At 40.6% G+C, this 115343-nt stretch carries 106 protein-coding genes, 2 tRNA genes, 1 pseudogene and 1 riboswitch (1 of these 110 running past the window's edge); of the genes and pseudogenes, 52 read left to right on the top strand and 57 right to left on the bottom strand.

Annotation, left to right across the window (positions count from 1 at the left end; translation table 11 throughout):
- Positions 1-476, top strand: partial view of a mechanosensitive ion channel gene (locus tag E0H94_RS13370; RefSeq protein WP_131326975.1) — the 3' end only. The gene continues 1204 nt to the left of window position 1, outside the view; only the last 476 of its 1680 coding nucleotides appear in the window; the start codon falls outside the window, past its left edge; its stop codon occupies positions 474-476.
- A gap of 423 nt (positions 477-899) precedes the next feature.
- Positions 900-1052, top strand: a complete 153-nt coding sequence (locus tag E0H94_RS18505) for a hypothetical protein (RefSeq protein ID WP_165495612.1) — start codon at positions 900-902, stop codon at positions 1050-1052.
- Between the two features lie 21 nt (positions 1053-1073).
- Here E0H94_RS18505 and E0H94_RS13360 read toward each other — a convergent pair whose 3' ends face one another.
- The 5 genes from E0H94_RS13360 to E0H94_RS13340 all read right to left on the bottom strand — a co-directional run bounded on the left by E0H94_RS13360 (position 1074) and on the right by E0H94_RS13340 (position 6674).
- Positions 1074-2273 (bottom strand): NAD(P)/FAD-dependent oxidoreductase, encoded by a 1200-nt coding sequence (locus tag E0H94_RS13360; RefSeq protein WP_131326973.1) that lies wholly within the window; start codon positions 2271-2273, stop codon positions 1074-1076.
- A gap of 64 nt (positions 2274-2337) precedes the next feature.
- Positions 2338-3207 (bottom strand): 1-aminocyclopropane-1-carboxylate deaminase/D-cysteine desulfhydrase, encoded by an 870-nt coding sequence (locus tag E0H94_RS13355; RefSeq protein ID WP_131326972.1) that lies wholly within the window; start codon positions 3205-3207, stop codon positions 2338-2340.
- A 63-nt stretch (positions 3208-3270) separates the two neighbouring features.
- Positions 3271-4431: an HlyD family secretion protein gene (locus E0H94_RS13350; protein ID WP_131326971.1), complete on the bottom strand. Its 1161-nt coding sequence runs from the start codon at positions 4429-4431 to the stop codon at positions 3271-3273.
- A gap of 32 nt (positions 4432-4463) precedes the next feature.
- Positions 4464-6113: an MFS transporter gene (locus E0H94_RS13345; protein WP_131326970.1), complete on the bottom strand. Its 1650-nt coding sequence runs from the start codon at positions 6111-6113 to the stop codon at positions 4464-4466.
- A gap of 12 nt (positions 6114-6125) precedes the next feature.
- Positions 6126-6674, bottom strand: coding sequence for a TetR/AcrR family transcriptional regulator (locus E0H94_RS13340; protein ID WP_131326969.1), 549 nt, complete (start codon positions 6672-6674; stop codon positions 6126-6128).
- 538 nt (positions 6675-7212) lie between these two features.
- Here E0H94_RS13340 and E0H94_RS13335 point away from each other — a divergent pair.
- Entirely contained in the window at positions 7213-7404 is a 192-nt protein-coding gene (locus tag E0H94_RS13335) for an NF038215 family lipoprotein (protein ID WP_131326968.1), read from the top strand.
- A gap of 109 nt (positions 7405-7513) precedes the next feature.
- Here E0H94_RS13335 and E0H94_RS13330 read toward each other — a convergent pair whose 3' ends face one another.
- The gene (locus E0H94_RS13330) at positions 7514-9127 is read right to left on the bottom strand and encodes an oleate hydratase (RefSeq protein WP_131326967.1); all 1614 of its coding nucleotides are present in this window, start codon (positions 9125-9127) and stop codon (positions 7514-7516) included.
- A gap of 460 nt (positions 9128-9587) precedes the next feature.
- On the opposite strand from E0H94_RS13330, the gene E0H94_RS13325 reads away from it, so the two are divergent.
- The 4 genes from E0H94_RS13325 (at position 9588) to E0H94_RS13310 (ending at position 12006) form a co-directional block, all read left to right on the top strand.
- Complete coding sequence (locus E0H94_RS13325) at positions 9588-10169, top strand: LysE family translocator (RefSeq protein ID WP_171462077.1); 582 nt, start codon at positions 9588-9590, stop codon at positions 10167-10169.
- Between the two features lie 97 nt (positions 10170-10266).
- Positions 10267-10938: a CsgG/HfaB family protein gene (locus E0H94_RS13320; protein WP_131326965.1), complete on the top strand. Its 672-nt coding sequence runs from the start codon at positions 10267-10269 to the stop codon at positions 10936-10938.
- A gap of 13 nt (positions 10939-10951) precedes the next feature.
- Positions 10952-11329: a DUF4810 domain-containing protein gene (locus E0H94_RS13315; RefSeq protein ID WP_131326964.1), complete on the top strand. Its 378-nt coding sequence runs from the start codon at positions 10952-10954 to the stop codon at positions 11327-11329.
- Positions 11326-12006 (top strand): DUF799 domain-containing protein, encoded by a 681-nt coding sequence (locus E0H94_RS13310; RefSeq protein ID WP_131326963.1) that lies wholly within the window; start codon positions 11326-11328, stop codon positions 12004-12006. The genes E0H94_RS13315 and E0H94_RS13310 overlap by 4 nt, the downstream gene beginning before the upstream one ends.
- 105 nt (positions 12007-12111) lie before the next feature.
- On the opposite strand, the gene E0H94_RS13305 is transcribed toward E0H94_RS13310, so the two are convergent.
- Positions 12112-13080 carry an MBL fold metallo-hydrolase gene (locus E0H94_RS13305; protein ID WP_131326962.1) on the bottom strand — a complete coding sequence of 323 codons (969 nt, stop codon included), beginning with the start codon at positions 13078-13080 and terminating at the stop codon, positions 12112-12114.
- 389 nt (positions 13081-13469) lie between these two features.
- Here E0H94_RS13305 and kdpA point away from each other — a divergent pair, with 389 nt between their 5' ends.
- The 5 genes from kdpA to E0H94_RS13280 are packed head-to-tail and all read left to right on the top strand — an operon-like array spanning position 13470 to position 21214.
- Positions 13470-15167, top strand: coding sequence for a potassium-transporting ATPase subunit KdpA (kdpA, locus tag E0H94_RS13300; RefSeq protein ID WP_131326961.1), 1698 nt, complete (start codon positions 13470-13472; stop codon positions 15165-15167).
- A gap of 16 nt (positions 15168-15183) precedes the next feature.
- Positions 15184-17196 (top strand): potassium-transporting ATPase subunit KdpB, encoded by a 2013-nt coding sequence (kdpB, locus tag E0H94_RS13295; protein ID WP_131326960.1) that lies wholly within the window; start codon positions 15184-15186, stop codon positions 17194-17196.
- Positions 17197-17205: 9 nt separating this feature from the next.
- The gene (gene kdpC / locus E0H94_RS13290; protein WP_131326959.1) at positions 17206-17841 is read left to right on the top strand and encodes a potassium-transporting ATPase subunit KdpC; all 636 of its coding nucleotides are present in this window, start codon (positions 17206-17208) and stop codon (positions 17839-17841) included.
- A gap of 12 nt (positions 17842-17853) precedes the next feature.
- Positions 17854-20499, top strand: coding sequence for a sensor histidine kinase (locus E0H94_RS13285; protein WP_131326958.1), 2646 nt, complete (start codon positions 17854-17856; stop codon positions 20497-20499).
- Between the two features lie 10 nt (positions 20500-20509).
- On the top strand, positions 20510-21214 hold the full coding sequence (locus E0H94_RS13280; RefSeq protein ID WP_131326957.1) for a response regulator: 705 nt from the start codon (positions 20510-20512) through the stop codon (positions 21212-21214).
- A gap of 95 nt (positions 21215-21309) precedes the next feature.
- Here the strand turns inward: E0H94_RS13280 and chrA are convergent, their stop codons facing one another.
- The 6 genes from chrA to chvE form a co-directional block, all read right to left on the bottom strand.
- Entirely contained in the window at positions 21310-22662 is a 1353-nt protein-coding gene (chrA, locus tag E0H94_RS13275) for a chromate efflux transporter (protein WP_131326956.1), read from the bottom strand.
- Between the two features lie 2 nt (positions 22663-22664).
- Positions 22665-23585, bottom strand: coding sequence for a chromate resistance protein ChrB domain-containing protein (locus tag E0H94_RS13270; protein WP_131326955.1), 921 nt, complete (start codon positions 23583-23585; stop codon positions 22665-22667).
- Positions 23586-23807: 222 nt separating this feature from the next.
- Positions 23808-24305, bottom strand: a complete 498-nt coding sequence (locus E0H94_RS13265; RefSeq protein ID WP_131326954.1) for a heme-degrading domain-containing protein — start codon at positions 24303-24305, stop codon at positions 23808-23810.
- 84 nt (positions 24306-24389) lie between these two features.
- Positions 24390-25604 carry a multiple monosaccharide ABC transporter permease gene (gene mmsB, locus E0H94_RS13260; RefSeq protein ID WP_131326953.1) on the bottom strand — a complete coding sequence of 405 codons (1215 nt, stop codon included), beginning with the start codon at positions 25602-25604 and terminating at the stop codon, positions 24390-24392.
- Positions 25594-27135: a multiple monosaccharide ABC transporter ATP-binding protein gene (gene mmsA / locus E0H94_RS13255; protein ID WP_131326952.1), complete on the bottom strand. Its 1542-nt coding sequence runs from the start codon at positions 27133-27135 to the stop codon at positions 25594-25596. The genes mmsB and mmsA overlap by 11 nt, the downstream gene beginning before the upstream one ends.
- A 103-nt stretch (positions 27136-27238) precedes the next feature.
- Entirely contained in the window at positions 27239-28303 is a 1065-nt protein-coding gene (gene chvE / locus E0H94_RS13250; protein ID WP_131326951.1) for a multiple monosaccharide ABC transporter substrate-binding protein, read from the bottom strand.
- Between the two features lie 622 nt (positions 28304-28925).
- Here chvE and iolG point away from each other — a divergent pair.
- The 4 genes from iolG (at position 28926) to E0H94_RS13230 (ending at position 33670) form a co-directional block, all read left to right on the top strand.
- Positions 28926-29951, top strand: coding sequence for an inositol 2-dehydrogenase (gene iolG, locus E0H94_RS13245; RefSeq protein WP_131326950.1), 1026 nt, complete (start codon positions 28926-28928; stop codon positions 29949-29951).
- Positions 29952-30059: 108 nt separating this feature from the next.
- Complete coding sequence (locus E0H94_RS13240) at positions 30060-31331, top strand: sugar MFS transporter (protein WP_131326949.1); 1272 nt, start codon at positions 30060-30062, stop codon at positions 31329-31331.
- A 31-nt stretch (positions 31332-31362) separates the two neighbouring features.
- Positions 31363-32226 carry a sugar phosphate isomerase/epimerase family protein gene (locus tag E0H94_RS13235; protein ID WP_131326948.1) on the top strand — a complete coding sequence of 288 codons (864 nt, stop codon included), beginning with the start codon at positions 31363-31365 and terminating at the stop codon, positions 32224-32226.
- A 253-nt stretch (positions 32227-32479) separates the two neighbouring features.
- Complete coding sequence (locus E0H94_RS13230) at positions 32480-33670, top strand: MFS transporter (protein WP_131326947.1); 1191 nt, start codon at positions 32480-32482, stop codon at positions 33668-33670.
- Positions 33671-33792: 122 nt separating this feature from the next.
- Here the strand turns inward: E0H94_RS13230 and E0H94_RS13225 are convergent, their stop codons facing one another.
- The 3 genes from E0H94_RS13225 to E0H94_RS13215 form a co-directional block, all read right to left on the bottom strand.
- Positions 33793-34083: a putative quinol monooxygenase gene (locus tag E0H94_RS13225; RefSeq protein ID WP_131326946.1), complete on the bottom strand. Its 291-nt coding sequence runs from the start codon at positions 34081-34083 to the stop codon at positions 33793-33795.
- A 57-nt stretch (positions 34084-34140) separates the two neighbouring features.
- A complete protein-coding gene (locus tag E0H94_RS13220) occupies positions 34141-35214 on the bottom strand; it encodes a Gfo/Idh/MocA family protein (RefSeq protein WP_227548632.1) in 1074 nt (357 codons plus the stop codon).
- Between the two features lie 180 nt (positions 35215-35394).
- Positions 35395-36315, bottom strand: a complete 921-nt coding sequence (locus E0H94_RS13215) for a LysR family transcriptional regulator (RefSeq protein WP_131326944.1) — start codon at positions 36313-36315, stop codon at positions 35395-35397.
- Positions 36316-36434: 119 nt separating this feature from the next.
- On the opposite strand from E0H94_RS13215, the gene E0H94_RS13210 reads away from it, so the two are divergent.
- The 5 genes from E0H94_RS13210 to E0H94_RS13190 all read left to right on the top strand — a co-directional run bounded on the left by E0H94_RS13210 (position 36435) and on the right by E0H94_RS13190 (position 40848).
- Positions 36435-37310: an intradiol ring-cleavage dioxygenase gene (locus E0H94_RS13210; protein ID WP_131326943.1), complete on the top strand. Its 876-nt coding sequence runs from the start codon at positions 36435-36437 to the stop codon at positions 37308-37310.
- Positions 37310-37990 carry a 3-oxoacid CoA-transferase subunit A gene (locus E0H94_RS13205; protein ID WP_131326942.1) on the top strand — a complete coding sequence of 227 codons (681 nt, stop codon included), beginning with the start codon at positions 37310-37312 and terminating at the stop codon, positions 37988-37990. The genes E0H94_RS13210 and E0H94_RS13205 overlap by 1 nt, the downstream gene beginning before the upstream one ends.
- Positions 37991-38003: 13 nt before the next feature.
- Positions 38004-38657, top strand: a complete 654-nt coding sequence (locus tag E0H94_RS13200; protein WP_131326941.1) for a 3-oxoacid CoA-transferase subunit B — start codon at positions 38004-38006, stop codon at positions 38655-38657.
- A 156-nt stretch (positions 38658-38813) separates the two neighbouring features.
- On the top strand, positions 38814-40025 hold the full coding sequence (gene pcaF, locus E0H94_RS13195) for a 3-oxoadipyl-CoA thiolase (protein WP_131326940.1): 1212 nt from the start codon (positions 38814-38816) through the stop codon (positions 40023-40025).
- A 304-nt stretch (positions 40026-40329) separates the two neighbouring features.
- A complete protein-coding gene (locus E0H94_RS13190) occupies positions 40330-40848 on the top strand; it encodes an SRPBCC domain-containing protein (protein WP_205679299.1) in 519 nt (172 codons plus the stop codon).
- A 76-nt stretch (positions 40849-40924) separates the two neighbouring features.
- Here E0H94_RS13190 and E0H94_RS13185 read toward each other — a convergent pair whose 3' ends face one another.
- Complete coding sequence (locus E0H94_RS13185; RefSeq protein WP_131326939.1) at positions 40925-41848, bottom strand: LysR family transcriptional regulator; 924 nt, start codon at positions 41846-41848, stop codon at positions 40925-40927.
- Positions 41849-42271: 423 nt separating this feature from the next.
- On the opposite strand from E0H94_RS13185, the gene E0H94_RS13180 reads away from it, so the two are divergent.
- From E0H94_RS13180 to E0H94_RS13170, 3 genes are all read left to right on the top strand, one after another.
- Complete coding sequence (locus tag E0H94_RS13180; RefSeq protein ID WP_131326938.1) at positions 42272-42637, top strand: nuclear transport factor 2 family protein; 366 nt, start codon at positions 42272-42274, stop codon at positions 42635-42637.
- 11 nt (positions 42638-42648) lie between these two features.
- Positions 42649-43716, top strand: coding sequence for a maleylacetate reductase (locus tag E0H94_RS13175; RefSeq protein ID WP_131326937.1), 1068 nt, complete (start codon positions 42649-42651; stop codon positions 43714-43716).
- Between the two features lie 90 nt (positions 43717-43806).
- Positions 43807-44988, top strand: coding sequence for a maltoporin (locus tag E0H94_RS13170; RefSeq protein ID WP_131326936.1), 1182 nt, complete (start codon positions 43807-43809; stop codon positions 44986-44988).
- A gap of 86 nt (positions 44989-45074) precedes the next feature.
- Here the strand turns inward: E0H94_RS13170 and E0H94_RS13165 are convergent, their stop codons facing one another.
- The 3 genes from E0H94_RS13165 to E0H94_RS13155 all read right to left on the bottom strand — a co-directional run bounded on the left by E0H94_RS13165 (position 45075) and on the right by E0H94_RS13155 (position 47982).
- Positions 45075-46289, bottom strand: coding sequence for a tyrosine-type recombinase/integrase (locus tag E0H94_RS13165; RefSeq protein WP_131326935.1), 1215 nt, complete (start codon positions 46287-46289; stop codon positions 45075-45077).
- Positions 46290-46464: 175 nt separating this feature from the next.
- Positions 46465-46540, bottom strand: a tRNA-Arg gene (locus E0H94_RS13160).
- Between the two features lie 86 nt (positions 46541-46626).
- Positions 46627-47982 (bottom strand): amino acid permease, encoded by a 1356-nt coding sequence (locus E0H94_RS13155; protein ID WP_131326934.1) that lies wholly within the window; start codon positions 47980-47982, stop codon positions 46627-46629.
- 315 nt (positions 47983-48297) lie between these two features.
- Between E0H94_RS13155 and prpF the strand changes: the two genes are divergently transcribed.
- The 3 genes from prpF (at position 48298) to E0H94_RS13140 (ending at position 51804) form a co-directional block, all read left to right on the top strand.
- Positions 48298-49488, top strand: coding sequence for a 2-methylaconitate cis-trans isomerase PrpF (prpF, locus tag E0H94_RS13150; protein ID WP_131326933.1), 1191 nt, complete (start codon positions 48298-48300; stop codon positions 49486-49488).
- Between the two features lie 195 nt (positions 49489-49683).
- Positions 49684-50655, top strand: a complete 972-nt coding sequence (locus tag E0H94_RS13145) for a sensor domain-containing diguanylate cyclase (protein WP_131326932.1) — start codon at positions 49684-49686, stop codon at positions 50653-50655.
- A 240-nt stretch (positions 50656-50895) separates the two neighbouring features.
- Positions 50896-51804, top strand: coding sequence for a polyprenyl synthetase family protein (locus E0H94_RS13140; protein WP_131326931.1), 909 nt, complete (start codon positions 50896-50898; stop codon positions 51802-51804).
- A gap of 59 nt (positions 51805-51863) precedes the next feature.
- Here E0H94_RS13140 and putP read toward each other — a convergent pair whose 3' ends face one another.
- The 5 genes from putP to E0H94_RS13115 form a co-directional block, all read right to left on the bottom strand.
- The gene (gene putP / locus E0H94_RS13135; RefSeq protein ID WP_131326930.1) at positions 51864-53354 is read right to left on the bottom strand and encodes a sodium/proline symporter PutP; all 1491 of its coding nucleotides are present in this window, start codon (positions 53352-53354) and stop codon (positions 51864-51866) included.
- A 203-nt stretch (positions 53355-53557) separates the two neighbouring features.
- Positions 53558-54412: an SPFH domain-containing protein gene (locus E0H94_RS13130; RefSeq protein WP_131326929.1), complete on the bottom strand. Its 855-nt coding sequence runs from the start codon at positions 54410-54412 to the stop codon at positions 53558-53560.
- 14 nt (positions 54413-54426) lie between these two features.
- Complete coding sequence (locus E0H94_RS13125; RefSeq protein ID WP_131326928.1) at positions 54427-54900, bottom strand: NfeD family protein; 474 nt, start codon at positions 54898-54900, stop codon at positions 54427-54429.
- A 99-nt stretch (positions 54901-54999) separates the two neighbouring features.
- Entirely contained in the window at positions 55000-55926 is a 927-nt protein-coding gene (locus tag E0H94_RS13120) for a patatin-like phospholipase family protein (protein ID WP_131326927.1), read from the bottom strand.
- Positions 55927-55986: 60 nt separating this feature from the next.
- Positions 55987-56613 (bottom strand): 1-acyl-sn-glycerol-3-phosphate acyltransferase, encoded by a 627-nt coding sequence (locus tag E0H94_RS13115; RefSeq protein ID WP_131326926.1) that lies wholly within the window; start codon positions 56611-56613, stop codon positions 55987-55989.
- A gap of 141 nt (positions 56614-56754) precedes the next feature.
- On the opposite strand from E0H94_RS13115, the gene E0H94_RS13110 reads away from it, so the two are divergent.
- The 5 genes from E0H94_RS13110 to E0H94_RS13090 all read left to right on the top strand — a co-directional run bounded on the left by E0H94_RS13110 (position 56755) and on the right by E0H94_RS13090 (position 63092).
- Positions 56755-58002 (top strand): MFS transporter, encoded by a 1248-nt coding sequence (locus tag E0H94_RS13110; protein WP_131326925.1) that lies wholly within the window; start codon positions 56755-56757, stop codon positions 58000-58002.
- Positions 58003-58136: 134 nt separating this feature from the next.
- Complete coding sequence (locus E0H94_RS13105) at positions 58137-59258, top strand: porin (RefSeq protein WP_131326924.1); 1122 nt, start codon at positions 58137-58139, stop codon at positions 59256-59258.
- 116 nt (positions 59259-59374) lie between these two features.
- The gene (locus E0H94_RS13100) at positions 59375-61051 is read left to right on the top strand and encodes a phosphoethanolamine transferase (protein ID WP_131326923.1); all 1677 of its coding nucleotides are present in this window, start codon (positions 59375-59377) and stop codon (positions 61049-61051) included.
- A gap of 15 nt (positions 61052-61066) precedes the next feature.
- A complete protein-coding gene (locus E0H94_RS13095; RefSeq protein ID WP_131326922.1) occupies positions 61067-61744 on the top strand; it encodes a response regulator transcription factor in 678 nt (225 codons plus the stop codon).
- Between the two features lie 25 nt (positions 61745-61769).
- On the top strand, positions 61770-63092 hold the full coding sequence (locus tag E0H94_RS13090) for a sensor histidine kinase (RefSeq protein WP_131326997.1): 1323 nt from the start codon (positions 61770-61772) through the stop codon (positions 63090-63092).
- 233 nt (positions 63093-63325) lie between these two features.
- Here E0H94_RS13090 and E0H94_RS13085 read toward each other — a convergent pair whose 3' ends face one another.
- A complete protein-coding gene (locus E0H94_RS13085; protein ID WP_131326921.1) occupies positions 63326-64069 on the bottom strand; it encodes a phosphatase PAP2 family protein in 744 nt (247 codons plus the stop codon).
- A gap of 190 nt (positions 64070-64259) precedes the next feature.
- Here E0H94_RS13085 and E0H94_RS13080 point away from each other — a divergent pair, with 190 nt between their 5' ends.
- Positions 64260-64949: an HAD family hydrolase gene (locus E0H94_RS13080; protein ID WP_131326920.1), complete on the top strand. Its 690-nt coding sequence runs from the start codon at positions 64260-64262 to the stop codon at positions 64947-64949.
- 70 nt (positions 64950-65019) lie between these two features.
- Here E0H94_RS13080 and E0H94_RS13075 read toward each other — a convergent pair whose 3' ends face one another.
- From E0H94_RS13075 to E0H94_RS13055, 5 genes are all read right to left on the bottom strand, one after another.
- Complete coding sequence (locus tag E0H94_RS13075) at positions 65020-66207, bottom strand: ammonium transporter (protein ID WP_131326919.1); 1188 nt, start codon at positions 66205-66207, stop codon at positions 65020-65022.
- Between the two features lie 410 nt (positions 66208-66617).
- On the bottom strand, positions 66618-67343 hold the full coding sequence (locus E0H94_RS13070) for an amino acid ABC transporter ATP-binding protein (protein ID WP_171462076.1): 726 nt from the start codon (positions 67341-67343) through the stop codon (positions 66618-66620).
- A gap of 14 nt (positions 67344-67357) precedes the next feature.
- A complete protein-coding gene (locus E0H94_RS13065) occupies positions 67358-68041 on the bottom strand; it encodes an ABC transporter permease subunit (RefSeq protein ID WP_131326917.1) in 684 nt (227 codons plus the stop codon).
- Positions 68041-68784 (bottom strand): amino acid ABC transporter permease, encoded by a 744-nt coding sequence (locus E0H94_RS13060; protein WP_131326916.1) that lies wholly within the window; start codon positions 68782-68784, stop codon positions 68041-68043. Before E0H94_RS13060 ends, E0H94_RS13065 begins: the two co-directional genes overlap by 1 nt.
- A 72-nt stretch (positions 68785-68856) precedes the next feature.
- Entirely contained in the window at positions 68857-69798 is a 942-nt protein-coding gene (locus tag E0H94_RS13055) for a transporter substrate-binding domain-containing protein (RefSeq protein ID WP_131326915.1), read from the bottom strand.
- 560 nt (positions 69799-70358) lie between these two features.
- Between E0H94_RS13055 and E0H94_RS13050 the strand changes: the two genes are divergently transcribed.
- The 3 genes and pseudogenes from E0H94_RS13050 (at position 70359) to E0H94_RS13040 (ending at position 73677) form a co-directional block, all read left to right on the top strand.
- On the top strand, positions 70359-72035 hold the full coding sequence (locus E0H94_RS13050; protein ID WP_131326914.1) for a sensor domain-containing diguanylate cyclase: 1677 nt from the start codon (positions 70359-70361) through the stop codon (positions 72033-72035).
- Between the two features lie 116 nt (positions 72036-72151).
- On the top strand, positions 72152-73174 hold the full coding sequence (locus tag E0H94_RS13045) for a molecular chaperone DnaJ (protein WP_131326913.1): 1023 nt from the start codon (positions 72152-72154) through the stop codon (positions 73172-73174).
- A 138-nt stretch (positions 73175-73312) separates the two neighbouring features.
- A pseudogene (locus tag E0H94_RS13040) lies at positions 73313-73677 on the top strand (endonuclease domain-containing protein).
- A 102-nt stretch (positions 73678-73779) separates the two neighbouring features.
- Here E0H94_RS13040 and E0H94_RS13035 read toward each other — a convergent pair.
- Entirely contained in the window at positions 73780-74892 is a 1113-nt protein-coding gene (locus tag E0H94_RS13035) for a hypothetical protein (protein WP_131326912.1), read from the bottom strand.
- 59 nt (positions 74893-74951) lie between these two features.
- Positions 74952-77846, bottom strand: a complete 2895-nt coding sequence (locus E0H94_RS13030) for a valine--tRNA ligase (RefSeq protein WP_131326911.1) — start codon at positions 77844-77846, stop codon at positions 74952-74954.
- A gap of 182 nt (positions 77847-78028) precedes the next feature.
- Here E0H94_RS13030 and E0H94_RS13025 point away from each other — a divergent pair, with 182 nt between their 5' ends.
- Positions 78029-78691, top strand: coding sequence for a hypothetical protein (locus E0H94_RS13025; protein WP_131326910.1), 663 nt, complete (start codon positions 78029-78031; stop codon positions 78689-78691).
- Between the two features lie 33 nt (positions 78692-78724).
- Positions 78725-79531: an SDR family NAD(P)-dependent oxidoreductase gene (locus tag E0H94_RS13020; protein ID WP_131326909.1), complete on the top strand. Its 807-nt coding sequence runs from the start codon at positions 78725-78727 to the stop codon at positions 79529-79531.
- Between the two features lie 222 nt (positions 79532-79753).
- On the opposite strand, the gene E0H94_RS13015 is transcribed toward E0H94_RS13020, so the two are convergent.
- The 8 genes from E0H94_RS13015 to sdsA form a co-directional block, all read right to left on the bottom strand.
- Positions 79754-80191 (bottom strand): YbjQ family protein, encoded by a 438-nt coding sequence (locus E0H94_RS13015; protein ID WP_131326908.1) that lies wholly within the window; start codon positions 80189-80191, stop codon positions 79754-79756.
- Positions 80192-80194: 3 nt separating this feature from the next.
- The gene (locus E0H94_RS13010) at positions 80195-80551 is read right to left on the bottom strand and encodes a YbjQ family protein (protein ID WP_131326907.1); all 357 of its coding nucleotides are present in this window, start codon (positions 80549-80551) and stop codon (positions 80195-80197) included.
- A 103-nt stretch (positions 80552-80654) separates the two neighbouring features.
- Entirely contained in the window at positions 80655-82112 is a 1458-nt protein-coding gene (gene adeK, locus E0H94_RS13005; RefSeq protein ID WP_131326996.1) for a multidrug efflux RND transporter AdeIJK outer membrane channel subunit AdeK, read from the bottom strand.
- A complete protein-coding gene (adeJ, locus tag E0H94_RS13000; protein ID WP_131326906.1) occupies positions 82112-85291 on the bottom strand; it encodes a multidrug efflux RND transporter permease subunit AdeJ in 3180 nt (1059 codons plus the stop codon). Before adeJ ends, adeK begins: the two co-directional genes overlap by 1 nt.
- 12 nt (positions 85292-85303) lie before the next feature.
- On the bottom strand, positions 85304-86560 hold the full coding sequence (locus E0H94_RS12995; protein WP_131326905.1) for an efflux RND transporter periplasmic adaptor subunit: 1257 nt from the start codon (positions 86558-86560) through the stop codon (positions 85304-85306).
- Between the two features lie 32 nt (positions 86561-86592).
- Entirely contained in the window at positions 86593-87198 is a 606-nt protein-coding gene (locus E0H94_RS12990) for a phosphatase PAP2 family protein (protein WP_131326904.1), read from the bottom strand.
- Positions 87199-87334: 136 nt separating this feature from the next.
- Positions 87335-89386 (bottom strand): site-specific recombinase, encoded by a 2052-nt coding sequence (locus tag E0H94_RS12985; protein WP_131326903.1) that lies wholly within the window; start codon positions 89384-89386, stop codon positions 87335-87337.
- Positions 89387-89407: 21 nt separating this feature from the next.
- Positions 89408-90385 carry an All-trans-nonaprenyl-diphosphate synthase gene (gene sdsA, locus E0H94_RS12980; RefSeq protein ID WP_131326902.1) on the bottom strand — a complete coding sequence of 326 codons (978 nt, stop codon included), beginning with the start codon at positions 90383-90385 and terminating at the stop codon, positions 89408-89410.
- A 439-nt stretch (positions 90386-90824) separates the two neighbouring features.
- Between sdsA and rplU the strand changes: the two genes are divergently transcribed.
- From rplU to E0H94_RS12940, 8 genes are all read left to right on the top strand, one after another.
- Positions 90825-91136: a 50S ribosomal protein L21 gene (gene rplU, locus E0H94_RS12975; RefSeq protein WP_010113102.1), complete on the top strand. Its 312-nt coding sequence runs from the start codon at positions 90825-90827 to the stop codon at positions 91134-91136.
- A 19-nt stretch (positions 91137-91155) separates the two neighbouring features.
- A complete protein-coding gene (gene rpmA, locus E0H94_RS12970; protein WP_016165771.1) occupies positions 91156-91413 on the top strand; it encodes a 50S ribosomal protein L27 in 258 nt (85 codons plus the stop codon).
- 230 nt (positions 91414-91643) lie between these two features.
- Positions 91644-92663 (top strand): YadA C-terminal domain-containing protein, encoded by a 1020-nt coding sequence (locus tag E0H94_RS12965; RefSeq protein WP_131326901.1) that lies wholly within the window; start codon positions 91644-91646, stop codon positions 92661-92663.
- A 220-nt stretch (positions 92664-92883) separates the two neighbouring features.
- Positions 92884-93582, top strand: coding sequence for an outer membrane lipoprotein chaperone LolA (gene lolA, locus E0H94_RS12960; protein ID WP_131326900.1), 699 nt, complete (start codon positions 92884-92886; stop codon positions 93580-93582).
- Between the two features lie 210 nt (positions 93583-93792).
- A complete protein-coding gene (locus E0H94_RS12955) occupies positions 93793-94590 on the top strand; it encodes an RsiV family protein (RefSeq protein WP_131326899.1) in 798 nt (265 codons plus the stop codon).
- Between the two features lie 129 nt (positions 94591-94719).
- A complete protein-coding gene (gene serS / locus E0H94_RS12950) occupies positions 94720-95991 on the top strand; it encodes a serine--tRNA ligase (protein ID WP_131326898.1) in 1272 nt (423 codons plus the stop codon).
- A 76-nt stretch (positions 95992-96067) separates the two neighbouring features.
- Entirely contained in the window at positions 96068-97441 is a 1374-nt protein-coding gene (gene cysG / locus E0H94_RS12945; RefSeq protein WP_131326897.1) for a siroheme synthase CysG, read from the top strand.
- 106 nt (positions 97442-97547) lie between these two features.
- Positions 97548-98033, top strand: coding sequence for a tRNA (cytidine(34)-2'-O)-methyltransferase (locus E0H94_RS12940; protein ID WP_131326896.1), 486 nt, complete (start codon positions 97548-97550; stop codon positions 98031-98033).
- Positions 98034-98057: 24 nt separating this feature from the next.
- Here E0H94_RS12940 and E0H94_RS12935 read toward each other — a convergent pair whose 3' ends face one another.
- On the bottom strand, positions 98058-98444 hold the full coding sequence (locus E0H94_RS12935) for a winged helix-turn-helix transcriptional regulator (protein ID WP_131326895.1): 387 nt from the start codon (positions 98442-98444) through the stop codon (positions 98058-98060).
- Between the two features lie 181 nt (positions 98445-98625).
- On the opposite strand from E0H94_RS12935, the gene E0H94_RS12930 reads away from it, so the two are divergent.
- Together E0H94_RS12930 and E0H94_RS12925 are read left to right on the top strand one after the other, a co-directional pair.
- Positions 98626-99342 (top strand): SDR family NAD(P)-dependent oxidoreductase, encoded by a 717-nt coding sequence (locus tag E0H94_RS12930; RefSeq protein ID WP_227548629.1) that lies wholly within the window; start codon positions 98626-98628, stop codon positions 99340-99342.
- 72 nt (positions 99343-99414) lie between these two features.
- Entirely contained in the window at positions 99415-99969 is a 555-nt protein-coding gene (locus E0H94_RS12925; RefSeq protein ID WP_131326894.1) for a flavodoxin family protein, read from the top strand.
- A 48-nt stretch (positions 99970-100017) separates the two neighbouring features.
- Here the strand turns inward: E0H94_RS12925 and E0H94_RS12920 are convergent, their stop codons facing one another.
- The 6 genes from E0H94_RS12920 to rpoD form a co-directional block, all read right to left on the bottom strand.
- Positions 100018-101412, bottom strand: a complete 1395-nt coding sequence (locus E0H94_RS12920) for an APC family permease (RefSeq protein ID WP_131326893.1) — start codon at positions 101410-101412, stop codon at positions 100018-100020.
- A gap of 243 nt (positions 101413-101655) precedes the next feature.
- On the bottom strand, positions 101656-102840 hold the full coding sequence (locus E0H94_RS12915; protein WP_131326892.1) for an iron-containing alcohol dehydrogenase: 1185 nt from the start codon (positions 102838-102840) through the stop codon (positions 101656-101658).
- Position 102841: 1 nt separating this feature from the next.
- Entirely contained in the window at positions 102842-103375 is a 534-nt protein-coding gene (locus E0H94_RS12910) for a hypothetical protein (RefSeq protein ID WP_116759881.1), read from the bottom strand.
- An 81-nt stretch (positions 103376-103456) separates the two neighbouring features.
- Complete coding sequence (lipB, locus tag E0H94_RS12905) at positions 103457-104119, bottom strand: lipoyl(octanoyl) transferase LipB (protein ID WP_131326891.1); 663 nt, start codon at positions 104117-104119, stop codon at positions 103457-103459.
- A gap of 133 nt (positions 104120-104252) precedes the next feature.
- Complete coding sequence (locus E0H94_RS12900; RefSeq protein WP_131262727.1) at positions 104253-104540, bottom strand: YbeD family protein; 288 nt, start codon at positions 104538-104540, stop codon at positions 104253-104255.
- 122 nt (positions 104541-104662) lie between these two features.
- Positions 104663-106552 carry an RNA polymerase sigma factor RpoD gene (gene rpoD, locus E0H94_RS12895; RefSeq protein ID WP_131326890.1) on the bottom strand — a complete coding sequence of 630 codons (1890 nt, stop codon included), beginning with the start codon at positions 106550-106552 and terminating at the stop codon, positions 104663-104665.
- Between the two features lie 428 nt (positions 106553-106980).
- Here rpoD and E0H94_RS12890 point away from each other — a divergent pair, with 428 nt between their 5' ends.
- Positions 106981-107190, top strand: coding sequence for a PA3496 family putative envelope integrity protein (locus E0H94_RS12890; RefSeq protein ID WP_016165788.1), 210 nt, complete (start codon positions 106981-106983; stop codon positions 107188-107190).
- Positions 107191-107258: 68 nt separating this feature from the next.
- Entirely contained in the window at positions 107259-107783 is a 525-nt protein-coding gene (locus tag E0H94_RS12885) for a YecA family protein (RefSeq protein WP_116759871.1), read from the top strand.
- 152 nt (positions 107784-107935) lie between these two features.
- Here E0H94_RS12885 and E0H94_RS12880 read toward each other — a convergent pair whose 3' ends face one another.
- The 3 genes from E0H94_RS12880 to E0H94_RS12870 form a co-directional block, all read right to left on the bottom strand.
- Entirely contained in the window at positions 107936-108355 is a 420-nt protein-coding gene (locus E0H94_RS12880; RefSeq protein WP_131326889.1) for an ABZJ_00895 family protein, read from the bottom strand.
- Positions 108356-108378: 23 nt separating this feature from the next.
- Positions 108379-109002, bottom strand: a complete 624-nt coding sequence (locus E0H94_RS12875; protein ID WP_131326888.1) for a DedA family protein — start codon at positions 109000-109002, stop codon at positions 108379-108381.
- Positions 109003-109140: 138 nt separating this feature from the next.
- On the bottom strand, positions 109141-110073 hold the full coding sequence (locus tag E0H94_RS12870) for a rhodanese-related sulfurtransferase (protein ID WP_131326887.1): 933 nt from the start codon (positions 110071-110073) through the stop codon (positions 109141-109143).
- 204 nt (positions 110074-110277) lie between these two features.
- On the opposite strand from E0H94_RS12870, the gene E0H94_RS12865 reads away from it, so the two are divergent.
- Together E0H94_RS12865 and E0H94_RS12860 are read left to right on the top strand one after the other, a co-directional pair.
- Complete coding sequence (locus E0H94_RS12865) at positions 110278-110763, top strand: DUF1289 domain-containing protein (protein ID WP_131326886.1); 486 nt, start codon at positions 110278-110280, stop codon at positions 110761-110763.
- 44 nt (positions 110764-110807) lie between these two features.
- Positions 110808-111419, top strand: a complete 612-nt coding sequence (locus tag E0H94_RS12860) for a LysE family translocator (RefSeq protein WP_131326885.1) — start codon at positions 110808-110810, stop codon at positions 111417-111419.
- 56 nt (positions 111420-111475) lie between these two features.
- Here the strand turns inward: E0H94_RS12860 and ribB are convergent, their stop codons facing one another.
- From ribB to E0H94_RS12830, 6 genes are all read right to left on the bottom strand, one after another.
- Entirely contained in the window at positions 111476-112135 is a 660-nt protein-coding gene (gene ribB, locus E0H94_RS12855; RefSeq protein ID WP_131326884.1) for a 3,4-dihydroxy-2-butanone-4-phosphate synthase, read from the bottom strand.
- A gap of 105 nt (positions 112136-112240) precedes the next feature.
- Positions 112241-112392, bottom strand: a riboswitch (FMN riboswitch).
- A gap of 201 nt (positions 112393-112593) precedes the next feature.
- A complete protein-coding gene (gene panD, locus E0H94_RS12850; protein ID WP_016165796.1) occupies positions 112594-112974 on the bottom strand; it encodes an aspartate 1-decarboxylase in 381 nt (126 codons plus the stop codon).
- 144 nt (positions 112975-113118) lie between these two features.
- Complete coding sequence (pth, locus tag E0H94_RS12845; RefSeq protein ID WP_131326883.1) at positions 113119-113700, bottom strand: aminoacyl-tRNA hydrolase; 582 nt, start codon at positions 113698-113700, stop codon at positions 113119-113121.
- Between the two features lie 19 nt (positions 113701-113719).
- Entirely contained in the window at positions 113720-114016 is a 297-nt protein-coding gene (gene rplY, locus E0H94_RS12840; protein WP_131326882.1) for a 50S ribosomal protein L25, read from the bottom strand.
- 103 nt (positions 114017-114119) lie between these two features.
- Positions 114120-115073, bottom strand: a complete 954-nt coding sequence (locus E0H94_RS12835) for a ribose-phosphate pyrophosphokinase (protein WP_116759853.1) — start codon at positions 115071-115073, stop codon at positions 114120-114122.
- A 36-nt stretch (positions 115074-115109) separates the two neighbouring features.
- Positions 115110-115184, bottom strand: a tRNA-Gln gene (locus E0H94_RS12830).
- Positions 115185-115343: the final 159 nt, after the last annotated feature.

Here is a 115343-nt window from a genome sequence, read left to right as displayed (position 1 = left end):
GGTTGGCAAACTTGGTGGCAAATATTGTGCAACGTGGCGAATATCAGAGTTCGCTTTGGTTAGCCAATTTAGTCCGTGTGCTCATTATGGGATTAGTCATTGCTATGGGTCTAAGGGCGATGGGAATTGCTGATTCGATTGTGAACTTGGCTTTTGGTTTAACCTTAGGGGCTGTCGCTGTGGCATTTGCACTCGCCTTTGGCCTCGGTGGACGTCAACCTGCGGAACGTATTTTGACTGAATTGATTGATTGTGCGAAAAAGCAGGCGAAGCAACCTAACCCACAACCCAAAACATCAAGTTCTACGGTATCTGCACCCGTGACGAAACACACCCCTGTAACACCGCATAATGATTCGGTTGTCCCAGATGATCTACTGGTCGACCCTGAGCATAAGCCTTTAAATAACCCATACGGTTCTACAGGCGAAGCTGAAGAGGGTGTTGATATTCAGCCAAAGGATGATCCGAAATAACGTGTTGAATTTTGTCGAGATCGATCATGCTTAGGCAGGTCGATCTTATACATGAGGAAAAATGATGAAGAATAAGGCACCAAATAAGATCATTGCCCCAATCATCATAACAGGCATTACCGTTAGATTTTTTGTGAGGGCGTATAAATTTATATGTGCAAAACCGAAGACCGTTGTAACAACGCAGATCTGGGCTGAAACACTATCTAATGCTGCAACTGCGGGGAGTGATGCTGAAGAATCCACGGAAAAAATAATACAAAAGTCTATAGTGTAGAATGCAATTTAATTTGGTATGTTTAATGCATGTGAAATATGGATATTTCATAAATTAGAAATACTTACATGCCTATACTTTGAAATATGAATTGATGAATATTTCACAATTTATTTTGATAAATTGTACTTACACAAGGAAAACGAATGATGAAAATATTAAAAAAAGCATTGATGACGCGACGTACTGGGACTGAACAGAGCCATGTGCAAATTGCCATTACGAAAATGGATGTAGCACTTGCTCGTCAGCAGAAGCAAAAGCAGTGCGTACTGCTACGCACGGATTATTTAGAATAATTTATCGTTTAAGCAGATGGCTTAGACATATTCTGATGCGGCATGTGCAGATGACCATGCCCATTGGAAGTTAAAACCACCCAAATGTCCTGTCACATCTAATATTTCACCAACAAAATATAAGCCTTTTTGCTTTTTACTTTCCATGGTTTTTGATGAAACCTCAGTGGTGTCTACACCGCCCAAAGTGACCTCCGCGGTACGGTAGCCTTCGGTTCCTGATGGTTTGACTTCAAATGCATGTATGCGCGTTGCAATGTGCTCCAGTTTTTCATCCGACAGCTGACCAATCGCTGTTTCAGCCAGTTCAGGCCAAATCAGGTTTTGCAGTTCAACCACCACACTTTTAGGGAAATGCTCACCCAGTAAAGTACGCAGTAGGGCTTTAGGTTGACTGTGTTTCTTGGCTTTTAAATAGTCGTGTAAATCCACGCTTGGTAAGAAGTCAATTTTGAAGCTTTGCCCCACATCCCAATAATTCGACAGTTGTAAAGAACTTGGACCACTGAGTCCTCGGTGGGTAAATAAAAGAGCTTCGGTAAAAGCGTTTAAGTCATTCGATAAAGTCGCATCGACCGCGTTGCCACTTAAGCGTGTAGTCACTTCTTTAAAACTATCCGAGAAGGTAAAAGGCACCAAACCTGCGCGGGTCGGATAAACATGATGACCAAATTGTTTGGCAATCTCATAACCAATCCCTGAACCACCTAAGGTCGGAATCGATAAGCCACCCGATGCAATCACCACAGATTCTGCTTCAAAATAACCCAGTGTCGTGGCAATTTGAAAACCTTGCTCTTCTAGGGCGGTGATGGCTTTCACTTCACAGTTGGTTTTAATGTCCACCAAACCTGTTTTCTCACATTCGGCCAACAGCATGGCTAAAATTTCTTTGGCACCTTTTAGGGTGAACAGTTGACCATGTTTACGCTCTTCATATTCAATGCCGTACTCACAAACTAGGCCTATAAAATCCCAATTGGTATAGCGGGTCAGGGCTGAAATCACAAAGTGTGGATTATGTGAAATAAAGTTGCTTGGTTCGACATAGAGGTTGGTAAAGTTACATTTACCACCACCCGACATGAGAATTTTTTTACCGACTTTATTGGCTTTTTCTACCACCACCACTTTACGTCCGCGTTGAGCTGCCATATAGGCTGTCATTAAGCCAGATGCGCCTGCACCTAAAACTAAGACATCATATTGATTTGCGGACATGACACACTCACGGGAGAATAAAGCAGGGCATTATAGACCATCTTTTTTGCTTTTTCAGGACTATCTAAAGTGCGGTTAAACGACCTTGCAGCCCACCTGAATGAATCACCAAAATGCGATGATCTACTGGAAATGCAGCTTGTTGAATTAAATCGCTTAAACCCAACAGCATTTTGCCTGTATAAATCTGTTCCAGTGGAATGTCATATTGCTGCTCAAAGTCTTGAATAAATTGCAGTAGTTCAGACGTAGTTTTGGCGTAGCCCCCACAACAATATTGATCGGTGATTTGCCAATTCCGTTTTGGGGTGAGTTGCTCGACTTCTGTGCTCAAGAAATCACCTTTGAGCGCGGAGAAGCCCAGAACTTGCTGTTGTGAGTGACTGGCTTCAATTAACCCCGTGATCGTTCCTCCTGTACCTACTGCACAACAAATCAGGTCGTAATTTTGTCGATCTTCATCCGAGAGAATTTCTGTGCAGCCTTGAATGGCAAGGGGATTGGTTCCGCCTTCAGGAATCACATAATAGTCAGGGTAATCTTGATGTAACTGTGCTAAGTAGGCTGAGCTTTGCTTTTGTCGATAGGCTTCTCGCGTGACAAACTGCAACTGCATACCAAATTGTTGCGCCGTATGTAGAGTTGGGTTTAAGGATTTGTTGGCTAGCTCTTCACCTCGAATAATGCCTAAACTTTCAAATCCAAATAACTGCGCTGCATAGGCCGTCGCGGCAATATGATTGGAATAGGCACCGCCAAAAGTCAGCAGTTTTTTATAGCCTTGTTGCTGCGCTGCCAACAGGTTGTATTTCAGTTTAAAAAATTTATTGCCAGATATGTGTGGATGAACCAAGTCCAAACGTTTGATGCTGATATTAACCCCGCCAACGCTGATGCGCTGATAGGGAATGGACTGTGCAATCTGTTCAAACATAGGACTTTAATCAATCAGGTTGAGTGCTTAGTGTAAGTGAAAAGTGGTGGTTTTTTCACAGGATTAATCCTCTGCTGTATGCGTATCGACCGAACTAATCACGGACATGCCAGGGCGCAAGTTTTCAATGCCCGTTTGATTCGGATCAATCGCAATCCTTACCGCAATGCGTTGCACCACTTTGGTGAAATTACCCGTCGCATTATCGGCTTTGAGCACACTGAACTCTGAGCCAGCCGCAGGAGAAATTTGCTCGACATGGCCTGTAAATTTCTGATGATTGAGGGCATCCACCGTGAACCATGCTTTTTGTCCAATTTTCATGTTGGCAATTTGAGTCTCTTTAAAGTTAGCTGTGACCCAAGTTTGTTGTGGAATCAGATAGAGCAACTGTGTCCCTGCGGCCACATATTGTCCCACGCGTGGATTGACTTCACCCAATTGTCCATCCATAGGAGCGATAATACTGCTGTAATTTTTGGTGGTTTTGGCTTGATCCAGTTGAGCAGCGGCATTGGTCACTTGTGCTTTGAGTCCAGTTTCAGCCACTTGAGCGGTTTTGAGCGCTTCTTTTGCTACCAACACATTGGCCTGTGCTTGTTGCAGTAAAGCTAAATTATTTTGGGTATCGGCCACGGCTTTATCTTGTTCCGATTTAGACGCTGCGCCAGAGTCGCTCAACTGTTGATAGCGCTGCTGTTGTGCCAATGACAGTTGATAGGCTGCTCGCGCTTGTTCGACCTTGGCTTCTGCCGCAACAATATCGGCTTTACGCTGCGCAATATTTTGGCTTTGATTGGAGAGGTTATTTTGCGCCTGATCGACGCCTGCTTCGGCCTGTGTGACTTTTTGGTCATAGGTGGTGGCATCAATATGCATCAACACCTGTCCTTTTTTAACGTGATCAAAATCACTGACCAAGACATCTTTGACATAGCCGTTAATTTGCGAAGAAAGTACCGTGGTTTTGCCTTTGACATAGCTGTTGTCAGTGGACTCAACGGCACTGTCAAATGGCCCAATTTTCCATGCCCATAAAATGATGCCAATACCGATGATCAGTACTAAAAACATCAAAATCAAGGTACGTTTCGCTGTTGGAATTAATTTACTTGAAGGCGGCGTAATCGCTGTTGCTGCTGCCACGGGCTGTTCAGGCTGAGAGGCATTTTCAGTCGTTGCAGTTGTTTCAGCGGGAGTTATTGGTTTTTGATCTTCAGACATAACAATTTCTCAATAAATAGGGAGCAGTGGCATTAGGCAGGACCGATTTTTGCTTGTTGCCGCAGTTGATATTGATTTCTTACAATCAGGAATGTCCCCCACAGCAACAGCAGCATGGCAACGACGCCATTGAAACTAATCACATCGTTATAGGCACGTACTTGAGCTTCTCGAGTCACCACTTGATTTAAATTTTTTAAGGCTTGTTGTTGCTCTAACTGCTGATCAAGCGTGTAACTATGCGAACTTCGTTGATACGCTAAAAGCCGCTGTGCGATCAATGGATTGGTTTCGGGGAGTTGTTGAATCATTTCAGCACGATAGTTTTGGGTTCGAACTTGTTGATAGGTGGAGTAAAATGATGAACCGACTAAGCCACCAAAAGTTTGAGTCGCTGAAAATAAAACAATGAACGTGACAATATGGGTGGGACCTTTTTGCATGGCACTCAAGATACCCGTGATCAAGAGTGGACCAATAAACACACCACTGGCAAAGCCCACCAAAAATTGACTGCCGTAGAAGTTGGAAGGGCGAATATCGCTGGTGAGGTGAAAATCCAGTCCGCAAGCAATCAAGACCAAAGCTTCGGCTAACAGCAGGTGCCAAATAATCCGTTCACGTGAAAAAGTGATGGTACTAAATAAGGTACCAGACACAATACCTAAAAAGATCACCACATAGAGCGGCACAAATTGATCGGGGCCCATGCCCATGGTTTTGAGAAAACTCACGGCAGCATAACTTTGCTCCGACATTAAGAAGCGAATTGCAAAGGCACCGATGATAAAACGAAGCGTAGATGATGTCCCCAGCCAACGCGTCATAATCAGTGGATTGACCCGATAATGCTCGTAGACCAAACCAATCACAATCAGGCTAAACCCTGCAATGAGCAAATAGGCCAACCACTTCGCTTCAAACCACCACAAGATTGGCCCTTGGGTCAGTACAATACACAAAAAGGCAAAACCGGGTGCAAGCAGTGCAAAGGTAAAAAAGTCCTGCTTTTCAAAAACAGCAATTCTTAAACTGCGGGGTAACTTCAGAGACACCACCATGGCGAAACAGCACAGAGCTAAACCAATTTCGAAAGTGTAGAGCACATTCCAATTGTTCACATCAATCAGATAAGGCGAAATGATCCAAGCCAAGGGAATGCCGAGCTGTTGGAAGCCTAAAGCCAAATAGATACTGCGACCAAAATCCTCCCGTTTAAAGGCCTGCATAATGTAATACATGCCTAAGGAACTGAGCGGTGCTGCAACCATGCCGCTAATGAAACGCACCAGTACGGCCATTTCAAAGGTATGTACAAAGACGTGTAAAACTAAGACTGCAATAAAAATCAGTAGACCAATTTCAGAAAATAGACGCAGACCGTATTGCTGGCGGGCTTTAAAGAGAATCAGGTTCGCACTGACATTGGCCATGACATAAGCTGCAGGAATCCACGCCACCTCAGAGGGTGTTAGTCCATATTCACCCTGAATTAAGGGCAAATTCGCGGTAATGAAACCGTTACTGAGACTCGCAGACAGTGCGACAAACAAACCAATAAAAAAATATATGAAGCGCTTAGGCGTGGAGTGTGCGATCACGGCAGGAGAGCCAGGCAGGGTTGGCTTTTCTTCGGCTGTCCAGTTTGGCGCAGGTTCGAGTAAACGCGGTGGCTGTGTCATGAGTGGTGACCTTTATGCCCGAATACCATTGAGGAGTAGCTCAATCGCACGTTGTGCAAGTTGTTGTTGCTCTAGATCGGTTAGCCCTTGAAATGAAGTCCTTAAAATCGCTGTAATCATGGCGTAATCTTGAGTGGTCAAATCGGGGCGACATACGCCGTGGCGAATGGCTTGATCAATCAAAGGTTGTAAAATGGCATCGCGGCGCGCGTAGATATCGACCATGACGGGATCATCACGCTCAATCACCCGCCAATATTCCATCAGTGCAGTTAAATACGGCAAGTTATAGACATGGTTTTCAATTAAACGAATAAAACCATCTTCATACTGAGAAAATGCTTCTGCACGCACTGCAAGACGTTCCAAAGCTTGCTCCATGAGTGCAATCACCAAGGCACGACGGTCAGCAAAATTACGATAAAACGTCGCCCGTCCGACATTGGCTGTATCAATGATCATTTGTAGGGGGGCATTGATTCCGTGTGTACGAAAAACCTGAACCGCAGCTTCCAGCAATTCCTCACGGTTTTGTGCAGCACGCTGTTGACGACTGGTCATGGTGATTATTTCATTTGATTTGGGAGTGCTATTATTTAACGGACAAAAATGTCCGTTGTAAATATTCAATCCTGTAAGATTTTGTAAATCAGTTTATCTTTTTCTCATTTAATCTGATCTCGATAATAAATTTGTTACCCAGAAACGTCATCTGCAAGCTGCGTGGTGCAAATAAAATAAGGTTTATTCGTGGTATTTGAACAACTCCAAGAAATGAACAGCTTTTGCAGAGGACAATGGTTTTGCCTCAACAAAAGTAGGGCGAGCCGCAGGCGAATGAAGAAATTAGATACAACAGGATAAGACGCGGCCACGATAATTTTTTTCAACACATCGGATAAATATTTAAGTCGAATTTGGGTTGGTTTAAATCATTGATATTATTGTTTTATCTATGAATGATTGATATTTTTTTAAATAAAGAAAATACGCGCAGCACCATCATGTGGATGGATAAAAGTTGTAACAAAGTCGATAGGATTGGAAAAATAAAAGTGCTATGCTGAAAGAACAATAAGAATGAAAAAGAGGGAATGTGATGAACAAAATATCCTTCGTGTTGATTTGTATGATGGCAGGGTTACTTACAGCTTGTGATGCAAAAGATGAGCTGAATAAACCTAAAACGATGGTTCGAACCATGGTCATTGGGGGTGTGCCTGTAGCTGATCATGATTATCAGTCGATTGCTCGCGATCAAACCCCTCATGTTGATCATTCGCAACCTTAGTGTGATCGGATCTTGATGAATTTCACTGAACTTTAGAAGACAATAGTGATTCAAAACAGATTAAATAAAAAAGAGCATCTGAATGACGCTCTTTTTTTAATTTACGTCATTAGTGGAAAACTGCTTCTAACGCCTTTAATCCAACTTTAGGATCGAGTAAACCATTATAGATTTCAGGTATGTCTCGTTCTACACCGAAAAATTCATAGACAGCAAGCATGGCACCGCGTACTGAATATTCGACGGTAAAGACCACATCATCTTCAATTTCTACAAATTGCCCCAAGAATGCAAAATTCTGTGACCCTTTGGGGATCACGAAAGGACGATCCCCAGATTTACGGCAGGCAAATAGGGCCGAGGCATACGGCATCATGGCTGTTGTAACCTCAGTGCTGGCAAGTACGTGTTCTAAGATGTCCTCGAAACCTAATTGATGAATTAATTCGGTCAAAATTTCTTTGCCTGTACAAGCGCTCATAGGTTTTTTGATGTAATCGCCAATATGATCGATTTGGAAACCATAACCCCAGAGGGTAAAAGTTCCTTGTGGCAAATTGGCAAAGTGGGGCTGTGCGGGAACCACAATGGACAAATGCCAACCTGACTCAAACCATGTCATTAATGCACCTGTGCCAGGTTCATTACTTGTATAGTCAATAATTCGTTTTAGGAGTACATCATCTTTCATGGTTAGTGTGAAAGACTCCCACTTGTGTTCATCCACATTGCCATAAAAGGTCATTGGACGGCCAAAGTCTGGGGCTTTTTGTGCCAGAGTTTCCCAAAGCGCCCAGCCATGATCTTCTCGATTACGAACGAGTGCAGGAACATCATCGTTACTGCCATAACGTGAGTCGGCAGTGATTGAACCCAAGGTAAAAATGGCAAGATCATGCTGCTTTAGCTCTATTTCTTCTTTGCCCTCAGGTAATGTGACATAAAGTTTAGTTGCTCGACGCTCTTGTGTAGTTTCATCAGTACGAAAGTCTGCATCGGTGACATAATTGCCAAAGCGCACATCAACGCCTTGTTCAACCAACCAACGCTGTAAAGGCAGAATCATCGAATCATATTGATTGTATTGGGTTCTTTTTACGCCGGCCAAAGTATGAATGCGAGGCAGTTCTTGAATAAAGCGTAAGAAATAGCGTCTTAATTCAGCCGCACTATGCCATTTTTGAAATGCGAAAGTGGTGCGCCACATACGCCAAAAATTACTTTGAAAAAAAGAGTCATCAAAAAACTCATCAATACGGCGGCTGCCAATGCGCGCTTCTTTTGATGCTAATAAGCGCAGCATTTGGGCTCGATGCAAGTTGCTTAAACCTAATTTTTCCGCATCCAAAATATTGTGTTTAGCATTAATTAATCGTGCATTGGCGTGGGTTTTCACTTTCTCATTAAACTCACGACATTCTTCACGTACAGAAATGTCTGGATTTTCTAAAGAGGGAATAGTCGAAAATAAATCCCATAAACATAAATAGGTTTCATCAGTCAGCATTCGTCCACCACGGGTAACCCATGCATGTGCAGCTTCAGGTGTTGCACCGCCATCCATTGAGCCACCGGTAATATTTAATTCTTCTAGGATATGAATGTTTTGGGCAGGGACTTGTGCATCACGAATGGCAAAGGCTGCTGCTGCCATACCTGCAATGCCACCCCCAACGATCCAGAGATGTGTTTGTTTGGCGTCGACTGTTTTTTTATTCGGCATGATGAACCCTCTTGTGTCATTTTTATCAGAAAGTAAAATAAAACCATATTTTTAGTATGTGATTATGCATGTGAAAATACTATGAAAAAAGTGTGAAAATTTAATGTGAAATTTTGATTAAAAAAAGGTTTTATGGAGAAAGAAGTGATTCGATTAAAATGAAAAATTCATGTGGTATAATTCTAAATATATGATAATAAGTATTATATTGAATAATTACTCTAATTAAGTTCATTGTTTTGGCATTAATAAATACTTTACATGTGTATTTAAATAACAACACTTAAAGGAACAGAGTCGCTTGGGATAATACGATTTAAAGCATTTTTATTGCGATAAACATATTTTTGATAGGTTTTGGTGCAAATTTTGTCTAAAATAATGCACCCATTTTTATCCCAATGCATCGAGGTGCTCTTTGGAATCGCTCATTATATTAGGTTCAATTACCTTAGCTTTAATGTTAGGCGCAATTAGCCCTGGGCCAACCTTTATTTATGTGGCGAAAAACTCAATTGCGATTTCGCGTAAACACGGTTTGTTTACCGCATTGGGTACAGGAACAGGCGCCGCGTTGTTCGGTTTATTGGCGGTGATGGGTTTACAAGCCATTCTATTGGCAGTGCCTTCGGCTTATCTCGCTTTAAAAATTTGTGGTGGTATTTATTTACTTTGGTTGGCATTTAAAATTATTAAGCATGCAAAAGAGCCAATGGAGAATCCGAACAGTGCAGCGGAGCCGATGAGCTATAAACAAGCATACCGATTGGGTTTAATTACACAAATGAGTAACCCGAAAATTGCGATTGTGCTGGCGAGTATTTTCACTGCTTTATTGCCGAAAGACATTCCGACCTATTTTTATGTCGTATTACCTATGCTGTGTTTCTTTATTGATGCAGGTTGGTATTCACTGGTTGCGGTTGCCTTATCGGCAGAAGGTCCACGGAAAGTTTATTTAAAATCCAAAGCCATTTTTGACCGTGTAGCGGGTGGGGTCATGACCTTGCTTGGGTTAAAACTGATTTTTGGGATGAAGTAATACCTTTTAGAACAACAATATTTAATTTTGTATATGTAACTAGAATGTAACTTGGTATAATTCCACTGATTTTTAATAAATATCAGTGGGATAACTCTTGAAAAAAATTATTTTTACAGCAGTCTTTAGCGCTTTAACATTATCTGCCTGTTCAACAACAGAAACCTCAAAAACAATTCAAGCACCACAAGTGACAGCGGCAGTGGCGACAGTCAAATACACTGGAACTAAAACCCCTGTTTCTATAGGGAAATTTGATAACCGCTCGAGTTACATGCGGGGCATTTTTTCAGACAATGTTGACCGTTTAGGTGGTCAGGCGAAAACTATTTTAGAAACGCATTTACAGCAATCAGGCTATTTCTCTGTCCTAAACCGTGACAACCTTGCTGAATTACAACAAGAAGCAGGTTTTACCAAATCTTCTCAAGCCATTAAAGGCGCACGTTATGTATTAACGGGTGACGTGTCTGAATTTGGCCGTAAAGAAGTCGGCGATCATCAGTTGTTTGGCATATTGGGGCGTGGTAAAACCCAAATTGCTTATGCCAAAGTGAACTTAAATATTGTCGATGTAAAAACAGCTGAAATCGTTCACTCTGTACAAGGCGCAGGCGAGTACGCACTAAGTGAACGTGAAATCTTAGGTTTTGGTTCTACCGCTTCTTATGACTCAACTTTAAACGGTAAAGTTCTAGATCTAGCTGTACGTGAAGCGGTTAATAATTTGGTATTGGATATTCAAACCAATAAGTGGTCTGCGCAGTAATTGGTTTGAATCAATGAAAAAAATCGTATTAGTTTTAGGTGCAATCTGCACCATGACTTTGGTGGGCTGTGTTTCAGCGCCAAAATCACTTTATAGCTGGGGCGAATACCCGCAGCAAACTTATTTGATGTTGAGTCTGCCAGAAAAGACTTCTCCACAAGAACAGATTGGCAAACTCGAAAAAGATATTGAAAAAGCCAAAGCCAAAAATGCAGCAGTGCCTCCTGGCTTGTATGCGCATTTGGGTTTATTGAACCTAAATATTAATAATGGGCCACGTGCCGTTCAGTATTTTGAGCTTGAACGTCAAACCTACCCAGAGTCGGCAGTATTAATGGATCGTTTTTTGAAAAAAATGACAGCCCAGTCTGCCGCAGTGAGTGTAAAGTGAAAAATTTAAAAAAACTATGCGTTCTTGGGCTTGCAGCGACCTTGCTTACGGGGTGTATTACCGCACCCAAAAGTAAACGTGACTTATCTGTATATCATGCCAATATGCCAAAATCTATTTTGGTATTGCCGCCTGTAAATGAGTCACCCGATACACGGGCAACCTATGGATATTGGTCTACCGTCACTTTACCTGTGGCAGAAGCCGGTTATTACGTGTTTCCCATTTCTGTGGTGGATACGCTATTTAAAGAAAATGGGGTAACCAATGGTTATGATGCGCAGCAAATTCCAATTCAGAAACTTAATGAAATCTTTGGAGCGGATGCTGCACTTTATATCAAAGTCAAAGAATATGGTTCTAAGTATCAGGTGATTCAATCCGTTTCGACCGTCGCGGTCGAGGCAAAATTGGTGGATTTAAAAACCGGAGCATTATTATGGGAAGGTCAGGAGAAGATCCAACAAGCCAATAATAATAGCAACGCGGGTTTGGTCGGAATGTTAGTGGGTGCTTTGATTGACCAAATTTCAAATCACTTATCGGACAAGGCTTATGTGCTTTCTAACAGTGTAAGTACGCAGTTATATGCTCCGCAGTTGGTACAGCAGAAAGGTTTATTATATGGACCGCGTTCTCCGAATTTCGTACAAAATTCGATGAGTCCACAGCAGTAAAAAATAATCCCCTCACATGAGGGGATTTTTATGATTTAACAAACTTATGTTTGGGTTGAAGTGACTTTTAACTTCAGCCAAAAGAAAAGGTAATTTTCTTATAAATTAATCCTTAAAATGCACAGGAATCCACTGATAACTTTTTCCATCTGCTGAATAGATGTGTCCAATTCCTGGGAATGGTAAATGTGGTGCTGCAATGGTTTGTCCATCTTTTGCATACCCAGCAAATTGTTTTAAGCGGGTCGCAACGGCCTGTTTAGGATCAATATCGTATTCAATAGCGGTTTCAGGTTTATCGAATTGCACCGTATGCGAGTGCACAATATCGCCAATAAACACCACCGTTTCATCTTTCGTTTTCAGCGCATAGCTAAAATGCCCCGGTGTATGCCCCGCGGTATTAATCACTTTAAAGCCCTGAATCTCATCGCCCAATGTGTAGGTTTTGAAGCGTTGTTTGGCTTGATAAGGGGCTATGGCTTGCTTAATTTTTTCCACAGTGCCGACATAGCCAGCTTGTTTATCTTTAGGAATTTTGTCGACTTGTTTCGGGTTGAGCCAATAGTTGGTTTCATCATTTGATACGTAAACTGTGGCATTGGGGAAGTTGGCAACACCATTTTTGCTGATCCCACAAACATGGTCTGGGTGTAAATGCGTAAGTAGAATCGTATCAACTTGTTCTGGTTTATAGCCAGAAGCCTTTAAGTTGTTTACGACTGAACCTAAATGTGAACCAAAACAGCTCGCAGCTCCGCTATCCACTAAAACCAGTGAATTACCTGTATTGACTAAAAAGGCATTGATCGAGGTTTGTATGCCTTTAGCTTGGTCGGCATAGTATTTCTTTAAAATGGCATGCACTTCTTTTTCTGGAAGATTTTGAAATAACTTCGGTGACATGAAATTGGTGCCATCGAGTAGGGCTGTGATTTGCACATCACCCGCTTGATATTGGTAATAGCCTGCGATTTGTTTTTGCTGTTGAATGGGGGCGGGGGGAGAAGTGGCAAATGCAGCATGGTTAATCAAACTCGCGCAGATGAAAGTCGCAGCAATATATTTATTCATTGGGATTCATATATAAAATTATAAAGTCTTTTATTTTTAACATGTAAATGATTTCACAGCAATTTAATGACTCTGTTTTAGCCATTAGATTTTCAAATCTAAAGGCGGATGTTTTGTTTTGCTATTGAGGGATAAAGGGCAATTTATATTCAAAGAAAATTAGTACGCATTTACAACCGAATAGGACATGCTGGCTTATGCCAAATTTAAGTTTTATCTATGTAGGCTAATGAAGATTTTAGGTTGTCTTTTATTAAGTCAATTTTTTATTTTTGATATGAATCATTTAAAAATTTACGCGAAATTTACGCATCTGACTTTTTTCAATATAGAGAATTTACGCCCTCAATTTCCATACTAATGATGACCTATTTTAAATGGCATTTGCTATGTGGGAATTTATTACTGTATTTGTCTTTTCATTGTTGTTGGCTTATCCGCTTGGTGCTTATCTCGCTGATGTAATGCAAGCCAAGCCAATGAAAAGTGACCATTTTTTTAAATGGATTGAGCAGCCGATTTATGCTGTGCTGGGTGTTAAGCGCAGTGGGATGAACTGGCGACAATATTTGGGTGCTTTTGTTCTGAGCAATATTTTATTGCTGGGGGTGAGTGTCACTATTTTAATGACACAGGCATGGCTACCATTAAATCCTGATCATATTCCCAATATGAATTGGGACTTGGCTTTACATACCACTATTTCCTTCCTGACCAATACCAACCAACAGCATTATTCGGGGCAGGCACAACTGTCTTATCTATCACAAATAACGGTGATTGTAGGATTGCAATATTTGTCGCCAATTATGGGACTTGCCTTATTGGTCGCGATGTTAAGAGCATTATTTTTACAATCCGCTCAAGCAGAAGACTCAGAGCAAAACAAATGGAATCGTATTAATCTGGGCAATTATTGGATGGACATTATCCGTCCCTTATTTCGATTCTTCATTCCTCTAGGATTTATTTTTTCTTTGCTTTTGACCTTTCAAGGTGTGCCTGCAACTTTATCAGCGGGTCCAACCGCGCAAGTTTTAGAGCAAAGCACAGAAGTTAAAACTCAATATATTCCATTGGGTCCCGTTGCACCGATGGTGGCCATTAAACAACTGGGTAGTAACGGTGGCGGTTGGTATGGCCCAAACAGTAGTGTGCCTTTAGAAAATCCAACCCCATTGTCCAATGTGATTGAGATGATTGCGATTTTACTGATTCCACTCTCTGCGGTGTTTATGGTTGGGCGTTTTATTCAACGCAAAAAACTAATGTGGATGATTTTTGGCAGCATGTTGTTGATGTCTCTGTCTTCAACACTATTCACCCTGTGGACAGAAAACTCCTCATTAATTCCAAATACGGCATGGATGGAAGGCAAGGAAACCCGTTTTGGTGCTGAGGCATCCGCACTGTGGGGAAGCTTGACTACACAAGTCAATAACGGCTCAGTCAATATGATGCATGATTCGGCTTCACCACTCACTGGATTGGTTGAACTGTGCAATATGCTGATCAATGCCATTTGGGGCGGGATTGGTTGTGGGCTATTACAGTTCTTTATTTACCTGTTTCTGGCGGTATTTATCGCAGGCTTGATGACAGGACGTACCCCAGAATTATTTGGCCGAAAAATTGAAGTCACTGAAATTAAGTTATTAGCGCTAGTGATTCTATTACAGCCTGTAGTGATTCTTGGCTTGACAGCCATCGCGATTGCCTTTCCATCCATGACAGGGACTTCAAATCCTGCATTTCACGGCATTAGCCAAGTGTTTTATGAGTATGTCTCTGCCTATGCCAATAATGGTTCGGGCTTTGAAGGTTTAGGTGATAGCACGCTTTGGTGGAACCTAAGTGCCAGTGTGGCGCTATTGGCAGGGCGTTATAGCGTGTTGATCATTCCAGTCTTAATTGCTGTGAGTTTAGCAACCAAACCGCAAGCAGTCGAAAGCAAAGGTTCTTTACAGATCGAATCTCCAACCTTTGCCCTGACTTTAATCGGGATCGTGTTGATTCTGACCTTGTTGCAATTCATGCCGGTGTTGGTGATTGGGCCAATTGCTGACTATTTGTCGATAAAAGTTTAAGCGTGGAGCAAGCACAATGAAACATTCAAATGCGACACCACAGATGGATATTTTGAATAAAGAAATTATTCAGCAAACTTTCCATAAATTGCTGCCTCAACACGCGTTTAAAAATCCAGTGATGGCATGTGTGTGGGTGGGAACAGTTTTAACCCTTGTTGCCACTTTGATGGGAAATGCCAGTTTAGGTTTTGGTTTAGCCCTAAGCTTGATTTTATTGGTCACGGTCTTATTTGCCAATTATGCCGAGGCGGTCGCAGAAGCCAAAGGTCGGGGACAAGCTGCATCTTTACGTCAGGCGCGTGAAAATTTAACTGCAAATCGTATTCTTGATTTAAATGCCATCCCGACAGTGATTTCTGCAAACCTACTCAAAAAAGATGATCTTGTCGTTGTCAAAGCAGGTGAAATTGTTCCTGCGGATGGTGAGATTATTCAGGGTTTTGCGACCATCAATGAATCGGCTGTCACAGGTGAGTCTGCGCCCGTACTGCGTGAAGCCAATACCGACCGTTCAGGTGTGATTGGTGGAACTAAGGTCTTGTCCGATGAAATTATTATTCGCGTGAGTAATGAAGCTGGTCATAGTTTCCTAGACCGCATGATTGCCTTGGTGGAAGGTGCCAACCGTCAAAAAACACCGAATGAGATCGCACTGAGTATCTTACTGAATATCATGACCATTACTTTTATTGTGGTGGTGGCAACCTTACCTTTTATTGGTTCAATGGTTGGGATTAAAATCAGCATCGTCTTGCTGATTGCACTGTTGGTCTGTTTGATTCCAACCACGATTGGCGGCTTACTGCCTGCGATTGGGATTGCAGGGATGAACCGTGCTTTAAAAGCCAATGTCTTAGCCAAATCAGGTAAAGCCGTTGAGGTTGCGGGTGATATTGATGTGTTGTTATTGGATAAAACAGGCACGATCACCTATGGAGATCGCCAAGCCACCGCTTTTTATCCATTGGCAGGTGTGACACCAAGTGAGTTACGCCAAGCAGCGATGCTGACCTCTTTTGCCGATCCAACGCCTGAAGGGAAGTCGGTCATCAGCCTTGGGAAAGAATTAGGTGAAAGTATCCAAGAGCCGAAAGATGCTGAGTTCATCCAATTTAGTGCCTCAACTCGTCTTTCAGGAGTAAATCTAGCAACTGGACAAACGATTCGTAAAGGTGCTGTCGATGCCATTCTTAATTTTACCCATCAAAATATTCAAGACAACTTAGAGCTTAAAACTCGTGTAGAGCAAGTGGCTTCTAAAGGTGCGACACCATTGGTGGTGGCTTCGAATCACAGTATTTTAGGGGTGATTGAGCTATCAGATGTGATCAAGCAGGGTATTAAAGAACGCTTTGCGCTACTACGCGAGATGGGCATCAAAACCATTATGGTCACGGGAGATAATCCATTGACTGCGGCTGCGATTGCGGCTGAGGCAGGGGTGGATGACTATATTGCAGAAGCGAGACCTGAGGATAAATTGGCTTGTATTCGTAACGAGCAAGCAGCAGGAAAATTAGTCGCAATGGTCGGTGATGGTACCAACGATGCACCAGCCTTGGCACAGGCAGATATTGGTTTAGCCATGAATTCGGGCACTCAAGCTGCCAAAGAAGCTGGCAATATGGTGGATTTGGATTCTGATCCAACCAAATTGCTAGATGTGGTGGAAATTGGCAAGCAGCAATTGATTACTCGTGGAGCATTAACCACTTTTTCTTTGGCAAATGACGTATCTAAGTATTTTGTGATTTTACCTGCATTGTTTACCGTGGCGATTCCACAACTTGGGGTTTTGAATATTCTGCAACTTAGTAGTCCAAGCAGTGCAGTAATTTCAGCATTGATTTTTAATGCACTGATTATTCCGATGTTGATCCCATTGGCTTTAAAAGGAGTGCAATTCAAACCCGCCAGTGCTTTGCAATTGTTACGCCGTAATATGCTGATTTATGGTGTAGGTGGGGTGATCTTTCCGTTTATCGCGATCAAGTTAATTGACTTTGTTGTGTCCTTGTGGATTTAGGAGTGAGAGATGAATACTTTATTGAATCATGAGCAATTGAATCAACAGGACTTGGCATTATCGGGTCAAGGACATTCAGTTCTACGCCCAAGTCTTGGTCTGATAGCCGTGGGTTTCTTAATTGCAGGGGTGCTGTATTCTACGGCTAGTGTTTCTATTGCTCAATTGCTCTTTCCAAAGCAGGCGAATGGTAGTTTGATTGAGCTGAATGGAAAGATTGTGGGTTCGAGTTTGGTGGGGCAAAACTTTGTTAGTGAACAATATTTCCATGGACGACCGAGTGCGGTAAGTTACAATATAGATGGCATGGCAGGCAGTAATTTGGCAATCTCTAATCCTGATTTACAAATACAAATTAAAGAGCGAACAGTGCAATTTGCCCAGAATAATCATATTACTGAGCAAGAAGTGCCAAATGAGATGGTGACGGCTTCAGGAAGCGGGATTGACCCAGATATTTCACCTGAAAGTGCTTTATTACAGGTGAAACGTGTGGCACAACAACGTCATTTAGCAGAGCAACAATTGCGAGATTTAGTACAACAACAGATTCAGCCTGCACAATTCGGCGTATATGGGCAAGTGCGAGTGAATGTGCTACAGCTAAATTTAGCTTTAGATCAATTGTCATCGACCACACGTTGATAGAGCGTAATTATGCAGATCGACCGTAATAACAAAGCAGATGCATGGTTGGCACATAGTCAGCGTGAACAATCTGGACGTTTGACCATTTTCTTGGGTGCAGCACCTGGAGTCGGGAAAACCTATGCCATGTTGATCCGAGCGCATGAACTGATGCAGCAAGGGCAGCATGTGGTGGTCGGTGTGGTGGAAACTCACGGTCGATCTGACACCGAAGCTTTGATTCAAGGGCTCAATGTTATTCCAAGAAAGTCTGTGGAATATCAAGGGCGAATGTTAGAAGAGATGGATCTTGATCAAATCCTCAAATTAAAGCCTGAAATTGTGTTGGTGGATGAACTCGCACATCGCAATGTGCCAAAGAGTCGGCATGAATATCGTTGGCAAGATGTCAATGAATTACTGGATACAGGCATTGATGTTTATAGCACCTTAAATATCCAGCATTTGGAAAGCCTGAATGATGTGGTCTATCAAATTACAGGGATTCGGGTAACTGAAACAGTTCCCGATGCGTTATTAAAACGCTTGAAAGACATCCGTCTAGTTGATTTGCCTGTACCTGAGTTATTAGAACGCATGAATCATGGCAAGATTTATTTCGCCGATGTTGCACCCCATGCATTACAAGGTTTTTTTAAAGCTGCAAATTTGACAGCGTTACGTGATCTGGCAATTCAAACTGTTGCAGGGCAGGTCGATATTGATTATCGAGAAAAATTTGTTGCACAAGGACAGATTATCCCGATTCAAAATCATGTGATGTTGGCGATAGATGGTTCTGAGTTTTCAGAAGATTTGGTGCGCCGTGCGCATCGGATTGCGGAAAGGCGCAATGCAACGTGGAGCGTCATTTCGATTCAAAAAAGTAAGGTTGAAACGACCCAAGCCTTTGCAGTGACGAAGGCTTTTAACCTAGCGCGTAAGCTCGGTGCAGATACCTATTTACTCTATAGCAATCATATTGCATCGACCATTTTACAGGCAGCCTATGATTATGGGGCTTCCAATATTTTACTCGGTAAAAGTCCTCAAAAATCGCTATGGCAACGTTTATTTTCAGATCATATTGCCGATCAACTGTTAGAAAAACAGCATCCTTTTGAAATCACCTTTGTTCAGCCTTTAAAAGCTCAAAATAATCAGACCAGCTCGAACGCTACAGCTCATTCATCTTGGCGAGAACAAAGCTTGGCATTTACTCAACGTGAAGTGTTTGAAAGTATCATCATTGTATTGCTAGGACTGATTGTGGCGGCAATCAGTGATCATTTTATTGGGTATAGCGACCTAGCCTTGATTTTTATTGTGACTGTATTATTGGTTGCGATACGGGCCCGCATGTTGATTACAATTATCAGCGTATTCATCTGTTTTTTACTCTATAACTACTTTTTTATCGAACCTCGCTTTACCTTTATGATCAGTGCTGAACGTGGCGTGATTACCATTATCACGTTCATTATTTCAGCCTTACTGGTGGGTCGCTTAGCCAATCAATTACGTGCTCAGGTGTTAAGTTTGCGTGCTGCAAATTCAGTGTCGTTACAATTACAAGAATTAGAGCGCAAGCTATCGACCTGTGTAGATATTGAACAGGTATTGACCGTGGCCAAACAACATTTGGAAACTTCATTAAATGCCACGGTCTGGTTAAAAGTTGAAAATCAGTCTTTAGGCGATGTCTCTGCTTTAAATGAAAAAGATCAGATTGCCGCAGATTGGACGCAGAAGAATGCGAAACCCTGTGGACGCTTTACCAATACGCTGACCAATTCTGAATGGTGGTTTATTCCGTTAAATTTGGTGAAAGAATATGGCGTGATTGCAATTCGTTTTCATCAAAATGCTCAAAGCATCAGTTTTGAATTGCAACGTTTAACTGAGTTGATGATTGAAGACATTGCGCAAACTGTTGCTCGGGTTCAGCTCTCTTTACAGTTAGAAAATTCTCGTGTGGTGGCTGAAACGGAAAAGCTCCGTTCCGCCTTGCTTTCTTCGGTATCACATGACTTACGCTCACCCTTAGCCGCGATGATTGGTTCAGCAGATACGCTTAAATATTATGGCGAACAGATGCCTGAAAGCGATCGGCATGAATTATTAGACACCATTCATATTGAGGGTGAACGACTGGATCGTTATATTCAAAACCTGTTGGATATGACTCGATTAGGTCATCAAGGGTTGACTTTGAGTCGTGCTTGGATTGGTGTGGATGAACTGATTGGCTCGGCAACGCAACGACTGAAACGCTATCAGCCTGAGGTAAAAATCGAAGTTGCTTTGGCGAAAGAATTTCCTCAATTGTATATTCATCCTGCTTTGATTGAACAAGCCATTTTTAATGTCTTAGAAAATGCCGCCAAATTTTCACCAGATGATGTTCCGATAAAAGTGAAGATTCAACAAGAAGGAAAATTTCTGCAAATTGACATTATCGATCAGGGGATCGGCATTCCCCAAGATGAACGCGAGCAAATCTTTGATATGTTCTATACCATGCAGCGTGGAGATCGCGGTAAAACGGGAACAGGTTTAGGACTGGCGATTGTCAAAGCAATTATTGGCGCTCATATAGGCAGTATCGAAGCTTTTGCTGGAACAGATGGTCAAGGCACCTTAATTCGCATACGATTACCGTTACATCAGGACTAAAAACATTTTTATGCCGCAAACAATCCATCCGAATGCATCAATTCTGATTATTGATGATGAGCCTCAAATCCGAAAATTTTTGGACATTGCCTTACGTGCGCAAGGCTATCAGGTGCATGTCGCTGAAAATGGCATGCAAGGCTTAGAGACTTTGGCAACCCGTGGTGCGGATTTAATGATTTTAGATTTGGGCTTACCTGATATGGAGGGACAGCAGGTGTTGACCGAGATGAGACTCTGGTCGGACATTCCTGTGATTGTGTTATCTGCACGCCCAGATGAAAATCAAAAAATTAAATTGTTAGATGCAGGTGCAAACGATTATGTCACCAAACCGTTTAGTATTCAGGAATTATGTGCGCGTATTCGAGTGATGTTTCGTAATAAACCACAGCAATCTGGACTCAACATTGTATTTGATGATGGTCAATTATCTGTGGATGTGGCTGAGCATGTAGTGAAATTAGCTCATGAAGAAATTATTCTCACCAAAAAAGAATTTCAACTGTTGGCACTGCTGATTCGTCATCAAGGTAAGATCGTGACTCAAAAACAAATCATGACGGAGTTATGGGGCATTACGCATGAAGAAGATACCCATTATCTTCGAATTTTGGTGAAAAAACTCCGAACCAAAATCGGAGACTCAGCGATGAACCCAAAGTATATTTTTACTATTGCAGGGGTCGGGTTGCGTTTTTTGGGTGAATCTTAACGATCAACTTCAAGAGAACACAAGGGACTTAAAAATAGTGTGGGATTGATTCAATCAAATCCCACAAAAGAAGGCCTTCATTCAATTGATATATATTAAAGAAAGCTAAAACAAAGTAAGCCGATTAACGCAGAAGCAGCAAGGACATACATGACTTTCAACTCAAAATAGAACAGTCCAATTAGGGCTGCAAGTGCGATGGAAGCAGCAACGATATCAAAAGAGCCACCAAATCCTGTTGGCCAAAGCACGTGATAACTAAAAAATAGTGCAAGGTTAAGAATCACGCCGACAATCGCTGCTGTAATGGCGGTTAGGGGTGCCGTAAATTTGAGCTCATTATGTGTTGACTCAATAATCGGTGCGCCAGCGAGGATAAAAATAAAGGAAAATAGGAAGGTAAACCAAGTCACGATTGTTGCTCCAATCGCTCCCGCCAAGAATAGATACTCTGAACCTAAGAGGGCTTGGTTAAATGCGCCCAAAAAACCAACGAATGCAACCACCATAATTAAAGGGCCGGGCGTGCTTTCGCCTAGTGCCAAGCCATCGATCATTTGAGTCGGACTTAACCAGCCGTAATAGTTTACAGCCCCTTGATAAACATAAGGTAAAACGGCATAGGCACCACCAAAAGTAAGTAGCGCAGCTTTAGTAAAGAACCACGCCATTTGGGTATAGGCATGATCCCACCCAAGCATTAAGCTTAGACTGATGATAGGAATAAACCACAGTAGACCACCGATTAGCACAATACTGCCCAAACGTTTCCAGCTAAAGATCGCATGCGCTGGTGTGGGAGTATCATCATCAATTAACGCACGCCCATAATCTTTTTTACTTTGCTGATGCGCATTGCTGCTAGAAAATAGCGTTGGATATTTTTTACTGGTTAGATATCCAATCAGCGCAGCAGAGAAAACGATTAAAGGAAAGGGTAAATTGAAGAAAAATATCGCAATAAATGAAAGTGTTGCAATCAGCCATAAGAATTTATTCTTGAGTGATCGACTCCCAATACGATGTGTTGCATGAAAAACAATGGCAACAACAGCGGGTTTAATACCGTAAAACAGTCCAGCGATGACGGGCACATCACCAAATTTGACATAGACCCACGAAAGGCCGATTAAAATAAATAACGATGGGAGTACAAAAAGAATGCCTGCAACTAATCCGCCAGTCGTCCTGTGCATTAACCAGCCGATATAAGTCGCCAATTGTTGTGCTTCAGGCCCAGGCAAGAGCATGCAATAGTTCAGGGCATGTAAAAAACGCTTCTCAGAAATCCAGCGCTTTTGTTCAACCAGTTCTTGGTGCATGACTGCGATTTGACCTGCGGGACCACCAAAACTAATAAAGCCTAACTTAAGCCAAAACAGAAAAGCCTGCCAAAATGAAACTGTTTGTATTTCTGCTTCTGGCGACGTACTCAGTTCTTGTTCCATAATTATTCTCTGGATAGATTGGCATATAAGCCATCGAAAATATGATTGGATAATGCAAATAATTGGTCATCATTGTTGATTTGGCTTCGAAGACCTTGAATAACTTTTTCAATACCAATTGCTTCGGGAGGTTCAATTCCACCCACATCAAGGTAATGCACAATTTCAGCGATTTTCTTTAGTGCAGGTGTTTCTAAACTAAAACTATGCAAAAGAACTTCAAAGGTAACCCAATGGTTGATGTGACTGAACTTTGCCCCGTCAAAATCGAAACCTAAGGCTTCTTTGGGGCAATCACTTGGTGTTTCTAACCAAATAAAGGTAGGTGTGGCATCAATAAAAGTCTTAATGAGCCATGCAGAGGCTAGGCGATCAATCCAAGGTCTTTTTCGAGTTGCCCAAAGTTGGTTTTGATAATCTGTTTTGCCTAAAAGTTGAATGTGGCTTTGTATTGCATGAGGTTCATTGACTTCACCAAGTCGGGCAATAGAGCATTCTAATAATGCAAGTTCATTTAAAACCTGTGTTTGAGTCTCATCAGGATAATAGTCAATGTCTACAAGCGCATTGCTACTTTTTCTGAGTCTACGAACTTGCTTGAGCAGCTCTTTCTTTTCATCTTTGGTCAGGCGGCCTTTTAACGCTGTAAGTTGTTTATAAAGGGCATCATATTCTTCTTTTCGACTGAAAATAGTCGAAAGATCAAGATTTGAAGCGGACTCCGCGTGAAATACATAGGCAGTTCCTTGCTCTGAGATGACATCATGAGCAATAGGATCAAATTTCTCGCGATGTGCAATTGGGAGTAAATAGACGCCATCTCTAAGGGTTGCAGCGCCACTTGCCTTAAGCGATCGCCATACCCTCATACGAGTGGTTGTGTTCTGTGTTGGAAGTGAAGAGATGAGTAAAGATATATTCATGTTATATACTCAACATATTTTGTTTAGTATATTTTATTTTTATAATTGGTCGATCATATTTTCTGCAAAGAATATCTACAACATGGATATAAATCTAATAGTTAACAAAGCTTATTTCTGATTTCTTTTAGAAACGAATATTAGCAATTGATTTGAGAATTTTTAGAATAATTTTAAAATTTTTGTATATAAAATAAGTAGATCTCTTTTTTAAATAAATTTTTAGTTGGTTACTGAAAGTTGTAAAGTACTCTTATCTTTTTCTAGATAATCGGCAAGTGTATCGACAATAAGCTGATGGTCTTGTCGCTCTGGAAGCCCCGAAATAGTAATGCTTCCGATTACTCCAATATTCTTTACAATGATCGGAAAGCCGCCACCAGCACTAGTATAATCATATGCAGGTAAATTATATCGTTGAGTGATATCTAATTTTTCAATAGATAATTCATGTCCTAGTCGATAAGAGCTACGTAGAAAACGTTGAACCGTATTACCCTTACGTCGAATCCAATCATGATGATCGAAGGTCACACCAGATCTGGCTGCCAAAAAAAGTGTCTGATCAAACTTTTTTATTTCAATCACTATAGGGAGAGAATCTGATTTGCCACGTTCATAAATGATAGAGCCTAATTGCCATGCTATATCTTCATTAAAAACATCGAATTGTAGTATTTCCTCTTGATGTATCAATATCGAAAGATCATTTGTTGTCATCGTAAAACCTATTTGAAATGGTGTATTAGCCTTATATAAATTAAGCCTTTGATATGATTTTTCATCACATCAAAGGCGATAGGTTTATGCTTTATTTTTAGTATAGACATCGATAAGAACAGCACCTAAAAGTACTAATCCTTTAATCACTTGCTGGTAATCCACGCCAATCCCCATGATTGACATACCATTGTTCATGACGCCCATAATAAATGCACCAATCACAACTGCAAATACTTTACCTACACCACCTGAAGCAGATGCACCGCCAATAAAGCATGCAGCAATTACATCTAATTCGAATCCATAGCCACCATTTGGTGTTGCACTATTCAAACGTGCTGCAAAAATTAGCCCTGCAAAAGCAGCAAGAATTCCCATATTGACAAAGGCGAAGAAAATAACACGCTCAGTTTTAATACCTGAGAGTTTCGCTGCTTTAGCATTTCCGCCAACAGCATAGATACGACGACCAATAGTCGTTTTGTTCATGATGAAAGTATAAAAGGCAACCAAAATTCCCATAATGATTAAGACTATTGGCATACCTTGATATAAAGCTAGTACGTAAGAAAAAGCGATAATCACAGCACTTAATGCTAGGTTTTTCAACACAAACAACATCATCGAACTATTTTCAATGCCATGCAATGTAGCTTGTTTACGTTGACGAAGTTCAAAGATAAAAAATGTAACACTAACCACTATACCAACGAGAAGGGAAGTCGTATGTATGCCCTCGATTCCAAAAAAGTCAGGAATGAAGCCTGAACTAAATGCGTTAAAACCATCTTCAAATGGGCCTACTGACTGACCATCAAGAGAAATTAATGTTAGACCACGGAAAACGAGCATCCCTGCTAAAGTCACAATAAAGGATGGTACTTTCCAATATGCAACCCAGTATCCTTGGATTGCTCCTATGACTGCACCAGCCAAAATACAAATAAACATTGCTGGAACAAAAGGCATTTCGTGTGTGACCATAAGGCTGGCGGCTAAAGCACCAGTTAAGCCGACGACTGATCCGACAGAGAGATCAATTTGTCCACTTACAATCACCATGAGCATACCAAGAGCCATGATGACGATATAGCTATTCTGCAAGATTAAATTGGTAAGATTTAAAGGTTGCAGCAAGACGTTATCAGTCGCAAATTGGAAGAATGCCACAATAATAATCAATGCACATAACAAGCCATATTCCTTTAAGCCTTGTGCTATGAAGTTTGTGTTAAAACCTTTATTTGCTTTACCGCTCATTTTGTTGGAAATTTCTGCGCTATTACTATTGTTCATTTTCGTTCTCTCCATTCTTCATAATAGATCGCATAATGGCTTCTTGATTCGCATCTTTTGCCAGAAACTCACCAACAATCTTTCCTTCGTTCATGACATAAATCCGATCACACATGCCTAATAACTCTGGCATTTCGGAAGAGATCATGATTATGCATTTTCCTTCTTGGACGACTTGATCAATAATCGTGTAAATTTCATACTTGGCACCAACATCAACACCTCGTGTGGGTTCATCAAGAATGAGGACGTCTGGCGCTGTGAATAGCCATTTACTAATCACGACCTTTTGCTGATTTCCACCTGACAAGTTGCCCGTATGCTGTTCAACATCAGCACTTCTAATTCGCAGTTTGCTTCTAAAGTCATTTGCAGTGTTTGTCTCACGATAATCATTGACTACCAACTTGTTTGAGATGCCAGAAAGGTTCGCTAATGAAGTATTCTTTTTAATACTCTCTTCGAGTAATAGACCATACCCTTTTCGGTCTTCCGTAACATAAGCCAGACCATTATCAATGGCTTTTCTTACCGTAGAGACATCAATTGATTTGCCATGAATGGAGACATTGCCGCGAATATTTTTGCCGTAAGATTTGCCGAAGATACTCATTGCAAGTTCTGTACGTCCAGAGCCCATGAGACCTGCAATTCCGACAATTTCACCTTTGCGTGCGTTAATGCTAATTCCTTTAATGACTTCACGAGAAGCATGATTTGGATGATCAACACGCCAGTCTTTGACTTCAAATAATATTTCACCAATATTAGGTGTTCTTGGAGGGTAACGATCTTCCATATCTCGACCGACCATTGCTTTAATGATGCGGTCTTCGCTTACGTCTTCTTCACGACAATTTAGGTAATCTACTGAAGAGCCATCACGTATGATCGTAATGCTATCAGCTACTCTTGAAATTTCATTTAGCTTATGGGAGATAATGATAGATGTAACGCCTTGGGCCTTCAGTTCTAATAGAAGAGTCAGTAGTCTGTCACTATCATTGTCATTCAAACTGGCTGTCGGTTCGTCCAAAATTAGCAGTTTGACTTCTTTTGATAATGCTTTTGCAATCTCGACTAACTGTTGTTTACCGATCCCAAGGTCGTTGATTAAAGTATCTGGTGAATCGGATAAACCTACTTTAGCCAGTACTTGCTTAGTTTTTTGATAAGAACTATTCCAGTTAATAATGCCTAATTGGGACTGTTCATTTCCTAAAAAAATATTTTCAGTGATGGATAACATTGGGACAAGAGCAAGCTCTTGATGAATAATGATAATTCCTTTTTCTTCACTGTCATGAATATCAGAAAATTTCTGTTCTTCACCTTGATAAAAGATCTGACCATCATAAGAACCATGGGGATAAACACCACTCAACACTTTCATTAATGTGGATTTACCAGCACCATTTTCACCACAAATTGCGTGAATTTCTCCTTTTTTGACAACCATATCAACATGACTAAGTGCTTGAACATGTCCAAAACACTTCTTGATGCCACGCATTTCAAGTATTGTTTCCATACAGCAATCCTCTGTTGGTCAGTAATCACTGACCAACATTTATCTGTTTTTAATCGCCTAAACTTTTACTGATTAAGATTTAAGTCATTGAATTTTTGATAACTTATTTCAGTTGATTGGCTGTGTAATAACCAGATTTTACAAGAACCGCATTCCAGTTATTTTTATCAACTAATTGAGGTTTAACTAGGTAGGTTGGGACAACTTTAGCGCCATTGTTATAGGATTTAGTGTTGTTTACAGGAACGGTTTGACCTTTAATGATTGCATCAACCATATTTGCGGCAGCACTAGCCAATAATCGAGTATCTTTAAATACTGTTGATGTTTGATCGCCTTTGATAATGGCTTTGATGTTTGCTGGTTGAGCATCTTGACCCGTAATCACAGGCATTGGCTGATTGTTACGACCATATCCAACACCTTTGAGAGAAGAGATAATACCAGTCGCGAGATTATCATTTGGTGCTAAAACAGCATTTACGCGGGCACCACCGTAAAAGGCACTTAATAAGTTATCCATACGCGCTTGCGCTGTGGCACCTTCCCAACGAAGGGTCGCAACTTTAGCAAGAGCAGTTTGCTTACTACGCACGACAAGTTTGCCTTTGGTGATATAAGGATTCAAAACTGACATCGCACCTGCATTAAACATATGGGCATTGTTGTCATCTAAAGAGCCAGCAAATAGTTCGATGTTAAATGGGCCTTTGCCTGTATCTACCCCAAGTTTTTTAACAATAGAAGTACCTTGTAATACACCAACTTGGTAATTATCAAATGTGGCGTAGTAGTCCACATCTTTGGTTTTCATAATCAATTTATCGTATGAAATGACCTTAATACCTTTCTTTTTTGCTTTGCTTAATACATTCGAAACAGTTGCACCATCAACTGGAGCAACAACAAGAACTTTGGCACCAGCAGTAATCATGTTCTCAATTTGAGAAATTTGCGTAGGTACATCAAGCGTTGAATATTGTAAATCTGTTTTATAGCCCTTCGCTTTTAGGTTTTTAACAATATTATTGCCATCCATAATCCAACGTGCTTCTGTTTTATTTGGCAAGGCGATACCGATTAACTCACCTGCTGCGAAAGTACAATTTGCAAAAGTAGCTAAGGCAAGAGTAGCGACAGAAGTAGTGAGTGTTTTATACATTTTCATTGCATGTTTCCTTCAATTTTAAGCATGATTTACATCTGCAGATACTTTTTAAATTCCATTTAAAAAACTGCTAGATTGCTTGTGATTCAACAGCCCTTGGGAGGGCAATTAGGTGTGTGAATATTAATTCTTAGATCTGAATATTTCATTCAGATGAGTGACCAAGCTAATTGAGCCTAATACTTTGTTTTTACAGATATTGATCGAACAAACTTAGTTGAATTTATAAAATCAAAGTATTAACAGCATGGCTTGATACATCTCTCCATATTTCAATTTTCCTTAATCCATTTCTCCTCATCTTTTTTCGACGTTCCTATCGATTAATCAGAATTTTTCCAATGTTTGAGTATTGGGCATGGTTTTTATCAATTGACTTGGAGTATAGAAGCGTAAAAAACGGAAAAAAATGTCAATTATTGAAAATGTTTTTTTCAAATTTAGGGAAAATAAAGGGGTTTAAATTCAGTTTTAAAAGTGATAAGTGGTGAATGGGATTAATTTCAAAAATGAAAAAGTGTTTTTAGAAATCGCTATTTTCTTTCAAAATTGGCTTGTATAACCTAAGAATTATCAAGAATAAGTAATTTTTGAAGTATCGTTATTAAAAGGAAGTATCTGTATGTTAAAAGTAGCAATTCTAGGTGCGGGACGCATCGCTCAGATCCATTCTAAGAGTGCATTTTTAAATACACAATGTGAACTTAAACTTATTGCTGACCCTTGGAAAGAAGGCGTAGATAAATTAGCAAATGAGTTAAATTGCGAAGCTGGGTATGACTATTATGAAGCAATCACCCGCGATGATATTGATGCAGTTGTAATCGCTACAGCAACTGATCTACATGTTGATTTAATGCTACATGCGGTTAAACATAAAAAGCCTGTATTGTGTGAAAAACCTATCGATTTAGATTTCCAACGTTCAATCACAGCTGTTGAAGAAATTCAAAGCCACAATGGTAAAGTGATGTTGGCATTTAATCGTCGTTTTGATGAAGACACGATTGCAATCAAAAATGCAATTTTGAACAATGAAATCGGTGATGTTCGCCAAGTCATTATCACAAGCCGTGATCCAGGCATGCAGCCAGTAGAGTATATGAAAACTTCTGGTGGAATTTTTAAAGACATGACCATTCATGATTTTGATACAGCTCGACATATCCTTGGTGAAGAGCCAGTAGAAATTTTTGCTACAGCAAGCCGATTAGTGGATGAAGAGTTAGCAACAATTAATGACTACGATACGTGTAGTATTACCTTGAAAACTAAATCTGGTAAACAATGCATTATCAATAACTGTCGTGAAGCAGTGTACGGTTATGACCAACGTATTGAAGTATTAGGTTCTCAAGGTCTATTGAAAACTCAGAACCATCGACCTTCTACGCTTAAGAAATATACTCAAGACTTCACAGGGTCTCAGCAACCTTTATTAAACTTCTTCTTAGAGCGTTATGTTGGTTCTTATCGTAAAGAATTTGATGTGTTCGTTTCTTGCCTTGTTGCTGGTCGAGAATTCCCTACAAATTTATTTGATGGATTACAAGCGCTCTACCTAGCTGTATGTGCAATGGAGTCTGTTGAAAGCAATAAAGCAATCGTTGTAAATCCTGAAGGACCTTCAAAGTCTCTTGCTGCTTAATTCCTAACATTTAACTGAATTAAGTAACTCAGAAAACAAAATCAACCTGTGGAGTATGGATTATCATACTTCATAGGGAAGTATTACCTGTTTACAAGGAAACTCGCAATGGACGCAAGTTTAAGTAAAATCACAGAAGTACCTGTGAGCAAGAAAGCTATCTCAATAAAAGCAACATTGATTTTAGTCACTGCTTTTAATTTCATGTGGGCTTTCTCACATACATTATTAGATGTTCTAAATAAACATTTTCAGGATGTCTTCCATATTTCACATGGTCAGTCAGCTTTTATTCAGACAGCATACTTAGGTGCTTACTTCTTGTCAGCTATACCTGTCGGGTTGCTGATGAAGCGATTTGGCTATAGAAACTCGATTATTATTGGTTTATTACTCTTTGCTACTGGATGTATGGGTTTCGTTCCTGCTGCGATGGTAGGTACTTTCTCAGCATTTTTAACCGCAATTTTTATTTTAGCATCAGGTTTAGCTTGTCTTGAAATTGTATGTAACTTATATGCCACTAAATTGGGTGATCCAAAAGATGCTACGCGTCGCTTAACATTAGCTCAAGCTTTTGGTGGAATGGGCGGCATGTGCGGACCATTAGTAGGTGGAGCTGTATTCTTCATTCCTGCTGGGACTGTTGCAGGATTCTATGTCGAACCAGCAACATTAACTTATGTGATGCTTTCCATTCTTGTACTTTGTGTCGTGGGCTATATGATTTCGATCAGATTGCCAGAAGCAAATCATCAAGATGAAAATAATATTGAGCCGCGTCCAGAAGATACAGTTTATGAAAATGTTCCGTTATTAAAGAATAAAAATGTGCGTAAAGCGATGCTTTCACAATTTTGTTATAACGGTGCGCATTTTGGTATCGGTGCATTCTTTATCAATTATGTGATTGAACATTGGGATGGTATCACTCCAGCTAAAGCAGCATATTTCCTATCTATGGCTATGTTCTGTTATATGAGTGGTCGCTTCTTGGGTATCTTCGTAATGAAGTATATCGATCCGAGAAAGCTACAGATCTTTAATAGTTCAGTTTGTGTATTGGCATGCTTATTCGTGATGTTGGGCTATCAATATATTTCAGTTGTAGTTCTTATCTGTATGTTCTTGTTCAAATCTACGCTATATCCAACAATCTTTTCTATGGGTGTTCGTGGTTTAGGTAAAAAATCACAAATGGCTGCATCTTTGATGGTGACGATGTTTGTTGGTGGTGCGATTTTACCTCTAGTTATGGGCTATCTTTCAGATATAACAAGCATTTCTACAGCGTTTATTGTTCCTGCAATTTGTTATGCCCTAATCTGCTGGTGTGCAATTACTCAAGATCTTACTGGATATAAATTTTCGAAAGCATAATTTTCGTAATACAAATTAAAGGAAATATTTTATGAATAAACCAGATTTATTAGCAGCTTATTGGACCTTAGCTGGAAACGTATACCCAGGTGCTCCAACAGAAATTAGCCCATTTACATTACAGCAGCGTGTTGAAGCAGCATCTAAAGCGGGTTGGAAAGGAATTGGTCTTGTACTTAGTGATTTGCAAGCGACACTTCAGCAAAACAGTGTAGCTACAATCCGTCAGTTATTTAAAGATAACGATATTAAATATTTCGAACTAGAAATTTTATTAGATTGGTATTTAACTGGCGATGCTCGAAAAGTATCAGATTATGAACGTTCTAAAATGATTGAGCTAGGTGCAGAGCTTGGAATGTGTAATTTAAAAATTGGAGCTAAGCCATTTGAGAATTCACCAAATAGTTTGGAAAACATGGCTGAGGAATTCTCAAAGTTATGTAAAGAAGTGGCACAAGTAAATGCAAATGTTGCTCTAGAAATTATGCCTTTCTCTCGTTTAGCGACTTTAGAAGATGGCTTGAAAGTCGTTGATACTGGTGATGCTAATGGTGGATTATGCTTAGATATCTGGCATTTAGCACGTGGTAATATTGATTTTGAAAAAATTAGTATGGTGCCAGCACACCTAATTAAATCAGTTGAATTGAATGATGCAGCAGATGAAGTTCAAGGTGATTTATTTAATGACTCAACCCACCATCGTCAACTCTGTGGGCAAGGATCTTTTGATATTCCATTATTCTTAAATGAAATTAAGAAAGCGGGCTTTAACCAGCCATATTATGGTGTTGAGCTGATTTCACAGGATCATCGAGTACTTCCGCTTGATGAGATGGCAAAAAGGGCTTATGAAACCACAATTAGTGCATTCAATTCTGTAACAGCTTAATAGCTTTCACCCCAATAGTAATTTTTAAGCTATTGGGGTTTAAAAATGTCGATTTTATTTTGTTTATAAAATATTTAATCAAAGCTCGGCGAATTTAAAAATGAGGTGTAACAGTTTTGAAAGCATTATGTTGAATCAATACATAATTCGAGAATGCTATCCAAAACTTGCTGATAGCTTATGTGGATTTAATAATTAACTTTCTAGGCTCGTTTTATCTTTAAACTATAATTCAATATTCTCTTTTATTATTATGACATCTGATCCTACTTTACCTCACTCATATTCACTTTTTGCCGTTATCTTCGCTCTTGCAATTGGAGGATTTTGTATCGGTACAACTGAATTTGTAGCGATGGGTCTAATTCAGGAAATTGCGGAAGATTTGCAGGTCTCTATTCCTGATGCTGGTTATTTTATCAGTGCTTATGCTTTAGGCGTGGTGATTGGTGCTCCCATTATTGCTATCTCATGTGCCCAGCTTCCTCGTAAGACTTTACTGCTTATACTCATGTTGTTTTACGGTATTGCAAATGCTTTTACAGCTTTAGCTCAGACCCCAGAAACAGTATTATTATCCCGATTTATTGCAGGGCTTCCACATGGCGCATATTTTGGTGTAGGTGCCTTGGTCGCGGCTCAACTTGCAAATCCTAAGCAGCGATCTACAGCCGTTGCTTTCATGATGATGGGACTTACCACCGCGACTGTCGTTGGAGTTCCTTTGGCAACGTGGATGGGGCAACAATTTGGTTGGCGATCAGGATTTGAAGTTTCAGCTACAATCGCCTTTATCACACTCATTGCGATTATCATTTTTGTTCCTAATATTCCTGTTCATAAAACAGCAAGTATAAAGAATGAATTAGCAGGTCTTAGAAACATCAATATGTGGTTAACCCTTGTTGTTGGGTCTGTTGGATTTGGTGGAATGTTTTCTGTATACACCTATATTTCTCCAATCCTCACTGAATATACTCATGCCGATATTTCAATCGTCCCTATTGCACTTGCGATTTGGGGAGTTGGAATGGTGATCGGAGGGCTGTTAGCTGGCCATTTCGCTGATAAAAATCTAAATAAAACTATTGTTGGTATTTTAATCAGTTCTGCACTCACATTTATTTTAGTGAGTTTTTTTATGAATAACATTTATACAGCTATTGCGGGTTTATTTGCAATCGGAATGATAATTATTGGATTAAGTAATACCCTACAAATGCGTCTTATGCATGTTGCAGGTGATGCACAGGCATTAGCTGCTTCACTTAATCACTCTGCATTTAATTTAGCCAATGCTCTCGGTGCTTTTTTAGGTGGCTGGGTATTGACACATGATATGGGGTGGTTGGCACCTATCTGGATTGGCTCAATATTAAGTTTAGGTGGATTACTTATTTTATTAATCGCTTTCTTTGTTGAAAAATCTACTCAAAAAATTTAAATTTTAGAAAAATCACCTCTTATCTTATAACGCTAAAAGGTGATTTTATAAATATCAGGGTTGGGGTTTAACTATTCTTTAGTTTATGTATTTATATTCAGGCTGACACGTTGGATATACTATTATATTTTCTCTAGAATACGAGTTTCATTATGCTCAACCATACTTCCAACTTCTTTAAAACAGGCAATAAAGTGCGCTGTTTTTAAATGTTTATTCAGGTCATCCATCGTTCTCCATTTCTCAAAAAAGATTAATGTAGCAGGATCATGTACCTCTTGATGTAAATCATATTGTAAGCAACCGAACTCTTTACGGGTCTTATTAACGAGCACTTTAAATACTTCAATAACTTGATTAATATGTTCTCGTTGAATTTCTAATTTAGCAACAACTCTAATTTCTTTATTCATAAAATCTCAAATAGAAGTAAAAATGCAACTATAACTAGTTGCATTTTTATTTAATGATTATAGAAAGACTTCACTGCCATCTTTTCCTGCAGAATCAAATAAGGCTGCAAGTAAAACCGAGATGTTATGAGCTTGAGTGGCTGGTACTTGTGAAGGTTTACCATTTTGATATGAATCTAAGAACGCATTTAATTCACGATCAAAGTAGACTGGGTTGCCGATCTCAGCAATGTCTGGAGAGTATTCAGTTTTCTTAGTAGCCCAAATCTCAGGGAAACTCGTCTCATGCCATTCTGTCCAACCTTCCGTAGTACCTTCGATATTACCAGTTTGATAGAGTTTGTAAGATGAAGGTAATGAACGAGAAGACATAATGCCTTCAGTACCATAAGCTGTCATATCCCAGCTTTCAGTCCAAGGAAGGACATCCCAAGACATAAAGTCTACAACAACAATCTTATCATCGTAGTTGAGAATCGCACCGGCAGCATCTTCGCGAGACTCTTCGCCTTTGAAATCTTTGAATTTGGTAATACGTGCGTTTACAGATTTTGGCATACTAAAATGATGAAGTACGCGGTCAAATAAATGACAACCAATAACGAAGAAGGCACCACCAAGATCGCCAGGCTGTCTCATGTGCGCAGTTTCAGCTTCATTATGCGAGCAACCTGCATGAGCGCGAATTTGTAAAACTTTACCAATTTTACCTTGCTGAATCACATCATGCATTACGTTGATTGACGGGGCAAAACGCCAGCAGTAACCAACCTGAACAAAGCCATTATATTCATTAACAGCATTAACGATGCGTTGAGTATCTGCTACACCTCGGCCAGCTGGTTTTTCAACTAAAACAGCTTTTCCTGCTTGTAATGCAGCGATTGTTAAATCAGCCATTTCATAGCTTTTTGAATGAACCAGAACAATATCGATATCTGGATTACTTAAAATGTCTTCTTTAGTACGTTCAGTGAGATTCAAAGCCTCACAAAAAGGCTTTAAAAGTTCGCTATGATCTGCGGCACCATAAATCTCAATATCTTGACGACGTTGTAGTGCTTTTACTCGTCCTGAAGTATGCGGGTGGGTAATACCTAAAAGCGCAACTTTTAATTTATCTTTTTGCAAAATAAAACTCCTGTAAAGAACTTTCCAATTTTTGAATACATGAAAGTTAGCTTTTTCTCATATGTGTATAAAGAACTTTTAAGGAAATGATTATTTCAATTTTGAAATAATCATTTGTGAATGTTGTATTAATGAGATTTTAGGGAAATGATAAGTTTGTCAATTAGTCACACAGTTAAGTTATTGAATGGAACTCCAGTAACGTTCATATTCTTTGTTTTTAAAGTCTTCGATTAAGAAATCTATAAATAATCTATTTTTAATCGGCATAAATTGTCTGCTTTGAAAGGCAATATTGACCGTAAGTTCTGGAAGTTTCCAATCTGTTAAAATTGGAATAAGTCTACCTTCTACAATGTCTTGATAAATAATATAAAGAGGTTGAATTAAAATACCTGCACCGTTCAAAGCGGCTGATCTAACAATTTGACCATCATTGGTTTCCATAATGGGATCTAATGCAAAAGTTTTAATTTCATCATTTTTGCTAAAACTTAAAATTCTCGGATTATTTGCATGACTGTAGAGCAAAATGTCATGGTCTTGGAGTTCTTCAATAGTCTTGGGTTTACCTTTACGTTTCATGTAGTCGTAAGAGGCAGCTAAAATTCGATGTGTCGTCGCTAGTTTTCGAATAGTTAGATTGGAGTCTGGTTCAAATTCGCGAGTCCGGATAGCAATATCGATGTTGCTATCAATAATGTCATGGTAGCGATTAGCACCAATCAAATTGATTTTAATTTTAGGATAAAGTTTATTAAATTTAGGGATTAAGGGCGTAATGTGCATAATTGCAAAGGAAATTGAGGATGTGATCGTCACAGTGCCTTCAGGCTCAACAGCGGCAGAACTGATTGAGGATTCGGCTTGGTCAATTTCGGAAAGTAAGTCTTTGCACTTTTTATAATATTCGAGTCCTATTGTTGTTAAAGATAAGCGACGAGTACTTCGTTCGATCAATCGTACATTAAGCCTATTCTCGAGTGCAGCAATATGTCTGGTTGCAGCAGCATTAGAGATATCTAATTTTTCAGCAGCTTTATTAAGTGTGCCTAGCTCCGCAACAGCAACGAATAACTCCATGCTCGTTAATCTGTCCATATAATCCCTTCCTATTATTTCCAATATGAAATAAAGATTTTCTCAACCAACATTTTATTTCAATAATTAACAGCTTAGCATGAGAAATATAGGAGTTAGATTCATTTTATGGAAAAATTATGAAAAATTTAGATGAAAGAACAATCACGCAAGCTGTTATTGAAAGAAACTCTTCTGCTTCAAATGATCGGTTAAAAGATGTCATGCACTCTTTGGTTCAGCATCTTCATTCATTTGCCCGTGAAGTTCAATTAACTGAAGAAGAGTGGGAAATTGGTGTGAAGTTCCTAACTGATGTTGGGCAAATTTGTAGCCCAACTCGTCAAGAATTCATTCTTTTATCTGACACACTTGGTCTATCCACTTTAGTAATTGCTCAAAACCACAAAAAGCCGATTGGCTGTACTGAAGCAACAGTATTTGGTCCATTTCACGTTCAAGATGCCCCACATTTAGAACTAGGAAGTAATATGAGTGCGGGGGTTAAAGGTACATCTTGGTTTGTTAATGGTGTCATCAAAGGAATAGATGGTCAAATTATTCCTAATGCCGAGATTGAAGTTTGGCAAGCAGATGATGAAGGTTTTTATGATGTTCAGAAAGAACATCTTGAACAATACCAAGGTCGTGCTGTATTCCATGCCGATAAAGATGGTAAATATCATTTTCAAACTATTGTTCCTGAAGCGTATCCAATTCCACATGATGGTCCTGTAGGAAAAATGCTTGAAGCATTAAATCGTCATCCTTGGAGACCTGCTCACTTACATTTCATGATTTCTGCTCCCGGCTATGAGCGTTTGGTAACCCATGTATTTAAAGATGCAGGCGAATATTTGGATTCAGATGCTGTGTTTGGAGTACGAACTTCACTTATTGCGGAATGGGTAAAACACGAGAGTGGAACCGCTCCGAATAGTGAATACCAAAATGCGCCTTTTTATACTTTAGATTTTGATTTCATTTTAAATAAGGAAAAGGCAGAGGCTGCATAATGATTAATAAAGCTTCGGCTTCTATTGAGGAAGCGCTCTCCCAAATCACCGACGGGTCAACCATCATGATTGGTGGTTTTGGTACAGCAGGCCAACCGGCTGAACTGATTGATGGCTTAATTCAACTTGGCATTAAAGACCTAACCATTGTTAGCAACAACGCAGGCAATGGCGACTATGGTCTGGCAAAGCTACTCAAAGCCGGTGCTGTGAAAAAAGTCATCTGTTCATTCCCACGTCAGTCCGATTCTTGGGTCTTCGATGAACTCTATCGTGCAGGCAAAATCGAATTAGAACTGGTGCCTCAAGGCAATTTGGCCTGTCGTATTCAAGCCGCAGGCATGGGACTTGGTGCAGTCTTCACTCCAACTGGCTACGGCACGTTATTGGCTGAAGGTAAAGAAACCCGTCATATCGACGGTAAAGATTATGTCCTCGAATATCCAATCAAAGCCGACTTCGCTTTGATTAAAGCCCAGCAAGGCGACCGTTGGGGCAATCTGGTCTATCGTAAATCGGCACGTAACTTCGGTCCGATTATGGCGATGGCCGCAAACGTGACCATTGCTCAAGTTTCTGAAGTGGTGGAACTGGGTGCGCTTGACCCTGAACACATCATCACCCCAGGTATCTTCGTTCAACATGTGGTGCAGGTACAACCTGAACCTGTTGCTGTGTAAGTAGGAGACTTTCATGAGCTATCAAAAACTCAGCCGCAACCAGATTGCCGAACGTGTCGCACAAGATATTCCGGATGGGGCTTATGTCAATTTAGGCATTGGCTTACCGACCAAGATTGCCAGTTATCTCCCAAGTGACAAAGATGTTTTCCTGCATTCTGAAAATGGCTTATTGGCCTTTGGTCCACCACCAGCAGCTGGTGAAGAAGATCCTGAGTTGATCAATGCGGGTAAAGAATACGTGACCATGCTGCAAGGCGGTGCCTTTTTCCACCATGGTGACTCTTTTGCCATGATGCGTGGTGGGCATTTGGATATTGCCGTACTCGGTGCGTTCCAGATTGCAGCCAATGGTGATTTGGCCAACTGGCATACTGGTGCACCCGATGCGATTCCTGCAGTGGGTGGTGCTATGGATTTAGCCGTGGGTGCCAAGAAAGTGTTTATCACGACAGATCATGTCACTAAGCAAGGTGAACCTAAGATTGTGGCTGAGCTGACTTATCCAGCTACAGGTTTGAAATGTGTCGATCGCATCTATACCGACCTATGTGTGATTGATGTCACACCTGAAGGCTTAAAAGTGATTGAGAAAGTCGACGGTTTAAGCTTTACTGAATTGCAGGCCATGACGGGTGCTCCATTAGTGGATGCGACACAAGGATAATTAATCTCCTCAAATCCCTCCCGACCTCCCTTTTAAAAAGGGAGGAGCTACACGGAACGGATTGAAGAAATAAAGAAGACAACCTAAGAAAGTCCCCCTTTGTAAAGGTGAGAAGCACTGCTTCGCAAGAGGGGGATTGAAAGGACAAGATGAAACATGAAAGACGCATATATCATTGATGCCATCCGTACTCCATTTGGTCGTTATGCGGGTGGACTTGCCCCAGTTCGTGCCGATGACTTGGGTGCATTGCCGATTCAAGCCTTGATGCAACGTAACCCGACTGTGGATTGGTCACAGGTCGATGATGTGATTTACGGCTGTGCCAACCAAGCTGGTGAAGACAACCGTAATGTGGGTCGTATGTCGGCATTATTGGCAGGTTTACCTGTAGAAGTACCTGCAACCACCATCAACCGTTTATGTGGTTCATCTTTAGATGCGATTGCCATTGCCGCACGTGCCATTAAAGCTGAAGAAGCCAACCTCATCATTGCGGGTGGCGTAGAAAGTATGTCTCGTGCACCTTTTGTGATGGGCAAATCGGAAAGTGCTTATGGGCGTAGCCAGAAGATTGAAGACACCACCATGGGCTGGCGTTTTATCAATCCCAAGCTGAAAGCGATGTATGGTGTAGAAACCATGCCACAGACAGCAGAGAACGTGGCACAACAATTTAATATTGATCGTGCAGATCAAGACCAGTTTGCCTTGACGAGTCAAAAGCGCACAACAGCCGCGCAAGCTCAAGGCTTTTTTAAACACGAGATCATTCCGGTGAGCATTGCTCAGCGTAAGGGTGATCCGATTGTGATCGATACCGATGAACATCCACGTGCATCGACCACACTAGAAGGTTTGGCTAAACTTAAGCCAGTCGTCACAGCAGAAGGCACCGTCACAGCGGGAAACGCGTCAGGCATAAATGACGGTGCCGCTGCTGTACTCATCGCCTCAGAAGCAGCGATTGAACAGTACAATCTAAAACCACGTGCCAAGATTATTGCATCTACGGCTGTGGGAGTTGAACCACGGATTATGGGTTTTGCTCCTGCACCTGCGATCAAGAAGCTACTGAAACAAGTCAATCTCACGATTGAGCAGATGGATGTGATTGAACTGAATGAAGCTTTTGCGGCACAAGCACTGGCTGTGACCCGTGATTTAGGTCTAGCGGATGACACGACACAAGTGAATCCAAATGGTGGTGCGATTGCGATTGGTCATCCATTGGGTGCTTCAGGAGCACGTTTGGTGACCACGGCTTTAAACCAATTGGAACAAACCGGTGGAACCTATGCGCTATGTTCAATGTGTATTGGGGTTGGTCAAGGAATTGCGGTCATTATTCAAAGAGTAGTGACCTAGTTTTACTCGAGAGGGAGTGAATTAGAAAGGATCCATATTTGGGTCCTTTTTAATATTTATCATTAATCAAAGAACAAAATAAATAAATTTTTATTAATTAAATATTTATAATTATATGGAGTGTTTTTTACTAATTATGTACCTTAAGAATTCTTGAAAGAAAAGCAGAATAATATTACTTAGATATTAATATTATCTATGGGTTGTATAAATATATAAGATTTATTTTATATGTAAATTGTTCGTATGATGGTCTCATGATCCAATTTGCAGCATGAGCTGTTTTATATACGAGAGACTGAAAATGATGAATTCTATTGTCTGGCCAACAGATTACCTGCCAGGTGTTGCTGATAATTTTTGTTCAAATGAAGTGATTGTGAAAGATTTAACTACAGAAGAAGTATGGACTTTTCTAGTGAATGCTTATATTTGGTCAAGTTACTATAAGAACTCTTCAGATGTGAAATTACCTGAAGGTGCAGAACAATTACAAGCCGATATGGTCTTCTTCTTCAAAACCTTTGGATTTCCTGTAGATGCAAAAGTTGTGGAGTTTGTTTCACCACAAAAAGGAGAGCCTGCACGTATTGCATGGCATGGTTGGGCAGGCGAAATCGGCACAGCTGAACGTTTAGATGTACATCATGCTTGGCTTATTGAAGATTTAGATGGTGGGAGGGTACGTATTTTGACCCAAGAGACTCAAAATGGTCAGCCTGCGAAAGAACTTGCTAAAGCCAAACCTAATCCAATGATTAATGGGCACCAAAATTGGCTTGATGGCTTGATTTCTATAGCACAGAAAGCAAGCACAAATTAAAGAGCCAGATTGGCTACTCATACAACACTAAAAGTCAGTTTCGTTCTGACTTTTAGTGTTGTATGAGATAACTAAATCACTCATCATTCGAAGAAAATTTGTCTTCATTTTTACAATTTTCTACCATTAATTGACGTATCCAGTGGTATCGAGGGTCATGTTCTGTGCGTTCATGCCATAGAGCTACTTTACTGAAAGATGGAATTTCAAGTGGTGGTTGAACAATTGCTAAATCTTTACGTTTATATACGAGTCTCTTGGGCACAGTCGCCACAAGATCACTATTCTGTAAAACTTCGGGCAGTAGGAGAAAACTTGATACTGAAAGGGAGACGTTTCGTTGGCGATCAAGCTTCTGTAATTGCTGATCGGTGATGCCAGAAAAGCGGCCTTGAAAAGATACTATGGCATGATCTAATTCGCAAAATGAGTCTAAAGTCAGTGGGGATTGCAAGGCAGGGTGTCCTAATCTCATTACGCTGACATAAGATTCATTAAACAGATGGAGATGGTGTAGTTCATTACTTGTAATATGTTCAGGAGTAGACAGTGCTAAATCAACTTCGCCATGTTCTAAACGTTGTGTTTCATTGTCTATAGATGGTAAAAGGGCAATTTTTATATTTGGTGCTTGTCGTTTAAGAGCAGTCAATAACGGTACTAATATGACTTGTTGGGCATAATCTGTTGCAGCGATTCGCACAGTAAAATTAACTGTAGCAGGATTAAAGTCCAATGGCTGTAAAAGTAGATCAATTTGCCCCAAAACTTGCTTGATTGGATTAATAAGTTCGAGTGCCCGAGGAGTTGGAACAATTCCACGTTGTGAACGGACAAACAAAGGGTCATCAAAACTTTCACGTAACCGTGCCAAAATACTACTCATCGCTGGTTGGGTAATGAAGAGACGATCTGCTGCACGTGTGACACTGCATTCTTCCAGTAGAATATCCATAGCTTTAAGTAGATTAAAATCAAGATGGCGCAAATTTGATACCATTAGTTCACCCAATTACTGGCTGTTGGAAAATTTAATAAAAAACTTATTCAATTGACTAAAATGAAAGACTGTATTCATTATCACATCAGTTAATTGAGTACTATAAAAAATTAGAAATGAAGCACTTCATTTGCATAGTGAACTAATAAAGGGTTTTTGCAAATTATTATCATTGGCACGGTCCAAGGCTTATAATTTTTTATTTAAGTATATAAAATCATAAAAACTATAAGCATTAAAAAATAAGTGCTCTGCTTGTGAGGTAAACTCTCTTTTTTTAAACTATTGTTTTTTATTGAATAAAATAGAAAAAAGACATTCTTTCATTTATGAAAATATAATTTCCTAAATCGTTGTTTTTTACTTTTTTTATTAAAGTTAGGATTAATTGTATCTTGAGTTATATAGAGCGCTATTAATCAAATGGACGATATTTTAATTAAAAATCTGGAAGATGAGCGGTTCAATGCAATCGTTGAAAGACGCTATGAAGATTTTGCCAAACTGGCTCATCCTGAAATGACTTATACCCATACTAGTGGAATTACAGATTCTAAAGAGTCTTATTTAGATAAGTTATTTGGTGGTTTTTATGATTATAAATGGATTGAACACCCAATTTCTAAAATTCAAATTATTGGCGATGTCGCACTTGTTTTTGGTGAAATGCATTCAGAGTTAGTTGCCGGAAATATTCAAAAAAATCTAAAAAATAAGTCATTAGCTATTTGGAGAAAAGAAAATAGTACATGGCTTTTCTATGCTTATCAGCCTACGCCATTGCCATAAGGATATTTGAAATGAAAAATGAATTTATATATGACATCCCTCAGAGCAGAGTGATTTTTGGAGCAGGTTCCCTCAAAAATTTAAAAGCTGAAATAGAGGCCTTAGGTGCAAAAAAGGCACTAATCCTATCCACACCAGAGCAAGTTGGATTAGCTGAGAAAATATCAGAATTACTCGGAAATTCTTCTGTAGGTGTTTTTCCAAAGGCTGTCATGCATGTACCAGTAGAAACAGCGAAAGAAGCAGTGGCTGTAGCGAGAGAATTGGGAGCCGACTGTGCAGTTGCAGTGGGTGGAGGTTCAACTACGGGTTTAGGTAAAGCAATTGCTCTTGAGTATGATCTACCAATACTTGCTATCCCGACAACTTATGCAGGTTCAGAAATGACACCTGTATATGGAATCACTGAAAATGGGATCAAGAAAACAGGTAAAGATCCAAGAGTCCTGCCGAAAACAGTGATTTATGATCCTGAACTAACTTTAAGCTTACCTCTTGATATGTCCATCACCAGTGGGATAAATGCAATAGCTCATGCAGCTGAGGGTTTGTATGCCCAAAATGGTAATCCTATTATGTCTTTACTAGCTGAAGAAGGGATTCGTGCATTAGCTGATGGATTAAGACTTCTTAAGAAAAATGATCAAGATATTGAAGCACGTAGCTTGTGTTTGTATGGTGCTTGGTTGTGTGGATATGTCTTAGGCAATGTTGGTATGGCTATTCATCATAAACTTTGCCATACGTTGGGTGGAAGCTTCAACTTACCACATGCACAAACACATACTGTCGTCCTTCCTCATGCAATCGCGTACAACGAAAAAGCAGTACCTGAGGCAATGGAGCGAATTAAACGAGCATTAGGCGCAACTGAAAGTACCGCTGCAAATGCACTATTCGATCTCGTTTCTGAGTTAGAAGGACCTACTACATTATCTGAGCTAGGTTTAACCGAAGCTGGTCTAGATAAGGCAACGGAGATTGCATTATCGAATCCGTACTGGAATCCAGAACCTATCGAAAAAAATGCAATTCGTCATTTATTACAGAATGCATTTGAAGGGATTCGCCCTAACTAAATTCGTCAATTCTTAATTAACGAGTGTACTACAGCTGACCTATTTATTTAGGTCAGTTGGATAATTTTGTCTAAAAAATGGAATTTTAAAATGAAAAAGACGCTATGGATGTATAGTGCCGCACTACTTATGTCTTCACAATTTGTATCTGCAGTGGAAGTAAATGGATACTTCCGTACGGGTATGGGGGGTACAGATCATGGTGACATGCAAGAGTGTTTTAAGCTGACAGGTACTCCATCAAAATACCGTTTAGGCAACGAATGTGAGCAATATGGTGAGGTATTTGCATCACAAGAGTTAGCTGAGCTTTCTGATCATTCGAAAATTAACATCAATGGTATGGTCCAATTCTACAATGATTATGGTAAATCTTTAAAATTTAGTGGGGATAGTGGATACACTCGGATGAACCAGATTTATCTAGATTGGACGAATGTCTCATTCTTGAATGGTGGTAATTTTTGGGCTGGACGTCGCTACTACAATCGAAATGATATCAATATGTCTGATTTCTTTTATTGGAATGAAAGCGGAACTGGTTTCGGGATAGACCACTATAAACTCGATAATTTTGCCCTTAGTTATGTTTTTTCAAGAAAAGATGATTTGTTTCAGGAAAAATACATCAATAAACATGATTTCACAGTGAGTGATATCAAGTTAAGTGAAAAAAATAAATTGAATTTTGGTGTGTCTTATATTGATCATGATAATGATGGTTGGGCCTTCACTATTCAGAATATTACGTCAAATGTTCTTAATGGTAAAAATACTGTTGCATTTCAATATGGTGAAGGATCGGGGATAGGGTTAGGTTATACTGGGGATGTAAGTCTAAGTCGTGATAATACTGCTATCCGTATGCTTGATGTATTGGATTGGCAAAGTCCTAATAAAGTACTTAATGGGCAAGCTCAGATCCTTTATCAAATTAATGATTACGAACAGCAAGATGATGCAAAGTGGTTATCTGTCGGTACACGAACATCATATGTAGTAAGCGATCATTTCAAGTTAACTGGTGAGATCGGTTATGATCAGATCAAACAAGGTAATGAAACACGTGATTTGACGAAGATCACATTTGCTCCAACATTTACTCTCCATGGGAATGGATATAATGATCGACCAGAGCTGAGACTTTACTATACATATGCATTTTGGAATGCGGCTGAACAACGGATGAGAGATTTGGTTAACCCAGATAGTAGCTTCTATAACACATCCAATGGTTCAAATATTGGTATCCAATTAGAACATTCGTGGTAATTTTACCTTTAAATTGAAGTTAAGTCTTTAAAAAAAGGAATAGCTGAATAACCTCCAGTTACTGTGCTAATTGGTGGTTACTCACTTTATGAAAAAGCCTTCAATTCATCACAATAATCCGCCCATCTCTGCATCATGACTTTTCTCTTCTCTAAATGCTTGGTTCTGTTATAAGCACGACCATGCATATCTTTTACCTGATGGGCAAGTTGCTGCTCAATCAGTTCAATCGGAAATTCTAAAACCTCTTCTAATATTGTACGTGCAGAAGCACGGAAACCATGACCGCATGTTTGTTCACTCGTATACCCTAAGCGACGTAACGCCTGATTGATGGTATTTTCTGACATTGGTTTTAAATTAGAAGTCGTTGCTGGAAATACATACTCACTTTTAACTTTTGTGATTTGGGCAAGTTCAGACAGTAAATGTGTGACTTGAGTTGATAGCGGGACAATATGCTGAACGCCTGTTTTTGATTTTGTTTTCGGAGGCGTATAACTCCATAAACCTTTTTTAAGGTCAATATCTTGCCACTTAGCATGTCTTAATTCGCCTGGGCGAACAAAAACTAAAGGAGCAATACGCAAAGCATAACGTGTGATTGCTGAACCTTCATAGTGATCAATGTCTTGTAAGAGTATGGCAAAATCTTTGGGTTCTACTAAAGCTGCCATATGTGTCACTTTAGGAGGGGAGATTGCACCTTTTAAGTCTTGAGTAACATCGCGATCACATAATCCAGTTGAAACCGCATAGCGCAGAACTTGACTACATTTCACTTTAACCTTTTTAGCAGTTTCTAATTTTCCTTCTTTTTCGTAAATCCGACAAACCTTAAGGATATCCATAGCTTTAATTTCATGGACTGGGATTTTTCCAATATGTTGATTAATTACTTCTAATAGGCGTTGTTGTCCTTTAATTGTTGATTCAGCAAAGTCTTGTTTTGCCATCCATTCATTTGCAATATTTTGAAAATTATTATTATTCGCATTTAGTATCTCATTCTCAATTCTAACCTTTTCAACATGCGGATCGACATTTTGAGAGAGAAGGGTACGGGCTTCATCTCTTCTAATACGAGCTTCTGCGAGGCTAGTTGTTGGATAGATACCAAAACTAATGGTATTGCGTTTTTTTGTGTATGGGCGACTGTAGTCAAATTTCCAATATTTATAGCCATTTTTGTGAATAAATAGATAAAGCCCTAAACCATCTGAAATTCGTTGGTGCTTATTTGGATCAGCTTTAAGGCTTTTGATCTTACTATCAGTAAGGCTTTTAACTATTTTTGGCATTTTTACAGTACATGATTTTGCGTATAAAGGTTTATACTGTATCTTATACTGTAAAAAATATTAGTCCACAAGAGATTTTGTTAGACTATATTGGATCTTTTTTTATTTATATTGTTGAATATATTGTATTTTTTAATTTGGTCTGGAACATTGTAGATTAAAATAAACAGTAAAATGGTGCGCCCTGCGGGACTCGAACCCACGTCGGTCGCTTAGGAGGCAACTGCTCTATCCAGTTAAGCTAAGGGCGCTAAAGTGGAAATAATGTACATGATTTTAAAGCAAAAAAAAAGTTACTGCCGAAGCAATAACTTTTTTTAATTCAACCCGAAGTTACTTAGTTTTTGGTTGGTTTGATCATTTTAAAGAAGAGCAGCATCAAGATAATCCACACTGGAATCATCAATACAGACTCTTTAAAGCCTTGTGTCCACATAATGTATAGCACAGTCGCAATAAAGATTAGGACTAAATAGTTGCTTACTGGTGACCAAAGTGCAGGGAATTTAGTTTGAGTGGATGTGGCTTTCATGGCTTGACGGAATTTTAAATGTGTCAAACTAATCATTGCCCAGTTCAATACCAATGCACCCACAACGATATACATTAAATGACCAAGCGCATCTTCAGGTACAAAGTAGTTTAATAATACGCAACCGAAAATAAGCAATGCCGAGAACAAGACCGCTGGAATTGGCACCCCTTGTTTGTTCACTTTCAAGAAAACTTTTGGCGCATTTCCTTGTTCTGCTAAACCAAACAACATACGGCTATTGGCGTACATACCACTGTTATATACAGATAAAGCAGCGGTTAAAATAATGAAATTCAGTAAATGTGCTGCCCAACCTATGCCTAATTGACTAAAGATCATCACAAATGGACTTTTATCTAAACCGCCCAAATCTAGTTGGTTCCAAGGCACTAAAGACAACAGAATGGTTAACGAACCCACATAGAAAATCAGGATACGGAACACAACTTGATTGATGGCTTTAGGAATAGTCTTTTCAGGATCTTTAGCTTCTGCCGCTGCCATCCCAATCAGTTCAATTCCCCCAAAGGCGAACATCAGGAAAGCCAACATATAGAATAGACCTTCAAAGCCATTCGGGAAGAATCCACCGTGTGCCCAAAGGTTGCTAAATGAAGCAGTTGAGTTTGCGTCTGCGGTAAATAATAAATATAAACCGAATACGATCATAGAAATTACCGCAGCAACTTTAATAATTGCTAACCAGAATTCCGACTCTCCATAGAACTTTACATTACCCAAGTTAATGAGGGTAATGACAACGAAGAAGAACAGTACCGAAGCCCATGCAGGGATAAAAGGCCACCAGTAATTAATATATTTAGCGACTGCGGTAAGTTCAGTCATCGCCACTAAAATATATAGAATCCAGTAATTCCAACCAGCCAGGAAGCCAGGGAATTTGCCCCAGTATTGATAAGCAAAATGACTAAATGAACCGGCAACAGGTTCATGGACAATCATTTCCCCCAACTGACGCATAATTAAAAATGCAATTAAACCACCAATGGCATAACCTAAAATGATGGATGGACCTGCAGATTGGATAACCTGTGCGGAACCTAAGAATAAGCCTGTACCAATTGCGCCACCCATGGCGATAAGTTGGATGTGACGGTTCTTTAAGCCACGCTGAAGTTGTGAAGAGTTATTGTTCAAAGTTCTCAGCCCGACAATGAATGTATATGGATTGTAAAGGATTGATTACACTTAGCCTAGTAGATGAACGATCGGTCAAATCATTTCGCTATGCGTATTTCTTTTTTAACCTATAAAATTGAATGATGAATCAATTGTTTAGATTTATTAAAAAAATGACTCTATCGTTCTGCATGTTGTAAAAAAAATGATCAAACGTTGGTTTTTTATACTTAAGTCCTGCAAGACAAATTTTTTTCATAAAAAGCAGTATGATGGATAAGGCTTAAATGAAGTAATTCGTTAAAAAAATGAATCAGGAAGGATAGAAGCACAATGATTTTTGCTCCTCAAATTAAAATTCCAGCGACTTATATGCGTGGCGGTACCAGTAAGGGTGTATTTTTCAAGCGCGATGATTTACCAGAAGCTGCACAGGTGGCAGGTAAAATTCGTGATCAAATTTTACTGCGCGTCATTGGTAGTCCAGATCCATATACAAAACAAATTGACGGGATGGGTGGAGCAACATCAAGCACCAGTAAAACTGTCATTTTAGCGAAAAGCATACAAGCCGAGCATGATGTCGATTATTTGTTTGGACAAGTATCTATCGACCAGCCTTTTGTGGATTGGAGTGGAAACTGCGGTAATTTAACCGCTGCTGTCGGTTCATTTGCCATTTCAAATGGATTGGTGGATGCAGCGCGAATTCCTGAAAACGGCATTTGTACAGTACGAATCTGGCAGGTCAATATTCAAAAAACCATTATTGCCTATGTACCTATCACCAACGGACAAGTTCAAGAAACGGGTGATTTTGAACTCGATGGCGTGACGTTCCCCGCGGCAGAAGTCCAAATTGAATTTTTAGACCCTGCGGATGATGGTGAAGATGGCGGTGCTATGTTCCCAACTGGAAATGTCGTGGATACCTTGGACGTACCTGAGATAGGCTCTTTTCCTGCGACTTTTATTAATGCGGGTATTCCGACCATTTTCTTAAATGCAGAAGACATTGGTTATATCGGTACAGAGTTACAAGAGGCCATTAATGGTGATGCTGCGGCATTAAAGCGTTTTGAAACCATTCGTGCTTATGGTGCCAAACAAATGGGATTGATTCATGACATTTCAGAAGCGGCGACACGTCAACATACCCCAAAAATAGCCTTTGTTTCCAAACCGAAAGCCTATGTGTCTTCAAGTGGTAAAGCGATTACCGAAGCGGATAGCGATTTACTGGTTCGCGCATTATCGATGGGTAAACTGCATCATGCCATGATGGGAACGGCGGCTGTTGCCATTGGTACAGCGGCTGCCATTCCAGGAACATTGGTGAATTTGGCTGCGGGTGGTGGTGAACGTGAAGCCGTTCGTTTTGGGCATCCTTCAGGCACGTTACGTGTTGGTGCACAAGCAGTGTTGGAAAATGGACAGTGGCAAGTGAAAAAAGCCATTATGAGTCGCAGTGCGCGTGTATTAATGGAAGGTTGGGTGCGTGTGCCTGAGGATTGTTTAAAATAAGTTATTTTTAGCATCTTGTTAAAGCTCTTATCTAATTGATAGGGGCTTTTTTATTGGTTATTTCTTCAATATGAATAAGTAATTCATAAATTCATATATATATTATTTTTATAAGCTATTCGTTTTATATTTGAAGGTTGAAAAACAATTTTTGATAACATTTCGCGTAGCTTTAACCTAAAAAATGTATGTACTATGAATGCACATTCTATTCAAAATAACCTCAATATTGATACCCATGAAGTATTAAATTCTTTGCCTTTGGCAACCGCATTACTCTCTCCTACAGGAGATATTTTGTTTGCCAATCAGTTTTTTGCGAGTGGCTTTAATGTTTCGGTTGAGCAGATGTATTTACAAAATCTCGCACAATTCTCTGAAGAATGCTTCCAGATGTTTAGCCAAAATGTGCTGCATTTTAGACAAGGACTTTCAGTCGAACCTTTTGAATATCAGATATTTGGTCGATATTATTGGGTCATGTTGAAGCCGAATTATAGTGTAAATGGTGAAGTTCAATCCATTTTATTATGTAGTTCAGATATTTCCAATTTAATGCACAAGCAAATCCAGTTTGAGGCAAGTCATTTGGAACTTAGGCATATCAGTGAAAAGGACCATTTAACTGGTTTGGCGAATCGTCGTACCTTTGATTTGAAATTAAAGCATTATTTGCACGCTTTGACACAGCATGCAATATCCGAACTGACCTTATTGCTGATTGATGTCGATAACTTTAAACACATTAATGATCTTTATGGGCTGAGTTTGGGAGATAATGTGCTCAAAGCTTTGGCACGAACCTTATTCAATGTAAGCCCGATTGAAGTTTCACAGTATATTTATCGTATTGGCGGAGAAGAGTTTGCGATTTTGTTGCCGAACTTTTCCTTACAGCAAGGTTGTAAGCAGGCAGAAGTTTATCGAAGTGCAGTTGAGATTTTAGGGCAGCATTTCCAAGGTCAAATTTTGCATGAATTGTCGATTTCAGTTGGGGTGGTGAGTACTCGGGAATTTATGTTTGCTCAGTCATTCTATGAACTGGCCAATCAAGCCTTGTATTGTGCTAAAAAAGGGCTTAAAAACAGTGTGTATTATAGTAACCATACCGAATGTTATTCCTATCTAAAACAGCGGCGATGTCAGGAAGGCGAGTCTTGTTTATAAGCGAGAGGATTCAATCTGCTGTGTAGAAACACATGGTCTTATGTAAAGCATACGTTAAGTTGATTGGCTTAAATGAAGTATATAGCTTATAGCATTGCGCTTTATAAAATTAACTTTCATCAAATCTAGATCAAGGTGTATGGCAGGCTTCGCATTTAGCGTACAATCACGAGCAATCCGAACTTTGATGGTCATGCAGCATCTTTGTGGCGCTGTATAGCAAAAATACTCGAGGCAAATGTGTCATCTTTAACTGACGTACAAAATAATACGTTGCATCAAGCGCAACAGCAGATTCAGCAAGATCTTCTTGCCGCATTACAGGCTTTTTCTTTACCTGAGCCTTTAAAAAGTGCAGTGCATCATGCGGTGATGTTGGGCGGAAAACGAGTACGTCCAGCCTTATGTTATGCCACAGCAGCAATTCGTCCAAATCAAAATAGGGCGGCAGTGCGCCGAGCAGCCGTTGCTATAGAGCTTATTCATTGCTATTCCTTGGCACATGATGATTTACCTTGCATGGACAATGACCAGTTACGTCGTGGTCAACCCACCTGTCATGTCGCTTATGGGGAAGATACTGCGCTTTTAGCCGGTGATATTTTACAATCTATGGCATTTGAAGTTTTGGGTAGTCGCTTATTTGACCAAGGTGAAGCGGTTGATTCATCTATCGTGCTTAAGCAAATGCAAATTCTGGCGACCGCTTCTTCAAAAATGGTCTGTGGGCAGGTGCTAGATTTACAGGCTGAAGGTAAGCAAATTGATCAGCAGGCTTTAGAAACGATTCATCGGAATAAAACGGGTGCTTTAATTACTGCGGCAATTATGATGGCTGCGGTAACGATTTTTCAGGGCACGGATCCTGCAATTCCGCAATTACGTCAGTATGGGCAAAATATTGGTCTGGCTTTTCAAGTCCAAGATGACATCTTAGATATTATTGCCAATACAGAACAACTTGGTAAGACCGCAGGCAAAGATGAACAAGTTGAAAAATCGACCTATCCTGCATTAATGGGTTTAGAACCAGCCAAAGCTTATGCGCAAAATTTACATGACCAAGCTTTTGCCGCTTTACAGTTTTTTGAAGGGCAAGCGCAAGAATTAGAACAAATTTCTCAATTTTTATTAGCTCGTCAGTTTTAACGATATTGGAAATGTAAAAACGCTATATCTTTGAGTATATAGCGTTTTTTTTACAGCAATTATTTAGATGCTTTATAAAGTTCATCAGCTTGTTTAAAACGATCAGTGATGTCTTGTTCAGGCACTTTGCTGAATAGACTGACCACAATAATCGCGATTGTTGCACAGATGAAACCCGGAATAATTTCATAAATACCTGTTGCAGCAAAGGCATTCTTCCAGACAATCACCATAACTGCGCCTGTAAGCATACCTGCCAGTGCACCCGTTAAGGTCATGCGTTTCCAAAATAAAGACAAGATAATCAGCGGACCAAATGCGGCACCAAAGCCAGCCCAAGCATAAGCAACCAGTCCTAATACTTTGGCATCAGGATTACCAGCCATCCAAATGGCAAGCACAGAGACCAATAGCACCATGAGGCGACCAACCCAAACCAATTCTTTTTGCGACGCATTTTTACGTAGAAAGGCTTTATAAAAGTCTTCAGTTAAGGTACTTGAACACACCAATAATTGGCAGCTTAAGGTGCTCATGACTGCCGCTAAAATTGCAGCAAGCACAATCCCTGCAATCCATGGATTAAATAAAACTTTAGTTAACTCCATAAATACGGTTTCAGGGTTGGCACTGACGACAGCAGCATATTCTGGATGTTGCTGGAAGAAAGCAATACCGAAGAATCCCGCAGCGACAGCACCACCTAAACAGAAGATCATCCATGCCATACCAATACGGCGAGCATTTGGGATTGATTTCACAGAGTCTGCTGCCATAAAGCGTACTAGAATGTGCGGCTGACCAAAGTAGCCTAGACCCCAAGCCATTAATGAAATGATGGCGACCATACTCAAGTCACCGAACAGGTTCATGGCTTGTGGACGTGCAGCTTCAAGCGCTATGGTCAGTTGTTGTGTGTCGGTAAAGCTGAGTACGGCAACAATAGGCGTGAGCACGAGGGCAAAAATCATTAAAGTTGCTTGAATGGTATCTGTCCAGCTTACAGCAAGGAAACCACCAATAAATACATAACTGATCGTTGCAATGGCACTGATCCAAAGGGCTGTCGTATAAGACATGCCAAACATGTTTTCAAATAATCGTGCGCCAGCCACCATGCCAGAAGCACAGTAAATTGCGAAGAAAATCAGAATGACACAGGCAGAGACAATACGCAGGACTTTTTTATGGTCATTAAAACGATTGGAAAAATAGTCGGGGAGGGTTAATGCATTGTATTGCACTTCGGTATGCACACGTAAACGTCCTGCGACCAATAGCCAGTTGAGCCAAGCGCAAATAATTAAACCAATAGCAATCCACATTTCAGATAAACCTGATAAGTAAATTGCACCAGGTAAGCCCATGAGTAACCATCCGCTCATGTCGGATGCACCCGCTGAAAGTGCAGTCACAAAACTTCCTAAACTACGACCACCCAAGATGTAGTCATCAAAATTGGTGGTTGCACGGTAAGCCATCAAGCCAATAAAAACCATGGCAATGATATAAAAGAAAAAAGTGATTAAGGTCGGATTCAGTGAACTCATACGCTTATCCTTGGGAGTTGAATCACAAACAGGAATTTCGCTTTTTGTTGAAAAATTTACAAAAAGAAAACAATATCCTAAAAATAAGCGCGGGATTTAAACATAAATTCACAAAGTTTTCTGTTTTTTGAGTTCTAAAAAAAAGAATAGGCAGTCATAAACTGCCTATTTTTTTGAAATGCAAAGGGATATCATCTGTCAGATTAATTGTTACGACCCATGACACCACGAATGGTATTGAGGATATCCGCAGGTAAAACTACTGTTTTGGCATTATTCGATTTTGCCATGTCTTGCATGGCTTTCACATACTGCTCACCTAACAGATAAGCAACAGGAATTTCTTTATCCCCCACGGCTGAACTGACCATTTCAATCGCACGCTGTGAAGCTTCGGCCAAAACGACTTGTGCTTCCGCATCGCGGCGCGAAGCTTCAAGACGTCCATCGGCTTCTAAAATAGCGGCTTGTTTTTCACCATCGGCTTTGGTAACAGTTGCACGACGTTGACGCTCAGCAGCAGCCTGTGCTTCCATGGCAGATTGCATGGTTTGTGAAGGCTGAATGTCTTGGATCTCGACAGTTTTTAAAGTAATGCCCCAATCTGCAATGTCATCAGAAATGGCTGCTTTGAGTTTGGCTTTAATATGGTCACGTGAGGACAGCGCATCATCTAAATCCATTTCCCCGACAATTGAACGAAGTGAGGTCTGTACCAAGTTTTGAATTGCCCACGTGTAATTTTCAATCCCGTAGACTGCTTTTTCAGGGGTAGTTAAGTTAATGTATGCGACCGCATTCATCAGAATAACCGCATTATCACGGGTAATGACTTCTTGTGATGGAATATCCAGCACAATATCTTTGGTGGTGACTTTGTAAGCCACTTCATCTACATATGGAATAACAAAGTTAAGACCAGGACCTAAGGTCGTATGGTATTTACCTAGACGTTGTACAATCCATTTGTAGCCTTGGGGAACAATACGAACCCCCTTAAAAATTGTGATGCCGACAAAGGCCAACAACGCAATAACAATAATAGATCCCGCTGACATAGTTTTACTCGCTTTTATTGATTGTCATGATTTGGACGATGTGGTTGTACCACAAGATCATTCCCCAAAATATCGACCACACGTACTCGATCGCCTACATTGACGTTAGCGAGAGTGCGGCAGTTCCATTCATCTGAACCTAAAACAGGCATTGGAAATCGTACGCGGATTTGTTCATGTTCCATATTCACTTGAATCACCATCCCAACTTGACCAAGGGTGGCTTCACGTGAAAGTCCAGCTTTGGTTTTATCAATGGAAAGCGGTTTGATGAATTTAAACCATGCGACGGTACAAAGAATGGACAGAATCATCCACAGCACCAATTGGGCCGTTGAGTTGAGCGCAGGAAAAAGCCACAATAAAGTACCCACCAAAATTGCGCTAATTCCAAACCATAATGCTGCAAAAGCAGGCAGGGCTAATTCAGACAGCATTAATAAAACACCGAGGACAAACCAGTGCCACGGTTCAAAAACAAATTCCATACATCTACTCGTGTATTGTGCTAGTGAATAGTGCTTACAAAGGCATCACTATTCACTGTAACAGATGTCTAAGATGATGAATATTAAAAAAGTAATTATTTAAAATTTTGCTTTTGGTGCAGGTTTAAATGCTGCGGGTGACTTTTTAAAGTTACTAATAGCCGTTTCAATGGCTTTAATTTTGAGTTGTGCCGCTTTTTCACCTTCAAGGATGGATGCATTGCTGGCTTTCAAGTCTAAAGTACCAACATGACCAACTTTGGGTTGAATCACAATATTGGCCTGATTCAGCTCGGTATTAATACTTTGCTGTCCCATAATGTTAATCGTTTGATCGAGTAAGCCCCACATATTGAGCGGTTTATTGCCGACAGGGCGGGCAGAAATATCGACCGCAATGACAATATCTGCACCCATGGCTTTTGCTGTAGTTACAGGAATAGGACTGACCAAGCCACCATCAACATATTTGCTGCCACGAATGGTTGTAGGAACAAAGACATTCGGAATACTGCACGAGGCGCGCACAGCTTGACCCGCATTGCCGGAAATAAAGTCTGCCTTTTTACCATTGTCTAAGCGTGTTGCAACCGCTGCAAAGCGTATTGGGAATTTTTCAATAGGCTGATTACTTACATTTTTATTGACGTAGTTCTGTAATTTTTGCCCCAATACGATGCCTTGACTATTTAAGGTTAAATCACGTAGGTCTGACTCTTGCAATTGCAGGGCGAGCTGTTGCAATTGATAGGGACTTTTGCCACTGGCATAGATGCTGCCGACAAAGCTACCTGCACTGGTGCCTGTGACAATTTTGGGTTTAATGCCATGTGACTCTAAAACTTTGAGCACGCCAATATGGGCAAAACCTTTGGCACCACCTCCACCGAGAGCAATCGCAATTACAGGTTCGCGAGCTTTGATCTGGGTGGTTACAGGTGGTTTGGTTGCGGTTTTATCACAACCTGCGAGGGTAAAACCAAGTAAGCCAATTAAGCCATATTGAAAAAAGCGTAGCTGAGTCATTGCACTCTAAACAGGATAAAAGTTGCGCACATCAGATCAAATTTTAACACATATTACCAGTCACTTTTTGACGAAAGTTTGTAACGGTTTTGCCAGCCATTCAGGATTTTTGGCAGAAAATTGCCCTGCATAACAGGCTAAAATTTTGGGTAAATCTTGATGAAAGTCACCACTCGGATAAAAGACACCTAAACAACGAATCATTTTCTGATCATAATCAAAGGCAAACATGACAATTGGAATATTCGCAGCAACCGCGATACGATAAAAACCACTTTTGATGCTGGTGGCACTTTTTCGTGTACCTTCGGGTGCCATACCCACCCAAATCTGCTCTTTTGCTTGAATGATTTGAACAATTTGCTTAGTCAAACCGTGTGGAGAAGTACGATTAACAGGAATCACGCCAATCCATTTTAACAGCGGTTTGAGCGGTGTTTTAAATAACGTATGTTTACCAAATACGGTAATTTGAATGCCTAAGCCTAAGAGTGCAGTAAAGCCATGCCAAGCATCAATATTAGAGGTGTGCGGTGAAATAATGGCGACTGCTTTAGGCAAGTCAGGAAATTCACCAGAAAAAGACCAGCCTTGCGCCAGAAAAAGCTGTTGGAAAAATCGCTTGCTCAATGCTGTGCCTCGTGCGGGCACATGGGGCGGGAGCACAGGAAAATATGAAGCTGACATGAGCTTGTCATCCTGATAAATATTCTTGGTTTTTCTTGATATTACGCTTTCGAAATTAGGGCTTCATTGGCAAAATGTAAGCTTCGATGTGCAAAAATGCTCACTGCATTGCATCAGGAACCCATCGTAGGATTACGGCTTATGCCTATTGCACAGAATGTTTATCTTTTGCTGTTCTCTTTGTATTGGGCGCAAGGTTTACCTGTGGGATTTATGACTCATGCACTGCCTGTCATTTTACGTGCAGAAGGCGTGTCATTGGCGCATATTGGTGGTTTTGGTCTATTGATGTTGCCATGGTCAATCAAAATCCTTTGGGCGCCGTGGGTAGATCGTTTCGGAAATCGTCAGCAGGGGCATTATCGTAGTTGGATTATTCCGACACAGTTGCTTACGATCATTGCATTGATCGCACTGTCATTTTTACCCATTCATGCATTAGATCAACCTCAGTATTTATTTTTATTTTTTATTGTCTTAATGAGTTTAAATGTTTTAGGTGCTACACAAGATGTTGCAACCGATGGTCTGGCGGTTCGCATTTTAAAATCTGAACAGCAACATTGGGGCAATACCTTTCAAGTGATCGGTTCTCGTTTGGGGTTTATTGTCGGTGGCGGAGCCATGCTTTGGATGCTAGATGGGTTTGAATGGCAGACGACGTTTTTGCTGTTGGCGGGATTGGTCTTACTGAATACCTTGCCTATTTGGCTGTATCAGGAACGTTCACATAATCGGGTTCAGCATCCGACTTCAAGCACAAGACAGCAAAAATGGAAAGCCATTACCGATTATGTCGTCTATTACCGAAGCAGCCCTGTGTTATGGCGTTGGCTCTGGGTGTTATTGACGTTTAAAGTCGCAGATGGGCTTACTGGCCCCTTACTTAAGCCATTAATGGTTGACTTGGGCTTAAGTTTTAGCCAAATAGGTTTGTATGTGACCATGTTGGGTGCAATAGCAGCTTTATGCGGGGCTGGTTTGGCAGGGATGTTACTCAGAACGATGTGCCGCGCTCAAGCATTATGGTTTTTTTCTTGGCTTAAAATTATGTCCTTAGCGGCCTATGCTTGGTTAGCTTATCAATATGAACAGCAACAGGCTGTAGCGCCTATCCTGATTTATGTCATTAATGCTGCTGAGGATTTGATTGCTGCGTTATTGTTAGTGGTGATGCTAACGATCGTGATGCAATATAGCCGTGCTGAGTATGCAGCCACAGATTTCACTTTTCAGGTTGCAGTTATGGCAACGGTGAGCGGAATTTTATACAGCGTCAGTGGCGTGGTTGCTGATGCTTTAGGCTATGCAAATTATCTATTTTTGATCGTTTTTATCGCAATTTTCTGCCTTGTTACAATTTTCCGATGGGTGAAACATGAAAAATAATCTTACAATTCAGTTGTTTGTTTGTTGTTAGCCTAAAGTATTAAAACATATATATAAATAAAAATTTAATCCTTTTGTAATATGTCACTGCAATGTAATATTTGTAACAAAATTAACACCAGGGAAATGATTTAATGAAAACCAAAATTGCAGCAGCGATTGCTTTAAGTTTGTTAGCGGGTTCAACTTTTGCGGCACCAACGTTTTATGGTGAGATTGATGCGAGTGTGGACTATTTACCAGAAGATAATGCTTCAGGTACTCCAGATAGAGATGTAGTCGAAGTCAGTTCAAACAGTTCTTACCTTGGTGTCAAAGGTGATGAAAAATTAAATGACCGTTTAAGTGCGGTGTATTTAGCTGAGTGGGCATTTAACGCAGATGGCGAAGGGACAGATTGGTCTGCACGTAACCGTTATGTCGGTTTAAAAGATGCAAAATTAGGGACTGTGAAAGTAGGTACGCATGATACTCCATTGAAACAGCTTTCAAGTGTTGTCGATACGTTCAATAACTATGTAAATAACAAAGCGGACGTCACAGGCATCATGACAGGTGAAGTACGTCTTGCGAATGTTGTGGTATATGAATCTCCAGCGCTGACATTACCTACAGGTGCAATCAAATTAAATGCATTACTTGCGACTGGCGAAGACAGCGGTATTGCAAAAGGCAATGGTGCTTCTAAATCGGCTGGTCGTGGTTTAGGCGATACTTGGTCTGCATCTTTGGTCTATGATAGCCCAGTTTTTGTGGCGGGTGTAGCATATGATAAAGCGGTTCCAACGACATTTGCAGGTCGTGGTATTACCAATGCATCTGTACCAGAAGTAACGGCCGGTGTTGCGGGTACAGCTTTTGCAGCAGCAAATACTTTACGTGCCATTGGTCGTTTAAATGTGCTCGACAACAGTTTGGCTTTAAAAGCACTTTATCAAACGTCTGAAGTTGAAGCTGCAAATGGCAATGAAGCTGCAGCAGCAAATATTGATGATTCGCAAGGCTGGTTAGTGGGTGCGGAATATAACATCCCATCTGCAAAAGCTTGGACCATCAAAGCACAGTACAGCGCGAACACGACTAGCTTTAAAGACAACTCAGATGACTACGATGCGGACCAAATTATCGCTGGTGTAGATTATGCATTTAGCAAACAAGTGAAAGCTTACGGCTATGGTGGTTACTTAACGCTTGAACGTGGTGATCTTGAAACCAAACAACCAGTTGTCGGTACTGGCTTAGAATTCAAATTCTAATTTAAAAAAATCATTCAAAAGGACGGTGCAAAAGTAGCGTCCTTTTTTTATTTTAAGTCAGCTTTAAGTTTCAAATCATAAATTAATAAAAAATATTGATCATCGAACCACCCAAAATGAATTTGTCTCGCCTCGAACGTCTGAAACAGTTTTTTCCTCCGCTGGCTTTACATCAATTTAATTTGTTACTTGCACTTTGGTTAGGTGTTGCTCTGAATTTTGCATTTTATAAGCAAATTCAATTACTCACGCCTTATCAAGGTTTTAAAGCCTATGCATTTTTATCTGCAACGGCCTTGGTTGTGGTCGCGCTCTATAACCTGATATTGCAGTTATGCCAGTGGAAATGGAATGCTAAAATTTTGGCATTTTTTTTAGTTTTTGTAGGCGGATTAACAGCTTATTTTGTGAATAGTTTGGGTGTTGTTATTTCACCTGGGCAAGTCCAAAACATGATGCAAACTGACAGCAAAGAGGCCTTGGATTTATTTTCCATGCAGTTTGTGGTGTGGAGCATGTTTATGGTCGTGCTGCCAATGGTGTTGATTGCACTGATTCGGATTGAAAACAAATCTCTATCTAAACAACTCTTGAGCAAGAGCTTGCATGTTGTGGGTTCGTTGGCAGTTATCGGTGGGTTGCTGTTTGTATTCTATGTCGATTTTGCTGCGATTTTCCGTGAACATCGTGATTTAAAGGGCATGATTTCACCACAAAATACTATTGCTTCGACTTTATCGTATTACCGTAAACAGAAGCCTAAAGAAAATTTACCCCTAGTGACCTATGGGACTGATGCTCACCGAGTGGTGAATACTAGTGCAGAAGCAATGCCTAAACTCATGGTTTTGGTGGTGGGTGAAACAGCTCGCGCAGAGAGTTTTTCTTTAAATGGTTATGCGAAGAATACCAATCCAGAATTGTCTAAACAAAATGTTATTAACTTTAGCCAAGTAAGTTCTTGCGGGACAGCGACCGCAGTATCGGTGCCATGTATGTTCTCAGGTATGCCACGTGAAGATTATGATGAACAGTTGGCAGGTCATCGAGAAGGTTTACTCGATATTGCACAACGCGCAGGCTATAAAGTGACATGGATTGATAATAACTCGGGCTGTAAAGGGACTTGTGATCGCGTGCATAAGTTTGAAATTCCAGCAGCATTAAAACAAAAATGGTGTGATGCTGAAGGTGAGTGCATGGATGAGGTCTTAGTGGATAGCTTGAAGTCATATTTGGCGAGCATTCCAGCTCAAGATAAGACACCACAACTCATTGTGTTGCATCAAATGGGAAGTCATGGTCCAGCTTATTACAAACGTTCTACGGAGCAGTTCCAACCCTTTAAGCCAATGTGTTCAACCAATGCCATTCAAGGTTGTAGCCGAGATGAATTGCTGAATAGTTATGACAACTCAATTGTGTATACAGATCATGTTTTAAATCAGGTCATTCAGACCATCAAAGATGTGCCAAATTATCAAACTGGATTTTGGTATTTATCGGATCATGGTGAATCGACAGGTGAAAGTGGCATGTACTTGCATGGAGCACCGTATGCTATCGCACCAATTCAGCAAACTCACGTGCCGATGATGATGTGGTTTTCGCCAGCTTGGCAACAAGGTAATACATCTCAAGTGAACTGTTTACAGCAGCAAAAACAAGCTGTTCGTAGTCAGGATAATTTATTTCCGACCTTATTGTCACTGCTTGAAATTAAAACTCAAGTGATTGATGATAAAAATGATATGTTAAAACAATGTCAAACCAATGCAGATGGAAAGGCATAAATCAGGATAAGCAGAATGACCACAATCTTAATCATCGAAGATGACTTCATGATTGCAGAATCCAGCAAGACTTTGTTGCAATTGCATGATTTTCAGGTGGAGTGGGTAAACAATGGGCTTGATGCGTTAAAGCTTCTACAACAGCAGAGTTTTGATGTGGTGCTATTAGATTTGGGCTTACCCATGATGGATGGCATGCAGGTATTGGCAAAAATTCGGCAAAGTTTTCCGCGTTTACCCGTACTGATTATTTCTGCACGTGATCAGGTGCAGAATCGTGTCGATGGTTTGAATCAGGGTGCAGATGATTATCTGGTCAAGCCTTATGAGTTTGTAGAGCTTTTAGCACGTATTCAAGCTTTATTGCGTCGCACTACCCAAGAAGCACCCTCAAGTGAAACATTGATGCTGCGTTACGGTGATTTGGTGTTAGATGTTGAACAACATATCGCTTTATTGCATGGGCATGAGTTGGAACTTTCTAATCGTGAATGGGCAATTCTGGTGCCATTGGTCAGTTATCCGAATAAGATTTTTTCCAAAGCCAATTTAGAAGATAAGCTGTACGACTTCGATAGCGAAGTAAATAGCAATACAATTGAAGTTTATGTTCATCACTTGCGTGCAAAGTTGGGTAAAGATTTTATCCGCACCATTCGTGGTATGGGTTATCGCTTAGGTAAATTGGATTAGGGGTTTTATGCAGCAATTGCACGCAATGCCAACACAAACATCTTTAAAGAAAAGATTACTGATTTTTGTTTCGGGGTTTAGTTTGCTGTTGGGAGGTGTGTTAATTGCAACGGCCTACTGGATTTCATTGGGTGAACTGGATGAAATTCTTGATGCCCAAATGAAGAACCTTGCGGAACGTGTAGCTGCTCATGATCCCACGCCAATCACAAGCCATTTTGATATTCATAAACGCTATCATGAAGAAGACTTGTTTATTGATGTCTGGGAAAAACAGGAACATCCTCAACATCAATTTAATTTGTTATTACATAATGTAGATCAGGCAGGTTTTTATGACCGCTCCACCACGCAAGGGGTGTGGCGCATGTATGTATTACCAACAGAACATTATCAAATTCAGGTCAGCCAGCCTTTTTCTGCAAGAAGCCATTTAGCGTTAGAACTAGCCACCAGTATGTTTGTGCCATATCTGGTGATGATCCCGTTTATTTTATGGGGTTTGGGCTGGGTGATTTTACGCAGTCTAAGACCCATGGATGAGTTTAGACAAGAAATTGCCCGCCGTGATCTAGATGAATTAAATCCGATTAAATTGAATCGTTATCCTGTTGAGTTAATTCCCACCATTCAAGAGATGAATTATTTATTTGAACGGATTGAGTCGGCACAACAAGAGCAGCGTCAGTTCATTGCAGATGCAGCACATGAGTTAAGAACACCAATTACCGCGCTGAATTTACAGATGCAGATTTTATTGCGTGAATTTCCAGAAAACACGGCATTGGAAAATTTGAGCCAAGGTTTAATTCGTATTCAGCATTTAATTAGCCAGTTACTTGATTTAGCCAAGCAAGATGCGAGTAGCTTACATACCACGCAGCAACAGCCATTTTACTTAAACCAAGTGGCAGTAAACTGTGTAGAACAATTGATTCATGTGGCTTTGCATAAAGAGATTGATTTGGGTATGGAGCGCCAAGAGCAAGTATTGGTGAATGGTTTAGAGTCTGCTGCACGCTCAATCATTTATAATTTGATTGATAATGCGATTAAATACACGCCTAAAAATGGCGTGATTAATGTCTCGATTTTTTCACAAGGCAATGATGCCATTATTCAGGTCGAAGACAGTGGGCCTGGCATTGACCCTGCTTTATATGAACAGATTATGAAACGCTTTTATCGCATTCATCATCACTTAGAGATGGGAAGTGGTTTAGGTCTTTCGATTGTGCAAAAGGCAGCGGAACATTTAGGTGGGAAAATTCAGTTTGGTCAGAGTCAAACTCTGGGTGGTTTATTTGTGCAAGTACAGTTTCCCAAACAGGTGAAGTCAGATCAATGATTGCTCTAATTGAGAAATTGGCTTAACTCGTGCAGAAGTCAACTGAGATGACTTTTAATAAATTTTTTCATTTGGAACATGCTGCAAAGTATGCTGCTATTTTAGAATGAGGCACTTATTCAATAGGTGGTCAGTGCGAAAAAATACATGCTGACTTGAGAGAATTGAATAGTCTAGAGACATCATTAATTTGGCAGTTGTAATCATAATTACAACTGCCGTTGGAAAAGATTTTAAGCTGCTTCTTGAGTATTTTCCGTAGTAGGCTGTTGAATAATCATAGAAGGCTGTTCCACTTCTAAGGTTTGGACTGGAACTAGTCGTTTATAAAAAAATGGATAAAGTGCGACGTTACAGCTCCAAACGACCCATGCTGTCCATAAGTTATGACTGAGAAAGTGAGCACCACGCATCATTTGTGCCCAGCCCATGGCAAAACCTAAAATCAAGCCTGCAACCAGATAAAAATAAGCACGTTTAGGTGCAGTTTTCCTAAAAGCGAAGAAGCCCGTCATTAAGGCAAACCCCGTTGCTGCATGTCCGCCAGGGACGCAATGCCCATGACTAAGGGTAAAATTCCAGAGAAAACCAGTCGTTGTCGCTTGGGCCATATTCCATGGACAGGCATGCCCCGATTGTGATTTAAGAATACCCACCACACTGGTGCTCAAAATTAAAATCCAGAACAGATAAGCATACTGCCAGCGCTGCGCATGTAAACGTTGGATTTTAAAGCTGGCCAGCCAAAGAGCAAGAAAGCTGACATCACAGAGAATGAGCAGGTTTTTGATATATTTATGATTTAAGGTTTCCAAGAACCAGTCATAACGCCATGGAAATTGACCATGAGTGCCTGTCCATGGCTGGATCAACATCAGATCGAGTTGTCCTCCGACAGGGAACCAGAACTGCAAAAGAATAAAACAGCCTAGCAGAATCAATCCTTGTTTGAGGCTAAAGCGTTGTAATTCAGACATGGTCGTACAAACGAGATTTGGATGACGTTGATTAGAGCAAAGCAAACTTAAATCGGACTTAATTGAATCTTAAAAGTAGATAGAGGAGCTGATGTATTTAACAGATTTGATGTAGAACTTAGCAGATAATCTGTAATGCAAACATGCTTTAAAATGCTAGATTAAAAGGCAAAAGTCGCCCGAGAATGTTATGCCTATTCGTGCCGTATTATTTGATTTGGACAATACCTTAACCCATCGTGACCAAAGTATTCGGCGTTATAGTGAGTTTTTGCTAGAACAGTTTCAGTCATACTTACTTGCAGCTGATCTGGAAAAAATACAGCAAATTATCCGCCGAATTGATAATGGCGGCTACCCCAAAAAAGAACACCTGACTCACCCGAGTATTGGGGCATCGGTTGCATTTGCTTTATTGCAAGAACTGGAATGGAAAACAGAGGTGGATTTTCACGATTTAACCCATTTCTGGTTTCAGTATTTTGGACAGTGTGCCGTTGCTATGTCTGGAGCATTAGAGCTGTTAAAAAGCTTGAAGCAGCAAGATTATGCTTTGGCGGTGGTGTCGAATGGTGGACATGCAACGCGCTTGAATATTTTAACTGGACTGGGCTTCAAGGACTATTTTGATGTGATCGTGAGTTCTGAGCAAGTAGGGATGAGTAAACCTCATCCGCAGATTTTTCTGCATACTGCGGAAAACTTAGGGGTACATCCTTCAGAATGCTTGTTTATAGGTGATCATCCTGTCAATGATATTCGAGGCGCGCAACAAGCAGGGATGCAGGCCATCTGGTTGCAAGGTTTTCACCCTGAAGATGAAAGTTTAAAGGTTTCACGTATCCAACAGTTACATGAGTTATATGCTTATTTAGAGTAAGCATAAAATTGATGGCATAAAAAAAGCGATTCTAAAGAATCGCTTCGCAACATGCGGAAATTGAGAAAACTTAAAACATACTGTCGTCTGAGTTGGCTGAAATTTTGTGGATGGACAAATCAGCACCACGGAACTCGTCTTCTTGCGATAAACGAATACCGATGCAGGCTTTTAAACCACCGTACACTGCGAATCCACCCGCAAGTGCAACTACAATCGCGAATAAAGTCCCTATGATTTGTGACATCATGGAGACGCCACCAATACCACCTAACCATTGTTGACCGAAAATACCGACGGCAAGTCCACCAAAGGCACCGCAAATTCCGTGTAATGGCCAGACCCCCAGTACATCATCCACTTTGAGTTTGTTCTGGGTATAGGTGAAGAATTTGACAAAAATAATGCCAGCAATGGCCCCAATCACAAGCGCACCAAAAGGATGCACAATATCAGAGCCTGCACAGATAGCCACCAAACCTGCAAGTGGTCCATTGTGTAAAAAACCAGGGTCATTTTTACCCATCATGTTGGCAGTAATGGTCCCACCCACCATAGCCATTAATGAATTAATGGCAACCATGCCTGAAATCGCATCCAAACGTTGTGCACTCATGACGTTAAAGCCAAACCAGCCGACTATGAGAATCCAAGAACCTAGGGCAAGGAAGGGAATGGATGAAGGCGGATGCGCACTGACGCGGCCATCTTTTTTATAACGACCATGGCGCGCGCCCAGTAGAATGACAGCGGCTAAAGCAATCCATCCACCCATGGCATGCACGACCACGGAACCAGCGAAGTCATGAAATGGTGCACCAAATGTGTGCTCTAACCATGCTTGAATACCAAAATTACCATTCCAAACAATGCCTTCAAAGAATGGATACACCAATGCAACTAAGAGTAGTGTAGCCAGTGCTTGGGAGCGCATTTTGGCACGTTCCGCAATACCACCAGAAATAATCGCAGGAATAGCGGCAGCAAAAGTCAGTAAAAAGAAGCAGCGCATCAGGTTATAGCCGTGATCTGCGGCTAAAGTTGCTCCCATATGGAAGAAATGATGTCCATAGGCAATGTAGTAACCCACGAAAAAGTAAGCAATCGCTGAAAGCGCAAAGTCTGTCAGAATTTTACTTAAGGCATTGACCTGATTTTTATGTCGAACTGTGCCTAGTTCTAAAAATGCGAAACCGGCATGCATGGCCAGTACCAACACTGCTCCTAGCAGTAGAAAAAGTAAATCGATATCTTGCATAGTCTGCTCGAAAAAAGTGCTAAATACGACTTTAGGTACAAATTGGGGAAGAGGATTTGCACCAAAATAGTTTAGTAAATCTAAAAATTGGAGTTCAGCAACCAAATACTCCGTTCATGCATATAATTAAGCAAAAAATGCACCAATTCAGATAAAACCGTGAATTATTCGGTGGAAAATAGTGCATATCGGCTTAAAAGAGTGCTGTATGTTGCAATTTAAAATAATGTAAAATTCTAGCTTCTATTTAATTAAATTAAAAATCATAGATATAAATTGAATAATTGTTCAGATTTTTAATAACACTCAAATGTTCCAGATCAGCAGATTGAAGTGCATTTTTATTGATCGAGGATTAGAAAAAAATTCATCAAGTGGGTTGAGTCCCACCTTGATGAATGTGCACGAAATTAATGCAAAATATTCTCTAAGAATTGTTGTGCTCGTTCGCTACGAGGCGTTGTAAAGAAGTCATCTTTGGAACAGTCTTCGACAATTTTACCTTGATCCATAAAGATAATTCGATTCGCCACTTGGCGTGCGAAGCCCATTTCATGAGTAACGCACATCATGGTCATGCCTTCTTTCGCCAGACCAACCATTACTTCGAGTACTTCATTAATCATTTCGGGGTCGAGCGCGGAAGTTGGTTCATCAAACAACATGGCAATCGGGTCCATACTCAAAGCACGCGCAATCGCGACACGTTGTTGTTGCCCGCCTGAAAGCTGTGCTGGGAATTTATCGGCTTGCGAACTTAATCCGACACGGTCTAGGTAGGCCAGTCCTTTTTTCTTCGCTTCGTCGGCACTACGCCCTAAAACTTTAATTTGTGCAATGGTTAGATTTTCAGTCACACTTAAATGCGGAAATAATTCAAAGTGTTGAAACACCATGCCTACGCGGCTACGCAGCTTATTTAAATCAGTTTTTGGGTCTGCAATTGGGATACCATCTACAAAAATTTGCCCCTTTTGAAAGGGTTCTAAGCCATTGACAGTTTTAATAAGGGTCGATTTGCCTGAACCCGAAGGTCCACAAACCACCACCACTTCACCTTGGCAAATTTGTGTGGTGCAATCGGTCAGGACTTGAAATTGTTGATACCATTTACTGACGTTTTGGAGATCAATCATTATTTTGGGGTCACTCATACTCTTAATCTCCTTTGTATTCTTTTCACAATAAATGTTGCTAATGTACTGATGCTAAAGTAGACCAGACCTGCAAATAGAATGTACTGGGTCAATAATGACATCAGGTCGCCACGGACATAGTTGGTACGGAAAAAATCCAGCAAGCCAATTGCATAGACCATAGTTGAATCTTGGAACAGAATAATGGTTTGTTGGAGTAGCAAGGGCGTCATTTTTCGAAAGGCTTGCGGCAGAATAATCAAACGCATGGATTGACCATAGCTCATGCCTAGTGCATAAGCTGCAGCGCTTTGCCCTTTGGAAATAGACTGAATCCCAGCGCGGACAATTTCTGAAAAATAGGCTGCCTCAAACAGCATAAAGGCAACAATACTCGAAACCAAAGCGGTATCAATGGTCAAATAATTGCCTGTAATGGCGGTATAGAAAAATGGAACCGCAAAGTAAAACCACATGAGTACCAACAGCAGGGGAATAGAACGGAATAAATTGACATAGCTTTGCGCAATCAGATTCAGTATCCGAATTGAAGATAGACGCATTAAAGCCAGTAATGTGCCAATAAAAATACCGCCTACGGTCGCTATGCTGACGACTTTCAAGGTAATACTGAGACCATGCCATAGGGCAGGTGCAGAGAGCTGTAAATCTTGAATAAATGCAGTGAGCCAGTCCATTATTTATCTCCTGCAATCGTGCCAGGAATACGCAAGCGTTTTTCCAGAAAAGTCATGAATTGAATTAAGCAAATGTTAATCACAATAAAAATAATGGTGACGTAGGTATAAATCTCGATGGTGTTTTGCGTGTACTCACTGATTGTTTTCATCTGCGAAATAATTTCAGCCACACCAACCAGTGACGCCACCGAGGTGTTTTTTACACAGTTGGTCAGTTCAGAGCTAAGTGGAGGTAAAATGGTACGGAAGGACTGCGGCAAAATAATGTAACGGTATAATTTTGCAGTACTGAACCCCATGGCATAGCCTGCATTAATTTGCCCATTGGGTAAGGCTTCAATCCCTGTACGGACTTGTTCGCAGACCCGTGCAGCCGTAAAGAGCCCCAAGCCAATACTGGCAGAAATCAGGGCACTGGTACTGGCGCTTAAATCATTGATCCACCAATCTTTCAGTCCCGCAGGTAAAAAATTGGGTACTACATAAAACCAAATAAACAGTTGTATTAATAAAGGGATATTGCGAAAAATGGTCACATAGGCTGTGCCAATCGCACGTGCAGTTTTATTTGGAAGCGTACGCATAATACCGAGCATACTGCCCAAGACAAATGCGATAGACCATGCCACGATGGCAATAAACAGTAACCAACCTAAGCCTGTTAAAATCCAGTTGAAATAGCTACTGTCACCGACACCTGTAGATTGAAATAGTACGCCCCAGTTCCAGCTATAGTTCATAGGAGCTCCATATTCTTAATCAGGTAGGCGAAAGCACTACCTGAGAATCATTGAGAGAATGATCAGCATAAATTACTGATCACGGTCATGTGGTGATGCAATCAGGGCTTTTAATTGTTCTGACATTGCAAAGTTCAGGTTGATATTTTTAGGTGGAATAGGTTGTTCGAACCATTTTTTATACATGTTATTAATTTCACCTGAGCTATAGACTGCTTTAATTGCATCATCTACCACTTGCTTAAATTCAGGGTCACCTTTTCTGAGCATACAACCATAAATTTCATGAATAGGTGCAGTGCCTACAATCACCCATTGATTTGGGTCTTTGGCTTTCGATTTTTCCCCTGCAAGTAAAATATCATCCATCATAAATGCCGCAGCCCGACCGTTCTGTAGCATGAGGAAAGATTCAGCATGGTCTTTGGCAGAAATAATTTCACCAATCCCCAGTTCTTTTTCGTGTTGTCGAATATAACGTTCTGAAGTGGTCCCTGCGGTGGTCACCAATTTTTTGCCTTTTAAGTCGGCAAAGTCTTTCACCCCAGAGTCTTTGGCTGTGAGCAAACGCGAACCCACTTCAAAATATCCCACAGAAAAATCGACTTGTTGCTGGCGTTCTTTGTTGTTGGTGGTCGAGCCACACTCTAAATCGACTGTACCATTAGAGACCAATGGAATACGGTTTTGACTGGTGACCAAGTTATAGCGAATTTTTAAATCGGGCATATTCAGTTTTTGTTTCACGGCGTCTACAACTTTTAGTTGTAAATCATGTGCATAGCCCACAGGTTGATTTGGATTATCGGCAATATAAGAAAATGGAATGGAAGAGTCACGATAGCCCAATACAATGGTACCTGACTGTTTAATTTTTTGTAGCGTTCCCGACGTGGAACTTTCTTTGCCTCCAGAATCACTACTACTTGGTGCCTTATCGCCACTACAGGCACTTAAACCGAATACCAATGTACTGGCACAGAGCAGGGAGGTCAGGGGCCGTTTTAATAACATAAGTAAAACTCCTTGTGTTTTGTTCTCATCATTCACTTTATTTATTGGCTGAATATCCATCAGCTTATTTGTTTTTGCATTATTGGCTGTTTGTTTAATAAACAGATTTAACTTCATCTTAGCGCGAGTTTTAGTCAGTTGCGCAGGTCAGATTGTTGATGCTTTGTTAACGATAAATCTTTAAGTTTTAAACAAATTTAAGGTGAATGGATCATCCATATTACAACCAAGCACAATACATGCCGCTCGTAATGACATGGTCTGAATATTTAGCTTATTTTTAAGTAATATTAAATAAATGAAATTTTTATTAAATAATACTAAATTTTAATCTAGCATGTTTAACAGCTTAATAATCAATGGGTTGTACATTTTTGAGTGCAATTTATTGAATAAGCATACAAATACTTGCTGTTTTGAGTATGTGAGATGCTAAAAAGTTGTGGTCGCGAGGGGGTGATCTGATATTTTTTATCAGCAGTTGTAAATCCCAACTTATTCGGTCAGATCTGATATAGTCATGCGATTTGAAAATTACATCATAACAGGGACAGTTTTTTATGTTTCGTCTAGATTCCTTTCGTAATCGACTCCTGATTTTATTTGCAGGTATGTCTTTTGTGTTGGGACTCTGTATTACCTTATATATCGGAAAAACGGCTTCGGCTCAAATGAGCAAGACCAGTGGTCAAACCTTATATATTGCTGCGAAAAGTATCAGTAATACTTTGGCAAATTCACTGACAGAACGTGAACGGGAAATGGTGCTATTAAGCCAATCGCCTTTTATTGCCGAAGCAGACTTCTATAATCCACGGGTCCAGTTGCAACTCGATCAAGTAAAAAAATCTTATAAATATTATGCTTGGCTTGGGATTGCTAATCTGGAGGGCAAAGTCGAAGTCGCCGCAGATCATTTATTGCAAGGTGCAGATGTTTCCGAACGGGATTGGTTTATACATGGTTCAAAGCAAGTCTATTTGGGCGATGTACACAAGGCTGTTTTATTGGCCAAGAAAATTAAAGCCATTAATCCGAATGAGCCCATGCGTTTTATTGATTTTGCGACCCCAATTTATGACCCTGCTACACATAAAATAAAAGGGGTCTTGGCTGCACATGCAGACTGGAGCTGGGCAAGTCATGTTCTCAGCAGCGCATTATCTGAAAATGCCGCACAGCGTGGCATAGAAGTGTTTATTGTGAATCAGCAGGGGGAAATTCTGTATCCCTTTAAAAGCATTGGACAAGTCAATCCGCCAGCGTATCGGGAAAATCGTGCACATTATTTTTTGCATGATTGGAATGAAGACCAACAATATTTGACTACAGACGTACCTGTACTTTCTCAAACCAAAATGAATTTAGGTTGGCATGTCATTATTCGTCAGCCTGTGTCAATTGCCTTGGCAGAAGTTCGAGCACTGCAACATCAAATTTTGGCGATGGGCTTTATTCTGTCGCTCTTGCTGTTACTGTTGACCTATAAATTAGCCAATAAATTTAGCCGTCCGATTGAAACTTTGGCGCAGTCTGCGCATGCTGTGGAAAAAGGTCAGGAAGATATTCGCTTTGAAACCCAGACCAGCATTCGTGAAATTCAGGGTTTGTCCCAGTCATTACAGAGCATGACCGATACGTTACTGAGCCAAAAGCATCAACTACAGGAGGCCAATGCCACACTGGAACAAAAAGTGGTAGAACGTACCCATGAACTCCAAGTCGCCAATGTCGAATTGGCACACATAGCTCGTTACGATGCCCTTACAGGATTGCATAACCGTCGCGCCTTCAATGATTATTTGGAGTATTTATTTACTCAAATGTCGCGCACCGAACAGACTTATGCGGTGCTGCTGATAGATATCGATTTTTTTAAAAAAGTGAATGATACCTTTGGGCATGAAATGGGTGATCAGGTATTACAACGTGTCGCTGAGATTTTACCAAGCACGTTAAGGATTACTGATTTTGTCGCACGCTTAGGCGGTGAGGAATTTATTGCTTTATTGCCTGCAACAACGCTTGATGGTGCAGCACACTTGGCAGAGAAAATACGGATGACCATTGAACAGGAACAGATGATTGAAAACCACCCAATAAGCTTGAGTATTGGGGTCAGTCTGGTGCAGTTGGATGATCGTGATATGAACGATGCCATTCGCCGCGCAGATAAAAATTTGTATCTGGCAAAACAACAAGGACGTAATCGAGTGATTGCTTCACTTACTGTTTGATGTCTGTATAACCAATTAAGTCTCATCTTCAGCATGCTGTTCTATCTAGATAGGGCAGCACGCTACTTTTGGCATTTGATTATTGTTACACTTTTTCTTTTTTGAGTGGTTTGGTGATGGCTTTGGATCTAAAAATTAGCCGACAACCTAAAGTTGAGCTTTCCCAACAGCAGAAAAAATTAAATCGTTTAATTGATCAGATTGAACAGCAAAAGCAAGAACTGGCGATATGGAAAAATGCGCAAGCCGACATTCAAAACTATACGCGCAGTAAGCTTTTACCTGTGTATAGCGAGTTACACACGGTTTTATTTGCACAGCTCGATTGCTTGTGGAATCACTTAGCCAGTGATGCCTTTAGCAAAGCGGACTTGGCGCAGATTGACACCAAAATAGCCGCTTTAGCCAAGATGCTAAAAAAATCTCAAATGCTAACTTCCGCGCAAAAAGAACAAGTAGAGAAAATTGATATTTTCTATATGCAGCATGCAGAGCATGTACGCGCGAAGAAAGCCAAAGCAAACTCAATACAAAATCATGATCTCGCTGAAACGGTAGAACAAAACGTGGATGTAGACTGGGAAAATTATGAATATGATTCTGCCCAGTATGAAGCAGAGCGAGAACGTGCCAAGCAGTTAAAACAACAAGAAAAGCGTGAGCAAGCAGCCAAAATGGCAGCGCAGTCGCTGAAAACGGTGTATTTAAAAATTACCGCGATGATCCACCCTGACCGTGAGCCTGATGAAGCGAAGAAATTAGATAAGACTGAACTTTTGCAGAAGGTCAATGACGCCCATGCAGAGCAGGATTTATTTTATTTATTGAAACTCCAGTTACAGCTTGAAACCAATAAAGGTCTAAGCTCAAAAGCTTTAAGTTCGGAACAAGTGAAGTTTTATCAGTTGTCTTTGGAAGCACAGAGTCAGAACTTGCAAAGCCAGTTAGAGGATATCTTTGCGTCTTTTCACTTGAGCAGTCATGTCAATACCAAACAGCTCAAAATGAGTGATGTGTATAAGGTGATTGATAAAGATGCTGCTGAGTTAAAGCAGCAGTTGAAGTGGGAAAAAGAACGTTTAAAGCATATGAGGAAGGTGAGTGGGGTAGAGATGTTGTTGGGGCATGGGGTGTTGTGATTTTCCCTCACCCCCTTGCGGAATAATATTCCTCATCCCTGAGGGAGTGGGAGCTGCAAGTGATTTTTAGCACCATGAATTTAATAATGAAAATTCCCTCTCCTTTTAGGAGAGGGCTAGGGAGAGGTAATAATAAAAATGATAGACCCACAATTATTAGAATTTGCCAGACTATGCGACATAACGCCACAGATGCAGAAAACCTGATGCGGCAACTACTTCGTGCTAAACGATTTATGAATTTGAAATTTCGCAGACAGCATGTGATTGCACCCTATATTGTAGATTTTTACTGTCATGAGTTGGGTTTGGTGATTGAGCTAGACGGCAGTCAGCATAGCACTGACGATGCAATTGAATATGATGCTGAACGAACCAAGTTTTTAGAAGCTTTGGATTTAAGCGTGGTGCGTTATTGGAATCATAATGTTTTGAGTCGGACGGATGTGGTGTTGGCGGATTTGTGGCGGAGATGTTCTGAATTAAAACAGACCTCTCCCTAACCCTCTCCTAAAAGGAGAGGGAACATCCATTGTTAAATTCATGCGTAATCTTTAGGTCAGATGATGCGCCCTCTCCCTATGTGATAGGGGAATGAAAAAAAATTATTCAAGATTAAACGATGAATCTAAACCTATTAGTGTGTGGTCATTAATAAAAATCTGTAGCTCACCAGATTTTTCATTTTTAATAATGTTATATATATCGTCAACTGAACTGATATAGTCATCACATGGATTATAGTTTCGCCCAATATAAATCACTAATAGGGACTCTGATAAATAAACAGTTTCTTCAAGAAAGCAGTTATATGCATCTTCAAAAATTTTATGGATTGCTAATTTGATACTTTCCTCATCAGATAAAGGAATGATCGATGAAACTTGCATAATACCTTGTGTATAACGTTTACCTGATACTTTACACAATATTTTTTCTAATTTTCTAAAAATAAATGGTCTATTAAAATCTTCATTAATCATAATAGAAAAAATTATATCTTTTATAAAAAATTTAAAAATGCAATCAAAAGGCATTAGTGAAGTATGTCTTAAAAACTTAAAATCCTCTAAGTTTTTTTGATCCATTAGATAGCTATTAGCTTTATTCTTAAAATTTTGAAGCTCTTTGTCTATTGTTACATCAATGATGTTTTCATATTTATTTTTAAATACAGATAAACGGTTTTCAATATAACTATCAACTCTTTTTTTCTTGAATCTGGGTTCAAACTTAATTTCATTAAAGATCTTATATAAAAACAAAAAAATTATAATCCATAGCTCATTAGCAATAGTCTCTAAATCGGGAAAAAGAGGTGTTTTCGGTAAAATTAAATATTTATAAGCTAAATATGTAGCTGCTATTGCAATAGAGGCATATCCAATTTGTACATACCAATTTATTAACTTAGTGCGATTATGTACTATGTTCCAAAGTGCTCGAAATACAAAACTGTAGGCTACTAGTAAGTAGATGTTAGTTACTAAATAGTCCCATTTGAAGTAAAAAAGTACTGAGGAAACAAGAATAGTAAAAACTACGGGTGTGAGTATTCTAAGAATGAAATTAAATCCTACTAGTTCATCACTATGAATATCAAATTTAATTTCTGCATACCCAAATCCTTTTGAATATTTACCTATAAAGTTCACTGTAAAGAATAAAAGTATTCCTAATAAAAATAAAAAAATATGATGTCCAATTATTGGATACATAAAAAATCCCCTTCAAAGTTGAAGAGGATTCTAGATTAAATAGTAATCAAATTACAGGATCAAAGCGCAGCAATCTGCTCCATATTCGCTTTAATTTTCACTAACTGATCTGCAAACTCAGCCAGTTTCACTTTCTCGCCTTCAACAACCGCTGCTGGTGCTTTCGCCACAAAACCTTCATTAGAAAGTTTGCCTGCAATGACGTCATGCTGCTTTTGCACTTTGTCTAAGTCTTTCTGCAAACGTCCTAATTCTGCTTTCGGGTCAATTAAGCCCTTCATAGGAACAAAGACAGACGCATGTCCAACCACAGAAGATGATGACAATGGTGGTTGCTCACCATCAGCCAAGAACGTGATGCTTTCTACTTTCGCCAAGGCTTTAAACAACGCTTCAATACGCGTGATTTGAGCTTTCTCAGCTTCAGTCGTGTTTTGTAGAAGCACTGGTAATAAACGCGCATTACCTAAGCCCATTTCACCACGGATGTTACGTACCGCACCAATCAAACCTTGAAGCCATTGCATATCTGCTTCAGCTTGTTCGTTTACACGCTCAGGGTTGGCAACAGGGTATTGTGCCAACATAATGGTTTCGCCAGAAATACCGAGTTTCGGTGCAAGCGTCTGCCAAATTTCTTCCGTCAAATACGGCATAAGCGGATGTGCAAGACGTAAAGATGCTTCCATCACCGCAAGGAGTACACGACGAACTTCCGCTTTACGTTCAACCGATACGTTTTCATCATTCAGAACAGGTTTGGTCAGTTCGACATACCAGTCACAGTATTCATTCCAAATGAACTCGTAAATCGCTTGTGCAGCCAAGTCTAAACGGTAGGTCGCGAAAGCTTGTTGTACCGCAGCTTCTGCTTTTTGCAGACGGCTCACGATCCACTGTTCTGGCAATTCCCAAAGGTCTTGACGAACTTCGCTACCAATTTCTTGATTTTCACAGTTCATCATCACGAAACGGGTTGCGTTCCAGATTTTGTTAGCAAAGTTACGGTAACCTTCAACACGCTTCATGTCGAACTTAATGTCACGACCCGTGTTGGCAAGCGCACAGAAGGTGAAACGCACTGCGTCAGTACCATAGGCTTGAATGCCTTCTGGGAACTCTTTACGGGTTGATTTTTCAATCTTCGCCGCTTGTTTCGGGTTCATCAGACCAGTGGTACGTTTTTGTACCAACGTCTCAAGGTCTACACCGTCAATCAAATCCAGTGGGTCAAGCACGTTGCCCTTCGACTTCGACATTTTTTGACCTTCGCCATCACGGACTAAACCGTGTACATAGACCGTTTTAAACGGAACTTGTGGCGTACCATCTTCATTCTTCATGAAGTGCATCGTAAACATAATCATACGAGCAACCCAGAAGAAGATGATGTCAAAACCAGTGACTAACACATCAGTTGGGTGGAAGGTATTGAGGAAATAGTTTTCTGCATCTTTCTTGGCATCGCCAGTCCAACCAAGGGTTGAGAAGGTCCAAAGCGCAGAAGAGAACCATGTATCCAGTACGTCTTCATCTTGGCTAAGCGCAACATCAGCAGGAATGTTGTTTTTGGCACGTACTTCAGCTTCGTCACGACCCACATAGATGTTGCCTTCAGCATCGTACCAAGCTGGGATACGGTGACCCCACCAAAGTTGACGAGAGATACACCAGTCTTGAATGTTGTTCATCCACGCCATGTACATGTTGCTGTACTGTTCAGGCACAAACTTGATGCGTCCATCTTGAACCGCTTCAATGGCAGGTTGCGCCAATGGCGCAATTTTCACATACCATTGGTCAGTCAATAATGGTTCAACGATTACGCCTGAACGGTCACCGCGAGGTGGTTTCAAGGTGTAGGGTTGGATTTGGTCTAACCAGCCTTCAGCTTCTGCTTGTTCAACCAGTTTTTTACGTGCTGCAAAGCGCTCTAAACCAATATAGTCCGCAGGGGCAGCAATGGTTTTAGAAATTTGCTCGCCTGCTTTCGCAATATATTCAAACTCAGCTAATACTTCTGCATTTTTGTTGAAGATATTGATGATTGGTAATTCACAACGCTTACCGACTTCATAGTCGTTAAAGTCGTGCGCAGGCGTGATTTTCACACAGCCAGTACCGAACTCTTTATCTACATATTCATCTTTCACGATTGGAACAGCGCGCCCTGTGATCGGCAGAATAATGTTCTGACCAACAAGGTGCGTATAGCGTTCATCATCCAGTGCCACAGCAACAGCGGTATCGCCCAGTAAGGTTTCAGGACGTGTGGTTGCGACAACAATGTGGTCTTTACCATCATGGGTACGTAGGTTTTTATCTTCAAAGAAGTATTTGAAGTGCCACAATGAGCCTGCTTCTTCTTTATCCGACTCAACTTCGAGGTCAGAAAGGGCCGTTTGTAGTTTCGGATCCCAATTCACTAGGCGTTTGCCGCGATAGATCAAACCGTCTTCATGCAGTTTAACGAACACTTCTTTCACGGCATTGGATAAACCTTCATCCATAGTGAAGCGTTCACGAGACCAATCTACCGATGAACCTAAACGACGGATTTGACGGGTAATGGTGTTGCCTGATTGCTCTTTCCATTCCCAAATTTTTTCAATGAATTTTTCACGGCCGAGGTCATGACGACTGACACCTTGAGCACCCAATTGACGCTCAACCACCATTTGTGTGGCAATACCCGCATGGTCTGTACCCGGTTGCCATAAAGTATTTTTACCTGACATACGGTTGTAGCGTGTGAGGGCATCCATAATGGCATTGTTAAAACCATGACCCATGTGCAAGCTACCCGTGACGTTTGGTGGCGGAATCATGATACAAAATGACTCACCTTTTTCAGAGGGCTTGAAATAGCCACGCTCTTCCCAAGTTTGGTACCATTTTTTCTCGATCTCAGTCGGATCGTAAGTCGTAGCAATGTTTTGCGCAGAATCAGTCATAGTCAGAACAGATAAAAAGTGAATAAAAAATTGCAGCTAGTGTAGCAAAAAAATAACGGCTTTGGGATGTTCGTCAAATGCTTTGTTTCTGCAATTGTCACAGCAAGTCAGAGGTTTTATGATGAAGCATGTATAACGATTGTGCACTAGATCGTAGAACTTGATAAAAAGGAAAAAATAGAATGAGTTATGTTATTTCACTTAAGTTGAAATCAGCAACCCATCAACGTTTTCAGGATATTCATCAACAACTCAATCAAGGACAAGCGGAGAGTTTAGCCAAGGCATTGGGCGAGGTACTGGCAGACATTTCCTATGAGGTGATTGATCAGGTCTTTGGTGAGATTACCCGCATTTCGCATTCGGGAGACAATGAGTCTGCCAACGTGATTCAGCACATTATGGAAACCACGCGTAAATATATGCCATGGTCGGTGTCATTTTTTGGCAATGAACGTTTGCTGCCGATGGTCAATTATCTGCATGAACTGATGTATCAAAAAGAAGGTGAATTTTATTTGTCCTATCCAGTCGATGAAGACAGTGTTCAAGCCTTACTCAGTTCTGCCGAAGAAATGCAACAAGGTAATAATTCCGCGGTGATGCCTGCTTTACAGGCATTTACTCAAATTGTGGATCAGGGTGTGACGCATTTAATTCGGATTCCGAAGGAAATGTTGAAATTTAATGTAGTGGTGGATAAGACCTTAAACGGGGTCATTCATGTCACCACTCAAATGGGGTATAAGCGTTTTGATAAATTGGGCACACAATATGATGCCAAAACCATGAGTCATTATTTCAATCATTTCCTTGTTTTTTTAGAAAATTCAACCAACAATTAGGCAATTGCCGTAATCGAATCAGGATATACAACAATGGCCAAGCTAGACAGTTTAGAAAATAAAGTGGTATGGATTACTGGAGCATCTTCAGGTTTAGGTAAAGCCTTGGCACAAGAATGTGCATTACAAGGCGCACAAGTGGTGCTGACTGCCCGTCGCATCGATGAATTAGAAAAGGTTCGTGTTGGATTGTTAAATCCAGATTTACATCTTTCCATTTGTGCCGATATTACCGATGAAGCTCAAGTCTTACATGCATATGAACAAGTCTTAGCGGCCAAAGGACAGATTGACTGGCTCATTAATAATGCGGGTTTAAGTCAGCGTGCACTGATTGCAGAAACCACCATGCAAACTGAACGTACCATTATGGAAGTCGATTATTTTTCGCAGGTATTTTTAACCAAAACTGTTTTACCTACATTTTTAAAACAAAAGTCAGGTCGAGTGGTATTTGTTTCGAGTATTGCAGGGCTGTTAGGTACCCAATATCGTGCTTCATATTCTGCGGCAAAAGCAGCCATTCACATGTGGGCAAACAGTTTAAGGGCAGAAGTGGCAGAAGAAGGGGTGGATGTTTCAGTGGTTTTCCCTGGTTTTGTAAAAACCAATGTGTCTATTAACGCCTTAAATGGAGCGGGTCAGGCACAAGGCTTTGATAATGAAGCAACAGCCAATGGTTTAGAAGCAGATGAATTTGCACAGTACGCAGTTAAGTCATTAATGCAAGGTGATGAATATATTGTGATTGGTGGGCGTAAAGAAAAATTAGGCGTATTGGTTTCACGTTTATCACCAAGTGCTCTGTATCGTATGATTCGTAAAGCGAAAGTAAAGTAAGAAGAATCGGAGAAAGTAATGCTTTCTCCACTTCTTTTAAGTGCTAACGCTTTCATTATCTGTGACCTATTGGCAGTGTCGGTTATGTCCATTTTTATTTTATTCAGTGGAGAGAATTACCCTCTAACGAGGAATCGACCATCAGGATAGATGAGGAAAGATGGTAGAGCATGAGCTTTTGAAAACTCATGCTGTTTGTGTTGGGTGAATAGGGATGATGATTTACGACTTCAAAATGGCTGTGCCATAAGCAAAAACCTCAACCATGCCACCTTGCATGCCCATTTCGGTAGTCGCCAAGCGTATGCAGGCGATATGCGTTGCACCGTATTTTTCTGCTTCAAGTTTGAGTCGGACAATGGCTTCACGACGTGCACGATCCACGACACTTTCATAGCTGGTGAGTCTCCCCCCAAAAAAGTTTTGCACAGTGGCCAGTACATATTTGAAATAATCATGAGAAATCACAACATTGCTACTGATCATGTGCCCAGACTGCTCAAAACTCACTTTGCGTAAACTCCCTACGGTGATGTAGGCAAGACGCTTTTCATTCTGTTCTAACTCTGCCAAATGTTTGCGTTCGTTATAACGACCAAAGCCAAAACCGACACTAAAGAGCACCACAAACATCAGCAGTTGGAAAATTAAACTTTCCATGCGTTAAGCCTGTGTTGGAAATGGATCAGGGAGATGGTTGTTTAAGGGTGTGACACGCACTGCGGTGCCATAAACAAATAATTCTGAAGCACCTTGGGCAATATTTGAGGTTGAAAAACGAATTCCCACAATGGCATTGGCCCCTAAGCTTTGTGCTTTTGCAATCATCCGCTTCATGGCTTCTTGACGTGATTCTTCTAACAGTTCGGTATAGGCCGTAAGTTCACCGCCAACAATATTTTTTAAACCTGCTAGAAAGTCACGCCCAACATGTTTACTCCGAACCGTACTGCCATAGACCACATCCAGTTGTTGGGAAATTGTATGTCCAGGAACAGACTCAAGGTTACTTAAAAGCATAATATTCAATTTTTAAATGATTTGATTGTCTTTGAAGATAGGAAAAAGCCTAGTAAAAAGCAATAAAAAAGCCCACCGAAGTGAGCTTTTCATACCGCAAACCTTAGTTTGCTGTTTTGTTGTATTTCACATCTGAAGAAGAAGGCTGTTTCACCACTTGATCCGTCGTGTTGGCTTTAACGCCGCCACCAAGGGTTTTATACACTTCAACTTGGTTGTTTAAGTTTGCTTGTTCAAGCAATAACAAACCTTGTTCCGCTGAGTACGATGTACGCTGTGCATCAAGTACAGTGAGGTAGTTGTCGATACCTGCACGGAAGCGAGCAGTTGAAAGCTTATAGGTGATGTTGGTCGCGTCTACAAGACGACGTTGTGCTGCCAAACGGTCACCAATATTTTCACGGACTGCCAAGGCATCATTCACTTCGCGGAAAGCGGTTTGAATGGTTTTTTCATAATCTGACAACGCAATTTTTTGGTCAGTTTCTGAAATCTTCACATTGGCACGACGCGTGCCCCAGTCAAAGATTGGAAGGTCCAAGCTTGGGCCAAGAGACCAGACAAAGGCACCAGATTTAAACAAGTCGCTTAAATCTGTCGATGCATAACCCGCTGTGCCTGTTAAGCTGATGGTTGGGTACAATTTTGCTTTTGCTGCACCAATATTGGCGCCCGCAGCAGACAATTGGTATTCCGCAGCGCGGACATCAGGACGGTTATTTAACAAGTCGCTTGGCAAGCCCGCTGTCAACGCCGTACTTTGGGTAATGCGTTTAACAGGTTGTGATGCCAATAAGTTTGCAGGAACAGCTTGACCAACCAACAGGTTCAACAAGTTCTGTGCCTGTGCAACTTGAGTTTTGTAGTTAGCAACATCATTACGTGCAGTTTCAACTGAAATTTGTGCTTGACGTACAGGGACTTCGCTATCGATACCGACATCAAAACGCTTTTTGTTCAGATTGTAAGACTCAAGCTGTGCTTTAAGCGTCTGGTCTGCCAGTTTTAAGTTGGCATTGGCAAAGGAATAGCTCAGCCATGCTTGTGCAACCTGGCCAATCAATGAAATTTGCGTTGCATCACGTGCACTTTGAGTTGCCAAATAGCTGTCTAAAGCATTGTCTTTTAAACTACGAACACGACCCCAAAAATCCAACTCATAAGCAGTCACACCGAGACCCACATTATAAGTTGTTATCGGCTTGTTGCTGCTCAGGGTATCTTGACGAAGCACACTACCACTTGCACCAATGGTTGGCAGTTGGTTGTTTTCGCTAATTTGATACGTTTGCTGCGCACGTTGAATATTCAAGGTTGCAGTACGTAAATCACGGTTATTCGCTAAAGCCATTTCTATAACTTGTACTAATCGTGGATCAGCAAAAAAGTCTTTATAGCCTTGTTCAGCAACAGAAGGACCTGCTGTTGAACTAATATATCCTGTTGGGATATCCGCTTGAGCGACGGGTTCTGGACCACGCATGCTTTGACATGCAGTCAAAGCAAGCGCAAGTGCAGATACCGCAATGCTACGACCTGAAATAGACCATACTTTTTGCATCACGATGTTTGCTCCTGATTATTTTGTTTCTTAGGTTTGTATTTAAAGATACTACGAATCCAAACGAAGAATACTGGAATAAAGAAAATACCCAAAAGTGTAGAACTAATCACACCACCAAGTACACCAAAACCTACTGAATGCTGACTTCCTGCACCCGCACCTGTAGAAAGTGCCAGCGGAAGTACACCAAAACCAAAGGCAAGGGTGGTCATGATAATTGGGCGTAAACGCATTTTTGCAGCATGCAAAGTTGCTTCAAATAGATCTTCACCTTTTTCCTGCAATTCTTTCGCAAATTCTACAATCAAGATGGCATTTTTTGCTGAAAGACCAATAACGGCAACAATTGCGACTTGGAAATAGATGTTAAATGACAGGTTCGGATCGCCTTTAATGATCATACCTAACCACGTTAAAGTAAATGCACCGATAATACCGAGTGGTACAACCAGTAATACTGAAACAGGGATAGACCAGCTTTCATATAAGGCGGCAAGACATAAGAACACGATGAGCATCGAAAGAACCATTAAAGGACCTGTTTGGCTCCCTGAATCACGTTCTTCTAAAGATAAACCTGTCCATTCGTAGTCGAAACCTTGTAAGCCCATAGACGGTAACTTGCCAATGATTTCTTCCATCGCAAGCATCGCATCACCCGAACTAACGCCTGGCGCTGGAGTCCCTTGAATGTTTACGGAAGATACGCCGTTATAACGCTCTAAACGTGGCGAACCGTAAGTCCATTGCCCAGTTGCAAATGCTGAGAACGGAACCATCGTACCGACGTTATTACGCACGTACCATTTGTTCAAGTCTTCAGGCATCATGCGTGCATTTGCTTCGCCTTGCACATAGACTTTTTTCACACGACCACGGTCAACGAAGTCATTAATATATGAACCACCCCATGCCATGCTCATGGTGCTATTGATATCAGAGATACTCACACCCATTGAGCCTGCTTGTGCTTGGTCAATGGTAATTTGGTATTGAGGGGTATCTTCCTGACCATTTGGACGTACGCCTGCAAGACGTTTATCTTGTGCAGCCATGCCCAAAATCGCATTACGTGCAGCGATCAGCTTGTCATGTCCCTGACCACTTGCATCTTTCAGCTGAATATTAAAACCTGATGCGACACCTAGTTCGGGCATTGCTGGTAATTGTAAAGGCATAATGTAAGATGCATCTTTAACAATCATATTCAGTGCCATACCACGTTGAATAATTGCACCAATTTGCGATTCAGGAGTTGTACGTTCACTCCAGTCTTTCAGTTTAATAAAAGCAAGACCAGCGTTTTGACCCACACCTGTGAACGAGAAACCAGAAACGGTAAAGATCGAATCAACGTTTTCTTTTTCTTTGTTCAGGAAGTAATCCGTCATGGTGGTCACGACTTTGTCGGTACGTTCAAGACTTGCACTTGGTGGAAGTTGAACTAAAGTCATGACGACGCCTTGGTCTTCTTCCGGTAAGAACGAAGAGGGTAATGCTTTGTATAGACCCACTAAACCTGCAATTACAAGAACATAAATCACACCAGAGAATACTTTGTGATGGGTCATAAGGTTGACACCACCTTGGTATTTTACTGACAGTTTTTCAAAACTGCTGTTAAACCAACGGAAGAAACGCGCAAAAATATTGTTACTTTCAGCTTTATTCGGATCGTGTTGTTTTAACAGGGTCGCACAGAGGGCAGGGGTAAAGGTTAATGCCACAATCAGTGATAAAATCATTGCGGTCACAAGCGTGATGGAGAACTGGCGGTAAATAACCCCCGTTGTACCACCAAAGAATGCCATTGGAACGAATACCGCCGTTAACACACTGGTAATACCCACCAAGGCACCAGAAATCTGTTGCATTGATTTTTCAGTTGCAGCGACTGGGTCAAGATGTTCTTCTTGCATTACACGTTCGACGTTTTCAACGACGACAATCGCATCATCGACCAGAAGACCAATCGCTAAGACCATCGCGAACATGGTGAGCGTGTTGATTGAGAAACCAAAAATGTTAATGATAGCAAATGTACCCAAGACAACGACTGGAACAGCCAATGTTGGGATAATCGTGGCACGCCAGTTCTGTAAGAATAAGAACATGACAATGAATACCAACACGACAGCTTCAATTAACGTGTGTACTACACTTTCAATGGAAAGCTTAATAAATGGCGTGGTGTCATAAGCCAGTTGATCTTTTAAACCAGCTGGATAGTTTTGACGAAGTTCACTTAAGCGTTCTTCAACCGCCGCAGCAGTATCTAGTGCGTTGGCACCTGTTGCCAGTTTAATCGCAACACCGCCAGCGGCCTTACCATTAAACTTAGAGTCAAATTGATAGTTATCCGAACCGAGTTCAACACGTGCAACATCACCTAAGCGAACTTGAGCACCTGAAGCCGTATTTTTTAGAAAGATATTTCTAAACTGCTCAGGCGTTTGCAACATACTTTGAGCATTCACCGTTGCATTCAGTACTTGACCTTGTACAGCAGGTGAACCGCCTAACTGACCAACCGCCACTTGAGAGTTTTGTGCATTAATCGCCGTAGAAATATCACTTGGTGTGATTTGTAAGCTGGTCATTTTGGCAGGATCAAGCCAAATGCGCATGGCGTATGAACCACCAAAGACTTGCACTTCACCGACACCAGCAACACGGCTGAGCGGTTCAGAAATATTTGAGTTCACATAGTCTTTAATGTCAGCCGCAGATAAGCTTCCATCAGGAGAGTAAAATGCAAGAACCTGCATAAAACTCGCACCTGACTTGGTCACTTTTACCCCTTGACGTTGTACATCTTCAGGTAAAAGTGCTGTTGCCGATTGTAGTTTGTTCTGTACTTGAACTTGCGCAATATCAGGGTCAATCCCTTGCTCGAAGTTTAAGTTAATGGATGCCTGACCATTACCGGCACTGTTAGAGGAAATATAACGTAGACCATCCAGACCATTCATTTGTTGTTCAATGATCTGAGTAACCGTATTTTCAACAGTCTGTGCAGAAGCACCCGGATAAGTTGCAGCGATTGTCACTGTGGGCGGTGCAATCGTTGGATATTGGGCAACTGGCATTTTTGTTAGCGTAAGAATACCCGCCAGCATAATGACCAGTGCAATCACCCACGCAAAAATGGGGCGATGAATAAAAAATTGAGCCATTCAGTCTACCCCTTATGCGTGTGAAGTAGCTTTTTGTTCAGTGTTTGATTCTGCTTGTTTCGCTTGCGGTTTTTCAGCAGATGCTGGCGCAGAAGCTTTTGGCGCCTCAGTTTGAGGTTGATATGGTTTGGCAGAAACGGTTTGTCCCGGTTTTACTTTTGCAACACCATCAACCACAATTTTTTCACCTGTTTTAATGCCTTCAGTGACAATCCAATCCTGACCTTGAACACCCACTGTGGTTACAGGACGTGACTCAATTGCACCTTTCGCATCCACAATCATCGCCATCGCTTGACCTGTTGGTGTACGCGTAATTGCCGCTTGAGGAACTAAAATCGCATTCGGAATCACCCCTTGCACAATTTGCGCATTGGCAAACATACCGGGTAATAGCAAGTGATTTGGATTTGGGAATACCGCGCGAATCGTGACCGTACCCGTTTCTGTATTTACACTGGCATCAGAGAATGCTAAACGACCTTCAATTGGGTAGTAGCTACCATCTTCAAGTTTCAGCTTCACACGTGTGTTGTTACTGCTGTCCAAACTGCCTTTGCTGAGTTGTTGGCGTAGACGCAATAATTCGGTGCTAGATTGGTTAATATCCACATAAATTGGGTCTAACCGTTGAATGGTCACCAAGGGGTCTGTCTGATTTGCAGTGACAAGCGCACCCGCCGTTACCGTTGAACGGTTGGTTTGACCCGAAATAGGAGAACGAATGGTTGAGAAACCTAAGTCTACTTCAGCATTTTTGACTTGTGCACGTGCAGCTGCAACTTGTGCATCAGCCACTCTCACTTGACCGACTAAATCATCATATTCTTGCTTCGAAACGGCATTGCTTGAAACCAGTTGTTGATAACGATTGAGCTTTGTTTTAAGCGAACTTAAGTTGGCTTCTTGTTGTAAGAGTGCTGCTTTTGCATTATCGAGTGTAGCTCGGTTGGTACGAGAATCTAACTCATAAAGCGCCTGACCTTCACGGACATAACTCCCTTCTGCAAATAAGCGTTTCAGAATAATACCACTGGTTTGCGGGCGAACTTCTGATACTTCAAATGCTGTGGTTCTGCCAGATAACTCTACAGATTGTTCGACGCTTTGCGGTTGCGCAACAATAATACCAACTTCCGTTGGTGGCATTTGTTGAGATGCACCAGCCTGCTGCGCATCTTTTTGATCTTTGCTACAACCAACAAGTGCAATACTTGTTGCTAATGCGCAAGCGGTGAGGGCTGGAGCCCAAAGCTTTGCAGACATCATTGTTCCACCTCAGTTAGATTATTATCTAAAAATTAATTTATTTTTTGCTTAATAGTGTGTTGTAACACTATATATAGCAGGGTAATCCAAAGAAAACTTATGCCCCAACCTGCAAGAACATCGGAAGGAAAATGTACGCCTAAATACACTCTTGAGCACCCCATTAAAATGAACCATATAATTGAAAAACAACAAATATATGAGTATTTGGAGTGTTCACGGTATACATAAATAACCAGACCACTTAAAGCAGCAGCATAAACACTATGCGCGCTTGGAAAAGAAGAACCATAACTCTGAACCAAGTGAAATATTTCAGGTGGGCGTGGTCTTGCAATCTCGTATTTAAGTAGCCAAGCAAAGGCTCCGCTTCCAATCAGTCCTAAACAAATCAGTAATATATCAGTGTATTTTTTAGACCAAGTTAGGTAGGAACTCCATAAAGTGGTAAAAAAAAGTACAGCTGGCATCCCCCCAATTGCTGATAGTAGCGTTGTTATTTGGTTCAGATTTTCAGTACGATGATGACTTGCCCATTCGACTATAGCCAAATCGAATGAAAGCAGAGTGGGAGTGTTTAAAATCAAAACACTGAAAAATAACAAAAAACAACCAATAATAAGCAACAAGTATGGCATGCATTAACCTCTTGTTCGTTTAACCGGACCTCCCCCCAGTTAATATCTGGGTCAAAGTGTACTAGTCAGTACACTTTTTTTCAAGTCTGCGTGAACTCGGTTAAATTTCTCTATAGTAAGGTGGAAATATAACAAATCATTTACTTAAAGTTTTGTGAGTATTTGTAGTTTCGTCAACGACTAAAGGCGATTTTGGTGGCCAAAAGAAATCACTTGGACGTGTTAAAAAGTGGGTCAGTACTAATTTTGCCAACGGTTTCCATTGCTCAAAACGCACGCGACGTGCCCTCAAAGCAACAATAATGGTCAGTGTGAAACTCACAAATAAGTTGGTCAAACCAATTAAAAGCACGCCTAAAAAAGATACAATAATTAGGCCAATATCAGGGCTATCATTAATATTCATGAGACCTTGTATGAAGTTGGCAGAAGCAAAAGCAATATGTCGGATATCTAAGGGGAGACCCAAAATAAAACCTATAGTGCCCATACTGCCGAGCATGATCCCAAAAATAAAATTACCCGCGAGCGCACCTAAATTTCGCTCTACATATTCTGCAAACTTATTGAGGCGTTCTTGCCCTATATATAATTTCAATTGTTGATGTGCTTTAAGTCTAGGTCCTACTTTTCGGTAAACGGCCATATTGTCGAAATATCCAGCAATCAAGCCCGATAAGAACAGACAGATCCCTGCGATTGCTGCGTGTGGAATTGCTAAAGAGGTAAATGGATTTAAATCATGTAATGTTTTTGCTGCTTTGGCATGATTCATTAGCGGTTCATGTAATCCGGTTTGCCATAACCAAGCAATCAATCCCGCGGTTGGGATAGCAATGGAGATATTGCCAATAATTGCAATAAATTGGGTGCGAATAATATTAATAATTAAAGCGGCTAATTCAGCAATTTGTGCCGTCTTAGAGCCTTTGCGATGCTGTACGGTCGATGCAAGTGCGGCAGCGGTCATCGCAGGCTGTTTGGTTGCGACGGTACAATGCACAATATGAATAAGCATGAAACCAAAAGAATAATTCATGCTATACACAAACGCTTGCATGATGGGTGCCATCACGACACGAGAGGCTAAAGTTTTTAAGGTGGCCATGATGGCAATAATTACCCCAGCACCTGCAGCGGAGCGGTACATAGACCAAAAACTTTTTTTGTCCGTACTTACATAGTGTTCGCCAGTTTTACTGGCATTTTCAGTCACTTGTAAGGCAATCAGTTCGCTGTTATTGGCCAACAAGGCGCGGACACTGCGTTCATTATAAATCGCTTGGCTAATATCGGTGAGTAGGCTCCCTATAGCGTGGTAACGAAGCTCATCTTCTTCAACAATCAATTGCAGAAGTAGTTCAACCCGATCAAGGCATTGCTCTAATAATGAGAGCAAATAGGTGAGGCTAATACTCACCCCAATTCTTTTCGTGGCACGTCGAATTTTTAACACCACTTCTCGACATTGATCAATCATGACCAATGCTTGTGAAGCATCGGGTGGCGCAATGACAGCTAATTCGTCCCGATTTTGATGCAATTTTTTATAATGCTGAATAAATTCAATAATCTCACGATTTTGTACTAAAAATGGAGATTCGTATTCCGTCAGTTCAGGTTGCGCATTAATAAATTCAGGGTATAAGCCAATGCCACTAATTCGATATGAAATTACGGTAATTGCTTTAATCAGTTCACTTTTAATTTTAAGCTTTTCTTTCTGATTGCCATGTCCTTGATTTAAGAGTTGAAATAACTGCTGCCAATTTTTTTCAGAAACTTGATCTAGCCAGTATTGATCATTCGGCTGATGAAACACTCGTCGAACCAATTCTTGAAGTTGGGTTTCATCATGGATTAAGGGTAAAAAGTGAGCACCTACACGCTGAGCCAACTGATTCCAAACACCATCAAGCGATAAAATGCCTGTATCGGCAAATAAACTGGTTTGTTTGTATTGATTGATCAGGCGGAGAAGAAAACTTTGTAAGGTAATTGCAGCATGGGGTGTAAGTAAAAGGATTTGAATAAACTGCTGAAATTTTTGTTCTATTTCTTCTATGTTCTTACTGTCACTGGGTCGAATGTGATTGACCAGTTCAATCAGCAAAACATCATCAACAGCCTGAGAAAGCTCAAGCTGTTGCTGCATGTTCCGCAATACATCATTAAATTGTATATGCATAAGCAAATAAGTAAGTCTACTTTATTGAATTCGGTGTAAAGCCAATTGTGCCAAATTAGATAATGCTTGACGATATTGTGTATCAGGCAAAGCCATAAGTGCTGTTAACGCAGCTTCAGTTTCTTCAGTAGCGCGTTTACGACAATAATCCAAAGCGCCAGACTGTTGTACGATTTCGATCACTTGATCGAGTTGTGCTGTACCACCTGTTGCAATACTCTTACGAATGATTTGGTGTTGCTCGCCTGTGGTGTGTTGTAGTGCAGAGATGAGTGGCAAAGTCGGTTTACCTTCCATTAAATCATCGCCAATATTTTTACCCAGTGTTTCAGCATCAGAGGTGTAATCTAAAATGTCATCAATAATTTGGAAGGCATTACCAAAATGACCAGCAAATTTTCTAAGAGGTTCACGGTATTCTGGTGTACCTGTCAGGATCGCAGCCCCTTCAGTCGCCAGCTCAAACAAACGCGAAGTTTTGCCATGAATAATATCTAAGTACGTTTGTTCATTGGTATCAGGCTGGTGTTGAGCTTGTAGTTGTAACACTTCACCTTCAGCAATTTCACAGGTTCCTGTAGAAAAGTCTTTTAATAGCGTCATATTGTTCAAATCGACCAGTAAGTCGAAAGAACGTGAAATTAGAAAATCACCGACTAAAACCGCAGTTTGATTATTCCATGTTGCATTTGCGGTTGGGCGGCCACGACGTAAACCAGACTCATCGACAACATCATCATGCACAAGCGTTGCAGTGTGCAACATTTCAATAATGGCAGCCAATTTTCGTTGTTGTGCTAAATCTTCAGCACCGCAGGCTTTGGCTGCAAGTAAGCACATAATTGGGCGCATACGTTTTCCGCCTGCTTCAACCACATGTTTACTGACTGCCATCACTAATGCCACTTTAGAGGTAATTCCTTCATTAATAAATGTGTCCATCTCAGCAAAGTCTTGAGCTACAGGGGCGAGAATATCTTGCTTAAAATCGATAGACATAGGAATAGAAACCTCTATTGGTTAAGTGATGTTTTCAACGGTAGCGTCATTATTTGTAGTGTAATCAAAAATTAGAATCAAAAAAATGACACCGTAAACAAGATTTCCGATGTGCGATAATTTGGATTGGTTGATTACCATAGACACCTAAACGACGTTTTGGATGACATCAAAAATGTATCTGCTGACTATAGTAGCGAATTGATTTTAAAAATCTATTGTTTATTACACAGTCGTATGTGTTTCATTCTATTTTAATTTAGCATGTTGAGGCTTTAAAGCAAACTTAGGGCTAAGTTTGGTTTTTTTTGTGAAGATGGCTTGTTGTTTATGCAATAATCACTTAAAATCTGTCGCCTTATATAACCCCAGTGGCGGTCGTTTTAAGTTCGATATATCCCTTTATCGACACGGCGACACGGGCAAGTTGGAGTACATTATGTACGCAGTAATCCAAAGCGGTGGTAAACAGCACCGTGTAGTTGAGGGTGAAACCCTTAAAGTTGAATTATTGAAAGCTGAAACTGGCGCGACTATTACGTTTGATGACGTATTAATGGTTGTGAATGGCGAAAGCATTCAAATCGGTGCTCCAGTTGTAGCTGGCGCGAAAGTAACTGCAGAAGTGGTTGGTCATGGTCGTCACGACAAAATCCGTATTGTTAAAATGCGTCGTCGTAAACATTACCGTAAACAACAAGGTCACCGTCAATGGTTTACCGAGTTGAAAATTACTGCGATCGCAGGCTAATCACTAGGAGTATATAGACATGGCATCTAAAAAAGCCGGTGGCTCGACTAAGAACGGTCGTGACTCAAATCCTAAGATGTTAGGTGTTAAAATGTACGGTGGTCAAGCTGTGACTGCTGGTAACATTATCGTTCGTCAACGTGGTACAGAATTCCACGCTGGTGCAAATGTGGGTATGGGCCGTGACCATACTTTATTTGCTACTGCTGACGGCGTAATTAAGTTTGAAGTGAAAGGTCAATTTGGCCGTCGCTATGTAACTGTTGAAACTGCATAAGTTTTAAAAGTTCAAAAAAACCCGCATTTTATGCGGGTTTTTTTTATATTTTTTTAAAATGAATTTTTCTAAAAATGATTTCAGCCAAAAGATGAACTGTAGCATTGTTCTTCACCACACTCTTTCTTTTTAAGCTATTAATGGTCGCAAAATACCAAAAAACAGTGATGTACGTCACACTATTTTGGGCGTGTAATGGATGAAATAGGAGAAGGATAAGGAAGAAGGACATGAAAAAATTAAATCAAAATGTCTTTGGTGTTCCGAATAGTCAAATGACGAAAGCCTTAGAAAATAAGCTACAAAAAGAACAAACTCATATTAGTACTACAGTATCGGCTGCAATCAATCTACAAACCCTTGAGCCAAATCATTATCTTTGCAAACAAAAAATTGCTGTGCAAGTGCTTCTTTTAAGTGCAATTTTAATGACAGCGAATACAAATGTTTTTGCAACTTCGTGTAATTCTAATCAAGATACAGGTAGTTGTCCTGGGAGTGGAATACCAGGACCAACTGGTCCTGCTGGAGATAGTGCATATCAAGTTGCAGTGAATAATGGCTTTGTAGGAACTGAAACAGAGTGGCTTGAAAGTCTTGAGGGTGAACAAGGCATTCAGGGTGAACAAGGCATTCAAGGTGAACAAGGCATTCAGGGTGAACAAGGCATTCAGGGTGAACAAGGCATTCAGGGTGAACAAGGCATTCAGGGTGAACAAGGCATTCAGGGTGAACAAGGCATTCAGGGTGAACAAGGCATTCAGGGTATACAAGGCATTCAGGGTATAACTGGTACTACAGGAGCCAATGGTATTAGTGCTTATCAGGTAGCATTAAACGATGGTTTTGATGGAACTGTTACTCAATGGTTAGCAAGTCTGAAAGGTGCAGATGGTACAAATGGCATCACCCCAGAGGAAATGGCTGCAGCAGACACTGTTATTTTAAATGAAGCAAAGACTTATACTGATAGTCGAGTGAATGCATTGAATCGGGACTTACGGGATTTGGAAGATCGGACATATGCTGCTGTAGCTTCTAGTATCGCAATTGCTTCTTTACCGCAACCGACTGAAGCAGGTATGAGTATGGTAAGCGGTGGTGTTGGGTTCTGGGAAGGTGAGCAAGGTTATGCCTTCGGTGTAAGTGGTGTGACTGAAAATAATAAATATGTTTATAAAGTTGCGTTGACAGGTAATAGCCAAGGTGATTTTGGTGGTGGTGCTTCTGTAGGCTACCAATGGAAATAAGTGTAAATTGATCTTAGTAGCTCAAGCAGAAAAGCTCCTGAACTTCAGGGGCTTTTTTGCATATGAGCTAAAAAAAGCTCTTCATCATGATGAATGTAGCACTACATTAAACATTAATATTTATACAAATCTTCTTATTTTCTCAATTATTAGCCACTGAATTTGGTTTAATATGTGGCTTTCAATAGATTGCGAAATAGCAAATAAAAAAGGTGATGACATGAATATGCTTCGTAAAACCATGTGTGCTATAGCATTGGGTGCAGCGACACTCGCACCGATGATGAGTACTACTGTTTTTGCAGCGCCTGTAGCGGCATCGGAGCAACAAGCAACTGCAAACTTGGTTAAGCAGTTAAGTGGTATTCAAAGTTTATCGGCTAATTTTGAGCAAACAACAAAAGCTTCAAGTGGTGCTAACAAGACACAAAAAAAGGGCTTAACTGCGCAACACATGAATCAAACCTTTAAAGGGACAATGAAAGTTGCACGTCCAGGGAAATTCTATTGGGAAACGACCACGCCTGCAAAACAAACCATCGTGACTTCAGGTAAAACAGTGTGGATTTACGACCCAGACTTACAACAAGCGGTTCGTCAAAGTTTAGATGAGCAAGTTGCAAATACCCCAGCGTTGTTATTATCGGGTAATACCAACCAGATTATGCAGTCTTACCGTGTCACTCAACCCAATAAAGGCAAAACCTATTACACGCTTTATCCGAAAAGTGATGATGGTGCCTTCCAAAGCTTAACCATTAGTTTTGGTGTGAATAAAGCCCCGAATTTGATGATCTTACAAGATTCATTGGGTCAAACGACCTATGTAAAATTTAATAATGTTAAGGTGAATGCGGCAATTCCTGCATCGACTTTTAATTTTACCCCACCGAAGGGCACAGATATTATTGATCAATAAATCTGAAAATCTCTATTAAATGACGAATGATAAAAAATGCAGCCTAAGTGCTGCATTTTTTTACATTTACAATCCAATAAATGCTTCCGATTGAAATATTCATTTGAATAAGTAGTCAATACGTTGGGCTACATTTTGTAATTTCATCTTCAAGTGAGAGTTTGTATAGTGAAATACATTGCTTGAAGATACCGAATATAAGGTTTATTTATGAATACTTTCCAATTAAAACAACGAAATTTAGTTTTACCCCTGTTATGTTCAGTAATTTTATTTACGGGTTGTCAGCCTAAGGATACCTCACAGAAATCTGTGGAAGCCAAAACTACAGCACCAGAAGCATCGATGGCTCAAGTTATTCCTGCAATTCAGGCAAAAGTAGTCGCAGTCAAATTGGCTAAACCCGAAGCGTGTGAAGCGGAAGGTTGTACGCAATATGATATTCAAACGGTTGAAACCAATTTTAAATGGATTGATCAGTATTTCATGGATCGGATTAAAAAAGCCGATCCAATTGCATTTTCGGATCAGCCCAATCAAAAAGTACGTATCGAAGAAGGTACTCAGCCAGGTTTAAATCAAAGTTCAACCTATGTGCGTTATGTAGGGCAAAACGATAATTTCGCAACGTTTGCCATGCAGAGTTATAGTTATTCTGCTGGAGCGGCACATGGCATGTACCATCAAGAATTCGTGAATTTTGATCTGAACAAGAAAAAGCGTTTAGCCCTGCAAGATGTTTTAATTAAAGGTGTTGACGCACAAGTTTTAGATGCGCTCTATGACAATAATATAAATTGGCTGCAAGAACATAATATCGAAAAGACAAAATTACAGCTCAGCGATAACTTCTATTATGGTGCAAATGGTTTGGTATTTGTATATCCACTTTATGAGTTGGCGTCTTATGCTGAAGGTATGAGTGAATTGACACTACCGTACTACAGTTTGAAAAAATTTGTACGTCCTGAATATTTACCAAGCTTACCGCAATACCCTGAGCATTAAAATACACATGAATAAGCCTAATTGATGGATTATTGCCTGAATGTGGTGGCGCTTGAACGTTGCCGACTGTATTTTTTAGTATGAACAGCTTACACTATAGCCAGTTTTTTTCTTTAGCAAAGACTGGCTATGATCGACCCGAAATTAATCAGAACAAATATTGAGGCTGTAAATTTAGCCTTGGCAAAACGTGGTATTCAATTGGATGTAGCCGAGTGGGCATCATTAGAAGCTCGCCGTAAAGATTTACAATCCAAAACTGAAGCGTTACAAGCTGAACGTAATGCGGGCGCAAAACAAGTTGGTCAAATTAAAAAATCTGGTGGCGATGCATCCGAAATCATGGCACGTATGGGTGCTATTGGTGACGAAATTAAAGCAGCTGAAGTTGCTTTAGCAGAATTACAAGCGGAACTTGAAGCAAAATTACTTTCTATTCCAAACATGCCACATGAGTCTGTGCCAGAAGGTAAAGATGAAAGTGATAATGTTGAAGTATATACATGGGGTACACCACGTAGCTTCGATTTTGAGGTCAAAGATCACACTGACCTTGGCGAGTGGATGGGTGGTTTAGAGTTTGAAACGGCAACCAAATTAACGGGTTCACGTTTTAGCGTGCTCAAAGGACCATTAGCGCGTTTACAGCGTGCATTGACTCAATTTATGCTTGATACGCATACCTTGAAAAATGGTTATACTGAAGCCTATGTACCATATTTGGTAAATGCAGATTCTTTGCGTGGTACAGGTCAATTGCCTAAATTTGAAGAAGATTTATTCAAATTACAGGGTGAGAAAGAATACTACTTGATTCCAACGGCTGAAGTGCCAGTCACCAACTTTGTGCGTGATGAAATTATTGATGCAGATCGCCTACCATTAAAATATGCAGCGCATACGCCATGTTTCCGTAGCGAAGCAGGCTCTTATGGTCGTGATACGCGTGGTTTAATTCGCCAGCATCAGTTTGACAAAGTTGAAATGGTGCAAATTGTAAAACCTGAAGATTCAATGCAAGCCTTAGAAGAATTAACGGGCCATGCAGAAGGTATTTTGCAAGCGCTAGGCTTACCTTATCGTAAAATCACATTGTGTGGTGGCGATATGGGCTTTGGTGCAGCAAAAACTTACGATCTTGAAGTTTGGGTACCAAGTCAAAATACCTATCGTGAAATTTCTTCATGCTCAAATATGTGGGATTTCCAAGCGCGTCGTATGAAAGCACGTTACCGTGCCGATCAGAAGAAGACCGAATTTGTACATACTTTGAATGGTTCTGGTTTAGCGGTAGGGCGTACCTTGTTGGCAGTGATGGAAAACTATCAACGCGCTGATGGATCAATTGAAATTCCAGCAGCATTACGTCCATATATGGGCGGTACCGAATACATCGATTAATTAATTTTTCGATGGGTGTACATTTGTGCATGAAAATTGCTTTAAGACGATCAGATGTAAATATTAGAGGTATTCCGTGGAAATATTTCCAATCTCTTTAAAGCTGCAACAGCAACCATGTCTGATTGTCGGTGGTGGGCGTATCGCTTACCGTAAAGCGGTTTTATTAGCCAAAGCAGGGGCAATTCTGCATGTAATTGCGCCTGAAATTGAACCTGATTTATTGGCATTGCTTGAGCAAACTCAAGGCCAGTATATTGCCGAAGACTTTCAGCAACAGGTCAATTTACGCGATTATCGCCTCGTAATCGCGGCGACCAATGATCGTGCTGTCAATCAGCAGGTGTTTAAAGCCTGTGAAGCTGAAAAGGTGTTGGTCAATAGTGTAGATGATCTACCCCATTGTCGTTTTATGGTCCCTGCCATTATTGATCGCTCACCACTGATTATTTCTGTGGCAAGCAATGGCACCTCTCCAGTTTTATCTCGTCAAATTCGGACGCAGTTGGAAACCTTAATTCCGCATGGAATGGGTAAGCTGGCGGAGTTTTCGGGTAAATGGCGCGCGACAGTAAAGCAAAAAATTACCAATCCAGATGAGCGTCGCATTTTTTGGGAAGACTTGTATGCAAGTCCACTCAAAGAGCAGGTGTTTAATGGTAATGAGGCTGAAGCCGATCAACTGATTGAGCTGGCGCTGCAAGAATGGAAAACTCCAAAAGGTGAAGTCTATTTGGTCGGTGCTGGACCTGGTGATCCTGAACTCTTGACCTTAAAAGCATTACGCTTAATGCAACAAGCGGATGTGGTCATTTATGATCGCTTGGTATCACAGCCGATTATGGATTTATGTCGTCGTGATGCAGAAAAAATCTATGTAGGCAAAGCTCGCTCTAATCATTCAGTACCCCAAGAAGGCATTAATGCATTATTGGTCAAATATGCGAGTCAAGGCAAACGTGTTTGTCGGCTAAAAGGTGGTGATCCATTTATTTTTGGTCGCGGTGGCGAAGAAATTCAAGAGTTGTTTGATGCAGGTATTACCTTCCAAGTGGTACCAGGGATTACTGCAGCATCAGGTTGTTCAGCGTATGCAGGTATACCACTGACGCATCGTGATTATGCGCAAAGTGTCCGTTTCTTAACAGGGCATCTCAAAGAAGGTTCGCCTGAGTTACCTTGGGATGAGCTAGTCTATGAAAATCAAACTTTGGTGTTGTACATGGGCTTGGTTGGGTTGGAAAATACCTGTCAGCAATTAATTGCTCATGGACAACGCTCTACTATGCCTGTTGCTTTAATTTCTAAAGGCACAACACCTGAACAGAAAGTTGTTGTAGGCACATTAGCGGATATTGCGAGTAAAGTAAGCGAACATCATATTCAAGCACCGACTTTAACCATTATTGGTGAAGTGGTGAGTTTACGTGAACAATTGCAATGGCAGTAACATGATTGCCATTGTTTCATTCCATCTGCTAACCCTCAGGGAATAAATTGTTCCAAACGGAATAATCAATTTTTGTGTTAGTCATATTATTAAGTAGAGAAATGCTGTGATCCATGTTGTTTTATACGAGCCTGAAATTCCTGCCAATACAGGAAATATCATTCGTTTATGTGCCAATACTGGAGCGCAGTTACACTTGGTTAAACCTTTAGGTTTTGAGTTGGATGATAAAAAACTCAAACGTGCGGGTTTGGACTATCATGAATGGGCACGCATGCAAATTTGGGACAACATTGAACAATGTCTTGAATTTTTGGCAACGCAAGGTGTGGATAAAGATGCCATCTATCCTTTAACCACTAAAGGGACTGAGACGCCACATACTTCTGATTTGAATCGACCAGTTGCATTATTAATGGGACCAGAAACACGTGGTTTACCTGAACATGTGCGTTTAATGTTTCCACAGCAACATTGGATTCGTTTACCCATGGCAGCCAATTCTCGCAGTTTGAATTTATCTAATGCCACTGCGGTAATTGTCTATGAAGCATGGCGTCAGCAAGGCTTTAAGCAACTCGCAAAAGAATAAGCTAACTAAAATGGCGGAGTCGATTTAAACCGACTCTGCTGGTTCTTGGTGCTGATCAAAACCCTGTCTTGATTTTAAAACTTTCCCCATATTGGCTTCGACCCAGTCTTTCATTTGATAGGCATTTTGCGCAAAATCTTTGCCTATTTCTGTCAGTGCATATTCAACGCGGATGACATTGTCTTCGTGAATAGTGCGCGTTAAAAACCCATCGCGTTCTAATATTTTCAATTTTTGCGAGAGTACTTTAGGTGAAATTCCTAGGATATTTTTTTTCAATTCGTTGAAATGCTGAGATTCCTGATCCAGCGTATATACAATCAATAAGATCCATTTATCTGCAAATTTTTCAAAAAAAAGTCGTGCAGGACAATCAGGATGAAAAATATTAAATTTCAGTGGCTTGTTCATAAATTACCGACCTCATTGCTTACATTCTGCCACGTTAAATATCAATTTCTATACCAGTTACCATGCGGTAACTAATTGATACTAGGTTTCAGAAGTGTATCATAGGTGAATGAAGATTGCGCTACTGTTATGAATAGAAGCTGTATTGCGATCACCAATCATTTTTGGGATGGATCATGCAATGAAAGTTACAAATGCCGTTGTTTTTGTTACAGGTGCTAATCGCGGGCTAGGTTTGGCAATTGCACGTGAAGCACGTAAACAAGGCGCAAAAAAAGTATATGTCGCCATGCGTCAAGTAGCAGGGTTTCAAGAAGAAGGTTTAATTCCTGTGCAACTTGATGTGAATGATGAGCAATCTATCCAGCGAGCAGCGCAAACCTGTGCTGATACGAATATATTGGTAAATAATGCAGGTATTGCACTGTTAAATACGCATCCAGTAGATGCCAATATTATTGATACAACCCATAAAATTTTAGAAACCAATTTGTTTGGCATGATGCGGGTCACACAAATATTTTCGCCTATTTTGCAGCAAAACCAACAGGGTTATGTGGTGAATATTTTGTCGGATGTCTCTTGGGAACCGAGTACCTCATTAACAGGTTATGCAATTTCTAAAGCGGCTGCGTGGTCTTATACCAACTCCAGTCGCCAATGGTTATCACAGTTTCATATTCAGGTGATGGGAGTGCATGTTGGGTTTATTGATACCGATTTAACACGGGGTTTAGCTATTCCGAAGTTTACTCCTGAGTTTGTTGCAGAACAGATCTTTGCAGGGATTCAACAAAATGCTTATGAAGTGCTGGTGGGGGAGAAAACCCAAAGTTTAAAACAAGGCTTGAGTGATGTCGTGGCAAGTTATGTCAAACTCGAACCCGATCAGATTTAGTGAAAAGTAATTATGTGGCTTCATCATTGTATTGAAGTCTCAAAATGTTTGATTTAAATAGAGGAAAACAAGATGTCTAATGTTTCGGTGGTTTATTTTTCTGGTTATGGTCATACCAAAGTGATTGCACAAACTTTTGCTCAGGAAATTTCAGCAAATCTAATTGAAATTGATGCAAATGGTGATATTCAAGAACAGGATTGGGTGACACTCGATCAATCGGATGCGATTGTATTTGGTGCGCCGACCTACATGGGAACAGCACCTTGGCAATTTAAAAAGTTTGCTGATGCAACGTCAAAAAAATGGTTTACTCGCGCATGGCAAGATAAAATTTTTGGTGGATTTACCAATAGCGCCAGTTTAAATGGTGATAAACAGGTCACGTTAATTCAGTTACAAACCCTTGCTTCCCAGCATGGGGGAATTTGGGTGAGTTTGGGTTTATTGCCTGCAAATAGTAAATCAGCGACCCGTGAAGATGTGAATAATTTAGGTGGTTCAGTTGGTTTATTGGTCCAAACACCTTCAGATGCCAGTGTTGATGAAATTCCTAGTGGTGATCTCGAAACGGCAAAGGTTTATGCACAGCGAATTGCCACGATTACCAACAAGTTTTTGGCATAAACCAACATAAAAAAAGACGCATGATGCGTCTTTTTTTATGCATGAAAATTAATGATGATCATCAAATTCATTATGTTGCGGAGCAGGTTGTTTAAACCCTTTGGTTTTATAACCTAGGTATAAAATACCAAACATTGCCCACCACAAACCATATTTCAAAGCAGTTTCTTCAATTTCAAGCCACATGGCAAAAATGCTGAGGAAACCAAGCATTGGAATAACCACGAAGTTCATAATTTCTTTGGTTGATTTTGTGCGACCATCACGCAGTGCATAACGTGAAATCACCGATAGATTCACAAAAGTAAATGCGGTTAAAGCGCCAAAACTAATCATTGAAATCACAATATCAAGGTCCATAAAGCCTGCTGTTAAAGCCACTAAACCGACAATCAAAATATTGTAAGACGGGGTATATGTTCTTGGGCTGATATGACCAAATACTTTTTTATTGATGACGCCGTCACGACCCATCACATACATTAAGCGTGATACACCCGCATGTGCAGAAATACCCGATGCCATTACCGTCACAATCGCAAAATACAATACTGCTGTTTTGAAGGCGACACCACCTACAGCTTGCAAGATATCTGGCTGAGTTGCAGCGACATCTTCAAAGTAAGTTTTTGGATCATTCGGGAAGTAAATTTGCATGAAATAGGTGCTGATGATGAAAATCACACCTGCAAATAATGCCGTCATGAAAATAGCTTTAGGTAGCGTTTTTTCAGTGTCTTTGGTTTCTTCTGCCAGCGAACTTAAAGAGTCAAACCCTGTGAAAGAGAAGCAGAGTAACGTTGCACCTGTAATTAATGCACCAACAGTGGTCATCTCGTTCCAAAATGGTTCAAGGCTCCAAAGCTGATATTTCGCATTGATCAGAGTGCCATCTGCATTCACACCACCAGCCAGTAATTGATACACCATCCATGTAAAGTATGCAATTACCCCCAACTGAACGAAAACAATCAGACTGTTAAAGTTGGCAACAAAACGCGCACCGCGTAAGTTTACCCCTGTCATCATTGCAGTAAGACCAACAACCCAAACCCAATGGTTTACATCTGGGAATAAGGCCTCTAAATAAATTACTGCCAGAACAATGTTGACCATTGGCGATAATAGATAGTCTAACCAAGATGACCAACCCACCATAAAGCCGACATTCGGGTGAATGGATTTTTGGGCATAGGTATAGGCGGAACCTGAGGATGGGTAGCGACGGATCATGTGTCCGTAACTAATAGAGGTAAATAGAATCGCAACCAAGGCAATAATATAAGAGGTTGGAACATGATAATGGCTTTCTTCAGATACTAAACCAAAAGTATCAAACAAGGTCATTGGCTGAATATATGCTAGGCCAATAATGACGATGTGCCAAAATCCAAGCGTTTTTTGCAGTTTAGCTGCCGATTGAGTCCCAGAGTTATTTGTCAACGGCGTTATCCTCTTAATCGTTGATCAAGGATCAGTCATGTTTATAAGGATCGTTTGAGACGAACGATCCCCCCTACGAATAAAATAAAGTGCGCCAATTTATCCTAAACTGATGTCACTTGTCAGTATTTTTGTAGAATTTTTAGCAAATTCTCTGCCAAATAGGTAAAAAATAAATGACCAATGTGTCATTTATGAAAAAGCCTGATGTTAGAACATCAGGCTTCATTATTTATTGCATTTTTACCATGCTTTTTGAAGAATGGATCTTAAGTCTTCAAAAGATGCTTCCTTTGGATTATAAATGATGGAGCCATCATTTAAGGCTTTTTCGGCCACTTCATCCAGTTGAGCTTCGGTGACTTTGCCTGTTTCTTGTAGTGTTCTTGGCAGTTTGGTCAGACTAAACAAACGATCACGCATGGCTTGAATAGTCGAGATGGCTTTATTTGCACGTAAATGTGCTGGTGTTTGCGCATAAATATCGGCTCCTGCAAGCGGAAGCAGTAAGTCTGCAATTTTATCGCCATTTACTTCTTTGTTGTATTCCAATACATAAGGCAAGAAGAGATTCATGCATAGACCATGGGGCAGGTGAGCTACAGCACCGAGTGCATGTCCTAAAGAATGAACCAGACCGACCATAGAATTAGAGAAGGCAATACCGGCCATAGTAGATGCTTGCGCCAATTCTAAACGACCTTGTGAATCATTCTGGTTATCTAAAACATTAAATAAATTAGCGCTAATTTTTTTGATTGCAGCCGTTGCATAGGCATCACTGATTGGGTTGGCTGCCATGCATGTATAGGCTTCAATGGCATGAGTGAGTGCATCCATTGCCGTCATCGCGGTTAAATGCGGTGGAAGGGTAAGCGTCATACGCGGATCAAGAATTGCAGCATGTGGCATCAGGTAATATGAAGCAAATGCCATTTTTACATTCTTGGACGTGTCGGAAACCACTGCAACCATGGTCACTTCAGAGCCTGTACCTGATGTGGTTGGAATCACAAAGAACGGTTTTAATGGCTTAGGTAAGTTGTGTGCGCCTGAATATTGCAGTAAATCATCACCGCCTTCACTGACCAAAATATTGGTTGCTTTAGATGTATCAATGACTGAACCACCACCAACAGCAATAATCGCATCACATTGGTTTTCACGATATAAAGCTGCGGCACGACGGACGGTATCTAAGCTTGAATCAGGTGGAACATCATCAAAAATACAGCCAATTACTGCATCGGTCGATTCAAAAGCCGCTTCAATGGGTGCCAATAATTGGTTACCACGCACGCCTTTATCGGTGATGATCATGGGGCGTTTTGCACCCAATGTAGCAAGTTCAAAAGGAATGTGCTCTAACGCGGCATTACCCGCAATCACTTTAACTGGGCAAAAAAATTCGTAATAAGGCTTTGCCATGTTATGCGCTCCGTTTGAAATATGATTGAGCCACTTTAAGATAAATATTGGCTGCGCCTGTAAGCTTTTCTTTTAGGCTAAGTTCGTGTGGGTATTGTTTGACTGCAAGTTCAGCCAGTAATTTAGGTAAAATCAATGCTTCCATTTTATTCAAGCAACGAACCAAACGAATGGCATAAGATAAATCACCATCGGCAATCATTCGGTCATTGGCAAATGCTTGAGCGGTACTTTCTTGAAAAGAAAAGACTAAAAAAGCATGACTGAGATGTTTGAAGGTAATGGTGAGGTCTGGTTTTTGCTCAGTGTCGTTTAATAATAACAATTGATGATTATCGGTGACTTTGGCAATAAAAGCAGGACCATGTGGGAATACCTTCATGGACAATACGAAATTTGCAGGAAATTTTGCGACTTCCTGCTTAACTTCATCATCCACCTGACTTGCCATAACCAATCCTCTGCCAATCACATCCATCATGAGTTTGACATAGGCGAGCTGTAAAGCAGGTTTTACTGATTTATTTAAAATCACTTGCTTATCCCTGAGTTTAAGAGTCTTTTGTTTTATTTAGAGTAAATACTCTAATTTATTTCACTATATAAAGTAAAGTGCTTATTGTTGAACAATTTGAACTTTATTAAAGTACCCGCTGTTTTGTAAAGTTTCAATGATATCGACGCATAAGTTTTCAAAACTTGGCGGGTTTTGTTGAATCAAGTCATGCATGCGTACCATTTCTAGGCCTGAATAGCCACATGGATTGATGGTGTGAAAACCAGCTAAATCACAATTAATATTGAGTGCTAGCCCATGATAACTGCGCCCACGACGAATTTTAAACCCTAAAGATCCTATTTTGCGCTCGTTTACATAAACCCCAGGTGCATCGGGTTTGGCATAGGCGTTAATCCCGTATTTATTCAGTAACTCAATCATCAAGTTTTCTGCATAGGACACAAGGGTGCGCACATTCCAACCGAGACGATTGAGATCAAACATGAAGTAAGCCACCAATTGACCTGGGCCATGCCATGTCACTTGCCCCCCTCGATCTGTTTGTACTACAGGAATGTTGGAAGGAATTAAAATGTGTTCTGGTTTGCCTGCTTGACCTTGAGTCAGTACATCTGGATGTTGTAATAACCACAGTTCGTCAGGCGTTTCTGCATCACGCTGTTCGGTCAATTGTTTCATGTCCTGAAAGCGATCGGCATAAGGGGTAAGCTGATTAAATTGACGAATGATTAAAGTGGGTTTGAGTACAGCATCAGTCATGTCGACAGCACCCTTAATAAGATTTGAATGTGAGTTAAATTATAAGCTGAGCAGAGTTGGATAGGGAGATATATCTGAAATGGAATAAAAATTGATATAAAAAAACACGCAATTCGCGTGTTTTTTTGAGTACTTATAGTGCAGTCTTAATTAATGGGCAAGCCGCAAGATCTGCATATAACTGATGGACTTGTTCTAACTCTTCAAAGCGTAATTGTGCAGTGAGAGAGTGATATTTACCTGTACGTGATGGTTGTACTTGGATCGAATCACCATCAAATTCAGGGAAATGTTTCACTAAAATTTCAACCACTGCTACATGTAACTCAGTGCCAGCAAGACCAATGAGTTTAATCGGGTAGTCCATAGGAAACACCCAAAGATGTTCTTGTAATTCACGTGATGGTGTGCGGTCTAACATGGTCATGAGCGTCAGTCCCCCTTATTTTAAACGCCTGCGAAATTGCAGGCGTTAGGTGTTGCTCTTAAATACATAATGGAGACTTTTGGTTAAATTTCAAGTCTCCATCGTATCGTTATAAATTAGTCGTTTTCTAGGAATGAACGTAAATGTTCAGAACGAGAAGGGTGACGTAATTTACGCAGTGCTTTGGCTTCAATCTGACGAATACGTTCACGTGTCACGTCAAACTGTTTGCCCACTTCTTCCAATGTATGGTCGGTTGGCATATCAATACCAAAACGCATTTTCAAGACTTTTGCTTCACGTTCAGTCAAGTTTTCAAGCACTTCACGGGTTGCTTCTTTTAAGCCTTCTGAAGTTGCAGCATCGACAGGTGACGTGATGTTGCTGTCTTCAATGAAGTCACCCAAATGCGAATCTTCATCATCACCAATTGGCGTTTCCATAGAAATCGGTTCTTTGGCAATTTTGAGGACTTTACGTACTTTAACTTCGTCCATTTCCAGACGTTCACCTAATTCTTCAGGTGTAGGTTCACGACCCATTTCTTGAAGAAGTTGACGAGATACACGGTTGATCTTGTTAATGGTTTCGATCATGTGTACTGGAATACGAATGGTACGTGCTTGGTCCGCAATTGAACGAGTAATCGCCTGGCGAATCCACCATGTTGCATAAGTTGAGAACTTATAACCACGACGGTATTCAAACTTGTCGACTGCTTTCATCAAGCCGATGTTACCTTCTTGAATCAAGTCCAAGAATTGTAAGCCACGGTTGGTATATTTTTTCGCAATGGAAATTACCAAACGAAGGTTGGCTTCAACCATTTCCTTTTTCGCACGACGCGCTTTTGCTTCACCCACAGCCATACGTTTAGAAATGTCTTTAATGTCTTTTACATTCAAGTCCAATTCTTTTTCGATGTCGGCAATTTTTTGTTGGAAAGCAAGTACATCAGGACGTACTTTTTCTAAATGCGCTTTATGCTCAGCTGGCGCTTTGGCAATTTGTTCATCTAACCAAGCAAAGTTTGATTCTTGACCTGGGAACGATGTACGGAATTGAGTACGATCCATACGGCCGCGACGAACTGCGTAGCGCATCACTTCACGTTCAGAGGTACGAATTTGGTCGTGAGTGCCACGAATCATTTCTGAAATGATATCAAATAGACGCGGAGTGAATTTGAACATCATAAACACAGTTGCAAGGGCTTCAAGTGCCTCTTTAGCTTCGTCGCTATTACGACCATGTTTAGCAATTACGGTTTTGGTTTGTTCCCAAGCATTTGACAGTTCTGAAAAACGTACTTTTGCGACTTCAGGGTCTGGGCCAGAATCACCTTCAGAATCATCATCACTTTCAGACTCTTCGTCTTCATCTTCGTCATCAAGTTTGACATCTTTGGTTGGCTTGCTTGAAGCCTCTTCATCATCTTCAATATCTTCAGATTCTTCTTCCAAGACTTCTGGAATGTCTTCATCGGTTTCAGGGTCTAAATAGCCTGATAAAATATCTGCAAGACGACGTTCGCCTTCTAGAAAATCATTATATTCTTGTAAAACAACTTCAACTGCATTTGGCCAGTAGGCAATAGAATGCAGAACATCGCGAATACCTTCTTCGATACGTTTCGCAATGCTAATTTCACCCTCACGGGTTAAAAGCTCAACAGTACCCATTTCACGCATGTACATACGTACAGGATCTGTGGTGCGGCCAGGTTCGTTTTCTACAGAGGCCAGAACGGCAGCAGCTTCTTCTTCTGCAACCTCATCGGCAGCTTCTGCATTGTCTTCGAACATTGTATCGTCAGATTCAGGTGCACGTTCGTGTACAGGAATACCCACGTCTTGAAGCATCTGAATAATGTCTTCAATTTGTTCGCTTTCAGTAATCGAGTCTGGGAGATGATCGTTAACCTCAGCATAAGTTAAGTAACCTTGCTCTTTGCCTCGGCTAATCAGAGCCGCTACTTGCGAAGTAGGGGAAGTCATATCGCTCATCTTTGCTTACTCTTGGTTGAATCTGTGACTGTGAAAAACCGTGCTGGATAGCGCAGTTTGCTTCATAAACTTATCTGTAAATTGCCAATGTATCTCATCAGGAATAATCAGCAAATAAGCCGCCTGATAAAATATTTAATGTAAATTTAAGGATAAAAATGGGGGTGAATTTGTTATTTTCAAGTTCATCCCTCGCGTTCGTCAGTTCAAAATCCAAAATTTGGAATCAAAAACATGTTGGATTTGATATTAAAAATATCACAAAACTAAAAGACGCAAGGTGGATTATATCATGCCACAAAAATTGGTTAAAAATAAAGACCAAAATTCAAATAAAATGCAATAATTTTAAATAAAGCTTGACAAGATTTCGGAAGAACGATAAATAGCGCCTAGACCCATTATATTTTTATTCTGAGGTAGTTTGAGTGTCTTCAACAGATTTTGAATTAGATGATAACTACGGTGATGATGACGTCAATTTTGACGAAGCATCAGGCAAGATTAGCGCAAAAGAGTCGCTGGAAAAACGTCGATTAATTGATGACTTACTCGCACAACGCCGTTTAGAGCGCGAGTTAAAAGATTTTGATTACGATATAGACGATGACGACGATTTCGATGATGAGGATGATTAAAACTCACGATGAGAATCGTGTGTTGAAAATGTTATGATACGTCTTACAATTTTAAGCTTGGATATAAAATGAGTGCTTTAGATTTAGACCTATTGAGTGAATATCTAGATGGTGACCAAAATGAGCATGGTCTAGATTTCGCAGCGACTCATGGTTTTTTATGTGCAATTGCTGTTGGTCCGCAATTTGATCGCTGGTTAGATGAGCTTTTTGAAAGTAATCAGAAAAAAGTTCCTGCTGAAATTATTGCACAAGTCAAATCTTGGCTAGACAGTATTCGTCAGAATTTGGCGAATGAAGAAGGAATTGAATTTCCTTTTGAAATTGAAGAAGCTGATGTGGAATCAAGTTTAGGTGACTGGAGTGTTGGCTTTGTCGATGCGATGTTCTTAAATGAAGAAGCATGGTTTGCGCCAGAATACGAAGAACAATTGGTTGATTTAACTTTACCAATCATGGTGTTCAGTGGCATTGATGACGAAGATCCACAAATGGAATCTTTCCGTCGCAATGGTCAATTAATGGATGAATTGGCGGAAGAAATTCCAGACAATTTAAATGAAATTTATTTAATGTACCACACACCAGCGTGATGTTGCATCTTGCGCTGCTACAATTGCGGCTCATGTATCACACACCAAATTAATCCTATAGTATTAAAAGAAAAGCACCGTCAGGTGCTTTTTTTACGTTAATTATTGCTGGAATTCATCTCATTCATTTTGAGTTTAACGCGAAGGGAGTGTTACATGAGGTGCTGTTTTCTTGCGATAAAGTTTGCATACCAACCATAGGCAAAATGAAAAATGACAGCATGAACTGCAATTAAGCACAGCATGATGAGTGCTGAAAGACCGAGTCCGGCTTCATCCGCAGCTTTTAAAATTTGTTCTGCATTGGGGTTCATCAGTACTAAAAAGAAGACAAAAAAACTGGCAATGATAATGGCAATGGCACTACAACCCCAAACCAATTGAACTTTTTCATCATTACTTGGTAAGCGGTGTTCTTTTTTGACAAAATGACTCGCATTCAGCAAAGCTGAAGCGATTAAGGCAGGAATTAGTGTGATTCCACCTAAATGTAAACCAAAAATTAGAATAGCCGCGAGGATCACTAAGGCGATACTGTAAATTGCAGCAAAATGTTTTAAATAATGCTTCATGTAAATCCTTAAATTAAATGTGCTTAGTTTTTGAAATTGCGCCTTTTTCTCTGATATCGTCGATAGAAAATCCATAAAATAATGAGCAGGGCAATACCAAGCATCACATAGCCCACTTGGCTAAAAATTTGATGCATGAGTGCTTGATTTTCACCGAAATAGAAGCCTACGCAGGCTAAGAAACTGGTCCAAATAATGGTACCTAAGCTGCTGTAGAACATGAATTTCCAAAATGGCATTCGGCTCATGCCTGCAGGAATACTAATCAGAGAACGGACAGCAGGGACCATACGACCAAAAAAGACGATACGGTGTCCATAATGTTCAAACCAGTCTAAAGCAGTTTTGACATCGCTTGATTGAATAAAGAAATATTTGCCATATCGGTCAACGAAACGAAAGATGGTTTCATGATTAAATTTATAACCAATCCAATATAGAACTGCCGCGGCAACTAAAGAGCCTATACAACCCGCAATAATCACACCGATGAGCAGTAGTTCCCCACGTGAGGCGGAATAACCTGCGGAAGGCATAATAATTTCGGAAGGTACAGGGGGGAAAATATTATCGAGGAACATCAAGAGGGCAATCCCGAGATAACCCAGTTTCTCCATAATGGAGATAATCCATTCTGTCAGGTTCATATACGTTTATGAAAGTGAAGACAATTTATCCTAGTAGGATTTGAAACAGTGGTAAAGCTTTGTTTTGTATTTGTTTGCCTTAGTCTAAGGGTAAAAAAGCCTCCGCGAGAGGAGGCTTTTTAAAATATCGAGAAATGATTACAGACGTTTACGTTTTGCCGCCGCAATTTGAGATTGGCGCATACGGAAACCATCTTTTTGCTTTTCAGTGGTTTTGTCTACGCAATATTTACAAGACACGCCATGTTCATAACTTGGCTCTTCCACTTCAGTTGGAAGTAATGGCCAACCACATGCGTGACATTTAATGTTTTGACCTTCTTCAACACCGTGAGTCACCGCTGTACGACCATCAAATACAAAACATTCGCCTTCCCACAGGCTGTCGGAAGCAGGGGTTTCTTCTAAATATTTTAAAATACCGCCTTTCAGGTGATACACCTCTTCAAAGCCTTCTTGTAAAAGCAAAGAAGTCGACTTTTCACAACGAATACCACCCGTACAGAACATTGCAATTTTCTTGTCTTTATGTTGAGCGAGATTTTGCTTTACGTAGTCTGGAAATTCACGGAAAGTCTCGGTTTGTGGGTCGATTGCGCCTTTAAAAGTACCAGCTTTATATTCGTAATCATTACGTGTATCAATCAGAATCACGTCATCACGTGCAATTAGATCATTCCATTCTTTAGGGTCTAAGTAGTGACCGACCAAATCACGTGGTTTAACTTCTACACCCAGAGTGACAATCTCTTTTTTTAATTTGATTTTCATTTTACGGAATGGTTTTTCAGAGCTGGTTGACTCTTTATATTCCATTGCGTTAAAGCCTTCATTTAAAAGAAATTGATGTATAGCATCAATTGCTACACGGTCACCCGCAACGGTGCCGTTAATTCCTTCATCTGCAACAATTAGAGTACCACATAGGTTGATAGAGTTTACCAAGTCTAAAAGACGCTGTTGTAAATCAGCAGAATCTTGAACTTCTTTGAATTGATAAAGTGCGGCAACAACCCAATCAGCGGTCGCTTGCTGTTCTACAGGTGCAAGCTGTTCTACAGTAGCGTTCATGGAGTACTCCAAATGTAAACGATAGGACAAAATTTAAGGCGCATATTTTAGCGCGAATTACTGCAATAAGCGAGAAAACCCGTCAAGAATTATGGTTTTTAAATTCGGTGAGAAACGGTATGATGCTTAAGCAACTTGAATTGAAAATTGATGGAATTAAATTTTGTTTTATAGTGTTTATCTATATGATTTTAGGAGTTTATTTTGAGTAATGATCGTCGAATCGCTTCACTCACGCCATGTGCAGGGCGTTGTTCTACGGTCTTTGGTGATGCAGTTTGTCGTGGATGTCGTCGTTTTAATCATGAAGTCATTCAGTGGAATACTTATTCAACAGTACAGCAAAATGCAGTTTGGATTCGTTTAGATGCTCAATTGGATCAGATTCTAGTTCCCATGCTACCCTTTGCAGATTTACGACACGTCGAAGGTTTTGTCTTGTCGAAGCGAGTACGGTTACGACTAGAAGCCTCGAAAGGACGTAAGTTATATCATGCCCTGAAAATTTGTGAAAAAAACAAAAATTTTACTCAAGAGAGTGGTTTAGGCATTACTGAACATCAAGTGAAAGGTTTGTGGCAAGAGTTTGAGCGTCGTGTGTTGGCATTGGCGACAGCAAGTTATGATCTGGCATTTTTACGTGCTGATGGAATTAGTCATAGCTTATTACGTGATGATGAAGAAGATTAAAACGCGCGCTTTATTTTAATTTTTATAAAAGAAAGTAATAACTTGTGAATTATATTGAATACTTTTTATATTGTTTTGCCGTTGTGATTATGATCGCCACACCTGGGCCCGTCATGCTATTGGTGGCAAGTGCGGGTTTAAAAGGGGGCTATCGTAGGGCTTTACAGACCATTTTTGGTACGAATTTGGCTTCTCTGGTACTCATTGCTGCTTCGATTGCGATTCTAAAAGGGTTCCTCACGATTAGTGAGCAATGGTTTAATGTGGTTAAAATTTTGGGCTGTCTGTATATTGTTTATTTGGGTATTCAAATTTTAAGAGAAGTTTGGCAGGGCGACGTTGGCACAGAGAGTGCTTCGGGTACAGTTGCAAATGGTGGATTTAAGCAAGGTTTTCTTGTTGCTATTTCAAATCCTAAAGATATTATTTTCTTTGCGTCTTTTTTCCCACAATTTGTACAGATTACACCAAATTTAAATTTGAGTTTAAGTATCCTGACTGTAAGTTGGATTGCACTTGATTTTGCGACACTTTCTTGTGTGTATTTAATGTTTAATCGCTTTTCACGTTCCAAGATGTATCAGCATCTATTGGCTTGTTGTGGCGTGATTTTAATTGTTGTCGCACTTTATGGTATTTATGCCACATTGTTTTAAATGTGATTCTTGATCAGATTTAAAAAGTCCCAGCATGAAGACTGGGACTGTGTTATTTATACGTGATGAGTTAAGCGATATTGCACCAGTTCTTCAATGGTAATGACTGTAAGTTGATGTGTTTCTGCATAAGCCAAAACTTGAATACCAGAAGCCATGCTACCATCTGGATTAGTCAATTCGCATAAAACTCCAGAAGGTTTCAGTCCCGCCAAACGGGCAAGGTCAATTGTCCCTTCTGTATGCCCACGACGACTGAGGACACCGCCATCACGCGCACGTAATGGGAATACATGACCTGGACGGTTCAAGTCACTGGCTACTGCACCAGTACGTGTTGCTGCTTGAACTGTAGTTACACGATCTTGTGCAGATACACCAGTAGTTACTCCTTGAGCAGCTTCAATGGTGACTGTAAATGCGGTTTTAAATTGGCTTGAATTGTCACTGACCATAGGAGGCAAGTCTAAATGATCTGCGAGCTCGTTGGTGAGGCATAAACAAACAATGCCAGAACCGTCAAGAATCATACGAGCCATGGTTTCGACCGTTAATGTTTCTGCTGCAATGATTAAATCAGCTTCATTTTCACGATCAAAATCATCCATCACCAAAACAGGTTTACCTTGGCGAATGTCAGCTAATGCTTGTTGAATACGCTGTTCTGCTGGGGGAAGTGCTGAAAAAAAGAGTTCTGGTTGAATTAAACTAGACATTGAAACGCTCGCGTAAGTTGAAGATACGGTTGAACATTTCAGGACTTTGAAAAATTGGCGTAGCAATAAATGCTCATAGGCTTGCACCTGAGACTTTATTGGTCACGTCGTCTTCTTTCATCCGGACTATACCGTCGGCTTTGGCTTTGAACCAAATCTGCATGTAGTTTTAAGGCTACACGCTCGTGGGCTGGTTCTTAGTGTTAGATACTAGAACTTACCACCGGTGGGGAATTACACCCCGCCCTGAAGCGATGTGCTGCTAGTATAAACTTTTTTACAGAAAATGTGATATTTCATCTAACTTTAGCATCATCATTATTTCTGACAATGATTGCAATAAATCTGCTAAGTATATTGAGAAGGGTAGTGGCGAATGTAAAGAATGAGAATTGTACGTAGATTTTTAGATATGTTCGGAAGAAAAAAGCCCGCGATTTGCGAGCTTCTTATTTATCTTATGCCACTTGAACTGGAATACAGTTTGCAGTGTGATTGACTGTATTGTCCGGGTTAGCATAGACCAAGCGAGGTTTGTGCGCATTGGCTTCTGCTTCGGTAAATGCACCAAAAGTTGCAATGATCACAAGATCACCAACATCTGCTTGGTGAGCAGCACCGCCATTCACAGAAATAATACCTGAATTGTCTTCACCACGAATTGCATAAGTCGCGAAACGTTTACCATTGGTCACGTTCCAAACATGGATTTCTTCGTATTCACGAATACCAGCTAAATCCATTAACACACCATCAATTGCACATGAACCTTCATAATGAAGTTCAGCATGGGTAACTACAGCGCGGTGAATTTTGCATTTTAGTAAACGAGAAAGCATGGCGAGCGTCTCCTGAGTGGACCTAAGACCTTTATCTTTTGTTTGAATCAATCGCTTCTTACAAGATCAGTAATCGGCAAAAAACGCATTTTGCTCTGAAATGAACAACATGGCAAGAAAGATTGTTCAACAATTCAAATAAATTCAGTTGGGTTTATAAGCATTGATTTGATTCATTGCCTGCTGAATATCACCATTCACGAGTAACTTGAGTCGTGATAGTGCATGATCGATTGCATCATCCATTAAACCTTGTTCACTGCTTGGCGCTTTGTTAAGCACATGTCCAGAGACACGTTCTTTAGAACCAGGATGACCAATACCAATACGTAGACGATGAAAATTTGGACCAAGATGTGGAACAATGTCACGCAATCCATTATGGCCACCATGACCGCCGCCAGTTTTGAGGCGAATGACACCAGGATTCATATCAAGCTCATCATGTGCAATTAACATTGCTTCAGGCGCAACTTGATAAAACTTGCAGAAAGGAACAACACTTTTGCCTGAAAGGTTCATAAAGGTTGTAGGTAAAAGCAGACGAACGTCTTGACCTTCGATATTACCACGACCACTTATTCCAAAGAATTTAGGGTCAGCTTTTAATGTAATGCCATATTTTTCTGCAATGCGTTCTACAAACCAGAAGCCTGCATTATGGCGGGTTTGGGCATATTCCTTTCCAGGATTACCCAAACCAACAATTAGCGATATATTAGCCACTAATTACACCATTCAACACTTATGCGCGTTTGAAGTCAGCGTGCATAGGTGTGTTTTTAGCTGGGTGACGTTGTAACGCTTGGATTTTAACGTTTTCAACTTTGTCACCAACATTGATTTCAACAACTTCTTCAAAGAAAGCGTTGTTTTCTAAAGCTTTAACAAGCTCACGAAGTTCTAAAGTAACGGCTACAGGTTCAGCGTTACCACCGTAGATGATTGCTGGAACTTGTGCAGCGTGACGAAGGCGGCGGCTCGCACCTTTCCCTTGGTTAGCTGCTTCACGTGCTTGTGCATTGAATACGAAGTTTGCCATGATAGACATCCTTAATTTAAGTTTATTAAATAAACTAGATCTGCGACCGACCTAGTGAGACAAAGCCCTGCACTGGGCAGGGCTTTGGAATTTTAGCGCTATATTATAGATAACTATCGAACATTGCGCTAATAGATTCTTCGTTGTTAATACGACGAATGGTTTCAGCAACCATACTGGCAACCGAAACTTGGCGAATCTTACCAAGCTGTTGTGCTTCTTCAGAAAGCGGAATTGTATCTGTAACTACGAGTTCGTCGATGACAGAGTTTTTCAAATTCTCAATGGCTTTACCTGAAAGTACAGGGTGAGTTGCATAGGCAACCACACGGCGAGCACCAAAAGTTTTCAGTGCATCAGCAGCTTTACATAAAGTACCCGCTGTATCAACCATGTCATCAACAATGACACAATCACGACCTTTCACATCACCAATCAAATGCATCACTTGTGATTCATTCGCTTTTTGACGACGTTTATCGATAATCGCAAGGTCAATATCACCCATTTGTTTAGCAACAGCACGAGCACGAACTACACCACCAACGTCTGGAGAAACAACCATGAGGTTGTCATGAGACTGTTGGCGTAAGTCAGCAAGTAATGCTGGAGTGCCATAAATGTTGTCTACGGGGATATCGAAGAAACCTTGGATTTGGTCTGCATGTAGGTCGATCATTACAACACGGTCAATACCTACAGTAGTTAGCATGTCTGCGACAACTTTTGCAGTGATTGGAACACGAGATGAACGAGGACGACGGTCTTGACGGGCATAACCGAAGTAAGGAATGACAGCAGTTATACGACCAGCACTTGCACGACGTAAGGCGTCTGCCATCACTAAGATTTCCATAAGGTTATCATTAGTAGGCGCACAAGTAGGTTGTACGACAAATACGTCTTTACCACGAACATTTTCAGTGATTTCTACAGCAATCTCACCATCAGAGAAGGTTGAAACTGAAGCAGCACCTAAAGGAATGTGCAAATGGCTTACGACTTTTTGAGCGAATTGTGGATGAGCAGTTCCACTAAAAACGACAAGATTGGGCATGAAGCACCCTTGGCGGTTGGTATGTTTGAAATTAGATGGCAGGGGCGGCTGGATTCGAACCAACGGATGGCGAGATCAAAACCCGCTGCCTTACCACTTGGCGACGCCCCTAATGCGGCAGAACTTTAATATTTTTGCGTGTTCATGTCAAGGTAAATTAACAAGAAGATGCAAACTGTTGTTCTGTCTTTTAAACTTGAAATTGGCAGGGGCGGCTGGATTCGAACCAACGGATGGCGAGATCAAAACCCGCTGCCTTACCACTTGGCG

It is taken from the genome of Acinetobacter sp. ANC 4173 (assembly GCF_004331255.1).
Classification (GTDB): Bacteria; Pseudomonadota; Gammaproteobacteria; order Pseudomonadales; family Moraxellaceae; genus Acinetobacter.
This window is presented reverse-complemented; position numbering and strand designations above follow the sequence as displayed.

Excerpts from the sequence above, each read along its gene's own strand:
- chvE (WP_131326951.1), bottom strand. The coding sequence starts at position 28,303 with ATGAAAATGTATAAAACACTCACTACTTCTGTCGCTACTCTTGCCTTA.
- E0H94_RS13330 (WP_131326967.1), bottom strand. The coding sequence starts at position 9,127 with ATGCCGAATAAAAAAACAGTCGACGCCAAACAAACACATCTCTGGATC.
- E0H94_RS13340 (WP_131326969.1), bottom strand. The coding sequence starts at position 6,674 with ATGACCAGTCGTCAACAGCGTGCTGCACAAAACCGTGAGGAATTGCTG.
- E0H94_RS13120 (WP_131326927.1), bottom strand. The coding sequence starts at position 55,926 with ATGACTCAGCTACGCTTTTTTCAATATGGCTTAATTGGCTTACTTGGT.
- E0H94_RS12870 (WP_131326887.1), bottom strand. The coding sequence starts at position 110,073 with ATGAACGCTACTGTAGAACAGCTTGCACCTGTAGAACAGCAAGCGACC.
- ribB (WP_131326884.1), bottom strand. The coding sequence starts at position 112,135 with ATGTCTAGTTTAATTCAACCAGAACTCTTTTTTTCAGCACTTCCCCCA.
- E0H94_RS13085 (WP_131326921.1), bottom strand. The coding sequence starts at position 64,069 with ATGTCTGAATTACAACGCTTTAGCCTCAAACAAGGATTGATTCTGCTA.
- rpmA (WP_016165771.1), top strand. The coding sequence starts at position 91,156 with ATGGCATCTAAAAAAGCCGGTGGCTCGACTAAGAACGGTCGTGACTCA.
- kdpA (WP_131326961.1), top strand. The coding sequence starts at position 13,470 with ATGTGGGAATTTATTACTGTATTTGTCTTTTCATTGTTGTTGGCTTAT.
- E0H94_RS12835 (WP_116759853.1), bottom strand. The coding sequence starts at position 115,073 with ATGCCCAATCTTGTCGTTTTTAGTGGAACTGCTCATCCACAATTCGCT.
- kdpC (WP_131326959.1), top strand. The coding sequence starts at position 17,206 with ATGAATACTTTATTGAATCATGAGCAATTGAATCAACAGGACTTGGCA.
- mmsB (WP_131326953.1), bottom strand. The coding sequence starts at position 25,604 with ATGAACAATAGTAATAGCGCAGAAATTTCCAACAAAATGAGCGGTAAA.
- rplY (WP_131326882.1), bottom strand. The coding sequence starts at position 114,016 with ATGGCAAACTTCGTATTCAATGCACAAGCACGTGAAGCAGCTAACCAA.
- E0H94_RS13080 (WP_131326920.1), top strand. The coding sequence starts at position 64,260 with ATGCCTATTCGTGCCGTATTATTTGATTTGGACAATACCTTAACCCAT.
- mmsA (WP_131326952.1), bottom strand. The coding sequence starts at position 27,135 with ATGGAAACAATACTTGAAATGCGTGGCATCAAGAAGTGTTTTGGACAT.
- E0H94_RS13010 (WP_131326907.1), bottom strand. The coding sequence starts at position 80,551 with ATGCTTTTAAGTAACCTTGAGTCTGTTCCTGGACATACAATTTCCCAA.
- E0H94_RS13265 (WP_131326954.1), bottom strand. The coding sequence starts at position 24,305 with ATGACAACAAATGATCTTTCGATATTGATACATCAAGAGGAAATACTA.
- E0H94_RS13190 (WP_205679299.1), top strand. The coding sequence starts at position 40,330 with ATGATGAATTCTATTGTCTGGCCAACAGATTACCTGCCAGGTGTTGCT.
- chrA (WP_131326956.1), bottom strand. The coding sequence starts at position 22,662 with ATGGAACAAGAACTGAGTACGTCGCCAGAAGCAGAAATACAAACAGTT.
- E0H94_RS13185 (WP_131326939.1), bottom strand. The coding sequence starts at position 41,848 with ATGGTATCAAATTTGCGCCATCTTGATTTTAATCTACTTAAAGCTATG.
- E0H94_RS13175 (WP_131326937.1), top strand. The coding sequence starts at position 42,649 with ATGAAAAATGAATTTATATATGACATCCCTCAGAGCAGAGTGATTTTT.
- E0H94_RS13350 (WP_131326971.1), bottom strand. The coding sequence starts at position 4,431 with ATGTCTGAAGATCAAAAACCAATAACTCCCGCTGAAACAACTGCAACG.
- E0H94_RS13070 (WP_171462076.1), bottom strand. The coding sequence starts at position 67,343 with ATGATTGATCTCCAAAACGTCAGTAAATGGTATCAACAATTTCAAGTC.
- E0H94_RS13270 (WP_131326955.1), bottom strand. The coding sequence starts at position 23,585 with ATGAATATATCTTTACTCATCTCTTCACTTCCAACACAGAACACAACC.
- kdpB (WP_131326960.1), top strand. The coding sequence starts at position 15,184 with ATGAAACATTCAAATGCGACACCACAGATGGATATTTTGAATAAAGAA.
- E0H94_RS12935 (WP_131326895.1), bottom strand. The coding sequence starts at position 98,444 with ATGAACAAGCCACTGAAATTTAATATTTTTCATCCTGATTGTCCTGCA.
- E0H94_RS13095 (WP_131326922.1), top strand. The coding sequence starts at position 61,067 with ATGACCACAATCTTAATCATCGAAGATGACTTCATGATTGCAGAATCC.
- putP (WP_131326930.1), bottom strand. The coding sequence starts at position 53,354 with ATGAGTTCACTGAATCCGACCTTAATCACTTTTTTCTTTTATATCATT.
- E0H94_RS13210 (WP_131326943.1), top strand. The coding sequence starts at position 36,435 with ATGAAAAATTTAGATGAAAGAACAATCACGCAAGCTGTTATTGAAAGA.
- E0H94_RS12995 (WP_131326905.1), bottom strand. The coding sequence starts at position 86,560 with ATGATGTCTGCAAAGCTTTGGGCTCCAGCCCTCACCGCTTGCGCATTA.
- lipB (WP_131326891.1), bottom strand. The coding sequence starts at position 104,119 with ATGACTGATGCTGTACTCAAACCCACTTTAATCATTCGTCAATTTAAT.
- E0H94_RS12880 (WP_131326889.1), bottom strand. The coding sequence starts at position 108,355 with ATGAAGCATTATTTAAAACATTTTGCTGCAATTTACAGTATCGCCTTA.
- E0H94_RS13285 (WP_131326958.1), top strand. The coding sequence starts at position 17,854 with ATGCAGATCGACCGTAATAACAAAGCAGATGCATGGTTGGCACATAGT.
- E0H94_RS13035 (WP_131326912.1), bottom strand. The coding sequence starts at position 74,892 with ATGTATCCAATAATTGGACATCATATTTTTTTATTTTTATTAGGAATA.
- E0H94_RS13060 (WP_131326916.1), bottom strand. The coding sequence starts at position 68,784 with ATGAACTATAGCTGGAACTGGGGCGTACTATTTCAATCTACAGGTGTC.
- E0H94_RS13045 (WP_131326913.1), top strand. The coding sequence starts at position 72,152 with ATGGCTTTGGATCTAAAAATTAGCCGACAACCTAAAGTTGAGCTTTCC.
- E0H94_RS12930 (WP_227548629.1), top strand. The coding sequence starts at position 98,626 with ATGAAAGTTACAAATGCCGTTGTTTTTGTTACAGGTGCTAATCGCGGG.
- E0H94_RS13170 (WP_131326936.1), top strand. The coding sequence starts at position 43,807 with ATGAAAAAGACGCTATGGATGTATAGTGCCGCACTACTTATGTCTTCA.
- E0H94_RS13315 (WP_131326964.1), top strand. The coding sequence starts at position 10,952 with ATGAAAAAAATCGTATTAGTTTTAGGTGCAATCTGCACCATGACTTTG.
- E0H94_RS13130 (WP_131326929.1), bottom strand. The coding sequence starts at position 54,412 with ATGTCAGCGGGATCTATTATTGTTATTGCGTTGTTGGCCTTTGTCGGC.
- E0H94_RS13230 (WP_131326947.1), top strand. The coding sequence starts at position 32,480 with ATGACATCTGATCCTACTTTACCTCACTCATATTCACTTTTTGCCGTT.
- E0H94_RS13345 (WP_131326970.1), bottom strand. The coding sequence starts at position 6,113 with ATGACACAGCCACCGCGTTTACTCGAACCTGCGCCAAACTGGACAGCC.
- E0H94_RS12885 (WP_116759871.1), top strand. The coding sequence starts at position 107,259 with ATGAGTGCTTTAGATTTAGACCTATTGAGTGAATATCTAGATGGTGAC.
- E0H94_RS13105 (WP_131326924.1), top strand. The coding sequence starts at position 58,137 with ATGAAAACCAAAATTGCAGCAGCGATTGCTTTAAGTTTGTTAGCGGGT.
- E0H94_RS12985 (WP_131326903.1), bottom strand. The coding sequence starts at position 89,386 with ATGCATATACAATTTAATGATGTATTGCGGAACATGCAGCAACAGCTT.
- iolG (WP_131326950.1), top strand. The coding sequence starts at position 28,926 with ATGTTAAAAGTAGCAATTCTAGGTGCGGGACGCATCGCTCAGATCCAT.
- E0H94_RS13020 (WP_131326909.1), top strand. The coding sequence starts at position 78,725 with ATGGCCAAGCTAGACAGTTTAGAAAATAAAGTGGTATGGATTACTGGA.
- E0H94_RS13145 (WP_131326932.1), top strand. The coding sequence starts at position 49,684 with ATGAATGCACATTCTATTCAAAATAACCTCAATATTGATACCCATGAA.
- E0H94_RS12915 (WP_131326892.1), bottom strand. The coding sequence starts at position 102,840 with ATGGCAAAGCCTTATTACGAATTTTTTTGCCCAGTTAAAGTGATTGCG.
- E0H94_RS13110 (WP_131326925.1), top strand. The coding sequence starts at position 56,755 with ATGCCTATTGCACAGAATGTTTATCTTTTGCTGTTCTCTTTGTATTGG.
- E0H94_RS12990 (WP_131326904.1), bottom strand. The coding sequence starts at position 87,198 with ATGCCATACTTGTTGCTTATTATTGGTTGTTTTTTGTTATTTTTCAGT.
- E0H94_RS13335 (WP_131326968.1), top strand. The coding sequence starts at position 7,213 with ATGAACAAAATATCCTTCGTGTTGATTTGTATGATGGCAGGGTTACTT.
- E0H94_RS13240 (WP_131326949.1), top strand. The coding sequence starts at position 30,060 with ATGGACGCAAGTTTAAGTAAAATCACAGAAGTACCTGTGAGCAAGAAA.
- rpoD (WP_131326890.1), bottom strand. The coding sequence starts at position 106,552 with ATGAGCGATATGACTTCCCCTACTTCGCAAGTAGCGGCTCTGATTAGC.
- E0H94_RS13055 (WP_131326915.1), bottom strand. The coding sequence starts at position 69,798 with ATGTTATTAAAACGGCCCCTGACCTCCCTGCTCTGTGCCAGTACATTG.
- prpF (WP_131326933.1), top strand. The coding sequence starts at position 48,298 with ATGATTTTTGCTCCTCAAATTAAAATTCCAGCGACTTATATGCGTGGC.
- E0H94_RS13075 (WP_131326919.1), bottom strand. The coding sequence starts at position 66,207 with ATGCAAGATATCGATTTACTTTTTCTACTGCTAGGAGCAGTGTTGGTA.
- E0H94_RS13050 (WP_131326914.1), top strand. The coding sequence starts at position 70,359 with ATGTTTCGTCTAGATTCCTTTCGTAATCGACTCCTGATTTTATTTGCA.
- sdsA (WP_131326902.1), bottom strand. The coding sequence starts at position 90,385 with ATGTCTATCGATTTTAAGCAAGATATTCTCGCCCCTGTAGCTCAAGAC.
- E0H94_RS12955 (WP_131326899.1), top strand. The coding sequence starts at position 93,793 with ATGAATACTTTCCAATTAAAACAACGAAATTTAGTTTTACCCCTGTTA.
- serS (WP_131326898.1), top strand. The coding sequence starts at position 94,720 with ATGATCGACCCGAAATTAATCAGAACAAATATTGAGGCTGTAAATTTA.
- E0H94_RS13115 (WP_131326926.1), bottom strand. The coding sequence starts at position 56,613 with ATGTCAGCTTCATATTTTCCTGTGCTCCCGCCCCATGTGCCCGCACGA.
- E0H94_RS13215 (WP_131326944.1), bottom strand. The coding sequence starts at position 36,315 with ATGGACAGATTAACGAGCATGGAGTTATTCGTTGCTGTTGCGGAGCTA.
- adeJ (WP_131326906.1), bottom strand. The coding sequence starts at position 85,291 with ATGGCTCAATTTTTTATTCATCGCCCCATTTTTGCGTGGGTGATTGCA.
- E0H94_RS13355 (WP_131326972.1), bottom strand. The coding sequence starts at position 3,207 with ATGTTTGAACAGATTGCACAGTCCATTCCCTATCAGCGCATCAGCGTT.
- E0H94_RS13225 (WP_131326946.1), bottom strand. The coding sequence starts at position 34,083 with ATGAATAAAGAAATTAGAGTTGTTGCTAAATTAGAAATTCAACGAGAA.
- rplU (WP_010113102.1), top strand. The coding sequence starts at position 90,825 with ATGTACGCAGTAATCCAAAGCGGTGGTAAACAGCACCGTGTAGTTGAG.
- E0H94_RS13090 (WP_131326997.1), top strand. The coding sequence starts at position 61,770 with ATGCCAACACAAACATCTTTAAAGAAAAGATTACTGATTTTTGTTTCG.
- E0H94_RS13015 (WP_131326908.1), bottom strand. The coding sequence starts at position 80,191 with ATGGAAAGTTTAATTTTCCAACTGCTGATGTTTGTGGTGCTCTTTAGT.
- E0H94_RS13100 (WP_131326923.1), top strand. The coding sequence starts at position 59,375 with ATGAATTTGTCTCGCCTCGAACGTCTGAAACAGTTTTTTCCTCCGCTG.
- E0H94_RS13065 (WP_131326917.1), bottom strand. The coding sequence starts at position 68,041 with ATGGACTGGCTCACTGCATTTATTCAAGATTTACAGCTCTCTGCACCT.
- E0H94_RS13360 (WP_131326973.1), bottom strand. The coding sequence starts at position 2,273 with ATGTCCGCAAATCAATATGATGTCTTAGTTTTAGGTGCAGGCGCATCT.
- pcaF (WP_131326940.1), top strand. The coding sequence starts at position 38,814 with ATGAAAGACGCATATATCATTGATGCCATCCGTACTCCATTTGGTCGT.
- E0H94_RS12925 (WP_131326894.1), top strand. The coding sequence starts at position 99,415 with ATGTCTAATGTTTCGGTGGTTTATTTTTCTGGTTATGGTCATACCAAA.
- E0H94_RS13280 (WP_131326957.1), top strand. The coding sequence starts at position 20,510 with ATGCCGCAAACAATCCATCCGAATGCATCAATTCTGATTATTGATGAT.
- E0H94_RS13125 (WP_131326928.1), bottom strand. The coding sequence starts at position 54,900 with ATGGAATTTGTTTTTGAACCGTGGCACTGGTTTGTCCTCGGTGTTTTA.
- E0H94_RS12875 (WP_131326888.1), bottom strand. The coding sequence starts at position 109,002 with ATGAACCTGACAGAATGGATTATCTCCATTATGGAGAAACTGGGTTAT.
- E0H94_RS13200 (WP_131326941.1), top strand. The coding sequence starts at position 38,004 with ATGAGCTATCAAAAACTCAGCCGCAACCAGATTGCCGAACGTGTCGCA.
- E0H94_RS12900 (WP_131262727.1), bottom strand. The coding sequence starts at position 104,540 with ATGTTAGACCGCACACCATCACGTGAATTACAAGAACATCTTTGGGTG.
- E0H94_RS13180 (WP_131326938.1), top strand. The coding sequence starts at position 42,272 with ATGGACGATATTTTAATTAAAAATCTGGAAGATGAGCGGTTCAATGCA.
- E0H94_RS13205 (WP_131326942.1), top strand. The coding sequence starts at position 37,310 with ATGATTAATAAAGCTTCGGCTTCTATTGAGGAAGCGCTCTCCCAAATC.
- E0H94_RS13325 (WP_171462077.1), top strand. The coding sequence starts at position 9,588 with ATGTTAGGCGCAATTAGCCCTGGGCCAACCTTTATTTATGTGGCGAAA.
- adeK (WP_131326996.1), bottom strand. The coding sequence starts at position 82,112 with ATGCAAAAAGTATGGTCTATTTCAGGTCGTAGCATTGCGGTATCTGCA.
- E0H94_RS13165 (WP_131326935.1), bottom strand. The coding sequence starts at position 46,289 with ATGCCAAAAATAGTTAAAAGCCTTACTGATAGTAAGATCAAAAGCCTT.
- E0H94_RS13305 (WP_131326962.1), bottom strand. The coding sequence starts at position 13,080 with ATGAATAAATATATTGCTGCGACTTTCATCTGCGCGAGTTTGATTAAC.
- E0H94_RS13030 (WP_131326911.1), bottom strand. The coding sequence starts at position 77,846 with ATGACTGATTCTGCGCAAAACATTGCTACGACTTACGATCCGACTGAG.
- E0H94_RS12965 (WP_131326901.1), top strand. The coding sequence starts at position 91,644 with ATGAAAAAATTAAATCAAAATGTCTTTGGTGTTCCGAATAGTCAAATG.
- E0H94_RS13235 (WP_131326948.1), top strand. The coding sequence starts at position 31,363 with ATGAATAAACCAGATTTATTAGCAGCTTATTGGACCTTAGCTGGAAAC.
- E0H94_RS18505 (WP_165495612.1), top strand. The coding sequence starts at position 900 with ATGATGAAAATATTAAAAAAAGCATTGATGACGCGACGTACTGGGACT.
- E0H94_RS13025 (WP_131326910.1), top strand. The coding sequence starts at position 78,029 with ATGAGTTATGTTATTTCACTTAAGTTGAAATCAGCAACCCATCAACGT.
- panD (WP_016165796.1), bottom strand. The coding sequence starts at position 112,974 with ATGCTTTCTCGTTTACTAAAATGCAAAATTCACCGCGCTGTAGTTACC.
- lolA (WP_131326900.1), top strand. The coding sequence starts at position 92,884 with ATGAATATGCTTCGTAAAACCATGTGTGCTATAGCATTGGGTGCAGCG.